This window comes from Citrobacter sp. CtB7.12 (assembly GCF_001297795.1).
Lineage (GTDB): Bacteria > Pseudomonadota > Gammaproteobacteria > Enterobacterales > Enterobacteriaceae > Citrobacter_A > Citrobacter_A amalonaticus.
The window spans coordinates 1-115,343 of record NZ_LIFT01000009.1 but is presented as its reverse complement, the minus strand read 5'-3'; the positions used below and the strand labels follow the sequence as shown (position 1 = coordinate 115,343).

Sequence of the window (115,343 nt, the reverse complement as noted above, 5' to 3'; positions counted from 1 at the left end):
AACCACTGGACAAACCGTTACCGACCGGTGCCCGCGCCACGGTGCAGTTGTATAACAGCGAAGGCCCCTTTGCCCGTACTTTTGCTGGCGCGCAAATCCGCCTGGTCAGTTGGCTGCATTATGTCTATTAACACCCTGGCGCGCGTATTCACGCCACATGACAACATCGTCTATACAGCCAACGACTTTCGCCAGACTCTGCGGATAGCCGTTGCCGGGACGATCGCGCTCAGTATTTCGACCTTTTACAACGTCCAGTACGGCGTTTTCTTCGTGGTCTATCCGTTGATGCTGATGTCGCTGGTACCGGTGTTTAACCGCCACGTAGCGCGGCAGTTTGTGTTCAGTGCGGCGGTGAACTGCGTCGAAATGGTATTGATTGTCGGTTATCTCTCGCAGTGGCCAGTGATCATGACGCTGGTGGTGTTTGGCCTTTACGTGATGCGCTTTCGCTTTATGAGCAAGGGTCCGCTGTTTCTGCTGGGGTCAATGGGTGTGGTCTGCCAGAGTACGATGCTCAATTTTATGAGCTATCCCACCACAGACTGGCACACGCTGATGTTTTCCAACATGGAAGCCTGCGTGATGGCGGTAGCGCTGAGTGCGCTGCTGCACTATTTGATCCCCGATGTGGAACCGCGTAACTCGCCGCCGCGCATTGAGAAAGACGACGCCCGCATTCGCCACGAATCGCTGCTTTCCGGCACCGTGGCGACGATGATCTTTGTGATCTTCCAGATTTGCGATCTGAGCGATTCGCTGTCAGCGCTGATGGCGGGGATTTTGATCCTCTTTCCGATGCACTATCGCGGCGCGGTCCTGAGTTCCCTCTGGCGCGTCGTCGGTGTGGTACTGGCCTGTCTCTATATTCTGGTGGTGCAGTTACTGATTTATGATTTCAGTAATCACATGCTGTTAATGATGCCGCTGATCGGTCTTGGATTGGCTTTTAGCGCCCGTCTGCACGTCATGGAAAAAGTGGGTGCAGGCGTGGGGTTCGCCAGCATCACCACAATCGGTATTATGTTCGGCCAGAACCTGCACCCGAACAGCGATTTAGTGTTCAGCGACCTGTATCGCATCACCTCAGTCACCGTCGCGCTGCTGGCAACGCTGACGATGGTCTTTCTGGTCCACCGAATACTGAACTGCTTTGCGGCGACACGATTTGTGGTGGAGTGATAAGGGGATTATCGAGCCAATGCCGGATGGCGGCTTTGCCTTATCCGGCCTACGGGGTAGGGCGCCCGATAAGCGTAGCGCCATCGGGCACGGGAATCACGACTTCTTCAGCCCCGCAAAGGCGGCTCTGATGTCGTCTTCCGGCAACTGAATGCCGATAAACACCAGCGTGCTGTGCGGTTGTTCGTCGCCCCACGGGCGGTCCCAGTCGGCGCTGTACAGGCGTTGCACCCCCTGGAACAGCAGACGGTTCGGTTCGCCTTCAATCCACAGCATACCTTTGTAACGCAGCAGTTTTTCGGCGGATTCCAGCAGCAGGTTTTCCATCACGCGGGAGACGTCGCCGATATCCACAGGGTAATCCAGTTCCACCACAATGGAAGAGATATCGTTCTGCTTGTCGGCGATAAAGTGAAAGCGCGGTTTGGCGCTGACGACGTTCTCTTCCAGCATAAAGCCATTGGTGTCGAATAGCAGAGAAAGATCGATATCGCCGTGCGTAACGGTATACACCGGGGCGCGGGCGTTGATGCGCGCCAGACGTTCGCGAAGCTTTTCACTTTCGCCAGCGACGTCGGTTTTAGTCAGCAGAATGCGATCGGCATAGCCGACCTGCGACTGCGCAATGGTGAACTGGTTCATTTGATCGTCGGCATGGACCGCATCAACCAGCGCAATCACGCCGTCCAGCAGATAGCGCTGGCAAATCACGTCGTGGGAGAAAAAGGTTTGAATAATCGGGCCGGGGTCGGCCATGCCGGTGCACTCGATCACCAGACGATCAAAATTGATGGCGCCCTTATCGAGGTTATCGAGCAGGTCTAACAGCGCGTCTTCCAGCTCGTTGGAGCGTGTACAGCAAATACAGCCGTTGGTCAGGGTTTTGATCTGCGTGGCGCGATCGCCAATTAGCTGATCGTCCACGGACACTTCGCCGAATTCGTTTTCGATAACGGCAATCTTGTAGCCGTGTTCTTCGTTGAGGATGTGGCGTAGCAGGGTGGTTTTACCTGCGCCAAGAAAACCGGTGAGTAGGGTGACTGCAATCGGGGTCATTCACTTCTCCTTCTAACAGCAGCGCATGCCGCCTTTACCGTCGCCGCCGTAGCGCGCCTGCTGGCGCTCGCGGAAGAATTCTTCATAGCTCATGTACGGCTTGTCCGGATGGTTGGTTTGCATATGCTCGACATAGTTGTCGTAGTCTGGAATACCAATCAACATCTTTGCCGCCTGGCCGAGATATTTTTTTGCCTGACCTAAGTTACCAAACATTGTGCCGCCTCGTGAATGATTAAAGCCGGATGACGGCTTTCGCCTTATCCGGCCTACGCTTAAAGCATTTTGTAGGCCGGGTACGCGAAGCGTTACCCGGCATCAGCTTAGTGATGTGAAGAGGTCTTCACGCCGCCTTCAGGAATCGGAACGTACGGTGTTTCTTTATCGGTACGCTTGTCGACGTTGCGCACATTCATCCAGGTTTTGAAACCATAGAAGATGATGCTGTACACCACCACCAGGAACAGAATACTCAGGCCGGCGTTGGTGTAGTTGTTCACAACGATGTGATTCATGTTAGCAATCTGCTGTGCGGTCAGTTCGCCGCCGTTGGCAATCTTCTCTTTGTACTGGTTAGCCATGTAGAAGAAGCCTTCCATCTGCGGGTTGGAGCTGAACAGTTTCAGGCCCAGCGCCCAGGTGGTGCAGATCAGCAGCCATACTGCCGGGATAACGGTCACCCAGATGTATTTGGTGCGCTGCATTTTAATCAGTACCACGGTACCCAGAACCAGCGCCACGGCTGCCAGCATCTGGTTAGAGATACCGAACAGAGGCCACAGGCTCTTCACGCCGCCCAGCGGATCGACCACGCCCTGATACAGCAGGTAACCCCACAGACCCACGCAGCCCGCCGTACCGATGATACCGGCAACCAGAGAGTCGGTTTTCTTCAGGAACGGAACGAAGTTACCCAGCAGGTCTTGCAACATAAAGCGACCAGAACGGGTACCGGCATCCAGCGCGGTCAGGATGAACAGCGCTTCAAACAGAATACCGAAGTGGTACCAGAAGCCCATGTCCGCCATCGGCAACACTTTGTGGAACACGTGCGCGATACCTACCGCCAGCGTCGGTGCACCACCAGCACGGTTCAGAACGGACGGTTCGCCGATGTCTTTCGCCGTTTGCAGGATCTGCTCTGGCGAAATCACGAAGCCCCAGGAACTGACGGTTGCCGCCGCATGCGCGGTCACGTCTTTCAACTGTGCCATAATCAGCGGCGCGTTCTCACCCCCCATTTCATGCAGGTTCGGCATCGTAATGCCCAGGCCTGCCGGCGGGGTGTTCATCGCAAAGTAGAGGCCCGGTTCGATAATGGACGCCGCAACCAGCGCCATGATCGCCACGAAGGATTCCATCAGCATCGCGCCGTAACCGATGAAGCGGGCGTCTGTTTCACAGGCCAGCAGTTTCGGCGTGGTACCGGAAGAGATCAGGGCGTGGAAGCCAGAGACCGCACCACAGGCGATGGTAATGAACAGGAACGGGAACAGTGCACCTTTCCACAGCGGACCGGTACCATCGATGTACTGGGTCATGGCCGGCATTTTCAGCTCTGGGTTGAGGATCACGATACCCAGCGCCAGGCCGACGATCACGCCGATTTTCAGGAAGGTGGCCAGATAGTCGCGTGGAGCGAGGATCAGCCATACTGGCAGCAGTGCAGAAACGAACGCATAGCCGATCAGTGCAAAGGTAATGGTGGTGTCTTTAAAGGTCAGCGCCGGGCCCCAGTACGGGTCGTGAGCAATCACGCCGCCGAAGTAAATAGACGCAACCAGCAGAACAATACCAATCACCGACACTTCACCCACACGCCCCGGACGCAGGAAGCGCATGTAGATCCCCATGAACAGCGCGATAGGTACGGTGGAGCAAACGGTGAAGACCCCCCACGGGCTTTCTGCCAGCGCTTTTACGACGATCAGCGCCAGTACCGCGAGGATGATGATCATAATTAAGAAGCAGCCAAACAGGGCAATGGTCCCCGGCACGGAGCCCATCTCTTCTTTAATCATCTCGCCAAGCGACGCGCCGTTACGGCGAGAAGAGATAAACAGCACCATGAAGTCCTGGACCGCACCCGCCAGCACCACACCCGCCAACAGCCACAGGGTACCAGGCAGGTAACCCATCTGCGCTGCCAGAACCGGACCGACCAGCGGACCAGCGCCCGCGATTGCGGCAAAGTGGTGTCCGAACAGGACATAGCGGTTGGTCGGAACGTAGTTCAGGCCATCGTTATTGATGACCGCAGGTGTCGAACGTGTAGGGTCGAGCTTCATCACCTTCTGGGCGATGTACAGGCTGTAGTAGCGGTAAGCCACCAGATATACCGACACGGAAGCGACCACGATCCACAGTGCGCTGACGTGTTCACCCCGGCGTAAGGCGACAACCGAGAGGCAGAATGCCCCGATGATCCCGAGGATCACCCAGGGTATGTGCTTGAATATCTTTTTCGTATCCATAGTAAAACCTGGTTTTATAAGATGAATAATTGGCCGAAGCCGTTTGGTTTGGGTTGCGTTTGAAGAGGTAATTTGACTGCTATGTTGGTGACGATCTTGCCAGAGAGTCGCGCGTGTAAAGTAAGGTAAATAAGTGAGCGGTCAAATGGTGAGTTAAGCGGTCAGAAGTGTCAGTAAGCGGTAAAGAGGATCGCCGGGCGGTAAATATTATGTGACTGAGATCACAAAGAAAAATCCGCCAACGAAGGGTGAATACCGACTACGCTTATTGCCGACAACATCATAAGGAGAACAACATGGAAACAGTAAACCTCACTTTATCTGAGGCTTACACGCTGGCGCGTGAGGTGCTGAGCAGCAACGGCTTTAGCGCGGAACATGCGGATGCTATCGCGCGCAATGTGACGGCGGGCGAGCGCGACGGCTGCGCGTCTCACGGGTTATGGCGCTTGCTGGGGATCGTCGAGACCCTGCGTAAAGGAAAAGTCTCCGCTGATGCCCGTCCGCAGATTTTCGATCAGGCGCCCGCTATCGTCAAAGCAGATGCTGGCGGCGCGTTCTCGCTGGTGGCCTATGAACAGGCGCTGCCGTTGCTCATCAGTAAAGCCAGCGCATGCGGAATTGCGGCGCTGGCGATCAACCGCTGCGTTCACTTTTCCGCATTATTTGCAGATATTGAACCTCTGACGGACGCCGGACTGGTGGGCTACGCCTGTACGCCAAGTCACGCCTGGGTCGCACCGTCAGGCGGTACGCGTCCGCTGTTTGGCACTAATCCCATCGCGTTTGGCTGGCCGCGCAAAGGCAAACCGCCTTACATTTTTGATATGGCGACCAGCGCGGCGGCGCGCGGCGAGATCCAGTTGCATCTGCGAGCTGGAAAAGCGATTCCGGAAGGGTGGGGTATCGACAGCGAAGGGCGACCGTCAACCGATCCGCAGGCGGTATTAAATGGCGCGATGCTGACCTTTGGCGGACACAAGGGCTCGGCGTTTGCGGCAATGGTTGAACTGCTGGCAGGGCCGCTCATCGGTGATATGACCAGTGCGGAATCGCTGGCCTGGGATGAGGGGGCAGGCGGTCTGCCATACGGCGGCGAGCTGATTCTGGCACTTGACCCGTCCCGGTTCCTCGGGGATGAGGCGCATCATCATCTGGATCGCGCCGAAACCCTGTTTGCCGCAATGCAAGAGCAAGGCGCACGCTTACCAGGAGAAAGACGCTTCAGTTCGCGTGAGAAATCGTTGCTGGAAGGGGTGACGATTACCCGTTCCCTGTTTGAGGACATTTCCGCACTGAGATAAGGCAGAACGGGCGAGGCATCCTCGCCTGATTCCCGTTCGGGTAGAGGGTAATCGCATTTTTTGCCAGTTAATTGAACAAATTTCCTGTGATACCCCTCGCGATTGCATAAAGTTTTCTCGTTCCAGGCCGACAACCAGAGTATCTGTCTAGCGGAAAGAGAAAACATGTTAAAACGTATCAAGATTGTGACCAGCTTATTGCTGGTTCTGGCTTTATTTGGCCTTTTACAACTCACTTCGGGCGGTTTGTTCTTTAACGCATTGAAAAATGACAAAGAGAATTTCACCGTTCTGCAAACTATTCGCCAGCAGCAGTCTACGCTGAACGGCAGTTGGGTGGCTCTGCTGCAAACGCGTAACACCCTTAACCGTGCGGGTATCCGCTACATGATGGATCAGAACAATATCGGCAGCGGCGCGACCGTTGCGGAGCTGATGCAGATTGCCAGCGCCTCTTTGAAACAGGCGGAGAAAAACTGGGCGGACTATGAAGCGTTACCGCGTGACCCACGTCAAAGTGAAGCGGCATCGGCGGAAATTAAACGCAATTACGATATCTATCACAACGCGTTAGCCGAACTGATCCAGTTGCTGGGGGCCGGGAAAATCAACGAGTTTTTCGATCAGCCAACCCAGGGGTATCAGGATGGTTTTGAGAAGCAGTATGTGAACTACTTGCAACAGAACGACCGTCTGTATGACCTGGCGGTAGAGGACAACAACAGCTCTTACAGCCAGGCGATGTGGGTTCTGGGCAGCGTGTTGTTGGCGGTGCTGGTGGTCATTATTGCCGTCTGGTTTGGCATCAAACTGTCGCTGATCGCGCCAATGAACCGCCTGATCGCGAGCATTCGTCACATTGCCAGCGGCGATCTGGTGAAGCGGATTGATGTAGAAGGCACCAATGAAATGGGCCAACTGGCGGAAAGCCTGCGCCACATGCAGGGTGAACTGGTGCGAACCGTGGGCGATGTGCGTAACGGCGCGAACGCCATTTACAGCGGCGCCAGCGAAATCGCGATGGGTAACAACGATCTCTCTTCCCGTACCGAGCAGCAGGCAGCCTCTCTGGAAGAGACGGCGGCGAGCATGGAAGAGTTGACGGCGACCGTTAAGCAGAACGCCGAAAACGCCCGTCAGGCCAGCCATCTGGCGCTGAGCGCGTCCGAAACGGCGCAAAAAGGCGGGAAAGTGGTGGATAACGTGGTGCAAACCATGCGCGATATCGCCTCCAGTTCACAGAAAATTGCTGACATTATCAGCGTGATCGACGGCATTGCCTTCCAGACCAACATTCTGGCGCTGAACGCAGCGGTAGAAGCGGCACGTGCAGGTGAACAGGGACGCGGCTTTGCGGTGGTTGCCGGTGAAGTACGTAACCTCGCGCAGCGCAGTGCGCAGGCAGCGCGCGAGATCAAGAGCCTGATTGAAGACTCCGTGAGCCGTGTTGACGTCGGTTCTACGCTGGTAGAAAGCGCCGGTGAAACCATGGATGAGATTGTGAATGCGGTAACCCGCGTGACCGACATCATGGGCGAAATCGCGTCGGCTTCCGATGAGCAAAGCCGTGGGATTGACCAGGTCGGTCTGGCCGTGGCGGAAATGGATCGCGTAACTCAGCAGAACGCCTCGCTGGTGGAAGAGTCAGCCGCCGCCGCTGCGGCGCTGGAAGAGCAGGCCAGCCGTCTGACGCAGGCCGTCGCCGTGTTTCGTATCCAGCAGGAACAGCAGCGTGCGCGTGACGTTGCCAGCGTGAAGTCCGTTTCCACAACGGTTCAACCGCGTAAAGCCGCTGTAGCGGAAACCGGGGATAACTGGGAAACGTTTTAATTAAGCATCAGGCGCATGGCACAACGCGATTCAAACGGGATGCCATGCGCCGTTTCTTCCTCTCGCTTCTGGCGTAATGCCGCCGGCCACGCGTTCTCTTCCAGTATTTCAAATCCCAGATGTTGATACAGCGGTGCGTTCCAGGCGACATGGCGAAACGTGGTGAGCGTCAGGGAGGTAAAGCCCTGCTCACATGCCCATTGCGCGACGGTGTTGATTAACTGGCGGCCAATGCCTTTACCTTGCCACGCCAGATGCAGCGAAAATTCGGCAATATACAGCGACGTCTCCATCGCTTCGCCCAGCAGAAATCCAACGGGCCGATCGTCAACCAGCGCCAGCCAGCTCAATCCTTTAGCGGCATATTCACGGTGCAGTTCCGCACTAACAATGTGATCGTCCGCGATCCATGCCAGCGCTGGCACCGTTAAAAAACGCTGTCCTGCTGAGCGTTCAATCGCAGGCAGAACGGCAGCGTCTGCCAGTGTAGTGGGGCGAACCGTAATGTCCATAACGATACCGGGAATAAGGTGACAATGAGGGCAGTATAACGCGCTGTCCGGTCACAGGGAAAAGTCCCCGCGAGCGGGGACACTTTGGGGTTAACAGGTTAGACGAGAAATAACGAAATAGCCGGTATGTAGGTCACCAACATCAGCATGAGTAACAAGGTACCCAGTAACGGTAGAGACTGGCGGAAAAACTGTCCGACAGAAACCTGCGTAATATTGCAGACCAGTAACATGACGGTGCCAACCGGCGGCGTGAAGGCGCCAATAGAAAGGTTGAAAATCATGATGATACCGAAGTGTACCGGGTCGATTCCAAAATGCGCCACGACAGGTTTAAGCAAGGGAACCAGAATCAGCAGAATGGCATTCCCTTCAAGAAACATCCCCAGTGTTAGCAAAAGAATATTGATAATTAACAGGAATATGTATTTGTTTTCTGTCAGCGTCGTGACAAAGTTCGCCACCGCGACGCCAGCATGTTCCATTGAGAAGATCCAACCGAGCGCGGCACTTGCCATGATGACTAACATGACCGATGCCGTTGCCCGTGCCGTTTCTCCCAGCGCTTTCACGACATGGCCGAGAGTCATTTGACGATAAATGAAGAAACCGATAATCAACACGATGAGCACCGCTGCCGCACCGGCTTCTGTTGGGGTGAAGATGTTGGCGCGAATCCCCCCGACGACGGCAAAAATCAAAAACAGAGCGGGCCATGCCTGCCCAAGCGAGAAGAGCGCTTCCTTACCGGTAGGCCAGGTGTCGCGTGAGGGCTTAGCGTTGGTTTTACGGGCAACCAGATAAACCGTAAACATTAACAACACCGCACAGAGCAGACCCGGAATCAGACCAGCCATGAACATTTTTCCGATGGAGACGTCTGCCACCAGCCCATAAATAATCAGGGCAATTCCCGGTGGGATAATCGGGGTGACAAGCGATCCCCCGGCGGTGATCGCCGCTGCAAAGGCGCGGTTGTAGCCTTTACGCTCCATCTCGGGGACCATCATGCGTGACAGCATCGCAGCGTCGGCCAGGTTTGAGGCGCTGACCCCTCCCATCATGGTACTGACCAGAATATTAGCGACACCGAGTCCGCCCCGCATTTTACCGACCAGAATATTCGCCACCTGCAGGATACGTTCTGCAATACCGGTATAACTCATCAGCGTACCCAACAAGATAAAGAAGGGTATTGCCAGCAGGGATGGGCTTTGGGTTGGCGCAATCAACCGCTGAACCGCAATTTCAATCGGAACCGTGGAAAAGAAGAGGAAATAGGCAATAATGCCGATAAACATTGCCAGATAAACACGAATATTCAGAAATAAGCACACGATCATTAGTGGAATAATTAATAACCAGCTCATTGTTTTTCCTCACCGACATCGGCCTGTTTAACGTCATTAATTAACCAGTAGAGCGTGTACGCTGCCGTTGCCAGGGTGCCGACCGGAACGGCGACATCAATCCAGAACCAGGACACTTTTAAGATTTGCGTGACCTTGTACTGCGCCATTTCCGCCAGTCGATAACCCAGCCAGGCCATATAAACCAGCAATCCGATGGACAGCACAGCAACCAGCGAGGCAATAATGCGTTTGATTTTATGCGGGAGCATATCGACGACAAAAGGAATCGTCAGATGCGCCCGGTCGCGCTCAGCCACCACGCCCCCCAACATCACTACCCAAATCATCAGCAGTCCGGACATTTCCTCGGTCCATTGAATGGGCTGTCCGACAAAATAGCGCATGAATACGGCGGCAATGGTCATTATCACCAGGATAAACAGTGCCAGTGCTGCGCTCAGTTCTACAAGCTTGCCAAAGAAACGCATTAATCCTCCTTCAGAGAGTCGCCCTGGCCTTGAGAGAAAAAGGTTTAGGGCGATCTGGGCCTGTATTTATTGCAGTTGCTGTTGAATGGTTTCATACAAACCCGGCGTCCACTCCGGGAATTGCGTGTACACGTCGCGAGCTTTCTGGCGGAATGCTTCAGTATCCGGGTAAATTACTTCGACGCCTTCCGCTTCCATGGCCTTCAGCATTTCGGCGTCGCGTTCAATCGTTAATTTTTGGCTATAGAGACCCGCTTCATAACCCGTTGAGTGAATCAATTCCAGCTGCTCAGGAGAGAGCGTACTGAAAAAGGCTTCGCCACCAATCCATACCGAGGTGTTGGTCAGGTAATTGACCATCGACAGATATTTCGCCTGCTCAAACAGTTTTTGTCCTTGCAGAACAGAAATCGGGTTTTCAACGCCATCAATAACGCCCTGAGTCAGTGCAGGGTAAACTTCACCCAGCGGCATAGGGGTTGGCGTGGCGCCCATTGCCTGAATGGCTTTAATTTGCATGACATTATTTGGTACGCGGATTTTCATCCCCGCCAGATCTTCCACTTTGCGAATCGGTTTTTTAGAAATAATCTGACGGGTGCCGTACAGATAATTGTTCATCACCACATGAATCCCTTTTTTCTTCAGGTCTTCATTTTTTTGACGGAACCAGTCGCTCTCATAGATTTTGAAGAGTTTTTGCGGATCGTCAGTCAGATAAGGTCCAAACAAAATACCTAAATCAGGTTCATAATCGGCAAGGAAAGCCACGTCGGTGAGCGTGATGACGTTCATTCCCATCATGGCTTGTTCAGTCACATCTTGTTTTGACCCTAGCTGTGAGCTGGGATAGAGAACCAGGGTTATTTCTCCATTACTTTTTTTATTCAGAATGTCAGCCCAGTAGCGCATCACCACATCTAATGGCTCGCCTGGATTATTCTCATATGCGACTTTAATAGAAAGCGGTTTAGCCTGAATGGTGAATGGCAGAAAAAAAGTACAAACAGTAATCAGCACGGCTATTATCTTGTTCATTTTCTACTTGCTCCCAGGGGTCAACGAATAAAACCAACTTTTTTACTGGCGAAAAAATTCAGAGTGAATCCTGCCTAATCAGAAAGTAAGCAGAAAGTCATCATGGTGCTGTATGCGTTGTATGAAATCGTGCTCTTGCTAAAGGTTTGTTGTTTTTAATGTGTTTTTAATTTACTCGTTTTCTTGTCGAATAGAGCGAATCATCGATTGCTTCGCCGTATTCAGGTGGTTACGCAGTGCAAGAAGCGCATCGAGATCGCTGCGGCAAATCAGCGCGCTGAGGATGGTCATGTGCTCATCAATGGCGATGATATTGCGTTGTTTAAGATCGCGCTCATCCCACTGGTAATGGAAATGGAAGATCACTGAAATAATCTCAAGCGATTGATTAAAAAATATATTATCGGCAGCTGAGAGCAGCAGTGCGTGAAAATCACGGTCCAGCAGGGAGAACATACGGAAGTCGCTGCCGACGCTGTCGCGCAGCGTACGGTGGCGTTCCAGCAGCATTTTGGCCTGCAGCCAGCGCGGATCGTCATCCGGCAGATTGAGAAAATGCTGTAGCGCATGGGTTTCCAGCATCTCACGCAGCTCAAAAAGCTGTTCTGCATAGGACTGATCGAACTTTTTCATGCTCCATTGGCCGCGTTTCTCGCTCTGGATGAGATCGTAACGTCCAAATTTTAAAAGGTATTCTCGTACCACCACCGGGCTGACCCCAGCCGCTCTGGCCAGTTGAAGTTCAGAGAACGTCTCGCCAGCGCGAAGCTGGCGTTGGTTAATCATCGTATAAAACGCCTGCTCAAAAATACGGTTCTGCTCGGCCATGGAGGCGGTGGTACAGGCAAAACCATCATCATGTTCGGGGCTTCGGGTAATGACGTGGTCGTTGCCGACCAGAGTCAGCACGCCGCACTCGCTGAGGTGGTTCAGCATGTGGCGCACGGTGGTACGGCTGATGTTGTACATCTCAGCTAAGGCGCTTTGCGACGGCAACGGTGAAGGAAGGTGGCCGCGCGCCATATCATCGATCACCTGGTTAATAACATTGTGACGTAAATTTTGCGAACGGCTCATCGGGATCTCCTTTTGACTGCATTAAAACCCGATTTAAAACATTTTAATGCGCAGAGTTTCACAAATTAGCTTTCTCGTTACGCGGCTATTTCTATTTTCATCAATATCTGAAGCAACAAAGAAACAGGAGCGCATAACGATGTCCACAATGAATATGTTGATTTGCCAGGAACCCAAAAAATTAATTCATGAGAAACGCGCAATTCCAATTCCGGATAAACAGGAAGCGCTAATTAAAATTAAGTCTGTCGGTATTTGCGGAACCGATATTCATGCCTGGGGAGGTAATCAACCTTTTTTTAGTTATCCGCGCGTGTTAGGCCATGAAATATGTGGGGATATTGTGACGCTCGGCGAGAAGGTGACGCAGTTTAAAGTGGGTCAACAGGTAGCGGTGATCCCGTATGTCGCCTGTCAGCAGTGTCCGGCGTGCCTGGGAGGACGAACGAACTGCTGCGAGAAGATCTCGGTGATCGGCGTGCATCAGGACGGGGGGTTTAGCGAGTATCTCAGCGTGCCGGCGACCAATCTGCTGTTGGCGGAGGGGATTGATCCTCAGGCTGCGGCGTTGATCGAGCCTTACGCGATTAGCGCGCATGCGGTACGCCGTGCCGCTATCGCCCCCGGTGAGCAGGTATTGGTCGTTGGAGCCGGACCGATTGGGATCGGCGCGGCGGCCATTGCCAAAGCAGAAGGGGCGCAGGTGGCGGTGGCCGATACCAGCGCTGCACGTCGCGAACACGTTGCTTCTCGTCTTGACCTGCCGGTAGTGGATCCCTCTGCGGCAGATTTTGAGGCTCAACTGCGCGCGCTGTTTGGCGGTCCACTGGCGCAGAAAGTGCTCGATGCGACGGGGAACCCGCATGCCATGAACAATAGCGTTAACTTGATCCGCCACGGCGGCACCATCGTTTTTGTCGGGCTGTTTAAAGGCGACTTGCAGTTCTCTGACCCGGAATTTCACAAGAAAGAGACCACCATGATGGGCAGTCGTAACGCCACGCCGGAGGATTTTGCGAAAGTGGGACGACTGATGGCAGAAGGCAAACTGAGCGCTGAAATGATGCTTACGCATCGCTATCCGTTCAGCCAGCTTGCGGAGATCTTCGAACAGGATGTGATTAACAACCGGGCGTTGATCAAAGGAGTGATTACGTTCTGACGATTGCCATGCAGCGCCCGGAGTGGTGTTGGGCGCTGTTTTTTTTATTGTCGGTGGTCAGCCCTGAGCGCTGACCACTTTGATTTCAACCATTCCGATCCCCAGCTTACGCGGTGAGTGACCGAGGATGTTGCCTTCGTTGGTCGGGACCGGATCGGGCGGGACAATCACCAGCGTATCGGACTCTGTCGGGTTGTCGAAATGCAGCGTGGTGGTGGTAACATCGTGACCTAGCACCAGCGTCTGCTCTTCCTTGCCTACGCGCACCGGAATGGGACGATTCGCATTGTCGCCGAAGGCTTTCGCGGTGATCACCAGATCGAATTTTTTCGGCAGCGGCTGTTTGTACTCGATCTTCACTTCTTCTGCCAGTTGCGCGTTAGACCAGCGTCCCCAGGATTCCGGACGAGAAATCCCGCTGAACTGCTTCACCTCTTCCGGCGCGCCTGCCACGTTGAAGATAAAGCTGTCGGCTTTATAGCGGATGTCGTTGTCGACAATTTTCAGGGTATCGACGTTGCCTTTATAGCGTTCCATGTCGATCATTGTGTCTTTAAAGGCCGTCTTACCTTTCCACTGCGCTTTATCAACATGCTGGACGATTTGCTCGCCGCCAAGCTGTCCCTGCGAGACACACCAGTCGGTTGAGAGCGCCAGTTCCGGTGACCACAACTGGCCCATCTTGTAGCAGCGATCGACCCAAACGAAGTTATCGCGTGGGGCAAAGTCGGCAAGCTGGTAGCGCAGCGGAGCGGAGTATTCACTTTCCGGCAGTGGCTCGACGCGCTTATCCGACACCCGCAGCAGCAGCGGCAGACGGAAATGGCTGCCGGAGAAGGCGATCATATTTTTATCCCGGTCGACGGTGAAATCTTTCATCTCTTTCGGGAAGTTCCACAGGCGAATGATGTCCGGCTTCATGGCGAGGATCTTTTCTTTGCTGTTGAGGAACACTTCCGACATCGACTGACCTGACAGGCTACTACGCCCCAGGCCAATAAAGTTATCGCCGCCGAGAATATCCAGCACCGTGGCGCCGTTATCCATGGTGTTACGTTTGACCGCCAGCGTCTCCTGCTGAGGTTTGTCGCCACGTATCACGAAGAACAGGTTGTTGCGATCCTGCTTGTTCAGGTATTTCCATGCGCTGTTGTTCATCGCCAGATGGTCTGAAGAGACCACAATCACCGTATTTTTAAACCACGGTGATGCTTTGATTTTATTGATAAATGCCGCGATATTTTCCTGACTACAGCTGACGGCGCTAAAAGACTGGTTAGGTTTACCGTCGAAATCATAGCGTTTTCGCTGACAGGCACGTGAGATAAAGCCATCCGGATGATGGGTATCAACGGTCAGGGTAAACAACGAAAAACGCTGGCCGGAACGGGAGAGCTCTTCGAACTTCTTCCACGCTTCATCCAGTACCGTATCGTCATAGAAGCCCCAGTCATTGCGGTAATTCGGATCGGCGACGACGCTTTTTAACTCTTCGGCGCCATACAGATAATCGAAGCCGTGGGACTTCAGGAACACGTCTTTCCCGGCAAAACGCAGGTTTGCCCCTTGCACAAAGTGGTTTTGATAGCCGGAGTTTTTCAGGATATCCCCGAGGCAGATATTTTGCGGGAAGAAGCTGGAGACTGACGCTGACGCGTTGCCTTCAAACGGCGCGAACAGGGGAATACCGCACTGGGAAGCGACCATTCCGGCGATGGTGTAGTCTGTACCCGGTAACTGCTGGGTGTGGCTGAAATCCATACCTTCGTTTTTCAACGCGCCGAGTTCCGGGGTGAGTTCCGGGAAGGCCTCATTGTCGAAATAGGTACGCTCCAGGCTTTCACCGTAGATGTACACCAGATTCAGTTTCGGGTTGGGGATGCTTTTCGCCGGTTCTTTATAGTAGGCCGCGAAATCGGGATCGCCCTCTCGGGTCTGGGATTTAACCAGTTCGCTGATCTGACGAAATGCCGGGCTGGCATCGACGGAGCCCAGCGCCAACAGCAGTGCCAGCAGGCTGTAACCAAAATGGTGGGGATGATGGCGACGACGACGCAGCACCCAGCCCAGCGTGCCAAAGACCGCCACGAGCGCTAATGCAATGCCGATGCCCGGCAGAATGTATTTGCCGACACCGGCCCCTGTCAGACTGTTCGTCAACGTGTAGAGTACGGCATCGTTAATTCCATCACCGGTGAAATAGTCGCTGGCGAAAAGCGTGATATTCAGAATCACAAAAAGTCCCAGCACCGTCAGGGTAGCGATAAACCACCAGGTGTTGCGACCCGCTTTGCAGGCATAAATCAATACAGAGGCAAGAAACAGCGCGATGGAGAGTAACTCAGACAACGGACGATCCTCACAAATAGCCTTGTGATTAGGCTTTAAACCAGGCCTTCGACTGGCAGATTAGCGTTTACAGAAAGTACAATGTAATGGGGTTGTCACTTAGCTGCAATTCTAGTGACATTTAATTACCTTGTTATTCAGAATTGGTTTAGAAAGAGGCTTTTTTGATCGCCGTCACTTCCCGCCATGCCTGGGATGAGCATGAAAGAAGGGCGAAAAGGGGGGAGAAGCGCCGCGACTGGCGAAAAACGACCAAAACGCGGCGTCGGGGATCAGGAAATAAAGTTCATACCCTGTTTGAGTACCAGGTCGCAGGCTTTGGTTTTCACCTTTTCTGCGAGCGGCGTGCTGCCGATATTGTTCAGGTTAAGCTGCTGACCGTCTTTGGTATTGAGCAGACCCTGAATACCGTCCAGATAGTTGGTGTCCTGCTTTTGCTCGGTCGCGCCGAGGCCAAGCTTATCCAGTACCTGATTTTTCACATTTTCCGCATCGGTAACGGACGCCAGCTTCTGCTTCGCGCAGTATTGCAAAATCCCGGCGGCGTTATTCATATTGTTCGCACTCAGCGCCTGGTTGCCGCCGTTCAGCAGGCTGGTCAGGGAAGAGAGCGAGGTGCCGCTTTGCGATGAGGTGGTACTCTGCTTGCTCAGTTCGCTGGCGGCGCTGGAGAGCGAGTCTTGCCAGGAGGCGGCGAAAGTATTGGCGGCGAAGCAGGCACTGGCCGCGATTACGCAGCACAGCAAACGTTTTGTCGTTTTCATTGTGATTACTCGTGTATAAACCATGGTCGGAGTATAGCGCCGCTCAGTCTAAGAATGGTCTTAATACTCTTTGCCGGTTACCCGACTGCGAAAACTGTCCCAGTTGAAGATCACCCACAGGCTATTGCCCAGTCGCATGCGATCCATCACGCGTTCACCCAGCAGTTTGGTCATTTCTTCCATGTTACTGTTAGTGAGCATGCCGGTCGGGCGTTTTGAAGAGGAACGACGATCGACGATCTGGTTGATGATCACTTTTTCATAGCGCGATTCGGTTTGCACGCCGATCTCATCAATGACCAGCAGATCAACATTGCTCAAATCGTTGAGCAACTGCTCTTCACTGGTTTGGCGATTGCTGAACGTCTCTTTCATCGCCGACATGATGTCCGCCACGGTGATTATCAGTACCGACTTTCCGCGCAGCAGCAGCTCGTTGCAGATTGCCGCGGCGAGGTGGTTTTTCCCCGTTCCCGGTTTGCCTGAGAAGATAAAACTGGCGATGTTGCCGTCGAACTCTTCCACGTACTGACGCGCTTTGCTTAGCGCATTCATCTGGCCTTCGCATTCCACATGATAGTTATCGAAAGAGCAGTTTTGATGTAACGGACGGATGCCGGAACGGTTAAAAGTGCGCTGCATTTTCATCGCCCGATTTTCGCGAGCCAGTGCGGCGGCGCGAATTTCACCTTGCTCTTTCTGCCATGCCAGTAGTTCTTCACCCGTTTTAAACGCCGGTTCGATATGGGCGGGCATCATTTTTTGCAGACGTTTCATCAGATCGCCAACGTTTTTCATGGTTAACCTCTAAAGCCCGGTGGAATTTGATTATCTGGTTCGCTGACCGTATTCACATCACGTTTCGGCAAGCCGCCGTTGCTTGCGCGGCCGATCTGGACGCTGCGCGCCAGTTTTTGCTGCCACTGCACGTGATGAAACACTTTGCCTTCCGCTTGCCAGTAAGTCACGAACGAAGCCAGCTCTTCGGTGGTGACCGGCTCTCTTAACGCCACGCCCCACAGTGCGGCCTGACGCTGAAAGTCGGCATCCGGCTGCCAGGCGGGATACATGGCGAATTTCCCCAGCGGTACGGCGACCGGCACCGGTTGCGGTTCTTCATAAAACTGTGCATCCAGCGTCACATCGCTCCCAGGACGAGCGAGCTTTTCTTCGAGCGCCAGCAGTTGCGCCAGGCGTGCGGGGGTCAGCGCATAAAAAGCCGGGGCGTTATTGGCAAACACCGCCACCGCGCCAGCTTCAGACTTCGCCAGCACCGTCTGGTGATCGTGTAATAAGGCGTCAATACCAATGACGTCCGGGGTCAAAATTCTGGATGACATAACGTTTCTCAATACCGACTACAACCGAGAAGGGACACTGCTTCTATAGTAACACACCGATGAGGAGGAGCGGCAGGGATGCGCCTGCCGCGGCGATTAAACGCGTGGGCGTTTTCGGTAGAGCCACAAGCCGGGCACGGAGAGTCCGATCGAAAGCGCGCCCACAATCGACGAGGCTTTCAGGAAATTGGTCAGCAGCGTAATCATCAACGGTTCGCTGTAGCCGAAGTGGCCGATTTTCACCGCAGAGATCATTGCCGTGTAGGCTGAAATTCCGGGGAACATCGGGATCACCGCCGCAACGGTAAACACTTTGGGATGCGCCAGATACCAGCGCGACCATTGGATGCCGATGCTGCCGACAAGCAGCGAGGCAACAAACGTTGACCATTCAATATTAAACCCGGCGGTCATCATCACCATACGCGAACCGTGACCGAGCGCACCGAGCAGCGCACACCAGGGTAGGGCGCGGTGGGGGACGTTAAAGACCATCGCAAACCCCAGTGCCGGGATCGCGGAAAGCAGCATGTCCTGCATCAGCGCGAGAATGAAATCGATTATACCCATCCGCGAAGCCCCCAAAGTGTCAGCGCCATGACCACGCCCACGCAGGTTGCGAGCGTCAGCAAGCTGGCGATCGCCCAGCGCGCCAGACCGGTATTGATGTGTCCTTTAAACATATCCGCCACCGCGTTGATCAGCGGAAAACCGGGAACCAGCAGCAGGACGCTGGCGGCCATCGCCACCGTGGGCGTCTGGCTAAAGGCGGGAAGGTGTAACATCAGGCCGGAAATGGTGGTCGCGACAAAAGCCGTGACGCAAAAGTTGATCTGTGGATGCAAATGACGATGCGCCAGGATTTGACGAATATACATCGCCACCATGCTGGCAAAAAAGGTAATCACCGCGCCGTCCCAACCGCCGTTATTCAGCTTACAGAAGCAGGCGCAGGAGAGGCCGACCATCAACGCGACCAGCCAGCGCGGATAGCGCAGGGGCCTGACCTGGCTGAAACGTTTCTCGACGCCTTTGTAATCCAGCAGCTTATGTTCGGCGAGAATGACGATGTGCTGAACCTCAGTGACCACATGCATATTAATGCCGCGATCCTGGTTTTTTCGCGTGGAGGTCAGGCATTGCCCATCTTTAATAGTGGTCAGAACGATAGCATTGGAGGAGATAGCGCTTTCGACGCTGTCCATCCCCAATGCCAGTCCAAGTCGGGTAGAGAGTTCATCAACCAACGCGCTCTCCGCGCCGTGTTGCAGTAAAAAAAGCCCACACTGAATGCATAACCGTGTAACCGTTCGCTGTAATGACTGCTCTTCTTGCATGACTCGCCCTGGCTGAAAAGACGCGTTACGTACTGTCGAATGACGAAAGACATCTTTGTATCACGAAGTGCGCGTTTTTTGGCTCCGGCTGAGATCAATCTTTCTGTTGAAAAAAGAACCCGCTCTACGGTGGCCGGAATTTGAACTGCGCCACAGTTTTGCTAAATCGGTGAAAAGTGCAATTTTTAACCGCATTTAGCCCTTCTTTTTCTGTGTCTGCTTATCAAAAATGCAATTTGAAACTTTTATTCAACATTGATTAAACAAATAATCAACGATGCAGACGAGGAATGTGATGAAAACTCAGGTCGCAATTATTGGGGCAGGACCTTCCGGCCTGCTACTGGGACAATTACTGCATAAGGTGGGGATCCGCACACTCATCATTGAACGTCAGACGCCGGAGTATGTGCTGGGGCGCATCCGGGCGGGGATCCTCGAGAGTGGGACGGTTTCGCTTTTGCGGGAAGCTGGTGTGGCGCAGCGCATGGACAGCGAAGGTCTCGTACATCATGGCGTTGAGTTTATTTTTGATGGCAAACGCATTCCCGTCGCGCTGAGTGAATTGACCGGCGGCAAAAGCGTGATGGTCTACGGACAAACGGAAGTCACACGGGACCTGATGCAAGCGCGTAGCGACTGTGGTGCGCCTACGATTTATGGCGTTCAGCAGGTAGACATTCACGATGCTAAAAGTGACCGTCCTTTTGTCACGTTTGAGAAAGAAGGGGAGAAGTGCCGCATTGAGTGCGATTTCATTGCCGGGTGTGATGGATTCCACGGCGTTTCCCGACAAAGTATTCCGCGTGATGTCATTCGCGAATACGAAAGCATCTGGCCGTTTGGCTGGCTGGGGCTGCTGGCCGATACGCCGCCAGTCAATCCGGAGTTGATTTATGCGCATCATGAGCGCGGATTTGTACTTTGTAGTCAGCGCTCACTAACACGAAGTCGCTACTATTTGCAGGTCCCGCTCAGCGAGCAGGTGGACTCCTGGAGCGATGAGCGTTTCTGGGGCGAGCTGAAACGGCGTCTGCCTGATGAACTGGCCATGAAGTTAGTGACTGGTCACTCACTTGAAAAGAGTATCGCACCATTACGTAGCTACGTGGTGGAACCGATGCAATATGGCAAGCTCTTTCTGGTTGGTGATGCGGCGCATATCGTGCCGCCGACCGGTGCAAAGGGACTGAATCTGGCCGCGTCTGATGTGAATTATTTATGGCGTATTTTGACGCAGTACTATCAGCACGGGCGTAACGACCTGCTGGCGACCTATTCCCGACTGGCCCTGAACCGGGTATGGAAGGGGGAGCGTTTCAGCTGGTTTATGACCCATCTGCTGCATGATTTTCAGGGAAAGAGCGATTTTGATCGCAAGATGCAGGAGGCGGACCGTCAGTACTATCTGGGCTCGCAAGCGGGACTGACGACAATCGCGGAGAACTATGTCGGACTGCCTTACGAAAAGATTGGTGAGTAATGAGGAAAAATGATGCCACCGGCTGACATTGTCCCTGTTTTTAAATTGTATGGTGAACACCAGGGATGGCCCACTCCCGACCTGCTGCACTGCGAATCAATTCATCAGCGCAGCAGTTTATATGAGTGGCATATTAGGGTGCATCAGCATGCGGAGATCGTCCAGTTGCTCTACTTGCATCGGGGGGAGGCAACGATTGAAATCGAGGGGCAGACGACGATGATGCGTGATGCCTGTATTCAGGTCGTCCCTGCGCTTTGTGTCCACGGTTTTCGCTTTTCCCCCGGGACGCAAGGTTACGTTCTTTCTCTGGCGTTACCGCTGATTGGCCGCCTGGAGTCTCAGTTCCCACAGCCGTTGTCATTGCTCACTACCCCTCAGTGCGTGCCGGTGGCTCAGTCTCGCAGCCACATCCGCACGTTGTTTTCCGCCTTGCAGAGGGAGTATCAGACGGATAACGAGGCGCGGGAAATGATGCTGTTTTCATTGCTGAGTGCGCTGCTGGTCTGGCTTCGTAGGCAGCGTCTGCCGGTTCAGCCATCGAATGACACCCTGGCGCGCCGGCGTAGCGCAATAGGCCTTTTTGCCCGGCAGATTGAGAGCCACTATCGCGAACATCTTCCCCTTGCAGAATACGCGCATCGAATCGGGCTTTCCGCAAATTACCTGAATCAGTTATGCCGTGAATTTCATCATTGCAGTGCATTAAGCGTTTTGCATCAGCGGTTGATGCTCGAAGCCAAACGTAGCCTGCAATATACCAGCATGACGGTAAGCCAGATCTCCGACTATCTGGGATTCAGCGATGTTACCTATTTTTCCCGCTTCTTTAAAAAACACGCCGCGTTGTCTCCGAAGGCATACCGGGAATATATTAAGAATAAATAGCTTGTCCAAATTTGGATAAATAAAAAATTCATATATAAAATAAGAATGTTTAATATCCTGTTCTGGAATGCGACGTATCTATCGACAATATCGACTTGTATTATACCCCGTGATAGTTGTATAACCGCATTTTACGGAATTAACGTTAAAACACCAGGGATAAACAATTCATATTGTCTATTGTTTTGTTTTTTGTATTGCATAATTGTATGTGTTAATTCAAATGCGATTCATTAATAACAGAAAGATAAAAGCATATGAATATGGAGGATATATGTTGCCAGGATGCTGCAAAAACGGAATTGTCATCAGTAAAGTTCCCGTGATACAAGCGGGACTCCACGGGGTTATGCAACTGCATTTCCCGGAGTATGAACTCACCATCTGTAGTGTCGTAGAAGAACTCACGCCACTACAACTGCGTCGGACGGAATTGGTGATCGTGGATTTAACCGGTGACTGCCATCACCCGCGCGCTGTTTGCGAGCGATTCTACGCACTTCTTTCTCAATACCGTGATATCCACTGGGTTTTCATGGTGTCGCGCGCGTATTACGCGCAGGCGGTCGAATTATTGATGCGCCCCTCCAGTACGCTGCTGTCTGATGTCGAACCGATTGAGAGTCTGGTAAGTACTATCCGCTCGGGACACAGCAGCCCTGACCGAATCAGCAAAATGCTGTTGTCACCCCCAGAATTAGAACCTCTGGAATTTGGTTCTCACGCCATTCTTTTAACGCTATCAGAGCGAAAAGTACTGCGCCTGCTGGGGAAAGGTTGGGGGATTAATCAGATTGCGGCATTACTTAAAAAAAGTAACAAAACCATCAGCGCCCAAAAAAATAGCGCGATGCGCCGATTATCAATACACAGTAATGCGGAAATGTACGCATGGATTAACAGTTCTCAGGGAGCCAGGGAGCTGAATTTACCTTCAGTATATGGAGAGACAGCAGAATGGAAAATAGAAACTGTACGCGAAATGTCGCACTCATAGAAAAATGTGTTATGAGTGGTATTGGTATTCAGAGTTTATTTAACGCAACGTTTGATAGCCAATATAAATTACACCTCTATTTGACGCTGGATGATTTTCAACAGGCGATGGGTACGACTGCTTTTTCTGCCATTATTTTCTCTCTCTCCTCGATCAGAAAAGACAGGCGGGTGGGGTTGATGAGTCTGATCGAACTGGCTGAAAATTATCCCGGCATGCGTCGCCTGGTGATCGCGGATGATGATGTTGAAGCGCGTTTAATCAACGCACTGTCGCCCTTACCGTTGGATGGCGTACTGAGCAAAGCCGCTTCGCTCCCCGCGCTGCAGGAGGCGTTATTTACTGCGCTAGGCGGTACGCGGCGGATCAGCGAAAGTAACAGCAATCTCTGGTATCTCAATCAGAGTCGTATGCTGAGCCCGACAGAGCGTGAGATTTTGCGCTTCATGTCCTGCGGTTATTCAATGCCGCAAATCGCGACAGAACTGGCGCGAAATATTAAAACCATCCGGGCGCACAAGTTTAATGTGATGTCGAAACTGGGCGTCAATTCTGACGCCAGTTTACTGCATGCGGCGGATATTCTGCTTTAATCGCCGCGAAAGCAAAGGGTTGATGTTTACTGGCACACATCAACCCAGGTGGCGGAAGTCAGCTCAGCCATGCGCTCTGGCGTAATACGCACTGCGCTATGAGTGGCACCGGCGGCCGGAAGGACTTCGGTGAACGATCGTAAAGAGACGTCACAATAAACAGGCAACGGGGTTTCCAGCCCGAAAGGACAAACCCCGCCAACGGGATGTCCTGTCGCGTTGACGACTTCATCACTGCTCAGCATACGGGCTTTGGCACCGAAAGTGCTTTTGAGTTTTTTATTGTCCAGTCTTGCATCGCCTTTGGCGACGACCAGGATGATGGCGTCCTTAACCTTCAACGAAAGGGTCTTCGCTATCTGTCCGGGCTGTACGTTATGCGCTTTTGCCGCCAGCTCAACCGTCGCGGTGCTTTGATTTAATTCAATGATTTCAATATCCGGGGCATGTTCGGCTAAAAATTGCCGTACCGATTGCAGACTCATTTGATTCTCCTGACACCATTTCTACAGTCCTCAACGCTTCAGAAAACTGCTGGCGTAATTTGGCATAAGTCTTCCTGTACTGTAAATATTTTAATGTAACAAACCAGCAACATGGGCGATTTTTCGATCCTCTTCACATTCACGGAAACCGGTTACCGTAACCGGTTGCAGTCCTCGAAGGAGCGATTAATACTGGAGCTGTCACTTCCTCTGTATCACATAAAAAGAGCCACTTATGAAATCTACCAACCATGCAGTCTTTAATGTGATTTTCCGGTTTGTTGAAAACTATGTCAGCCCGATTGCCGGGCGCATTTCTTCACAGCGTCATGTTATGGCTATCCGTGACGGCTTTATCTCTGCGATGCCATTTATGATTGTCGGATCGTTTTTGTTGGTATTTGCCTATCCTCCGTTTTCACCCGATACCACCTGGGGCTTTGCCCGGACCTGGCTGGATCTGGCGAAGCAGTTTGAAGGGCAGATCCTGACCCCCTTTGATATGACCATGGGGATCATGTCGATCTACATCTGTGCCGCCATTGCCTATAACCTGGGCAAACATTACGTCAAGTCATATCAGTTGGACCCGTTCATGTGCGCCATGCTCTCTATCATGGCGTTCTTACTGGTCGCCGCGCCTAAAACAAAAGGCACTCTGCCGGTGGACAGCCTCGGCGGAACGGGGATTTTTACGGCGATTCTGGTGGCGCTTTACTGCGTAGAAATGATGCGCTTTCTGAAAGCGCATAACATCGGCATTCGTTTACCCGATCAGGTCCCGCCGATGATCAAAAACTCATTCGATCTGCTGATACCGGTGCTGGTGGTGGTGTTGACATTATACCCACTCAGCCTGCTGATTCAGGCACAGTTCGACATGCTCATCCCACAAGCCATTATGTCCATCTTCAAACCGCTGGTATCCGCTGCCGATTCTCTGCCAGCGATTTTACTGGCGGTACTGATTGGCCATCTGTTGTGGTTTGCCGGTATTCATGGTGCGGCGATCGTCTCCGGGATGCTGCAAATGTTCTGGCTGACCAACCTGGGTATGAACCAGACTGCGCTGGCGCAGGGGGCACCGTTACCGCATATTTTCATGGAGGCATTCTGGACGTTCTTCATCGTGATTGGCGGGTCGGGTGCGACGATGGGGCTGGTGATTTGCTATCTGCGCAGTCGTTCCGTACATCTGCGCTCAATAGGCCGACTGAGCGTAGTACCCAGTATCTTTAACATTAACGAGCCGGTGATTTTCGGTACGCCAATTGTTATGAATCCGGTGTTCTTTATTCCTTTCCTGTTAGCGCCGATGGTGAACGCCGTGCTGGCATGGGCGGCGATGAAACTGGATCTGATTGGTCGTGTAATTTCGGTTGTGCCATGGACTGCGCCAGCGCCAGTCGGAGCCGCGTGGGCATTAGGCTGGGATTATCGTGCTGCAATTCTGGTGGTGCTTCTGGCAATCGTTTCAGCCGTCATCTACTTCCCGTTCTTTAAAGTGTACGAGAAGCAACTGCTGGAACAAGAGGCGGAAGAGGCACAACGTTCAGACGCGGAAAACGAGCAGATTGCGTAGTTATCATCAGGGGGCGAACGCTCCCTGACTACTTCAGCGTACAGTCACCACACTGCTGAACGTCCGGCAGACGATAACGCTGACAGCATGTTCTGCGTACCAAGACGCCTTCACGAGGGACGACCGTACGCCAGAGCGGGTTGTCAGCCCCACAGGACAACTGCTTTTCAAAGAAGCAGGTCTGGCGCAGCGTATTCAACAATGTTTCACCCAGCAGCGGTTTCATTTCAGTGAGATACCAGTTAATCAGATAGCCGGTATTGCTCCAGATAAGTTTGCCGTTGATCTCTCCGGTCGCCTCTAGTGCCTGGATGACCGGCGTCAGCGCCTGCTTAACCAGCGTTTCCATGCGTGCCTGCGGGGATTGCGTTGTCGCCAGTTGATCCTGATGTACGTCGATCCAGAAGCACGCAGCACGCCCGGTTTCGTGAAACTCAACGTGGATATGTTCGGGCGAGACATCAATGGCTGTTTCCTGCGTGAGCAGGGCTAGCATGAGGGGAGGTACCATCAGACCGATGTACCACTGCGCCCACAGCGAGATTAGCGGCTTATTTTCGCGCGACTGCGTGGGATGGTTGCGATAAATATGATCGGAGTAAATTGCCAGCAGAGACTGAAGCTCGCTGGGGCGACACCATTGTGCCAGCGTCATCGCACTTTGTGGTGCGGGTTCATCCAGACGGATAAAATCCAGCAGATGCTCACGCGTCTGGGCTATGGTTGCGCGTACGGCTTCGGCCAGCGAGGGCATCTGTGGCTGGAGATGCGTTCGCCAGATGACATCGTCAATGATCGGTGCGGAACGATAGGCCATAGTCTGGATAGTAATCTAAATGATAATGATTGCCAATCCTAACGATAGCGATAACCGATAGCAAGATCTTTGTCAGCTGACGTTTAACGGCGCACGAATGCGTCATCGTGCGTCAGGCGATACCCGGATCGTCACTGACTAAAATATGGTTACGGCCCAAATCCTTAGCTTTATAGAGCGCCTGATCGGCATGAAGAATGGCCCCTTCGACATCGCTCCCCACCAGAGGCGCAATACCGATACTGATCGTGACGTGAGTTGCGACGCTTTCATTGAACATATGGGGAATTTTGAGATCGTAAACATTCTGTCGGATGCGTTCCGCTACCGTGCGGGCGGTTTGTGGGTCGATCGCCGTCAGTAACACCATAAACTCTTCCCCCCCAAACCGGGCGACGACATCACGTGAACGCACAGCGTTGCGGATCGCAGCAGAAACACGGATCAGCGCCTGATCGCCCATCATATGCCCATAGTGATCGTTGTAGGCTTTGAAATGGTCGATGTCGATCAGTAAAACGTAATGTTCATGCGTGTCGAGTTCCAGCACGGCTTTCAGCTTATGCTGGAGTCCACGCCGATTGTACAGGCCCGTTAATGGGTCAAGCATGCTCAAGTCAGTTAGTGTCTCTTTTTCGGCGAGCAGTTTGAACATCAGTTGCTGGGCGAAGTCGTCATAGCGCTTTTGAATCACATGCTGAATCGCGATACCGGCCATGGGCAGGGCCATAAAAAAGAGTAACTGCAGGCCATGTTCGTGGCCGTTTAGCCATAAACAGACGAATAAGGATGGCAGCGAATGAAGGGTGAAAGCGATGATATTATTGGCAAAAGCAATTGAGCCAATAAATAACACCGTCAGCAGTGCAACCAGCAAAAAAGAATAGTCAGGATTCTGCTGAGCCAGGTATTTCAGCGTAATGTGCGCTGCCCATAACCCACCAAAGAGTAGCGAGATAGCATGGAGATTAATCCGCTTCTTCGCATACTTTACATGCCATGTCAGTAACGCAGTGCTCAGCACAAGGATGAGAGAGCCTGGTGTGGAGATGGTTTTACTGGGAAAGATCGGAAAGGCTACGGCAAACAACGCGGAAACAGCGTTGAGAAACAAAAAGAGTCGCAGAGAGAGTTGGTATTTTTTCGTGCGCAGAGTTTGCCAGGATTGTGCAGTCATATCTTAACGTCATTATTTATCTAACAATTACACTGTTCAGGTCACACAAATAATGGGCGAGAAGATGCTCGCTTAAGTTCAGATTATTGTGTCTCTATGTTTACCGCTGTGCAATTTATCACCTTAAATAATTCGTGTCATCATTACTTAAGTAAAGCTCATGTAAGTGGTCTATGGATTACTGACAAATGAGAAAATTTATCATATGATATTGGTTATCATTATCGGTATGAGAGGTGAAACCATGTTGCAACGGGCGCTGGGCAGTGGATGGGGAGTCTTGCTGCCGGGGATCGTGATTGCCGGGCTGGCGTTTGCCGATCTTTCTCTCGGGGCATGGAAGACCATTATTGTATTCGGGTTACTGCTGACACCGGCTATGCTTTATCACAAACATTTGCGGCACTTTGTATTGTTACCATCATGTGTTGTGTTGATCGGCGGAATGATGCTGGTGATGATGAACTGGAATCAGGGATGAATTTTGGAGAGGAAGGTAAGATAATTGGTGCGAGGGGGGGGACTTGAACCCCCACGTCCGTAAGGACACTAACACCTGAAGCTAGCGCGTCTACCAATTCCGCCACCTTCGCACAGTTATCTTACTTTTTGATATCGCCTCGTTGGTGCGAGGGGGGGGACTTGAACCCCCACGTCCGTAAGAACACTAACACCTGAAGCTAGCGCGTCTACCAATTCCGCCACCTTCGCCCAGTGCGAGCAATATCAACGTGGTTTATGGTGCGAGGGGGGGGACTTGAACCCCCACGTCCGTAAGGACACTAACACCTGAAGCTAGCGCGTCTACCAATTCCGCCACCTTCGCATACCATCGATTCTTAAAAAGAATCGCTACCACGGAGGCGCATTCTAGTGGTTTTCAGTTTTTCGTCAATAGTTAATTACGTAGGATAGCGGTGATTGCTGCAAAAACGGCCATTCACATGGCCGTTCAGACTGCTGACAAAGAAGGAAAAAACGTGGTTTTTCCTTCTTTGTGGTTATCAGCCGAAAATCAATGAGTTGATTTTCCTTGTTTTTAATGAGGTGTTCTCTGCTTGTCCGGTATCGGGATGTGGTTTGTCATCCCTCTCAACGGCCATTCGCATGGCCGTTATCGCGACTAGGCTTTTTTCGCCTGGCGGGTCATGACCGTACGATACACTTTGAAGCGTCCGGTCTGGGCGATGACCTCGTGGAAGCCAAAGGTCTCATCCAGTACCTGCGGATACGGCAGGAAGGCGTTAGCAACTATGCGCAGTTCACCGCCACTGTTCAGATGACGTACGGCACCGCGAATCAGAGATTGTGCGGCATCAAGGCTGGTTTGCATGCCGTCATGGAACGGTGGGTTAGAGATGATCATATCAAAGCGTCCCGTCACTTCAGAGAAGACGTTGCTGGCAAAGACTTCACCCTCAATGCCGTTCGCCGCCAGGGTGGCGCGACTGGCTTCCACCGCCGGCGCGGCGACGTCGCAGAGCGTTAAACGCACTTTCGGCGAGTGACTGGCCAGCGCGACAGAAAGTACACCTGCGCCACAGCCGACGTCCAGCACTTTACCTTTAGTGTGTGGTGTCAGCGTGGAGAGCAGTAACTGGCTGCCGACATCCAGACCATCGCGGCTGAAGACGCCAGGCAAGGTTTTGATCGTCAGCCCATCAACGTGGTATTCGCCCCAGAATTTATCGGCATCAAACATCGGCTGCGTTTCCAGACGACCATGATACAGGCCGCAACGACGCGCGCTGTCAATTTTGTTCAGCGGGGCATATTCCGCCAGCATTTGCTCGGCGCTACGTACGCCACTGCGGTTTTCACCGACTACGAAAATGTCGGTTCCCACAGGAAGCAGCGACAGAATATTCATCAACTGAAACTGGGCTTCCGGCTTGTTTTTCGGCCAGTAATAGATAAAGGTGTCGCAGTCGGCAACGTCTTGCGCTTGTGCGACAAGGCTGAAACGTGCGTTGTCGCCCATCTGGCGGCTCAGCACCTGCCAGTGGTGGAACTGTTGGGTATGCACGCGGCGGTCTGCGCTTTCAAAGCGCGCGGGCAGGTCATCCTGCAAGTCTCCGGCAAACAGAATACGGCTTTGTTCGAAATCATCACTGTGGCGCAGCAAGACTTCACTTGCCGGGGTAAAAGCAGACATGGAAAACTCCTTAATTCATACAGCGGGCGATTATAGACGTTTGATGGCGTCTATTCGACTAATTTGCTATATTTGCGCCCCTGAATACAGGAGCGATTCGCTATGACAACCCGACGAGACTGGCAGTTACAGCAACTGGGCATTACCCAGTGGTCGCTGCGTCGCCCCGGCGCGTTGCAGGGAGAGATCGCGATTTCCATTCCTGCGCACGTCCGTCTGGTGATGGTCGGTGAAACACTGCCGCCGCTGACAGAACCTCTGGTCAGTGACATTCTGCGAGCCTTAACGCTGAGCCCCGATCAGGTATTGCAGGTGACGCCCGAACGCGTCGCGATGCTGCCGCAGGGCAGCCGCTGCAACAGCTGGCGACTGGGTACAGATGCGCCGCTGACGCTGGAAGGCGCGCAGATTGCAACGCCGGCATTTGATGAATTGCGGGTAAACCCAACGGCACGCGCCGCACTATGGCAACAAATCTGCACACATGAACACGATTTCTTCCCTCAGTCAGAGTGATTTACCCGCCGCGTTTCAGATTGAAAAGCGCGCCCATGCGTTTCCCTGGAGTGAGCACACGTTTGCCAGTAATCAGGGGGAGCGTTATCTCAACTATCAATTGACGGTAGAGGGGAGAATGGCGGCGTTTGCCATTACGCAGGTAGTGCTGGATGAAGCTACGCTGTTCAACATTGCCGTTGATCCCGATTTTCAGCGCCGGGGATTAGGGAAAGCGCTGCTGGAACATCTCATTGATGAATTAGAAAAACGCGGCGTCCTGACGCTGTGGCTGGAGGTTCGCGCTTCCAACGTTGCCGCCATCGCACTGTATGAAAGCTTAGGCTTCAACGAGGCAACGATTCGCCGCAATTATTATCCGACCGCTGACGGTCGTGAGGACGCCATCATAATGGCACTGCCAATCAGTATGTAAAAGAAGGTGTAATGATGAAGTGGGACTGGATTTTCTTTGATGCCGACGAAACGCTGTTCACGTTTGACTCGTTTACTGGCTTACAGCGGATGTTTCTCGACTACAGCATCACCTTTACCGCTGAGGATTTTCAGGACTACCAGGCCGTGAATAAACCGCTATGGGTGGATTATCAGAACGGCGCGATCACCTCATTACAGCTTCAGCATGCTCGCTTCCAGAGCTGGGCAGAACGGTTAAAGGTGGAGCCGGGCTCGCTTAACGATGCCTTTATGAACGCGATGGCCGAAATTTGCGCGCCGCTGCCAGGGGCCGTTTCGCTGCTCAATGCGATACGCGGCAAAGCCAAAATTGGCATTATTACCAACGGTTTCACCTCCTTACAGCAGATCCGCCTGGAGCGCACGGGACTACGCGACTACTTTGATTTGCTGGTCATTTCTGAAGAAGTGGGCGTGGCGAAGCCGGATCCGAAGATTTTTGATTACGCCCTGGCGCAGGCGGGCAATCCCGATCGTGATCGGGTGCTGATGGTTGGAGATACCGCCGCGTCCGATATTCTTGGCGGCATCAACGCCGGGCTTTCTACCTGCTGGCTGAATGCGCATCATCGCGAGCAGCCCGAAGGCATCGAGCCGACCTGGACCGTATCGTCATTACACGAACTGGAGCTGCTCCTGTGTAAACACTGATTGCCTCCCCCCCGCTGATGGGTAAAATAGCCGCAATTTTTCGTATTCAACATGCGCGGTGCGATGCCGCGTTTACTCAAGAAGAATGAACTATGACGTTGTCTCCTTATTTGCAGGAGGTGGCCAAGCGCCGCACTTTTGCCATTATTTCTCACCCGGATGCGGGTAAAACGACCATCACTGAGAAGGTGTTGCTGTTCGGACAGGCGATCCAGACTGCCGGTACGGTAAAAGGCCGTGGTTCCAGCCAGCATGCGAAATCAGACTGGATGGAAATGGAAAAGCAGCGTGGGATCTCCATTACCACCTCCGTGATGCAATTTCCGTATCACAACTGCCTGGTTAACCTGCTGGACACCCCGGGGCACGAAGACTTCTCCGAAGATACCTATCGTACCCTGACGGCAGTGGACTGCTGTCTGATGGTGATCGACGCCGCGAAAGGCGTCGAGGATCGTACCCGTAAGCTGATGGAAGTCACCCGTCTGCGCGATACGCCGATCCTGACTTTTATGAACAAACTCGACCGCGACATCCGTGACCCGATGGAGTTGCTGGACGAAGTTGAGAACGAGCTGAAAATCGGCTGTGCGCCGATCACCTGGCCGATTGGCTGCGGCAAGCTGTTCAAAGGGGTTTATCACCTCTATAAAGATGAAACCTATCTGTATCAGACGGGTAAAGGCCATACCATTCAGGAAGTGCGCATCGTTAAAGGTCTGGATAACCCGGATCTCGACGCGGCCGTTGGCGAGGATCTGGCGCAGCAGTTGCGTGACGAACTGGAACTGGTGAAGGGCGCCTCTAACGAGTTTGATAAAGAGCTGTTCCTGGCGGGCGAAATTACCCCGGTCTTCTTTGGTACCGCACTGGGTAACTTCGGCGTTGACCACATGCTGGATGGTCTGGTGGAGTGGGCGCCAGCGCCAATGCCACGCAAGACCGATACGCGCGTGGTAGAAGCGGAAGAAGAGAAGTTCACTGGCTTTGTCTTTAAAATTCAGGCCAACATGGATCCGAAACACCGTGACCGCGTGGCATTCATGCGCGTTGTTTCCGGCAAGTACGAAAAAGGCATGAAGATGCGTCAGGTCCGTATCGGCAAAGACGTGGTGATCTCTGACGCGCTGACCTTTATGGCCGGTGACCGTTCGCATGTAGAAGAGGCTTACCCGGGCGATATCCTCGGTCTGCACAACCACGGTACAATCCAGATTGGCGATACTTTCACCCAGGGTGAAATGATGAAGTTCACCGGTATACCGAACTTCGCGCCGGAACTGTTCCGTCGTATTCGCCTGAAAGATCCGCTGAAGCAGAAACAGTTGCTGAAGGGGCTGGTACAGCTTTCCGAAGAAGGTGCGGTACAGGTGTTCCGCCCGATCGCCAATAACGATCTGATTGTGGGCGCGGTCGGGGTACTGCAGTTCGACGTGGTTGTTGCCCGTCTGAAGAGCGAGTACAACGTTGAAGCCATTTATGAATCTGTCAACGTGGCGACGGCACGCTGGGTGGAATGCGCTGATGCGAAGAAATTCGAAGAGTTTAAGCGTAAGAATGAAGTTCAGCTGGCACTGGATGGCGGTGATAACCTGACCTACATCGCACCGACGATGGTGAACCTCAACCTGACGCAAGAGCGTTATCCAGACGTTCAGTTCCGTAAGACGCGCGAACACTAATTACCCCTTCAGGGCGCGGCTGTCGCTGCGCCCTGCGACTTTTCCAGCCTTATTATCCCCTTGCGGAATGTTCTTAAATCCCTCTGTTTTGCTTATGACTGCCTGTTTTTTATGCAATCCTCCGCGCTTTTTCAAAATTGTGATCTATATTTAACAAAGTGATGACATAAACATTGGCTTTAAATACCGTTCAACTCGTGAATCTAAGTAGTTAAAGCTAATGTCTGGTGTAGTCACGATATTAATAACTGACTCAGAGGGGCACCTGTCAGCGTATCATCATCACCTTTTCTGTTGCGTGATTGTGACCGCCGCCATTGACTTCTGAGCTGGGTGAATTTTTCACCACATTCAGCAATGCAACCTTATGTTGCCTGAGCTCAAATTATGAGCAAACCATACAGGAAAAAATCGATGACTATGACAAGACTGAAGATTTCTAAAACTCTGCTGGCCGTGATGTTGACCTCCGCTGTGGCAACGGGTTCTGCGTATGCAGAAAACACCACAATGGATAAAGCGCAATCCGGTGTAGAAAGCGCAGGGCAGAAAGTCGATAGCTCTATGAATAAAGTCGGTAATTTCATGGATGACAGCGCCATTACCGCCAAAGTGAAAGCGGCACTGGTGGATCATGAAAACATTAAGAGCACCGATATTTCCGTCAAAACCGAGCAGAAAGTCGTGACGCTGAGCGGCTTCGTCGAAAGCCAGGCGCAGGCGGAAGCGGCCGTGACCGTGGCGAAAGGTGTTGAAGGCGTAACCTCCGTCAGCGACAAACTCCACGTGCGCGACAGCAAATCAGACTCCGTGAAAGGCTATGCCGGCGATACGGCAACCACCAGTGAGATCAAAGCGAAACTGCTGGCGGATGACATCGTTCCTTCTCGCAAAGTGAAAGTAGAAACGACCGATGGTGTGGTCCAGCTTTCCGGCACCGTGGATTCCCAGGCGCAAATCGAGCGCGCTGAGAGCATCGCGAAAGCCGTTGATGGCGTAAAAAGCGTCAAAAACGATCTGAAAGCGCAGTAAGTCTTCGTTTTCTCCTCCGGCCCCGGTCGGAGGACGTCATGAGCACTAGCACTACACAAACAATAGCGTGAATGAGCAGCCTGAGCGCTCATATCAAGCGGTCGACATTAACTATGGTAAAGGAGAAGCGTATGTTTCGTTGGGGCATTATATTTCTGGTTATCGCGTTAATTGCCGCCGCTCTGGGATTTGGTGGACTGGCCGGTACGGCAGCGGGCGCGGCGAAAATTGTCTTCGTCGTCGGGATTATTCTCTTCCTGGTCAGCCTGTTTACAGGGCGTAAGCGGCCCTAGCGCGTAAGGCGTACAATGATTTTGCTGTCAAGCCAGTCCAGTGGACTGGCTTTTTCGGTTTTAGCCGCCGTCTATTTGCGTTATTTTGGCACATTACGTAATAAGAAACAGGAAGGCAGAGGTGGGGCAGCGTATACCCGTCACGCTCGGCAATATTGCGCCGTTGTCATTAAGAAGGTTCAAACCGGGTCGCCTGGCGTTGGTCTGCGAGGGCGGCGGGCAGCGTGGCATCTTTACCGCAGGTGTACTGGACGAGTTCATGCGCGCGCAGTTTAATCCGTTCGATCTCTATTACGGCACCTCGGCGGGGGCGCAAAACCTGTCGGCCTATCTGTGCAACCAACCCGGCTACGGGCGCAAAGTCATCATGCGCTATACCACCAGACGGGAATTCTTTGACCCGGTACGCTTCGTGCGCGGTGGGAATCTGATCGATCTCGACTGGCTGGTGGAATCTACGGCCAGTCAGATGCCGTTACAGATGGATACCGCCTCGCGCCTGTTCGAAACCGGGAAATCGTTTTACATGTGCGCCTGTCGGGGTGATGACTACACGCCGTACTATTTCTCTCCCAATACGCAAAACTGGCTCGATCTGATCCGGGCGTCCAGCGCGATCCCAGGGTTCTATCGTAGTGGCGTATCGCTGGAGGGGATCAATTACCTGGATGGTGGGATCAGCGATGCCATTCCGGTGCGTGAGGCCGTGAAGCAGGGGGCGAAAACGCTGGTGGTGATTCGAACGGTGCCTTCGCAAATGTATTACACCCCGCAGTGGTTCAAGCGGATGGAGCGCTGGCTGGGCGAAAGCAGCCTGCAGCCGCTGCTCAATCTGGTTCAACACCACGAAGCCAGCTATACGGAAATTCAGCGATTCATTGAAAAACCGCCGGGCAAGCTGAAGATCTTTGAAATCTACCCGCCGAAGCCGCTAAAAAGTATGGCGCTGGGAAGCCGGATTCCGGCATTGCGGGAAGATTATAAAACCGGGCGGCTGTGTGGGCGCTACTTCCTGGCGACCGTGGGAAAACTACTGGCAGCGGAACCGCCGTTATCACGCCATCTGCCGCAAATCGTCACGCCGACGCCAGTGGTGGTTCCACCAGCACCGGTGGCCAACGATACCCATGCGGCGGCGGTGAGCGATGCGCCGCAGGCTAACGATACGACATTCAGCAATGAGGATCTGGCGTGAGTTTTCGCTTTATCGATACCCACTGTCACTTTGATTTTCCGCCTTTTACCGGGGATGAAACCCACAGCCTGCAACTCGCGGGTGAGGCGGGCATTGAGAAGATCATCATTCCGGCCACCGCAGCGGAAAACTTTGCCCGCGTGCAGGCGCTGGCGGAACGCTTTTCGCCTCTCTATGCCGCGCTCGGTTTACATCCGATTGTGATTGAACAGCATACGGAAGAGCATCTCGAACGGCTGCGACAGGCGCTGGAACAGCGTCCGGCAAAGGTGGTCGCTGTTGGTGAGATAGGCCTGGATCGGTATCGCGACGATCCGCAATTTGCGAAGCAGGAGCGGTTTCTGCAAGCGCAATTGACGCTGGCAAAACGGTTCGATCTTCCGGTGATCCTGCATTCCCGACGTACGCATGACACGCTGGCGATGCACCTTAAGCGCCAGGATTTGCCGCGTACCGGCGTGGTACATGGTTTCGCTGGCAGCTTGCAGCAGGCAGAACGTTTTGTGCAACTGGGCTACAAAATCGGGGTGGGCGGGACGATTACCTATCCGCGCGCCAGTAAAACCCGTGACGTGATGGCACGATTGCCGCTGGAGGCGCTGCTGCTGGAGACCGACGCGCCGGATATGCCGTTGAATGGTTTTCAGGGGCAGCCAAATCGCCCGGAACAGGCTGCGAGAGTGTTCGATGTGTTATGCGAACTGCGCCCGGAACCCGCAGAGGCGATCGCTGAGGCGCTGTATCGCAATACGACAGCATTATTTACTCTAGAGATATAGCGCAGGGAAGATAAGCTCAGTCACGCCGCGTTCCCGTAATGCCTGCGCCAGCGTCTCCACCTCTTGTGGCGTCGCGCTTGGCCAGGATTTTGCCTCACCGTATACCCCGTGCGCATGAAAGGCATTCAGTCGTAGCGGGACATTTCCCAGTTGTCCGATGAATGCGGCGAGTGAATCAATGTGCAGCAGATAATCCACCTGCCCGGGGATGACCAGCAGGCGCAGTTCTGCCAGCTTTCCTCGCTGCGCCAACAGCGTAATACTGCGCTTGATCTGCGCGTTATCCCGACCGGTGAGTGCGATGTGGCGCTCACTATCCCAGGCTTTGAGATCGAGCATCACGCCATCGCAAACCGGTAGCAGTTTCTGCCAGCCGGTTTCGCTCAACAGCCCATTGCTGTCGACCAGACAAGTCAGAGACCGGAGCTGCGGGTCGGCCTTAATCGCCGTAAACAAATCCACAACGAAAGGCAACTGCGTCGTGGCTTCGCCGCCGCTGACGGTGACACCCTCAATGAACAATGATGCTTTGCGGATCTGGCGCAATACCTCGTCCACGCTCATTGTTTGCGCCATCGGCGTTGCCTGCTGCGGGCACATCTGCAAACAGGTATCACACTGTTTGCAGGCCTCGGCATGCCAGACAACATTCCCGTCACTGAAACTCAGCGCCTGGTGCGGGCACTGCGGAACGCATTCGCCGCAGTCGTTGCAGCGTCCCATGGTCCACGGGTTATGGCAATTCTTACAGCGCAGATTGCACCCTTGCAGAAAGAGGGCCAGACGACTGCCCGGCCCGTCCACGCAGGAGAACGGGATAACCTTACTGACTGAAGCGCATCTGCTGTTCATGACTGACGACACGAGGTTGGCGTTCCAGAATATGCGTATTGCGTGCGGCCTCTTCCCCCAGCCAGGTGGTATTGGTCCGCGAGCCTTCGGCGCGGTATTTTTCCAGATCCGACAGGCGCACCATGTACCCGGTAACGCGGACCAGATCGTTGCCGCTGACGTTGGCGGTAAACTCGCGCATTCCCGCTTTGAACGCGCCCAGACAGAGTTGCACCAGCGCCTGCGGGTTACGCTTGATGGTCTCATCGAGCGTCAGAATGTCGCTGATACCGGACTGATAATGCGCGTGGTGTGGTGCGACGGTTTGCAGGTGGGTGATCGGATCCGGTTCATCGCCATAGGGCAAACGTGCGCCCGGCGTAGTGCCAATATCTGAACTGATCCCCGACTGGGCATGCAGCATGGCGCGCTGCTGCCAGCCATATTTCACCGGCGTGTTCTCGACAAAATCCGCAAGCTGGGCGCTGATGCGATAGCCCAGATCGTTCGCCGTCTCATCTTTGCCGTAGCGCGCATTCATACCCGCTTTTTCGCACAACAGGTTAACCGCCTCCGCCAGGCCGTACATACCGAACATCGGCACAAAACGTTGTGGATCGATCAGACCTTCCTGCACCAGGAAGCTATTCTCAAAGAAATGTGATTTTTCATAGAGGAACTCACATCGCGCATCGATGATGGCAATTTGCTGCTGACAATAGTACGGCAGTGTGCGGTTAAAGAAGTCATAGACAGAAGTGCTGCGCTCGGCAATGGCTTTCAGATTGAGACGAACCAGCGTGCTGCCGCCACCGGCAAGCGGCAGAGAGTTGTAACAGCTGACAATACCATAGTGACCTTTTGTGAAAATTTTATCATTTACCGGCCCATTGGAAATATGCGGCTTGCTGCATTCACAGATGTTTTTTGCCACTTCCAGCAGCAGATCATCGGGGGTGATTTCCGGGTCGTAGATGAACGTCAGATTAGGCGCAACCTGCTTTAACTCTGCGTCGGCGCGTAAAATAGCCCGGGTGATGGGGGTATCTGCCGGGCCAATGTTGGCGTGCATAAAAGCGTCAGGCAGCGTTCTGTCGAGATACCGCCAGAAACGTTTTATTCGAATATCGATCGCTTCTTGTGTTAGAATTTTCACATATGGTTGCAGCAGCGTATCCAGTTGCCCCAGGTAAACCGGCATCGATGTGACGGAAGGCACGTGGTGATACAGAATGGTCAACAGAGACAGTGCATCGTCCAGATCTTTCGCCCCTTCCAGTTCCAGCCAGGCTGAACCGTTGGCCAGAAAACGCGCGTAATCGGGAAGCACATAGCGCGGTTTATACGGTGCGTGACCTTCGAACATATCGCAGATAACCCCGTCGTCCAGCGCCTGGCGCGCCCCGGCGGGCAGTGAAGGGTAAGGCAGGTTGTTCTCTGCTTCCAGCGCGAGAAAATGACGTTTCTGTTCCGGACTGAGGAGTGAGCTGGTGACGATTTGCTGGCAACGTTGTTGCAGCGCGGTTTCATGGGTCGTAGGCATCGTAATTCCTTTATAGGCCGAAGATCATAACGTCATTGTAGAAAGATGTGCTGTCAGCACTTTGATCCTGATGCGCCTGAGTGGAGAAGAAATCGACAGAAAAGGACTATTTTTTGAAGTTGATCTCATTACAGTAATGCAAATTTGTACGTAGTTTTCATTAACTGTGATGTATATCGAAGTGTAACGGTGAGTCGATGTTAGAATACTAACAGACTCGCAAGGTGAGAATTTTATACGGCGACGCCGTTGGAGAATGTTATGAGCGATTTAACTGCAAGCAGCCTGCGCGCACTGAAACTGATGGACCTGACCACCCTGAATGACGACGACACCAATGAAAAAGTGATCGCCCTGTGTCATCAGGCGAAAACTCCGGTTGGCAACACGGCAGCAGTCTGTATCTATCCGCGTTTTATCCCGATTGCGCGTAAAACGCTGAAAGAGCAGGGCACCCCGGATATCCGTATTGCGACGGTGACTAACTTCCCGCATGGCAACGACGATATTGAGATCGCGCTGGCGGAAACCCGCGCGGCGATTGCTTACGGGGCGGATGAAGTGGACGTGGTCTTCCCGTACCGTGCGCTGATGGCTGGTAACGAGCAGGTCGGCTTCGATCTGGTGAAAGCCTGTAAAGACGCGTGCGCGGCGGCAAACGTGCTGCTGAAAGTGATCATCGAAACCGGTGAGCTGAAAGAAGAGCAGCTTATTCGTAAGGCCTCTGAAATCTCTATCAAAGCAGGTGCGGATTTCATTAAAACCTCTACCGGTAAGGTACCCGTAAACGCCACGCCGGAAAGCGCTCGCATCATGATGGAAGTGATCCGCGATATGGGCGTATCCAAAACCGTGGGCTTCAAACCTGCGGGCGGCGTGCGCACCGCCGAAGATGCTCAGCAGTTCCTGGCTATCGCTGATGAACTGTTCGGCGCGGACTGGGCGGATTCTCGTCACTATCGCTTTGGGGCATCCAGCCTGCTGGCAAGCCTGCTGAAAGCGCTGGGTCACGGCGATGGTAAGAGCGCAAGCAGCTACTAAATTTGAATTGCCCATCGTAGGCCGGATAAGGCGTTAGCCGCTATCCGGCATCAATACGACTCGCCGGGGAGCACATGGCTTACCCGGCCCTAATCGGGAGGTTATCGTGTTTCTCGCACAAGAAATTATTCGTAAAAAACGTGATGGTCATGCGTTGAGCGATGAAGAAATTCGTTTCTTTATCAATGGTATTCGTGACAATACCATCTCAGAAGGGCAGATCGCCGCCCTGGCGATGACCATTTTCTTCCACGATATGACGATGCCAGAACGCGTTTCGCTGACCATGGCAATGCGGGATTCAGGAACCGTCCTGGACTGGAAGAGCCTGAATCTGAACGGCCCGATCGTGGATAAACACTCCACCGGCGGTGTGGGCGACGTGACGTCGCTGATGCTCGGCCCAATGGTCGCAGCCTGTGGCGGCTACATTCCGATGATTTCAGGTCGCGGACTGGGTCATACCGGCGGTACGCTCGATAAACTGGAAGCTATTCCGGGATTCGACATCTTCCCGGACGACAACCGTTTCCGCGAAATCATTAAGGACGTGGGTGTGGCGATCATCGGGCAAACCAGCTCGCTCGCACCGGCGGACAAACGTTTTTATGCCACCCGCGATATTACCGCAACGGTGGATTCCATTCCGCTTATCACCGGCTCCATTCTGGCGAAAAAACTGGCGGAAGGGCTGGATGCGCTGGTTATGGATGTGAAAGTCGGCAGCGGCGCGTTTATGCCGACCTATGAGCTCTCTGAAGCGCTGGCGGAAGCGATTGTGGGCGTGGCGAACGGTGCTGGCGTGCGCACCACCGCGCTGCTGACCGACATGAACCAGGTACTGGCGTCCAGCGCGGGTAACGCGGTGGAAGTACGCGAAGCGGTGCAGTTCCTGACCGGCGAATACCGCAACCCACGCCTGTTCGATGTGACGATGGCGCTGTGTGTTGAAATGCTGATCTCCGGCAATCTGGCGAAAGACGACGCTGACGCGCGGGCGAAATTGCAGGCGGTGCTGGATAACGGTAAAGCCGCTGAGATCTTTGGCCGGATGGTTGCCGCCCAGAAAGGCCCGACCGACTTCGTGGAGAACTACGCGAAATACCTGCCGACGGCAATGCTCAGTAAAGCGGTTTACGCTGATAGCGAAGGGTTCGTCAGCGCGATGGATACGCGTGCGCTGGGTATGGCGGTGGTGTCGATGGGCGGCGGTCGTCGCCAGGCGTCGGATACCATTGATTACAGCGTCGGCTTTACCGATATGGCGCGTCTTGGCGACAGCGTAGACGGGCAGCGTCCGCTGGCGGTGATCCACGCGAAAGATGAAGCCAGCTGGCAGGACGCGGCGAAAGCCGTCAAAGCGGCAATTATCCTTGACGATAAAGCGCCTGAAAGCACACCAACGGTCTATCGTCGTATCACCGAATAGCTATATACTGATCTGATCGCTTTTTTGCAGCGCAGATGAATGGAGAACAAGATGAAACGTGCATTTATTATGGTGCTGGACTCCTTTGGTATTGGTGCGACGGAAGACGCAGATCGCTTTGGCGACGTCGGTTCCGACACCATGGGGCATATCGCTGAAGCCTGTGCCAAAGGCGAGGCTGACAAAGGGCGTAAAGGCCCACTGAATCTGCCAAACCTGACCCGCCTGGGTCTGGTGAAAGCGCATGAAGGGTCTACCGGTAAAATCGCAGCCGGTATGGACGCTAACGCACAAGTGATTGGTGCATACGCCTGGGCGCATGAGCTCTCTTCCGGTAAAGATACGCCGTCTGGCCACTGGGAAATCGCCGGTGTGCCGGTTCTGTTTGACTGGGGTTATTTCAGCGACCACGAAAACAGCTTCCCGCAGGAACTGCTGGATAAACTGGTCAAACGTGCGAACCTGCCGGGCTATCTCGGTAACTGCCACTCTTCCGGTACGGTGATTCTGGACCAGTTGGGCGAAGAGCATATGAAAACCGGCAAACCGATTTTCTATACCTCCGCGGATTCCGTGTTCCAGATTGCCTGCCATGAAGAGACGTTTGGCCTGGATAAACTTTACGAGCTGTGCGAGATCGCCCGTGAAGAGCTGACCGAAGGCGGTTACAACATCGGTCGCGTCATCGCGCGTCCGTTCATTGGCGACAAAGCGGGTAACTTCCAGCGTACCGGCAACCGTCACGATCTGGCCGTTGAACCGCCAGCGCCGACCGTGTTGCAGAAACTGGTTGATGAGAAAGACGGCCACGTAGTTTCCGTCGGTAAAATCGCGGACATCTACGCCAACTGCGGCATCACTAAAAAAGTGAAAGCCACCGGCCTGGACGCGCTGTTTGACGCCACTATTAAAGAGATGAAAGAAGCGGGTGACAAGACGATTGTCTTCACTAACTTCGTTGACTTCGACTCCTCCTGGGGCCACCGCCGTGATATCGCCGGTTATGCGGCCGGTCTGGAATTGTTCGACCGCCGTCTGCCGGAGCTGATGGAGCTGGTGGGTGAAGATGACATTCTGATCCTGACCGCTGACCATGGCTGCGATCCGAGCTGGACCGGTACCGATCACACCCGTGAACACATTCCGGTGCTGGTGTACGGCCCGAAAGTAAAACCGGGCTCGTTAGGCCACCGCGAAACTTTTGCGGATATAGGTCAGACTCTCGCTTCGTACTTTGGCACGTCGCCAATGGAATACGGTAAAAACATGCTGTAATACCCGTTGTCTTTCGCGCTGTAGATGCGTTGACTTCATTCGCTCACCCCGGTCACATAGTTAATCTATGCTCCCGGGGATTCACGAATTCGTCGCCTTCCTACAACGCGAAATCCTTAGGGTATTTGAATACGTTTTGTAGGCCTGATAAGGCATAGCCGGCATCAGGCAAAAACAACAATACAAAAGGAACTGAAGATGGCAACTCCTCACATTAATGCAGAAATGGGTGATTTCGCTGACGTCGTTTTGATGCCGGGCGACCCGCTGCGCGCAAAACACATTGCGGAAACTTTCCTTGAAGATGTACGCGAAGTAAACAACGTTCGCGGCATGTTAGGTTTCACCGGGACTTACAAAGGCCGTAAGATCTCCGTCATGGGTCACGGTATGGGTATCCCGTCCTGCTCCATCTACACCAAAGAGCTGATCACCGATTTCGGCGTGAAGAAAATCATTCGCGTAGGGTCCTGTGGTGCTGTGCGTCCGGACGTAAAACTGCGTGACGTGGTAATTGGTATGGGTGCCTGCACCGATTCCAAAGTGAACCGCATTCGTTTCAAAGACCATGATTTTGCCGCGATTGCTGATTTCGGCATGGTACGTGACGCGGTTGACGCGGCAAAAGCACTGGGTGTGGACGCACGCGTTGGCAACCTGTTCTCTGCGGATCTGTTCTACTCTCCGGACGGCGAAATGTTCGACGTGATGGAAAAATACGGCATCCTGGGCGTGGAAATGGAAGCGGCGGGTATCTACGGCGTGGCGGCAGAATTTGGCGCGAAAGCACTGACTATCTGCACCGTGTCTGACCACATCCGTACGCACGAGCAGACGACGGCGGCTGAACGTCAAACCACGTTCAACGACATGATTAAAATCGCGCTGGAATCCGTTTTGCTGGGCGATAAAGCGTAAGACCTGGGTGCCGGGGGGAGGCTTCGCCTTACCCGGCCTACGGTTTTCCAGGCCCGCTGAGCAGTGCCAGCGGGCTTTTTATTAGCGCACCGCCTGTGCAATCCACGCCGACAATTCCTGCAACTCTTTTTCCTGCTCCGGAAAATCCCTCGTCAAAGATTCGCACTCCTGCTGTACGACACTGGCACGATACAGGCAGCCCTGAAGACGTGCGGCCAGCGCTTCTAGCGGTGCCGGATTGAGACTGTCCGTAAACACCTGCGCACGGGTGATATGCCCTTTCTCAACGTCAAAGTGCAGTTCGACGCCTCCCCAGGTAAAACGTTCATCCAGCAGATGCGAGAAGGCTGGTGCCTGCCCGAAGTTCCACTCCCAACTGCTCTGGCGGGCGAAGGTTTCGGCAAAGTTCGGCAGATCGGGCGTGTTGTCCGGGGAGATCACCTCCGCTTCAACGCGTTCGCCGTAGTGGGCAAAAAAGGCCTCGGTTACCGCCGCACACACCTGATCATGGGTGATGCCCGGCAACAGTTCGGTGAGATTCGCCACGCGCGAGCGTACAGAGGTAATGCCTTTGGCCGCCAGTTTCTTTTTGTCTGGATTCAGGTAGTTTGCCAGTCGGCTGAGATCGGCGTTCAACAATAGTGTGCCGTGATGAAAACCGCGATCTTTGGTTTCGCGGTAGGCTGAGCCAGAAACCTTACGGTCGCCATCCGCCGTTTTCACCACCAGATCGTTACGTCCTGAGGCTTCAGCCGTCACGCCCAGTGCGTTAAGCGCATTCAGGACAATTGACGTCGAGATGGTCTTATCGTATTCCGGCTTCCCGGCCATAAAGGTGAAACAGGTATTGCCGAGATCGTGGAATACCGCGCCACCGCCGCTGCTGCGGCGCGCCAGGCGCACGTTGTCCTCTTCCATCCGCCGCGTATTACACTCTTTCCACGGGTTTTGCGCACGCCCAATGACGACTGTATCGGCATTGCGCCACAAAAACAGCACGCGCTGAGTGGCAGGCATCTGACGGAAAATACACTCTTCGACCGCCAGGTTAAACCAGGGGTCATAAGAGTCAGAAATAAGCAGGCGAAGTGTCGACATGTCAGTTTTCCTTTCCTGTAACGAATTACTCTTTTTTCTCGCTCTCTTCCTCTTCCGGCACCGACTTGTTGGCGGTGAGCAGGAAGGGCGATTGCTGCCAGCGGGTTCGTTTACCCTGCAGCAGAGTGCGGGTCAGCACTACGCCGATGGCCAGTGAAAGCAGCAGCATCAGGCGTAAAATGTTGGTGGTATTATCCACCTGCCGGGCTTCAGTGGCTAAGGTATGCGTATCCAGCGTCAGGCGCAGATAGCCCAGTGGGCCATTTTTCCCCTGGATGGGTTCTACAATCTGCTGGTTGAAGTAGCCGCCGGCTTTTTTACCGTCCAGCGACAGACGGTCGCGCACATTTACGCTTTCGCCTGCGCGGGCAATCATATCGCCTTGTTCATCATAAACGCCGGCATCAAGTATGCGGCTTTCCTTCGTCAACTGCTGCAGAATGGTCTTGATGCGTTTTTCGTCAGGCGTTTCGGTACGCATCAGCGGCGCGATGTTCAGCGTGACCTGGTGCGCCAGCGTGCGCGCCAACTCTTCAAGCTGCGGATTACGCTGTCTCTGGTGATTTTGACTGAACCAGGAGGCGCCCTGCATGAGCGCAACAAGCAGTGCGAGACAGAACAATACAATCACTGCACGATGAAGTCGGAATTTCAGTTTTGCGCGAGCCATATTCCACCTGCTGAAAATTTGAGGCTTAATGTTGCCAGAAGCGATGGTTACAGGGTAGCCTCATGCGTTATTTTCCCCGTGAACCTTCCCGGCCCGAACGATTTTACAGGAGCTTTAATGCCTAACATTACCTGGTGCGATTTGCCTGAAGATGTCTCTTTATGGCCAGGTTTGCCCCTTTCTTTGAGTGGTGACGAGGTGATGCCACTGGATTACCACGCTGGACGTAGCGGCTGGCTGCTGTACGGACGCGGGCTGGATAAACAACGTCTCACTCAGTACCAGAGCAAACTGGGCGCGGCGATGGTGATTGTCGCGGCGTGGTGTGTCGAGGACTATCAGGTCATTCGCCTTGCCGGTTCGCTCACGCCTCGCGCGACGAAACTGGCGCATGATGCGCAATTAGACGTTGCGCCGCTGGGGAAAATCCCGCATTTGCGTACGCCTGGCCTGTTGGTGATGGACATGGACTCCACCGCGATTCAGATCGAGTGCATTGATGAGATCGCCAAACTGGCCGGTACCGGCGAAAGGGTCGCGGAAGTGACCGAACGGGCGATGCGCGGCGAACTCGACTTCACCGCCAGCCTGCGCAGTCGTGTGGCGACGCTGAAAGGCGCGGATGCCAATATTTTGCATCAGGTACGTGAAAGTCTGCCGCTGATGCCAGGCCTGACGCAACTGGTGCTGAAGCTGGAAACACTGGGCTGGAAGGTGGCAATCGCCTCCGGCGGCTTTACCTTCTTTGCCGAATATCTGCGTGAGAAACTGCGGCTAACGGCGGCAGTGGCGAATGAACTGGAGATCATGGACGGTAAATTTACCGGCAACGTGATTGGCGATATCGTCGATGCGCAGTATAAGGCCAAAACGCTGACCCGACTGGCGCAGGAATATGAAATCCCGATCGCGCAGACCGTGGCGATTGGCGATGGCGCCAACGATCTGCCGATGATCAAAACGGCGGGGCTGGGGATTGCGTACCATGCCAAGCCGAAAGTGAATGAAAAGACGGAGATTACTATCCGTCACGCTGACCTGATGGGGGTGTTCTGCATTCTCTCCGGCAGCATGAACCAGAAATAATTGAGATACCGGCTGGTATTAAGGTGTAGGCCGGGTAAGGCGCCGCCGCCATCCGGCACACAGGCGGTACAGAGATAACGAGGTAAACCGTGGCAAAAGCTCCAAAACGCGCCTTTGTATGTAATGAATGCGGGGCGGATTATCCGCGCTGGCAGGGGCAATGCAGCGCCTGTCATGCCTGGAACACCATCACCGAGGTGCGCCTGGCTGCATCGCCGACGGTGGCGCGTAATGAGCGACTGAGTGGTTATGCCGGGAGCGCTGGCGTTGCAAAGGTTCAGAAGCTTTCCGATATCAGCCTGGAAGAGCTGCCGCGTTTTTCCACCGGTTTTAAAGAGTTTGACCGCGTGCTGGGCGGCGGCGTCGTTCCCGGCAGTGCGATTCTGATTGGCGGTAACCCCGGCGCGGGTAAATCCACGCTGTTATTGCAGACGCTGTGCAAGCTCGCGGAGCAGATGAAAACCCTGTACGTCACCGGGGAAGAGTCCCTGCAGCAGGTGGCAATGCGCGCGCACCGCCTCGGTTTGCCGACCAACAATCTCAACATGCTTTCGGAAACCAGTATTGAGCAGATTTGCCTGATTGCAGAAGAAGAGCAGCCGAAGCTGATGGTGATCGACTCCATTCAGGTTATGCACATGGCGGATATCCAGTCATCACCCGGCAGCGTGGCGCAGGTGCGTGAGACGGCGGCCTACCTGACGCGCTTTGCCAAGACGCGCGGCGTGGCGATTGTGATGGTGGGCCACGTGACCAAAGACGGCTCGCTGGCCGGGCCAAAAGTGCTTGAGCACTGCATCGACTGCTCGGTATTGCTGGATGGCGATGCCGATTCCCGTTTTCGTACCCTGCGCAGCCACAAAAACCGTTTTGGCGCGGTGAATGAGTTAGGGGTCTTCGCGATGACCGAACAGGGACTACGCGAAGTGAGCAACCCTTCGGCGATCTTCCTGAGTCGTGGCGATGAAGTCACCTCCGGCAGTTCGGTGATGGTGGTCTGGGAAGGGACGCGACCGCTGCTGGTGGAGATCCAGGCGCTGGTCGATCACTCGATGATGGCCAACCCGCGTCGCGTCGCGGTGGGGCTGGAGCAGAACCGTCTGGCGATTCTGCTGGCGGTGCTGCACCGTCACGGCGGTCTGCAAATGGCCGATCAGGACGTGTTCGTTAACGTGGTGGGCGGCGTCAAAGTCACAGAGACCAGCGCGGATCTGGCGCTGCTGCTGGCGATGGTCTCCAGCCTGCGCGACAGGCCGCTGCCGCAGGACCTGGTAGTGTTTGGCGAAGTGGGGCTGGCAGGAGAGATTCGCCCGGTGCCCAGCGGTCAGGAGCGTATTTCCGAGGCCGCAAAACATGGTTTCCGTCGCGCGATTGTTCCGGCAGCTAACGTGCCGAAAAAACCGCCGGAAGGGATGCAGGTTTTTGGTGTCAAGAAGCTGGCGGATGCGTTAAACGTGTTTGACGACTTATAATGAGTGAAACGGAGGTTACCCATGTCGTCATTTGATTATCTGAAAACCGCGATCAAGCAAAAGGGCTGTACCCTGCAACAAGTGGCGGATGCCAGTGGAATGACCAAGGGCTATCTCAGTCAACTTCTCAATGCCAAGATCAAAAGCCCCAGCGCGCAAAAACTGGAGGCGTTGCACCGTTTTCTGGGGCTGGAGTTTCCCCGGCAGCAGAAAAATATCGGTGTGGTGTTCGGCAAATTTTATCCGCTGCACACCGGTCATATCTATCTGATTCAGCGCGCCTGTAGCCAGGTGGACGAGTTGCATATCATCATGGGCTATGACGATACGCGCGACCGCGCGCTGTTTGAAGACAGCGCCATGTCCCAGCAACCGACCGTGCCGGATCGTCTGCGCTGGCTGTTACAAACGTTCAAATATCAGAAAAATATCCGCATTCATGCCTTCAACGAAGAGGGGATGGAGCCGTATCCGCACGGCTGGGACGTCTGGAGTAAGGGCATCAAAGCGTTTATGGCGGAGAAGGGGATTGCGCCAAACTGGATCTATACCTCAGAGGAAGCCGATGCCCCGCAGTACCTGGAACATCTGGGTATCGAAACGGTGCTTATCGACCCGAAACGCACCTTTATGAGCATCAGCGGCGCGCAAATCCGTGAAAACCCCTTCCGCTACTGGGAATATATTCCGACTGAAGTGAAGCCGTTCTTCGTGCGTACCGTGGCGGTGCTGGGCGGAGAATCGAGTGGGAAATCGACGCTGGTCAATAAGCTGGCGAATATCTTCAATACCACCAGTGCGTGGGAGTATGGCCGGGATTATGTCTTCTCTCACCTCGGGGGGGATGAGATGGCGCTACAATATTCTGACTACGATAAAATCGCGCTGGGCCACGCGCAGTACATTGATTTTGCAGTGAAGTACGCCAATAAAGTGGCGTTTGTCGACACCGACTTCGTCACGACTCAGGCCTTCTGCAAAAAGTACGAAGGGCGAGAACATCCGTTTGTGCAGGCGTTGATCGATGAATACCGCTTTGACCTGGTGATCCTGCTGGAAAATAACACGCCGTGGGTGGCGGACGGTCTGCGCAGCCTCGGTAGTTCAGTGGATCGTAAAGAATTTCAGACGCTGCTGGTGGAGATGTTGCGCGAAAACAATATCGACTTCGTGCATGTCGAAGAGGCGGATTACGATGGCCGTTTCCTGCGTTGCGTCGAGCTGGTCAAAGAGATGATGGGTGAGCAGGGGTGATCCTCGCCAGGGGTGAACGCGATGTTTAAGCACTTGCAGGATATGGCGCTGTTTGCCCTGGTCGCCGAACACGGCAGCTTTACCGTCGCCGCGCAAAAGGCGGGGCTGCCGAAGTCGAGCGTCAGTCAGCGTATCAGCCAGCTTGAGCAGCACGTTGGCATTCGCCTGATCAACCGTACCACCCGCAAACTGAACCTGACCTACGCCGGTGAACACTATCTGGTGCACTGCCGGGAAATACTCGCTGCCAGCGAACGCGCCGATTATGCGGTTCAGCGCCTGCGCGACAACCCCAGCGGACGATTGCGCATCACGTCGCCGGCAGGCATTGGCGCGACACTGCTCGCGCGCCTGAACACGCAGTTCCAGCAACGCTACCCCGATGTTTATCTTGAGGTCAGTATCTCCGATGAACTGCTGGATTTGGTGGACAGCGGTTTTGACGTCGCGTTGCGCACTGGTAAGCCGCAGGATTCCTCGCTGATCGGACGTATGATTGGCCATTGCCCGCGCTATTTGCTGGCCTCGCCCGATTATCTGTCACGTTATGCGCCGTTGAACCATCCCCGTCAACTGGTCGAACACCATTGCATCGCGCACAAAGCCTGGGCTGAGTGGTTATTTCATCGCGGTGATGAAGACTATCAGTACATGCCTGAGCGGGTGCATCTGACGGATAATCTGGTCTATGCCCGCGAAAGCGCCATCGCAGGGGCGGGGATCACACTGCTGCCGGCGTTTATGCTGGAAGATAAAATCGAAAAGGGCGCTCTGATACCGGTACTGGCGCCATGGACAGTGGCGGGAAACGATCTCTGGCTGGTGTATCCCAGCCGTAAGCTGAACTCTCCCGCGCTGATGAGCTACATCGAATTTGCCATGCAGTTCGATGAGCTCAGACACTTCTACACCGCGGAATGAGACCGGCTCAGTCCTGACGCAGTACCTTGTGACCGTAGGCCAGCAGCGCGTCGGTGACGTTGCGCATCATGCGGCTTTCAGGCGCAAACCGATGCCAGTAGAGCATCCGGCGCTGAAACAGGCCTGGCGTGAGATCGATCAGTTCACCGCTTTGCAGCTCTTTTTCAATCTGCAGGTGCGGGATCATACAGCAGGTGGTGCCCTGACGCGCCAGTTGCACAAAGGCTTCCGAAGAGTTGACGATGTGGCACGGAACGCTGCCCGGCGGCAGATCAAAGTTCTGTTGCAGGAAGGCCTGGTGCATATCGTCCAGATGGTCAAACGCCACCGCAGGCGCTTTCAGCAGCGCGGAGCGGGTGACACCGTTCGGGAAGTAGCGTTCGGCAAACGCTTTGGAACCCACAAACAGATAGTCGAGCGCGCCGAGTTTATCCACCAGACAACTGGGCAGCGCCTGATGCTGAATACTCACCGCGCCTACCACTTCGCCGCGACGCAGACGTTCCTGGGTGCGGGTTTCATCTTCCACCTGCAGGTTAAGACGAATAGGGGAGTCAGCCAGTACCGGCGCCAGGGCCGGTAACAGCCAGGTCGCCAGACTGTCGGCGTTAACCGCCAGCGACAGCAGCAACGGCGTGGAACCGGTCTGCTCATCGCCCAGCCATTCCTCTTCCAGCAGTTCGACCTGACGAAGCAGCGCCAACAGTTTTTGCCCCTGCTCGGTCGGACGCGGCGGAACGGTGCGGACCAGCAGCGGTTGTCCGAACATATTCTCAAGCTGCTTGATGCGTTGCGAAACGGCAGATTGGGTGATGCACAGCTTTTGCGCCGCGCGCTCAAACCCGCGTTCACGTATAACGGCATCCAGTGCTTGTAGTGTTCTGTAGTCCGGACGTTTCATTGATCTGACACACTCCTGAAATTTTTGCTTATTCTGCACTATGACATAAATTTGCATTGGGTAAAGACGAAATCCGCAGCCTGCGAGCGGGTCGGGAAGATTTTTCCGCGCAATGGTCTATAATGCGCGTGAATTTTTCTCCACAAAAGCGAGACAATCATGACGCAGGATGAACTGAAAAAAGCAGTAGGATGGGCGGCACTTCAGTATGTACAGCCCGGCACCATTGTAGGGGTAGGTACCGGTTCAACAGCCGCGCACTTTATTGACGCGCTGGGCACCATGAAAGGTCAGATTGAAGGCGCGGTTTCCAGCTCGGATGCCTCAACCGAAAAACTCAAAAGCCTCGGCATCCCTGTGTTTGATCTCAACGAAGTGGACAGCCTTGGCGTTTATGTCGATGGCGCGGACGAAATTAACGGCCACATGCAGATGATTAAAGGCGGCGGCGCTGCGCTGACCCGTGAAAAAATCATTGCCTCCGTGGCGAAGAAATTTATCTGTATCGCCGACGCGTCCAAGGAAGTGGATATTCTGGGTAACTTCCCGCTGCCGGTTGAGGTTATCCCAATGGCGCGCAGCGCAGTGGCCCGCCAGTTAGTCAAACTGGGCGGTCGTCCGGAATACCGTCAGGGTGTGGTGACTGACAACGGTAACGTGATCCTTGATGTGCACGGCATGGAGATCCTCGATCCGGTGGCGATGGAAAATGCCATTAACGCTATTCCCGGCGTGGTGACTGTCGGCCTGTTTGCTAACCGTGGCGCGGATGTGGCGTTAATCGGGACCGCTGACGGCGTCAAAACCATCGTGAAATGATCTGACCAGGGGAGCGCTTCCCCGGTTAAAATTTTTTTGCAGGGCAAATTTGGTGACATGTATCACGTTTTGAATCTTGCCCTGCTGATTTCTCCAAAGAAAAACTTATCCCCAGCATTTTCCTCTGGCATTTGCCACTGAATGAACGTTCCTCAACAGAGCGACGCAAACGTTCATATTGCCGCAATAATTATTTTTGATATGTTGAAAGGCGGATGCAAATCCACACACACAATATCAGATTGCATAAAAAGACAGGGTCGGGAAATGGCAAAGGTATCGCTGGAGAAAGACAAGATTAAATTTCTGCTGGTTGAAGGCGTGCATCAAAAGGCGCTGGATAGCCTTCGGGCAGCAGGTTATACCAACATCGAATTTCACAAAGGGGCACTGGATGCTGAAGAGCTGAAAGAGTCCATCCGTGATGCCCACTTCATTGGCCTGCGATCCCGTACCCATCTGACAGAAGAGGTGATCAACGCGGCGGAAAAACTGGTCGCTATCGGTTGTTTCTGTATCGGCACCAACCAGGTAGACCTGAAGGCGGCAGCAAAGCGCGGTATTCCGGTGTTTAACGCGCCGTTCTCTAACACCCGTTCTGTGGCGGAGTTGGTGATTGGTGAGCTGCTACTGCTGCTGCGCGGCGTACCGGAAGCAAACGCCAAAGCGCACCGCGGTGTGTGGAATAAACTGGCTGCCGGTTCGTTTGAAGCACGTGGTAAAAGACTCGGCATTATTGGCTATGGCCACATCGGGACTCAGTTGGGTATTCTGGCGGAATCGCTGGGGATGCACGTTTACTTCTACGATATTGAAAACAAGCTGCCGCTGGGTAACGCCACTCAGGTTCAGCATCTGTCTGAACTGCTCAACATGAGCGACGTGGTCAGCCTGCACGTGCCGGAAAACGCCTCAACGAAGAACATGATGGGCGCGAAAGAGATCGCGCTGATGAAGCCTGGCTCGCTGCTGATCAACGCCGCACGTGGCACCGTGGTAGATATTCCCGCGCTGTGCGATGCGCTGGCGACCAAACACCTGGCAGGGGCAGCAATCGACGTGTTCCCGACCGAGCCGGCAACCAACAGCGATCCGTTCACTTCACCGCTTTGTGACTTTGATAACGTGATTCTGACGCCGCATATCGGAGGTTCCACTCAGGAAGCGCAAGAAAACATCGGTCTGGAAGTGGCAGGTAAACTGGCGAAGTATTCCGATAACGGCTCTACGCTTTCTGCGGTTAACTTCCCGGAAGTGTCGCTGCCGCTCCACGGCGGGCGTCGTCTGATGCACATCCATGAAAACCGTCCTGGCGTGCTGACTTCCCTGAACCAGATTTTTGCCGAGCAGGGCGTCAACATTGCCGCGCAGTATCTGCAAACGTCGGCGCAAATGGGCTATGTCGTTATCGATATTGAAGCGGATGAAGCAGTCGCCGAGAAAGCGCTGTTGGCGATGAAGGCCATTCCGGGCACTATTCGCGCGCGCCTGTTGTACTGATCCTTACCGATGCGGGCAGGCGCTGAGTCTGCCCGTCATTTCTTCCTTTCTCCTTTCGTTTTCCCGACATCGCCATCCCTTGTTGTAACGCATACATCCTGTTTTCGAGCCTTGCCGCAATTGATGATTAAAGGCTTCGCTACGCGTTGTACATCAACAAAAGGAATTTACGATAGAGGCGCAGCACGACGCTGAAACGGGAAAGCCCCTACCGAAGCAGGGGCTCTAAAAAGGAAAGGGACGATGATGAGTTATGTCATCATGCTGCTTATCCTGTTAATCATCGCCTGGCCAGCATATTAACAGCGAAAACGCAGGAGGGAGGTTCGCCTCCCTCACCCTTACCGAGGAAATTTAGGTCAAAAAAACGGCGGTGTCAATCAGCAAAGAAGCGCTTACCACTCCCACACTTTTGACGGCGTTACGACGGCCGGTAAGGGGACATCCCACTCTTCTGCCGGCAATTTCTCCACACGCTGACAGTCGTGGGCATACCCTACGGGCGTCAGACCATGCTGTTGCCAGTTTTGCAAGGTGCGATCGTAGAATCCGCCACCCATCCCTAAACGCTGACCGTACTCATCAAACGCCACCAGTGGCGTGACCAGCACGTCCAGTTGCGAAAGCGGCAGAACATCACGAACGTCGAGTTTAGGTTCCTGAATCTTCAGCCGATTAGTGATCAGTTCACTGTGCGGGTGATAGTGCAGAAACAGCAAATTACCGGGGCTGAATGGGTGCAGGACCGGGAGATAGACGCGTTTTCCCGCGTGCCAGAGTTGTTCGATTAGGGGCTGAGTATCGAGTTCGCCATCAAATGACAAAAACACGGCGACCGTGTGCGCCATCACTACGGGAGGGTATGCAAGCATGCGTGTTGCGGCCTGCTGACCGAAGGTGATTTGCTGCGAAAGTGTGAGCGCACGACGACGTTGCCTAATCATCTGGCGAATGGTTTGTCGTGATAAAGGGAGTTCAGAAAGTAATGTCATGGCTGTCGCCAGGTAGAAGGAGAATCTCCGAGATGCCGCCGCAGGCTGTAACCCTTGAACCCTTGGTTCAAGGTGAATGCGTCGTCACAGTTTTAAGGCTTCTCGGACGGACCGAGCATGCTCACCAACCATGGATCGCCACATTCTTGAGGTATGAAATATCGGCTCAGGGGACTGGCCCGCTTGCAAACATCTCAGAGAAATTTTTGTCTTCACGGTCACTCTACCATAGTAAACCGAAAAGTGTTATTCAAAGTTTTGGTTCGTTTTTTCGGTTATGCGACCCTGATCAAGCAGTGCCTGTTCAATGGTCTGTTGGAGCATCCGAATACGTTGTTCCATGCTCGCCGCGTAGTCGCGGGTCTTCGCTTTTTCCTGAGCCAGTTCGTAGCTAATATTCAGTGCAGCAATGAATACCAGTTGCTCAGTATTTGTGACTCTAGTGCGAACTTTCAGATCTTGCAACCGCTGATTCAGATCGTCCGCAGCCTGATTCAACGCATCCCTTTGTTCAGGCGGGCAATTCACTCGCAGTGAACGGCCAAATATTTGGATATCGACGGGTTGTGCAGACATGCCACCTTCCTGCTGATTGACTGTGCTGCCTTCGTCTCCAGACCCTGGGTCCGCGAAGGGGCGACACTATAGCTACCCTAGTGTGAAGATACAAGCCCTATTCTGGTTCACCAGGGTCCAAAGTGGTAGCATACCATGAATATCCTCCCTTTGATGACGAATGCTTATGTCTATACAGAACGAAATGCCTGGTTACAGTGAAATGAACCAGTATTTGAACCAACAAGGGGCCGGACTGACCCCAGCGGAAATGCACGGTTTGATCAGCGGGATGATTTGCGGTGGTAATAACGACAGCTCCTGGCAGCCGCTGCTTCACGACCTGACGAACGAAGGGCTGGCCTTCGGTCATGAACTGGCTCAGGCGCTGCGTAAAATGCACTCCGCGACCAGCGACGCGCTGGAAGATGATGGTTTCCTTTTTCAGCTTTATCTGCCTGAAGGCGATGACGTGAGCGTTTTCGATCGTGCAGACGCACTGGCGGGATGGGTTAATCACTTCCTGCTTGGCCTCGGCGTCACGCAGCCGAAGCTCGATAAAGTGACCGGAGAAACGGGCGAAGCCATCGACGATTTGCGCAATATCGCGCAGCTCGGCTATGACGAAGAGGAAGATCAGGAAGAGCTGGAGATGTCGCTCGAAGAGATCATCGAGTATGTGCGTGTCGCGGCGCTGCTGTGCCACGATACCTTCACTCGTCAGCCGCCGACCGCACCGGAAGTGCGTAAACCGACCCTACACTAAAAAGAAAACGATAATGGAGGCCACGTCATGACACCGCAGGAATACCAACGTCGTCGCCAGGCACTGCTTGCGCAAATGCAGCCAGGCAGCGCCGCGCTGATTTTTGCCGCGCCGGAAGTCACGCGCAGCGCGGACAGTGAATACCCGTATCGCCAGAGCAGCGATTTCTGGTATTTCACCGGTTTTAACGAACCGGAAGCCGTTCTGGTACTGATTAAAAGCGACGATACCCATAACCACAGCGTGTTGTTCAACCGCGTTCGCGATCTGACTGCAGAAATCTGGTTTGGTCGACGTCTGGGGCAAGATGCCGCGCCGGAAAAACTGGCGGTGGATCGCGCGCTGGCCTTCAGCGAAATTAATCAACAGCTTTTTCAACTACTTAACGGTCTTGACGTGGTGTATCACGCGCAGGGCGAATATGCGTATGCGGATGAGATTGTCTTCACCGCGCTGGAAAAACTGCGCAAAGGCTCACGCCAGAACCTGAAAGCGCCGTCGACCCTGATCGACTGGCGGCCGATGGTGCATGAAATGCGCCTGTTTAAGTCGCCTGAAGAGATTGCGGTGATGCGTCGCGCCGGAGAAATTACGGCACTCGCGCATACCCGGGCGATGGAGAAATGCCGTCCGGGGATGTTTGAGTATCACCTGGAAGGCGAAATTCACCACGAATTTACTCGCCACGGCGCACGCTATCCGTCCTACAACACCATTGTGGGCAGCGGTGAAAATGGCTGTATTCTGCATTACACCGAAAATGAAAGTGAACTGCGCGACGGCGATTTGGTGCTGATTGATGCAGGTTGTGAATACCAGGGCTATGCCGGGGATATCACCCGAACGTTCCCGGTGAATGGCAAATTTACCCCGGCGCAACGTGAAATCTACGACATCGTCCTGGAATCACTGGAAACCAGCCTGCGTCTGTACCGTCCGGGCACCTCGATTCAGGAAGTCACCGGCGAAGTCGTGCGCATTATGATTACCGGGCTGGTGAAGCTGGGTATTTTGCAGGGCGAAGTGGATCAACTGATCGCCGATAATGCGCATCGTCCGTTCTTTATGCACGGTCTGAGCCACTGGCTGGGGCTGGATGTCCATGATGTCGGCGAATATGAGCAGGATCGTTCCCGCATCCTGAAGCCAGGAATGGTGATTACCGTTGAACCAGGGCTGTATATTGCGCCTGATGCCGATGTCCCGGAAGCGTATCGGGGGATCGGGATCCGTATTGAGGATGACATTCTGATCACCGAAAACGGCAACGAAAATCTGACCGTTGGCGTCGTCAAAAAGGCGGATGAGATTGAAGCGTTAATGGCGGCGGCGAAAAAGGCATGAGCGTGATCATTGTTGGCGGTGGCATGGTGGGCGCGACGCTGGCGCTGGCGATTTCCCGGTTGAGTCAGGGGATGCTGCCGGTTCATCTGATTGAAGCGACTGCCCCCGAAGCGGACAGTCATCCCGGGTTTGATGCCCGGGCGATTGCGCTCGCGGCGGGGACCTGCCAACAACTGGCACGCATTGGCGTCTGGCAGGCAATTGCCGACTGCGCCACCGCGATCAATACCGTCCACGTCAGCGATCGGGGTCATGCCGGTTTTGTGACGCTCGACGCTGAGGACTATCGCATTCCGGCGCTGGGTCAGGTGGTTGAGCTGCATGACGTGGGGTTACGCTTGTTTGCTCTGCTGCGAAAAGCGCCTGGCGTCACGTTGCACTGCCCGGATCGGGTTGCCAGCGTGTCGCGTACCGAAGACCAGGTGAATGTCACGCTGGAGACGGGCGAAACGATCGTCGGACGCGTTCTGGTGGCAGCGGATGGTACCCGTTCAGCGCTGGCCACCGCCTGCGGCGTTGACTGGCAACAGGAACCCTATGAGCAGTTGGCGGTGATCGCTAACGTCTCAACCGCCGTTGCACATAATGGCCGCGCGTTTGAACGGTTTACGGCGCATGGACCATTGGCGATGCTGCCGATGTCTGAAGGGCGCAGTTCGCTGGTGTGGTGCCATCCGCTGGAACACCGTGAGAAGATTCTGAGCTGGTCAGATGAACGTTTCTGTCGCGAACTCCAGACGGCATTTGGCTGGCGGTTGGGGAAAATCACGCACGCAGGCAAACGGAGCGCGTATCCGCTGTCGCTCACCACGGCGGCGAAGGCATTCACGCACCGTACCGTGCTGGTGGGTAACGCCGCGCAGACGCTGCATCCGATTGCAGGGCAGGGGTTCAACCTCGGACTGCGCGATGTTATGAGCCTCGCCGAAACGCTGACTGAAGCGCAGGCAACGGGCAGGGACGTCGGTGATTACGCCGTGCTCTCGCACTATCAACAGCGTCGTCAGGGGGATCGCCAGGCTACGGTCGGCGTGACGGACAGTATGGTCCATCTGTTTGCCAACCGCTGGGCGCCGCTGGTTGTTGGGCGCAACATGGGACTGATGACCATGGAATTATGCCCTCCCGCCCGCAATGCGTTTGCGCAGCGGACGTTAGGCTGGGTGGCGCGGTAAACATCTCCAGACCGGATAAGCGAAGCGCCATCCGGTATTTATACGAACATGACGCCCGATGGCGGTTTCCGATTTCCAGGAGTAAACAGTGCAAAGTGTTGATGTAGCAATCGTGGGTGGAGGCATGGTTGGCCTGGCTGTCGCGTGCGGGTTACAGGGCAGCGGTTTACGTGTCGCTGTGCTCGAACAGCGCGAACCGCAGCCGTTGGCGATGGATGCCGATCCTGCGCTTCGCGTGTCGGCGATCAATGCCGCCAGTGAAAAACTGCTTACCCGTCTGGGCGTCTGGTCAGACATTGTGGCTCGTCGCGCCAGTTGTTATCACGGGATGGAAGTGTGGGATAAGGACAGCTTTGGCCGCATTGAATTTGATGACCAAAGCATGGGCTACAGCCATCTGGGCCATATCGTAGAGAACGCCGTGATCCATTACGCGCTGTGGCAAAAAGCGCAGCAATCCTCCGATATCACGCTGATGGCGCCTGCCGAATTGCAGCAGGTGGCGTGGGGGGAAAACGAAGCCTTCCTGACGCTGAAAGATGGCGCAATGCTCACCGCGCGTCTGGTGATTGGCGCCGATGGGGCGAATTCGTGGCTACGCAATAAGGCAGACATTCCGCTGACCTTCTGGGATTACCGCCATCATGCGCTGGTCGCGACTATTCGCACCGAAGAAGCGCACGGTGCTGTTGCCCGTCAGGCGTTTCACGGTGAAGGCATTCTGGCGTTTTTGCCGCTCAGCGATCCGCATTTGTGCTCCATCGTCTGGTCGCTTGCGCCGGAAGCGGCTGAACAGATGCAGCAGCTTAGCGATGAGCAATTTAATCAGGCGCTGAACATCGCGTTTGATAATCGTCTGGGGCTGTGTCAGGTGGAAAGCGACCGCCAGGTGTTTCCACTGACAGGACGCTATGCGCGTCAGTTTGCCGCGCATCGTCTGGCGCTGGTGGGCGACGCTGCGCATACTATCCATCCGCTGGCCGGACAGGGCGTAAATCTCGGTTTTATGGATGCAGCAGAACTGGTGGATGAACTCAAACGTCTGCATCGTCAGGGTAAAGATATCGGTCAGTACCTTTATTTGCGTCGCTATGAGCGTAGCCGTAAGCACAGCGCCGCGATGATGCTCGCGGGCATGCAGGGATTCCGCGAGCTGTTTGCGGGGACGAATCCGGCGAAAAAACTGCTGCGTGATATAGGGCTGAAACTGGCTGATACGCTCCCTGGCGTTAAACCGCAACTTCTCCGTCAGGCAATGGGATTAAACGATCTGCCTGAGTGGCTTCGCTAAGCATTCCCTCTTTTTAAAGAATTTGAAACCCGTCACATTTCCTTCTCCCGGCGTCTTCGCCGGGAGGTTTCCCTCATTTGAAATAAACTAATTTCACTCTTCTTTTCGCATTATATTTTCTAATGTCATGATTTTCTCGCAACGCCAGTTTTGACATTTTTTTAGCGTTTAATATTGATATGTGCGGCTGTTATGGATGAGTGCTTATCATTTATCTGTATTAATGGCCTTTTCAATGGTTTTTTATGCTGATGGTGTTTTGGCGGTTTTTGGTCATAAGCTAATGTGATGGTTAATTTTGTTTTATGGTTTAGCGTGGATTTCGGTGGTAAGTTCAGGGGCAAAGAGAACGTTTGCGTCGGAGTCCAGGAGTGACGTCGATGCCGGGTTTCGTGGCGACAATTTTCGCTGCGAAAGGGTGGTCAGCCCCGCTTATTCAATGAGGACAAGATGGCTCAACAGACGCCTTTGTACGAACAACACACGCTATGCGGCGCGCGCATGGTCGATTTCCACGGCTGGATGATGCCGCTGCATTATGGTTCTCAGCTCGATGAACACCATGCGGTTCGCACCGATGCCGGAATGTTTGATGTGTCGCACATGACCATCGTCGATCTACGCGGCAGTCGCACTCGGGAGTTCTTGCGTTATCTGCTGGCGAACGATGTGGCAAAGCTCACGAAAACCGGCAAGGCGCTTTATTCCGGTATGCTTAACGCCTCGGGCGGCGTGATAGATGACCTGATTGTCTATTACTTTACCGAAGACTTCTTCCGCCTCGTTGTTAACTCCGCCACTCGCGAAAAAGACCTCTCCTGGATTACCCAACACGCTGAACCTTATGCCATCGACATTACCGTGCGTGATGACCTGTCGCTGATCGCGGTGCAGGGGCCTAACGCGCAGGCGAAGGCGGCATCCCTGTTTACTGACGAGCAGCGCAAAGCCGTTGAAGGCATGAAACCGTTCTTCGGCGTGCAGGCCGGCGACCTGTTTATCGCCACGACCGGTTATACCGGTGAAGTGGGCTATGAGATTGCGATGCCGAATGAAAAGGCGGCGGATTTCTGGCGTGCGCTGGTGGAAGCGGGGGTGAAACCGTGTGGTCTGGGCGCGCGCGATACGCTGCGTCTGGAAGCGGGTATGAACCTGTATGGCCAGGAGATGGATGAGGGGATCACTCCACTGGCGGCTAATATGGGCTGGACTATCGCCTGGGAGCCGACTGACCGCGATTTTATCGGGCGTGAAGCGCTGGAACTCCAGCGTGAAAAAGGCCACGAGCAGTTGGTTGGTCTGGTGATGACCGAAAAAGGCGTTCTGCGTAATGAACTGCCGGTACGTTTCACTGATGCCCAGGGTAATCAACTGGAAGGCGTTATCACGAGCGGTACCTTCTCTCCGACGCTGGGCTACAGCATCGCGCTGGCGCGCGTACCAGCGGGCATTGGCGAAACGGCCATTGTGCAGATTCGCAACCGCGAAATGCCGGTAAAAGTCACTAAACCTGTTTTTGTGCGTAACGGCAAAGCCGTCGCGTGATTCATCCTTTTCTGGAGATTGATTGATGAGCAACGTACCAGCAGAACTGAAATACAGTAAAGAACACGAATGGCTGCGCAAAGAAGCTGACGGCTCTTACACCGTTGGCATTACCGAACACGCTCAGGAACTGTTGGGCGACATGGTTTTTGTTGACCTGCCGGAAGTCGGCACGACCGTGAGCGCGGGTGATGACTGCGCGGTTGCCGAATCGGTCAAAGCCGCTTCTGATATCTATGCGCCGATCGGCGGTGAGATCGTGGCCGTTAACGATGCCCTGAGCGACTCCCCGGAACTGGTGAACAGCGAGCCGTACGCCGATGGCTGGATTTTCAAAATCAAAGCCAGTGATGAGAGCGAACTGGACTCGCTGCTGGATGCCACTGCGTACGAAGCATTGTTAGAAGACGAGTAAATCTGCCTTTGCCGGATGGCGCTGCGCTTATCCGGCCTGGAAGGCATGCGTAGGCCCGGTAAGCGTTAGCGCCACCGGGCTCGCAGACAGAGACAATCACGATTCACTGCACGTTTCAGGAACCATCGCCCATGACACAGACGTTAAGCCAGCTTGAAAACAGCGGCGCTTTCATTGAACGCCACATCGGACCGGACGCCACGCAACAGCAAGAGATGCTGAATGCCGTTGGTGCCGGGTCGTTAAACGCGCTGATCGGCCAGATTGTGCCGAAAGACATTCAGCTCGCAACCCCGCCGCAGGTGGGCGAGGCGGCGACCGAATACGCCGCGCTGGCAGAATTAAAGGCCATCGCCGGGCGTAACAAGCGCTTCACGTCATACATCGGCATGGGTTATACCGCCGTGCAACTGCCACCGGTTATCCTGCGTAACATGCTGGAAAACCCGGGCTGGTACACCGCCTATACGCCTTATCAGCCGGAAGTGTCTCAGGGCCGCCTGGAAGCACTGCTGAACTTCCAACAGGTGACACTGGATCTGACCGGTCTGGACATGGCTTCCGCTTCGCTGCTCGATGAAGCCACTGCGGCTGCAGAAGCGATGGCAATGGCGAAGCGCGTCAGCAAACTGAAAAACGCGAACCGTTTCTTTGTTGCCGCAGATGTGCATCCACAAACGCTGGATGTTGTTCGTACGCGTGCGGAAACTTTTGGTTTTGACGTGATTGTGGATGATGCGGCGAAAGTGCTGGATCACCAGGATGTGTTCGGCGTGCTGTTACAGCAGGTGGGTACCACCGGTGAAGTCCACGACTACAGCACGCTGATTAGCGAACTGAAATCACGCAAAGTGATCGTCAGCGTTGCTGCCGATTTTATGGCGCTGGTGCTGCTGACCGCGCCGGGCAAACAGGGCGCGGACATTGTTTTCGGCTCTGCGCAACGCTTTGGCGTACCGATGGGCTATGGCGGTCCACACGCGGCATTTTTTGCAGCAAAAGATGAATTCAAACGCTCCATGCCGGGTCGTATTATCGGCGTATCGAAAGATGCGGCGGGCAATACCGCGCTGCGTATGGCGATGCAGACGCGTGAGCAGCATATTCGCCGCGAGAAAGCGAACTCCAACATTTGTACCTCACAGGTACTGCTGGCAAACATCGCCAGCCTGTATGCCGTGTATCATGGCCCGGTTGGCCTGAAACGCATTGCGAATCGTATCCACCGTCTGACCGATATCCTGGCCGTGGGCATGCAACAAAAAGGGCTGAAACTGCGTCATGCCCACTATTTTGACACACTGTGCGTGGAAGTGGCGGACAAAGCCGCAGTGCTGGCGCGTGCGCAAGCGGCAGAAATCAATCTGCGCAGTGATATCCATAACGCAGTCGGCATTACGCTTGATGAAACCACCACCCGTGAAAATGTCTTGCAGTTGTTTACGGTTCTGCTGGGTGACGGCCACGGTCTGAACATCGACACCCTGGACAAAGAGGTGGCGCACGACAGTCGTTCAATTCAGGAAAGTATGCTGCGTGATGACGCCATCCTGAGCCACCCGGTATTCAATCGCTATCACAGTGAAACTGAGATGATGCGCTACATGCACTCGCTGGAGCGCAAAGATCTGGCGCTGAATCAGGCGATGATCCCGCTGGGTTCCTGCACGATGAAGCTGAATGCGGCAGCGGAAATGATCCCAATTACCTGGCCGGAATTTGCCGAACTGCATCCGTTCTGCCCGCCAGAACAGGCGGAAGGCTACCATCAGATGATTGGTCAGCTTTCTGACTGGCTGGTCAAACTGACCGGTTACGACGCCGTCTGTATGCAGCCGAACTCTGGTGCACAAGGGGAATACGCCGGTCTGCTGGCGATCCGCCATTATCACGAAAGCCGCAATGAAGGGCATCGCGATATCTGCCTGATCCCGGCCTCTGCGCACGGGACTAACCCGGCTTCCGCACAGATGGCGGGGATGCAGGTAGTGGTCGTGGCCTGTGATAAGAACGGGAATATCGATCTTGGCGATCTGCGTGAAAAAGCCGCTCAGGCGGGCGAAAATCTCTCTTGCATCATGGTGACCTATCCGTCTACCCACGGCGTTTACGAAGAGACGATCCGCGAAGTGTGCGAGATCGTGCATCAATTCGGTGGTCAGGTTTATCTCGACGGCGCAAATATGAATGCTCAGGTGGGTATCACCTCGCCGGGATTTATCGGCGCTGACGTTTCGCACCTGAACCTGCACAAAACCTTCTGCATTCCGCACGGCGGCGGTGGCCCAGGCATGGGACCGATTGGCGTGAAATCGCACCTTGCGCCGTTTGTACCAGGCCACAGTGTGGTGCAGATTGAAGGGATGCTGACCCGTCAGGGCGCGGTGTCTGCCGCACCGTTCGGCAGCGCATCAATTCTGCCAATCAGTTGGATGTACATCCGCATGATGGGCGCTGAAGGACTGAAGCAGGCAAGTCAGGTGGCAATTCTGAATGCCAACTACATTGCCAGCCGTCTGAAAGACGCATTCCCGGTTCTGTATACCGGCCGCGATGGTCGCGTGGCGCACGAGTGTATTCTCGACATCCGTCCGCTGAAAGAAGCGACCGGTATCAGTGAACTGGATATTGCCAAACGCCTGATCGACTACGGCTTCCATGCGCCGACCATGTCGTTCCCGGTCGCGGGTACGCTGATGGTTGAGCCAACGGAATCAGAAAGCAAAGTGGAACTGGATCGCTTTATCAACGCGATGCTGGCGATTCGTGCGGAAATCGATCGCGTGCAGAGCGGCGAATGGACGCTGGAAGATAACCCACTGGTTAACGCGCCGCATACCCAAAACGAGCTGGTAGCAGAGTGGAATCACGGTTACAGCCGTGAAGTGGCGGTCTTCCCGGCGGGTGTAGCGAACAAGTACTGGCCAACCGTGAAGCGTCTTGATGACGTTTATGGCGACCGTAACCTGTTCTGCTCCTGCGTGCCGATGAGCAAATACCAGTAATTTTGCCACGGTAGTAAATCATTTGTAGGCCGGGTAAGGCGAAGCCGCCACCCGGCTTTTTCATATCGGGAGAACGCTATGGGAATCGCACTGGTTACCGGCGGCAGTCGTGGCATTGGGCGCGCGACCGCGTTGCAGCTGGCAGATGAGGGTTACACGGTTGCCGTTAATTTTCATCATAATATTCGGGCTGCCACCGAGGTGGTGAATAAGATAGTCGCCGCTGGCGGGAACGCGTTTACCCTGCGTGCAGATATCAGTGACGAAGCGCAGGTCGTGGCGATGTTCGAATCGATCGACCGTGAAAATGAGCCGCTGGTGGCGCTGGTCAATAATGCCGGAATTTTGTTTGAACAAAGTACAATCGAAAACCTCTCTGCCGAGCGGATTAACCGCGTGTTGGCGACCAACGTGACGGGGTATTTCCTCTGCTGTCGCGAAGCGGTCAAGCGGATGTCGCACAAACACGGCGGTCACGGCGGGGCGATTGTGAACGTGTCGTCAGCGGCGTCGCGGCTGGGCGCGCCGGGGGAATATGTTGACTATGCGGCGTCGAAAGGGGCTGTCGATTCTCTGACGACGGGACTGGCGCTGGAGGTGGCGGCGCAGGGTATACGGGTCAACGGTGTGCGTCCGGGGCTAATTTACACCGAAATCCACGCCTCCGGCGGCGAGCCTGGACGGGTGGATCGCGTGAAGTCGATGTTACCTATGCAGCGCGGCGGACAGCCGGAAGAGGTGGCGCAGGCCATTGCCTGGCTGCTGAGCGAGAAAGCGTCGTATGTCACGGGCAGTTTTCTGGAACTGGCGGGCGGGAAGTAATGTAATGTTTGCCGGATAACGCTGCGCGATATCCGGCTTATATTCCCTTTCCCGTAAGAGCATGTAGGCCGGATAAGGCGTTTACACCGTCATCCGGCAAAAGCTCACAGCAACTCGCCGTTGCTGGCGATCACGGCTTTGTACCAGTCGAAACTCTTCTTGCGTGAACGGGACATGTCACCCGTGCCGTCGTCGTGCTTGTTCACATAGATAAAGCCATAACGTTTGCTGTACTGGCCGGTGGTGAAAGAGACGCAGTCGATACAGCCCCATGGCGTGTAACCCATCAGATCCACACCGTCATACGTGACCGCCTTCATCATCTCTTCGATATGGGCGCGCAGATAGTCAATGCGGTAGTCGTCGTTAATGCTGCCATCGTCTTCTACTTTATCGTAAGCGCCAAAGCCGTTTTCAACGATGAACAACGGTTTCTGGTAACGTTCATACAGTTCGCACAGCGAGTAGCGCAGACCCACCGGGTCAATCTGCCAGCCCCAGTCGGAGGCTTTGACGTGCGGATTCGGTACGCTGCCTTCGAACCCCGAAATGGCATCGCCACTGCCGCCTTCGGCCTTCACTGCGTTGGTCATGTAGTAACTGAAACCGAGGTAATCGCAGGTACCTTCACGCAGAATCGCGGTATCGCCGTCTTCCATTTTAATGTTAAAGCCGCGACGCTCCCACTCGTTGAGGACATAGGACGGGTAGTAACCGCGCAACTGAACGTCAGTGAAAACATAACGCTCGCGCATGGATTCCTGGGCGAACATGACGTCTTCTGGCTTGCAGGAGAACGGATACAGCGCGACCATCGCCAGCATGCAGCCCACCTTCATCTCCGGATTGATGCGACGCGCCGCCTTCACGGCTAACGCGCTGGCAACAAACTGGTGGTGCAGCACCTGGTACATGGTCTCTTCCGGGTTTTCGTGCTCGGTATAAACAACGCCAGAGCAGCAATAGCCAAACAGCGGCGCACGCCAGTTGCGCTGGTTGTTGATTTCGTTGAAGGTCATCCAGTATTTGACCTTATGCTTATAGCGTTCAAACACCACTTCGGCAAAACGAACAAAGAAATCAACGACCTTGCGGTGAGTCCAGCCGCCGTACTGCTGAACCAGGTGCAACGGCATTTCAAAGTGAGAAAGGGTAATGACCGGTTCGATATTGTACTTGAGCAATTCATCAAACATGTCGTCGTAGAATTTCAGCCCTTCTTCATTTGGCTGTGTTTCGTCACCTTGTGGGAAGATTCGGGTCCAGGCGATGGACGTGCGGAAGCATTTAAAGCCCATTTCGGCAAACAGCTTAATGTCTTCTTTATAGTGGCCATAAAAATCGACCGCTTCGTGGTTTGGGTAATATTTATCCGGCACCACCTGCTGAGTGATTTCACGGGGTACGCCATGCGCGCCGCCGGTCAGAACGTCACAAATGCTCGGACCTTTACCGCCTTTGTTCCAGCCGCCTTCAACCTGATGTGCAGCAACCGCGCCGCCCCAGAGAAAATCTTTTGGTAAGGTGAGTTTTTTCATCGTTGCGTCATCTCAAATTAATACAAACTGATTTGAGTCTAACAAAGGGAAGGTAAATGTCACGATATAACAAAATAGCGAAACGGTAATTTGTTACCGCCAAAAAACAGTCTGTTTTTTTACGCTATTTTTTTCGCCAGCTTTCGGCCAAGGGATTCGAGAATATAAATAACGGGAATTTGCGTGGTGATATCGTACACGCCAGCAATGCGGGTTTGCGGCACATGCCAGGAGAGATTAAAGTCCGCCAGTTTGGCGAGGCGCGAGTGTTCATGGCTGGTAATCGAAAGCACTTTGCAGTTATGCAGGCTGAACTGGCTGGCAAAGCGCAGGATCTCTTCGGTTTCGCCAGAGACCGATAACACAATCGCCAGCGCATTACGCGCCATGTCGTTCGTCACCGGGAAATAAGGATCATCAATGTGGTTGCTGAATTTCCCGACGTTTGAGAAAAAACGCGCGCCATATTTCGCCAGGGCCCCTGAGGTACCGGCACCGACAAATATAATGCGCTCGGACGATAAAATAATCTCTATAGCCTGATCGAGTAATTGATCAAATTCATCGTTATTTACCCCTTTAAAGAAACTGATAATCTCGCTGGCACCAAAATTAGCCTGTTGCGGTTCGTTCTGCTCTAAATATAATTTAAAGCGTACGCGAAATTCAGAGTAGCCTTCACAGTTAAGCTTGCGACAGAAACGCAACACGGTGGTGGTCGATACACCCGCCGCTTCAGCCAGTTCCCGAATGGTCATGTACATGACTTTGTCACGGTTCTTGATGACATAGTTGTAGACCAACATCTCAATGTTGTTGAGACTGGCGATGGCAGCGTGGGAGAACATACTCACAATGGCAATACTCACTCATCAGATTTTACCTAAAGGGAATAATAACATGCAGCCAAATGACATCACTTTTTTTCAGCGTTTCCAGGACGACATTCTGGCAGGGCGTAAAACGATCACTATTCGTGATGAGTCAGAATCTCACTTCAGGACCGGTGACATTCTGCGGGTAGGGCGTTTCGAGGACGATGGCTATTTTTGCACAATTGAGGTGCTGGGAACGTCAACCGTCACGCTCGACACGTTGACGGAAAAACATGCACAACAGGAAAACATGACGCTGGAGGAACTGAAGCGGGTGATTGGCGAGATTTACCCGAATCAGTCACAGTTTTATGTGATTGATTTTAAACGCCTTTGAATTAAATGAACAACTGTTAGTTGAAAAATGAGCTTCAACACCTTGATTTATAACGATTAGTTTTAAAGTGATATTTATTTTAGCTAACAGGTGTTCACTGGAACCATTCTCAGTTACGCTAGAGGCGCAATCACGAACAAGTTCGTTTCTCCGGAGTAAGTTATGGTCCAGAAGCCATTAATCGCGCAAGGATATTCACTGGCAGAGGAAATCGCCAACAGCATCAGTCATGGCATTGGGCTGGTGTTTGGTATCGTCGGTCTGGTGTTGTTGCTGGTGCAGGCGGTGGACATGAATGCCAGTGCGACAGCGATTACCAGTTACAGCCTGTACGGCGGCAGCATGATTTTGCTGTTTCTGGCATCGACCCTGTATCACGCGATACCACATCAGCGGGCGAAGATCTGGCTGAAAAAATTCGACCACTGTGCGATTTACCTGCTCATTGCCGGGACCTATACGCCGTTTCTGCTGGTTGGGCTAAATTCACCGCTGGCGCGTGGGCTAATGATCGTTATCTGGAGTCTGGCGCTGCTCGGCATTTTATTCAAACTGACGATAGCCCACCGGTTTAAAGTGCTGTCGCTGGTGACCTATCTGACGATGGGGTGGCTGTCACTGATTGTGGTGTATCAACTGGCGATCAAACTGGCGGCGGGCGGCGTAACGCTACTGGCCGTAGGCGGCGTGGTCTATTCGCTGGGAGTGATTTTCTACGTCAGTAAGCGTATTCCCTACAACCATGCTATCTGGCACGGGTTTGTGCTGGGCGGCAGCGTATGCCACTTTCTGGCCATCTATTTGTACGTAGGACAGGCGTGATGTGATGCTTTACCGTCTTATCCGGACTACGACTTTTCCCCGTAGACCGGATAAGCGAAGCGCCATCAAGTGCTGATGAATTACTCTTCCAGTGAATAGGGCAGCGGTTCGATGTGCAACGTGTTGGCATCGTCGCGCACGCGGAATACGCTGTCGGCCTCCATATCGTTGTTCATCACCACCTGTACCCGTAGCTGACCGTCATCCAGTTGCACTGCCGCGAGGACGGTGCCAGTACGACGCCAGTTCTCACCCATTTTCATTTCAAGATCGTCACCCGCTTCCGGTACACGACTGGCCTTACCCGCCAGAGACCATAACGCGCGTTTGTTCGCCCCGCGGAATTTCGCTCGCGCCACCATCTCCTGACCGGTATAGCAGCCTTTCTTAAAGCTGATACCGCCCAGCGCCTGGAGATTAGTCGCCTGCGGGATAAACTGCGCGCTGTTTGCTGAATCAATCACCGGCAGACCGGCCTCAATATCCAGTGCCAGCCATTGCTGACTGTTATTCAGTTCGGCTTCACCACGCAGTTTTTCGGTTACGGTTTCCGCGGTTGCCACATCGGTAACCAACAGGAAGCGTTCTACCGGATGTTCAAACCACAGCAGGGTCGTCGCTCCTTCACGCGTGACAGGCTTTTCGCTGTCGGGCAGTTCGCTGAACAGATTCACCAGTGCGGCACGCGCCTGGAAACCCGCCACACCCAGCAGTATGCGTTCGTCGTCTGGGGCAATCGTCACTTTCGAGAACACAGCGTATTTTTTCAGTTCGCCTACCTGCGCATCACGCAGACTACGGCGTTCAATCCAGGCAAAACCGTCGCCGTCGCGGAACAGCCGCAGGTTGCTCCACATTTTTCCTTTAGCGTCGCAGTGGGCGGCCAGGACGTGTTGGTGTTCAGTCAGTTGACTCACGTCAGCTGTCACCTGACCCTGGATATACTTCTCGCTGTCAGCCCCGGTAATCGTGGCCAGCGCCCAGTCATCTAACGTCATCAGCGTCACGGGCAAACGCGCTGAAGCTGAGGGTTGACGAGGTGGAAATGGAGTAAATGCCATAAAAATGTCCTGATTTGCTTAACGCAGTGATAATGACTAATGGTAAAAGAGCTATGGCCCAATGCAAGCGCTTTGATAGTCCCATTTGTGCCTTATCTTACAGATTGCGAGGCGGCATCCAGAAAACATGAACCCATTGACTTATTGGGGATTTAATTAGCCATCGCGCTTGTGGTTACGGATATTCCCGCAAAACAGGATGAAAAACACGTTACAATAGCCGGGTAGTTCATTTGAGTGAGACAGGAAGAAGAACATGGATATTAACAATAAAGCACGTATTCACTGGGCATGCCGACGCGGTATGCGTGAACTCGATATTTCCATCATGCCGTTTTTCGAACATGAATACGACACGTTGAGTGATGATGAAAAACGTATTTTTATCCGCCTGCTGGAGTGTGATGACCCGGATTTATTCAACTGGTTGATGAATCACGGTAAACCGGCAGATGCTGAACTGGAGCAGATGGTACGACTCATCCAGACACGGAATCGGGATCGTGGTCCTGTGGCAATCTGATCTCCGCGTCTCATGGCGCGCACAGTGGCTATCACTCCTTCTGCATGGGCTGGTGGCCGCGGCGATTCTATTAATGCCATGGCCGCTGAGCTACACGCCGCTGTGGTTGATACTGCTTTCGCTGGTGGTGTTTGACTGTGTCCGCAGCCAGCGGCGAATTAACGCCCGTCAGGGAGAGGTCAAACTTCTGATGGATGGACGGCTCCGCTGGCAGGGGCAGGACTGGCTTATCGTCAGTGCACCGTGGATGATCAAAACCGGCATGATGCTGCGCTTGCGCTCAGAAACCGGTAAACGCCAGCATTTGTGGCTCGCGGCTGACAGTATGGATAAGGCGGAATGGCGGGATTTACGCCGCCTGATGATGCAACCGTCGACGCAAGGGTAGTGCCGACGAATGCCTGATGGCGGGCAGCTTTAAGGCCTACGATGCGGTGTGTCATGTAGGCCGGATAAGGCGTTTACGCCATCATCCGGCAAAACGGTTATCAGGAATAGTGCTCGGCCATTTCACCGAGAATCTGCTCGCACCACGCCTGAATACGCTCATCGCTGAGATCGTATTGATTGGTTTCATCCAGTGCGAGACCGACGAACAACTGCCCATCGGCAATAACCGGTTTAGGGCTGGTGAACTCGTAGCCTTCGGTAGGCCAGTAACCGACGAATTTGACGCCTTTGGTCGACAGTTTGTCATGCAACATGCCCAACGCGTCAAGGAACCACTCGCCGTAGCCTAACTGGTCGCCCATACCGTAAAGCGCGACAATTTTGCCTTCGAGGTTGAGTTCGTCCAGTTGATCCCAGACGGCTTCCCAGTCCTCCTGAATTTCACCGAAATCCCAGGTGGGAATGCCTAAGATCAGCACATCGTACTGCTCCATCAGGGCCGGGGCATCATCTTTCAGATTATGCAGCGTCACCAGTTCCGGGCCGATGATGTCACGAATTTTCTCCGCAGCCATCTCGGTGTAGCAGGTGCTGGAACCGTAAAAAAGACCAATATTCATCGCGTAAACGTCTCAATACTTGCTATGACTTTGCGCGTAGTGTACCAGAAACCCGTATCATTGAGTCATAATGGCAGACTGCAGAATCAAAGGAGCAGATGTGGAACAGGATCTTGCGCGCATCGAACAATTCCTTGATGCGCTCTGGCTGGAGAAAAATCTGGCGGAAAATACGCTGAGCGCCTATCGCCGCGATCTGACCATGCTGGTGGAGTGGCTCGCGCACCGTCAGGTGTCGCTGGAAACCGCGCAAAGTGACGATCTGCAGGCCTTGCTGGCCGAGCGGATGGACGGTGGGTATAAAGCTACCAGTACCGCACGACTGCTGAGCGCGGTGCGGCGGCTATTCCAGCATCTTTACCGCGAGAAAATTCGCACCGACGATCCAAGCGCGACGCTGGCATCGCCCAAGCTCCCGCAGCGTCTGCCGAAGGATCTCAGTGAAGCGCAAGTAGAACGGTTATTACAAGCTCCCGTGGTTGACCAACCGCTGGAGTTACGCGATAAAGCCATGCTTGAGATTTTATATGCCACCGGACTGCGCGTGTCTGAACTGGTCGGACTGACGATGAGCGATGTCAGCTTGCGTCAGGGCGTAGTGCGGGTGATTGGTAAAGGCAATAAAGAGCGTCTCGTGCCATTGGGCGAAGAGGCGGTGTACTGGCTGGAGACGTATCTGGAACATGGGCGTCCGTGGCTGCTGAACGGCGTGTCGATTGACGTGCTGTTTCCCAGCCAGCGCGCGCAGCAGATGACGCGCCAGACCTTCTGGCACCGCATTAAGCACTATGCCGTCTTAGCGGGAATCGACAGTGAAAAGCTGTCGCCGCACGTTTTACGCCACGCATTTGCCACGCATTTGCTCAATCATGGCGCCGATTTACGCGTGGTGCAGATGTTGCTGGGTCACAGCGATCTCTCCACCACGCAGATTTATACTCATGTTGCGACAGCGCGCCTGCGTCAACTTCATCAACAGCATCACCCAAGAGCGTGAATGCTGAGCGAACAGGAAAGGTTATGAAAAAAGGTTTAATGCTGTTTACCCTGCTGACCACTGCGTTTTCCGGCCTGGCACACGCCGACGACGCCGCGATCCGTCAGTCTCTGACGAAACTGGGCGTGCAGAGCACGGATATTCAACCCGCCCCGGTTGCCGGGATGAAAACGGTGCTGACCAACAGCGGCGTGCTGTATGTGACAGAAGACGGTAAACACATCATTCAGGGGCCAATGTACGATGTCAGCGGCGCGACGCCAGTCAACGTGACCAACCAGCTGCTGATGAAGCATCTGAACGCGCTGGAAAACGAAATGATCGTCTATAAGGCGCCGCAGGAAAAACACGTCATTACCGTCTTTACCGATATCACCTGCGGCTACTGCCACAAGCTGCATGAAGAGATGAAGGACTACAATGCGCTGGGCATTACCGTGCGCTACCTCGCCTTCCCGCGTCAGGGACTGGAAAGCCAGGCTGAGCAGGATATGAAGTCCATCTGGTGCGCGCAAGACAAAGCCAAAGCGTTTGACGACGCGATGGCAGGCAAAGGCGTGAAAGCGGCGACCTGTGAGGTGAACATCGCGGATCACTATGCGCTGGGCGTGCAGTTTGGCGTAAGCGGTACACCGGCGATTGTGCTGAGCAACGGCTATGTCGTGCCAGGCTATCAGGGACCGAAAGAGATGAAAGCGTTTCTTGACGAGCACCAAAAACAGACCAGTGGTAAGTAATTCGCGTGAAACAACAGATACAACTTCGTCGGCGGGAAGTCGATGAGTCGGTAGAACTGCCTGCCGACCTTTCGCCGCTGCTACGTCGCCTGTATGCCAGCCGTGGCGTACGCAGTGCTCAGGATCTTGAGCGCAGCGTCAAAGGCATGCTGCCATGGCAGCAACTGAGCGGCGTCGAAAAAGCGGTCGAAATTCTCTATAACGCCTTTCGCGAGGGGACGCGCATCATTGTTGTCGGCGATTTCGATGCGGATGGGGCGACCAGTACCGCCCTGAGCGTGCTGGGTATGCGCGCTCTGGGCTGCGATAACATCAGCTACCTCGTGCCAAACCGCTTTGAGGATGGTTACGGCTTAAGTCCGGAAGTGGTCGATCAGGCCCATGCGCGTGGCGCGCAGCTGATCGTCACCGTCGATAACGGTATCTCTTCCCATGCCGGTGTGGATCACGCCAGGGCGCTGGGGATCCCGGTCGTGGTCACCGATCACCACCTGCCGGGCGAGACGCTGCCCGCCGCCGAAGCCATCATCAACCCGAATCTGCCCGATTGTGATTTCCCCTCGAAATCGCTGGCCGGTGTGGGCGTGGCGTTTTACCTGATGCTCGCCCTGCGTACCTTCCTGCGCGACAAAGGCTGGTTTGACGAACGCGGCATTGCGCCGCCAAACCTGGCGGATCTGCTCGATCTGGTCGCGCTGGGCACTGTGGCGGACGTGGTGCCGCTGGATGCCAACAACCGAATCCTCACCTGGCAGGGCTTAAGCCGCATTCGTGCCGGGAAATGCCGTCCGGGGATCAAAGCGTTGCTGGAAGTGTCCAACCGTGATGCGCAAAAACTCGCCGCCAGCGATTTAGGGTTTGCGCTTGGTCCGCGTCTGAATGCGGCGGGTCGGCTGGATGATATGTCCGTCGGCGTGGCGCTGCTGTTGTGCGATAACATTGGCGAAGCGCGGGTACTGGCCAACGAACTGGATGCGTTAAACCAGACCCGTAAAGAGATTGAACAGGGAATGCAGGCGGAAGCGCTGACCCTGTGCGAGAAGCTGGAACGCAGTCGCGAAACGCTGCCCGGAGGTCTGGCGATGTATCATCCTGAGTGGCATCAGGGGGTGGTCGGGATCCTCGCCTCGCGCATTAAAGAGCGTTTTCACCGCCCGGTGATCGCTTTCGCACCGGCTGGCGATGGCACGCTAAAAGGCTCCGGACGTTCCATTCAGGGACTGCACATGCGTGATGCGCTGGAGCGGCTGGATACGTTGCATCCGGGGTTGATGATTAAATTCGGCGGCCATGCGATGGCGGCGGGACTGTCGCTGGAAGAGGCAAAATTCGACCTGTTCCAGCAGCGTTTTGGCGAGCTGGTCACGGAATGGCTGGATCCCTCGCTGTTACAGGGGGAAGTGGTCTCTGACGGCCCGCTCAGCGCCGCGGAGATGACGATGGAGGTCGCGCAACTGCTGCGTGATGCCGGTCCGTGGGGGCAAATGTTCCCGGAACCGCTGTTTGACGGGCGTTTTCGCCTGCTTCAGCAGCGTCTGGTTGGCGAGCGACATTTGAAAGTGATGGTCGAACCCGTTGGCGGAGGACCGCTGTTAGACGGCATCGCCTTTAACGTCGACACTGCCTGCTGGCCGGATAACGGCGTGCGCGAAGTCGAGCTGGCCTACAAACTGGATATTAACGAATTTCGCGGCAACCGCAGTTTGCAGATCATCATCGATAATATCTGGCCCGTGTAATCTGACCAATTTCCCGTCACTATTCTCTATAAATAAGCGCGTGGATTGGGTACAATCCCGCTCTTATCACCGCATTTTGACAAGTCCAATAAAAGAAATCAGACCATGTTTGAAATTAATCCGGTAAAAAACCGCATTCAGGACCTCACGGAGCGCTCTGACGTTCTTAGGGGGTATCTTTGACTATGATGCCAAGAAAGAGCGTCTGGAAGAAGTAAACGCCGAGCTGGAACAGCCTGACGTCTGGAACGAACCCGAACGCGCACAGGCGCTGGGTAAGGAACGTTCCTCGCTTGAAGCGATTGTCGACACCCTCGACCAAATGTCTCAGGGTCTGGAAGATGTTTCCGGCCTGCTGGATCTGGCTGTAGAAGCCGACGACGAAGAAACCTTTAACGAAGCCGTTGCTGAACTCGATACGCTTGACGAAAAACTAGCGCAACTGGAGTTCCGCCGTATGTTCTCCGGCGAATATGACAGCGCCGATTGCTACCTCGATATCCAGGCCGGTTCCGGCGGTACTGAAGCGCAGGACTGGGCAAGCATGCTGGAGCGTATGTATTTGCGCTGGGCAGAAGCACGCGGCTTCAAGACCGAAATTATTGAAGAGTCAGAAGGGGAAGTGGCCGGGATCAAGTCCGTGACCATTAAGATTTCTGGCGAATATGCCTACGGCTGGCTGCGTACGGAAACCGGCGTTCACCGTCTGGTGCGTAAGAGCCCGTTCGACTCCGGTGGTCGTCGCCATACCTCGTTTAGCTCCGCGTTCGTTTACCCGGAAGTGGATGACGATATTGATATCGAAATCAACCCGGCGGACCTGCGTATCGACGTGTATCGCGCATCCGGTGCGGGCGGTCAGCACGTTAACCGTACGGAATCCGCGGTGCGTATTACCCACATCCCGACCGGGATTGTGACGCAGTGCCAGAACGACCGCTCCCAGCACAAGAACAAAGACCAGGCCATGAAGCAGATGAAAGCGAAGCTTTATGAACTGGAAATGCAGAAGAAAAACGCTGAGAAGCAGGCGATGGAAGACACTAAATCCGACATCGGCTGGGGAAGCCAGATCCGTTCTTACGTCCTTGATGACTCCCGCATTAAAGACTTGCGTACCGGGGTTGAAACCCGCAACACGCAGGCGGTGCTGGATGGCAGCCTGGATCAATTTATCGAAGCAAGTTTGAAAGCAGGGTTATGAGGAACCAACATGTCTGAACAACACGCACAGGGCGCTGACGCGGTAGCCGATCTTAATAACGAACTGAAAACGCGTCGTGAGAAACTGGCTGGCCTGCGTGAGCAGGGTATCGCCTTCCCGAACGATTTCCGTCGCGATCACACCTCAGACCAACTGCATACTGACTTCGATGCGAAAGAGAACGAAGAGCTGGAAGCGCTGAACATCGAGGTGTCCGTTGCAGGCCGCATGATGACCCGTCGTATCATGGGGAAAGCGTCCTTTGTGACGTTGCAGGACGTGGGTGGCCGCATTCAGCTGTACGTTGCCCGTGACGATCTGCCGGAAGGTGTTTACAACGAGCAGTTCAAAAAATGGGATCTCGGCGACATCCTCGGCGCCAAAGGAAAGCTGTTCAAAACCAAAACCGGCGAACTGTCTATCCACTGCACCGAATTGCGTCTGTTGACCAAAGCGCTGCGTCCGCTGCCGGATAAATTCCACGGTTTGCAGGATCAGGAAGCGCGTTATCGTCAGCGCTATCTGGATCTCATCTCTAACGATGAATCCCGCAACACCTTTAAAGTGCGTTCTCAGATCCTGGCCGGTATTCGTCAGTTCATGGTCGGTCGCGGCTTTATGGAAGTTGAGACCCCGATGATGCAGGTGATCCCAGGCGGCGCGTCTGCGCGTCCGTTTATCACCCATCACAATGCGCTGGATCTGGACATGTACCTACGTATTGCGCCGGAACTGTACCTGAAGCGTCTGGTGGTTGGCGGCTTCGAGCGCGTATTCGAAATCAACCGTAACTTCCGTAACGAAGGGATCTCCGTGCGTCATAACCCAGAGTTCACCATGATGGAACTCTACATGGCCTATGCGGACTATAAAGATCTGATCGAACTGACCGAGTCTCTGTTCCGTACGCTGGCGCAGGACGTGTTGGGTAAAACGGAAGTGCCTTACGGCGATGAAGTGTTCGACTTCGGCAAACCGTTCGAAAAACTGACTATGCGCGAGGCTATCAAGAAATACCGTCCGGAAACGGAAATGGCTGAACTGGATAACTTCGACTCCGCCAAAGCGATTGCTGAATCCATTGGTATCAAGGTCGAGAAGAGCTGGGGTCTGGGCCGTATCGTGACGGAAATTTTCGAAGAAGTGGCCGAAGCGCATCTGATTCAGCCGACGTTCATTACCGAATACCCGGCAGAAGTGTCTCCGCTGGCGCGTCGTAATGACGAGAACCCGGAAATCACCGATCGCTTTGAGTTCTTCATCGGCGGTCGTGAGATCGGTAACGGCTTTAGCGAGCTGAACGATGCGGAAGATCAGGCGCAGCGCTTCCAGGATCAGGTTGACGCGAAAGCGGCGGGCGACGACGAAGCGATGTTCTTCGACGAAGACTACGTCACCGCGCTGGAGCACGGTCTGCCGCCGACCGCGGGTCTGGGTATTGGTATCGACCGTATGGTGATGCTGTTCACCAACAGCCACACCATCCGTGATGTGATCCTGTTCCCGGCGATGCGTCCGGTCAAATAAGCTTCACGGCGACGGCTAATAAAAAACCCCGGCTGACATGCCGGGTTTTTTTATTGCTGACGGCTAAAGTTAAGGAGTGACGCTCGCGCCGTATCGTTTGACGCCTGCATCACCATCCACGGGCTGAAAGCCCACGGCGTCGCGTCAATTCCGCGTAAAACCTCCTCCAGATCGCTCCACTGATAATCCATCACTTCATCGCGATTGACCTGCAGTTCACTGGTCACCCGTGCTGCATAGACCGGGCAGACCTCATTCTCGACGATCCCACTGGGATCGGTCGCGCGATAGCGAAATGCCGGGTAGACGGGAGTCAGACTGGCAATCTCTACGCCCAGCTCATAACGACAGCGGCGGATAACAGCCTCTTCGTGACTTTCACCTTGTTGAGGGTGGCCGCAGACCGAGTTAGTCCAGACGCCTGGCCACGCTTTTTTTTCCAGCGAACGGCGAGTCACCAACAGCTGTCCCTCTGTATTGAACAGCCAGGAGGAGAAGGCGAGATGCAATGGTGTGTTAACGGTGTGGGCGGTATATTTTTCCAGCGTGCCGGAAGGGGTGTCCTGTGCATCCAGTAAAATGACGTGTTCCTGTCGCATAATGTCTCACTGTCAATCTCAAGCGCACACCAGTATATGAGATCTCACGATGAAATGATTAACGCCGGGAGCGTTTAACACAGGAATGTGACATCCGCATCTTGCGGTACGGATGTCGGGAGCGGGGCGTGATTTTAGAAAAACAGCAGCATAAACCGGAAGCGACTTTCGATACCCAGCGCAATGCCGTCAGAAATGGCGGGTATCGACATCAGCATGAGCAACAGCAAGGTAATCAGGCAGCGCCAAAAGAGATTCATGCTATTCATCCTGCTGATTTTTTTTCAGCTTACGCATCAGTAACCACATTCGAACCGTTCTGACCTTCAGGTTTTTATCCGAGACGGATTCCTGCACCAGCCCGGTATGGTGGTGGTAGCCATTGAAAAACAGATTCAGTATGACAGCGCTGAAGGTGGCAAGCATAATTCCGCTGTGCAGTAACGGCTGGAGAACGGCAGGCAGGCGAGAGAAAAAGTCATGCGATAACGTCGGCGTCATGCCGACGCCCAGGCTGATGGCCACAATGTAGAGGTTGTAACGGTTCGTGGTGTAATTGCAGCGCGAGAGAATGCGGATCCCGGTTGCCAGTACCATACCAAACATCACCAGACCCGCGCCGCCGAGGACGAACTGCGGAATGGAGGCGACCAGAACCGCCATTTTCGGCACCATGCCAAACAAAATTAAGATGACGCCGGAAGCGATGCAGACCCATCGACTGTGCACGCGCGTGACGCTGACCAGGCCAACGTTTTGGGAAAATGAGGTGTGGGGAAAGCTGTTAAACAGTCCGCCAATCATTGTCCCGACGCCATCCACGCGCAGGCCGCGAATGATATCCTGCGATGAGAGTTTGCGACCGACGATTTCGCCGAGCGCCAGGAACATCCCCATCGATTCAATAAACACAATGATTAACACAGCCGTCATGGTCAGAATCGACACCGGATCAAAGACAGGGGTGCCGAAGGCCATCGGTGTGACAATCGCGAACCACGAGGCATCGTGCAGGCCTGACAAATTCACTTCATTCATCATCCATGACAACGCAAAGCCAAAGATGATCCCCAGCAGGACCGCGACGTTGGACATGAAGCCTTTGGCAAATCGGGTGATTAATAAAATAAAGATTAAGACCGCAAATGAAATCCCTAAATAGACCGGATTCCCATACTCAGGATTACCTTTTCCGCCAGCAGCCCAGTCAACGCCCACCTGAATAATGCTCAGACCAATCGAGGTGATCACCACGCCCGTTACCAGCGGTGGAAATAAGGGCATCAGGCGACCGACAAGCGGCGCTAAGAGTGTGGTGATCGCGCCAGCGGCAATGGTTGAGCCAAAAATGCCCAACAGACCGATATCCGGATTGATGCCAATCGCAATCATCGGCGTCACCGCGGCAAACGTCACCGACATAATCACGGGCAGGCGAATCCCCATAAAGCGACCGATGCCAATACATTGCAGCAGGGTCACGATCCCGCAGCAGAAGAGATCCGAGCTGATTAACAGCGCAATAGCTTCTTTGCTGAGGCCGAGTCTGTCGCCAATCATCAGCGGTACAGCGACCGCGCCTGCGTACATGACCAGCACATGTTGCAGACCGAGTACGACCAGCTTGCCAGGCGATAATATACGGTCGACCTCATCGGTGGCGCGGCCTTGCCCCGACGGTGAGGGAAGTTGGGAATCTATGGCGCTCATGCGTTTTCTCCTGAATGGCGAGGCCGATAGAACAGCTCCGCGCGCGTTGGCGCGGAGCCTCGCTTAAATAGCCCATCCGCCGGCGTAGAACGCCACCAGCGCGACGGTAATAATGACGGTACCGATGTTCAGCTTCTGCCATTCCCGGGCAAAAACGCGACCGACAACCAGCGTCACGAAACCGAGCATAATGCCGGTGACGATATTGCAGGTCAGGACGATAAAGACCGCGCAGACCAGACCGGCCATCGCATCGATGAAGTCATTGAAATCCAGTTTTGAGACATTACTGAGCATCAGTAAGCCGACGTACATCAGCGCAGGCGCCGTCGCATAGCCGGGTATCAGGTAAGAGAGAGGCGATAAGAACAGGATAAGCAAGAACAAACAGCCGACGATGGCGGCGGTCAGTCCTGTTTTTCCACCGGCGGCGGTTCCCGCAGCGGATTCAATATAGACGGCGGCCGGTGCTGCGCCCACCAGACCGGAGAATACGGAGCTGATGGAGTCGCTGGTCAACGCTTTACCGCCGTTGATGATTTGGTTGTCTTTATCCAGCAGATTCGCTTGTCCGGCGACGGCGCGGATGGTGCCGGTAGCATCAAATACCGCCGTCATCACCAGCGCCAGTACGCTGGGCAGCACCGCAGGCTGTAAGGCGCCCATGATATCAAGACTGAAAATCAGAGACTTACCGTCTTCACCGCTCAGGCTGGGCATGGCGACCAGGCCGTGATATTTAACGGCAGGGTCAAATATCAATCCGATAATCGAGATGGCGATAATCACCAGCAGGATCCCGCCAGGGACGCGGCATTTCTCCATCCCGAAGATGACCGCCAAACCCAGCAGACTCATCAGAACCGGAAAAGAGGTAAATGCGCCGAGTGCCACCGGAAGCCCTTCCAACGGGTTTTTAATCACCATACCGACGCCGTTCGCCGCGATCAGCAACAGGAACAACCCGATGCCAATCCCTGTGCCATGCGCGATACCCATGGGTAAGTTTCGTAAGATCCAGGTCCGGACGCCGGTGACCGAGATAGCGGTAAAAATGACCCCCATCAGGAAAACCGCGCCGAGGGCGACAGGAATCGAAATGTGTTGTCCCAGCACCAGGCTGAATGCGGTGAAGGCGGTCAGCGAAATAGCACAGCCAATCGCCATCGGCAGGTTGGCCCACAGGCCCATCAACAGCGAGCCGAAGCCTGCGACGAGGCAGGTGGCGACAAAGACGGCGGCGGGTGGGAATCCCGCTTTCCCCAGCATTCCGGGCACGACTATGACCGAATAGACCATCGCCAGAAAGGTGGTCAACCCGGCCAGTATTTCCTGACGCACGGTACTGCCACGCGCCGTAATCTTGAAGTAATTATCCAGCGCGCTGCGTGGTTTCGACGCGCCGGGGGTTTGCAGAATATCTCCAGACATAATGATGTCCTCAGCAGGATGTTAGCGTTCTGTCAGGTCCGTTCGTACACCAGACGTCCGTCGACGTAAGTGCGGTAAATTGAGCGATCGTCGCCCAGCGTCATCATCACGAACAATTTGTCGACCAGGGATGTTGAGTTGTCATAGCGCAGTTGTTGCAGCGGCGTCGCTGTCGGTTCCAGCACCACAAAGTCCGCCTCTTTGCCCGGCATAAAGTTACCAATCAGATCGTCGAGGCCCAGCGCTTTCGCGCCGCCGAGCGTCGCCAGGTAAAAGGCTTCGTATGCCGAGAGTCGGTACCCCTGTAGTTGCACCACTTTGTAGGCTTCGTTCAGCGTTTGCAGCATGTTGAAGGTGGTACCGGCGCCGATATCGGTTCCCATACCGACGTTGATCTTCTTCCTCCAGGCTTTTTGCAGATTGAACAAACCGCTGCCGAGGTAGAGGTTTGAGGTCGGACAAAAGGCGATGCTGGAGTGGGTTTCGCTCAGGCGATCCCACTCTTTCTCTTCCAGATGGACACAGTGGGCGAAGACGCAATTTTTGCCGGTCAGCCCGTACTGGTGGTACACATCCAGATAGCCGTCATGTTCAGGATAGAGTTTTTTAACCCAGGAAATTTCGTCTTTGTTTTCACAGAGATGGGTATGTACCCAGGTGTCGGGATATTCTTCCCGCAGACGCTGCGCCATCGCCATCTGTTGCGGTGACGAGGTCGGGGCGAAGCGCGGCGTGATGGCATACAGCAGGCGGCCATTTTTATGCCAGCGCTCAATCAACGCCTTACTTTGCAGGTAGCTGCTCTCGGCGTCGTCCAGAAGATAATCCGGCGCGTTACGATCCATCATCACTTTGCCGGCGATCATGCGCATATTGATATGGCTGGCGGCTTCAAATAGCGCATCCACGGACTGCGGATGCACCGTGCCAAAAACCAGCGCGCTGGTGGTGCCGTTACGCAACAGTTGCTTGATGAAAAAAGCTGACATCTCGCGTGCGTATTCCAGATCCTCATAGCGTCTTTCGGTCGGGAAGGTGTGCTTATTCAGCCATTCCAGCAACTGCTCGCCATAGGCACCGACCATTTCACTCTGGGGGTAATGGATATGCGTATCAACGAATCCCGGCACGACCAGTTTTCCGCGATAGTCACGGACACGGATGGCGTCAGGGATCCGCTGTTTTCCTGCTTCCCACTCACCAAACCATTCGACTTTTCCCTGGCGAATCAGCAGCAATCCGTCTTCCAAAAATCGCAGCGCTGAGGCGATCTCTTCCGGGTTTTCAACGGTGCGGGTGACATCAATAAAGCTGCCGCGTACCGCTTTCAACGTGTGTTCTCCAGACATCGTAAACTCCTTTACCGTTAATCCGTTTCCTCCGGGGAGACGATGCCCGGCAGCACTTCTTCAGGCCGGTAGCCTCCTGGGAGAATGATATTCAGTAGAATGGCGGTCAGACCGCCCGCGCAGATGGGGTTTTCCACCAACACATAAATTGAGGCCGGCAGGATTTTGAATATTTCCGGGTCATAGGAGACGCCCAGCCCCAGTCCCAACGAGGTGGCAACAATCAGCGTTTCACGGCGCTTAAGCCCGTTCGTGATGATGATGCGGATCCCGGCGATTGCGATCATCGAGAACATTAGCGTCATCGCGCCCCCCAGCACCGCCGAAGGAATAGTGGTAAAGAAGCCGCCAATCATGGGAAACAGTCCAAGCAGCACCAGCATGACGGCGATGGTGCGGCCGATATAGCGAGAGGCGACGCCGGTCATCTGGATAACGCCGTTGTTTTGCGCAAAGGTCGTCAATGGCAGTGAACCCACTGCAGAGGCAATAACGGAGACCAGCCCATCGGCCAGCACGCCGCCCTTCAGGCGTGACTGGTATTCATCTCCCTGAATGGGGCGTCTGGACACCATCGCGGTCGCGGTAATGTCGCCGACGGCTTCCAGCACGCTGAGCAGATAAATGGTCCCCACCACCAGAAAGTGATGAAAGTTGAACTGGAAACCGTACTTAAAAGGGGTCGGGATGGTGACCCACGGCAGATTGCGCATACTGCTGAAATCCACCATGCCCAGGCACAAAGAGACGATATAACCCACGCACAGCCCGATCGCGATGCCGCCCATTCTCAGTAACGGACTGCGGCAGCAGTTAAAACCGATCACCACGATCAGCACCAGCAACCCGACGCCGATATTCTCGTAATTTCCGTAGGTGCCGCTGCTTTTCGCCGCAAAGCCGCCGCCAAAATCGATAATCCCGACTTTAATCAGGCTCAGGCCAATCATCAGCACCACAATTCCGCTGACGGTCGGCGTGATGACCCTGCGCAAGTAAGGCAAAATGAAAGACGATCCCACCACCAGAAATGCCCCGACAAATGAAACGCCAAGCAGCGATGACATGATCAACTCTTCGTGGAATCCATCGTTTTTCATCCCGCTGCCCAGTGCAATCATTACCGTGACAAACGAAAAGTTGACCGACTGAATCGAGAGTAAGCCGGAACCGACCATGCCATAGCGATTGACCTGCAGCCAGGTGCCGATGCCAGATGCAATCATCGCCATTGAGACCAGATAGGCGGTGGTTTCCGTTGAGAGCTGTAGCGCGGTGCCAACAATTAATGCGGGCGTGACCATGGGGACAAAGATGGCCAGCAGGTGGGTGATCGCGCCGATAATAGACTGATGAAAGGGAGGGCGATCCTCCAGTTCGTAAATCAGATCTGAGCCTGCACGTGATATATCAGACATCCCTTCACTCCTTAATAAGTAAATTTGATCATCTGAATCAGCAGAATTAAATTCTGCGAATTTGAGGCGCAGGTTGCCCTGAGAACGGCTTATCTCATTTCCGCAGACGGCATTTAATCGTTATTGAGTCATGTGAGCGGGCCGCCTGAGCGGCCCACGTCGTTACATTTTTTCCAGCGCGGTCAGTATTTTCTCCGGTGTGAAATGCCATTCGCGTAACCATACGCCACAGGCATCATGAATAGCGGTGGCAATGGCCGGTGCCGCGCCGTTAACGCCAATTTCAGAGATCGATTTGGCACCAAAGGGGCCAACCTTATCGTCGCTTGGCACCAGAACGGCACGAAAATCCCGAGGGATGTCGCCAATTTTTGGCGCACCGTAACTGCGCAGATCGCGGGTCAGCGGATGGCCTTCGGCATCATAGAGGATCTCTTCGCTCAGACTATGGCCAATGGCCCGCATTGACGCACCGTAGATTTGCCCGAGTGCGAGTTCCGGGTTGACCGGTGTGCCACAGTCCAGCAGTGCGTAGAACTTGTCGAGACGGATTTCGCCGGTTCGGGTATTCACCGCGACTTCGGCGAAGTTCGCCCCATACGGAAATGCGAAGTCTGCGGTGATGTAACTGGCCGTGGCGACCAGCGTGCCAAAACCAGTTCCCGTCTCCGCTTTGTGCGCGATCTCAGCGTAACTCACTTCGCCCTGCTTGCCGCGTACAACGCCAGGTGCTACCAGTTGAACATCAGCAACGGGTTCACCCAGCATCTGCGCCCCATGAAAGAGGATTTTCTCACGCAGGTTTTCTGCTGCCTTACGCGCCGCGTTCCCCGAGAAGCAGGTGCCGGATGAGGCGTAAGCGCCTTTGTCGAAGAGTGCATGGTCAGTATCGCCGGAAATGACATGCACTTCCTCTGGCGCACAGTGCAGCACTTCCGCCGTCAGTTTAGTGACAACCGTATCCAGCCCGGTGCCAATATCTGCGCCGCCGGAGTGGACGATGAAAGTGCCATCGGACTCCAGTTTGATCATGCAGTTCGCCTGATCGATGTCCGGGATCCCTGATTTCTGCATAATAATGGCGACCCCGCGACCGGTACGCCAGTCACCGTCCTGTGGTTTGGGCGACGACCAGTCGATCATCTTCCGTCCCTGACGCAGGATCGCTTCCAGTGCGCAACTGGCGGCGGAAGGAACGGAGGTTGGCGCTTTCCCTTCACCGATCGCGCCGAGAATTTTCAGTTCCTGTCCCTCGTGAACCCGATTGCGTTCGATGATCTCCAGTTGGTCAATTTGCAGTTGTTCGGCAAGCTCGGCTAACGCCATTGTCATCGCAAAGGTGCCTTTCGGTGCGCCATAGCCCTGATACGCCCCCGTCGGACAGATATTGCTGTAGTAGGTGGTGACCTGGAAATCGACGTTGTCGCAGGGGTACAGCGGTAACGAGAGCGCCGGGCCGTTGCTCGGCACGGTCAACGAATGGTTGCCATATGGGCCAGTATTGGCGCGGAAGTCCATTTTGACCGCCGTCAGGCGACCATCTTTCTTCGCGCCAAGTTTGACCGTGACTTTTGCAACGTGACGGGAGGTATTGGCAATAAACTCCTCTTCACGGGTATAGCGGAAATAGACCGGGCGTCCGGTCACGCAGGTCGCCCATGCGCAGACTTCTTCCAGCAGGATGTCCTGTTTAGAACCAAAGCCGCCGCCGACGCGTTCCTTAATGACGTGGACTTTGTGCTGCTTCATGCCAACGAGACGGGCAACCTGGCGGCGAAGGTGCCACGGTACCTGAGTTGAGGCGTGAATGATCAGGCGATCGCCGTCCATGCGCGTAAAACAGATGTGAGGCTCTGCCGGACACTGCTGCGCCTGTGTGGAGTGATAAGTGCGCTCGATGACCACATCCGCTTCGGCAAACCCTTTCTCCATATCGCCGATATGACCATGAATGCTGGCGGCGATATTTTTCCGCGGGCGTGAACCAATCGGGAAGTTGATGACCATGTGCTCGCCACGTTGGGCGGCATGGCGGTTATCTTCTTCCAGTGTCTGTGGCGCGCCTGCAACGTACACTACCGGTTCATCGTGTACGACGGGTGCATCGTCTGCCATGGCTTCGTCTATCGACAATACCGGCTTAAGCACATCATATTTCACATCAATGAGTTCGAGCGCGGCCAGCGCAATCTCTTCACTCTCTGCAACCACGGCGGCAACACGATCGCCGACATGGCGCATTTTTTTGCCGAACATGCGGCGGTCAAGCGGGGAGGGTTCAGGCGCGCTCTGCCCGCCGGGCGTATAATAGATGTCCGGGCAGTTGCGGTGGGTGATCACGTGAACCACGCCGGGCAATGCTTCGGCTTTGCTGACGTCGAGATGAGTGATCAACGCATGGGCGTGCGGACTGCGCAGCATTTTAATTACGCAGGCGTCTGGGGTGATACGGTCTTCCACATAGCAGGGTTTGGCCTGGACCATTTTGGCCGCATCGGTTTTTGGCCAGGGTTTACCAATCACCGCGAGATCGTCGCGGAAAGTGGGGGCGACAGTCATACGGGCTTGCGGATCGTTTTTACGCGCCACCGCCAGTTCGATCACCTGATAATATTGCTGCCAACCCGCATCACGACTGAACAGGCCGGACAACGCATCGTCAATCTCTTCACGGGTAGGATTCGCGATTCGTTCCAGCAGATCGGTGATGATCAATGCGGCGGCCGGATCGTTATAACCGGACTGCACGACGCCGACATCCACCATCGCCTGTTGTACCAGGCTCAACGCATTCCATTGACCGAGTGATTCGCTGGTGCGGATCTCCGCATGATCCAACTGTGCGGCAATCAGTAATGAGGCATTAACGATGCGACCATTGTAGAGAATCGCGTCCGAACCGGCGAAACCGAATCCGTCGTCACTGTTGCGCACCGAGTGCATGCCCAGGTTAAACAGCAGCTTCTGTACGTTTTCTCCCGGGTTAATCTTCATTTCACGGGCCATGCCGTTCAATGTGAAGTGAATCATCATACAACGTCCTCCCCGGCCATCAGACAGTCGGCATACAGATCGGCGACAACCACGCCGGTGATATAGCGCTTATAGGCCGCGCTGCCCCGAATATCATCCTGTGGGAACAGGGCGTTTGCGACCGCCTGTTCCAGTTCCGTACCTTCTCGCGTTTGTGTTTCCACATCACGCAGGCGCAGTGCTTTTTCCGCCACGCCGTCCAGCGCGATGCACATGCCACCGTGCTCAGTCAACGCGACCGCCGCCGTCACGACGGTTAATCCGGCCTGTGAACGGCTCACTTTGCGCGTGGCGCAAGGGCGGAAGGGATCTTTAATGATAATTTCGGTGAGCAGGCGATCGCGTGGATCGGCGAGATAGCTTTCCAGCGACAGAGTTTCGCCATCACCACACACCAACTGGGCGTCCAGCGCCAGCAGGACGGGGAGTAACACGGACTCTTGCTGTTGCGCGGCAATCTCGCCGCCGAGGGTCGACTGGTTGCGAAGATGGCGGGAGTAGATAAAGCCTATCGCCTCACGCAGTGCCGCCGGGAGATAGCGGGCGTCATGCAACGGTTGCAGGCGAGTCATCGCCCCAATACGCAATGCGCCATTGTCCCAGTCAATCCACTCCAGTTCCAGATCCTGCAATGAAATGGCAATCCGCTTATCGGTACGCGTTGGCGTGGCGTTAAGTTTGCTGCCCCCGGCAAACCAGACGGCGTCCTCCTGATAGCGGCGCTTGAGTTCCAGCGCCTGGTCAACGGAGTCGGGCCTGAAAAATTGTTCAATCATCATCATTCCTCATCACTCCCTCTCCCGTTCAGGAGAGGGTATGGGCTATGCCAGCGCATCCATTCGCCGCCACATGTTGGCGGCGGCTTTTCGGGCCTGCGCATAAATGGAATCGGTATCGAAAGTAAACTGACGGTCTTCATACACCATCACGCCATTCACCATCACGCTGTGCACGCTGCCTGAACCGAGACCGAAAGCGATATGCCCGGCAACGTTTTCAGCGATCAGCGGCGTCGGCGACGAATAGTCGAGAAGGGTTAAATCAGCTTTATAACCGGCTTCCAGTTGGCCAAATTTTTCTCCGAAGTTGCGGTGCAACAGTTCGTTGCCGTTCGCCAGTGCTTTCGCAAAGCTGTCAGGCCACAGAGGACCGCCCGCGTCGCGATGTTTGAAGAAGGCAAATTTCATCTCTTCAAGCATGTCGGAGCCGATACCGTCCGTCCCCAGCGCCAGATTGCGAATATGGGTAAGGTGGTGGTTATAGCCCACATGGTTGTTCATGTTGGAGCGGGCATTGTGTACCAGGAAGGCATCTTGCTGATTCAGCAGGGCGATATCTTCCGCAGACAGGTACAGGCCGTGTGCGACCAGCGTTTTACGGTCGATGAGCCCATATTCCGCCAGCCTGACCAGCAGGTCTTTACCGTACAGATGATGGCTGTGTGAGACATCGTAGCTGTCCTCTGCCGCATGAATATGCAGCCCGCGCCCGGTGGCGTTGATGGCCTCGCGTAGCATTTCCAGACCAGCGTCGGGTACGGTAAAGGGGGCATGCGCGCCAATGTGCGCTTCCACCAGGTACGGCTCGCTACCGCTCTCTCGCGCATGGTCTATCTGACGGGCGAAGCGAATATTCTCTTCGACGCCTGCCTGTAGCTCTTTGATACCTTCGTTACGGTCGGTGGTTTCAAAGCAGGTCATTGCTCGCAGACCGACTTTTAAAAAGGCTGAACGCAGCGTAGAGAGCGAGCCCTGGATGTAGCCTGGTGAAGCATGGTGATCGATAACCGCAGAGCATCCGCTCTTAATCGCCTCCAGCGAGCAAATTAGTCCGCTGTAGTAGAGCGACTCTTCGTCCAGCGCCCGGTCCAGGCGCCACCACAGGTTTTTCAACGTTGAGATAAAGTCCGGGCTGGGGGCGATATTGGCCTGGATCCCGCGCGATAAACCGGAGTAGAAGTGGTTATGCGCACAGACCAGGCCTGGCATCACGATTCGCCCATGCATCTCTTTCCATTGCGCTTGCGGATAGCGCTGCGTCAGGGCGTCACCCACCTCAACAATAACGTCTTTGTCGATTGCAATATCCACCCCTTCACGCACGCTGGCCGGATGAAGTTGTACGGCGGTGACATTTTTCAGAATCAACATGATTACACCTCCACGCGGCCTAACAGGTAATGGTGATGCTGGTGGACATAGCTAATGACGCGGCACATGTCATCCAGTTCCGGCGGGATGCTGGCGAACTGCCCATCATGGCTGATGTTTAATACCCAGCTTTGGTCATTCAGCCGGACCCTGACCCGATCGTCTTCCACCAGGAAACCCGGGTTACTGCTGTTGTCGAAATCCTGTGGCAGGCTAAAGAGCGTGACTTTGTCTTTATACGGCTTGCCCTGCCACGGACAGAATTGAGCGCAGTTACCGCATTCGTTGCAGTAAGCATCCAGATGTAGCGTCTGGAAGCGATTCTGGAATCCTGGCACGGGAATTGACACATTGGCGCGGTTCGGACAGACATCGACGCATTTGCTGCAGACATAGTTGCATTCAAGGCAGCGGGCCGCTTCCTGGGCGACAAAGGCGTCACGGTCATCTTTATCGACCTTCGCGACCGCGATCTCGCCTTTACGCTGATAGATTTCAGCGGGGCTGACGTTATTCCAGCGTTTATCGCCATGGTGGGAGCGGATATTTTCCCGCCAGAGGATGGTATCCGTGGCCCGACGCGCAGAGCCGATGGCGGCAACAATGGATGATGGACCACGCTGGACGTCGCCAATCATGAACACGTCGGTGAGGCGGGTTTCGCCGTTGTGATTCACCTCTGGCCAGCCTTTGCTGTCAAGCGGAACACCCATTGCATTCAGTGCTTCGGTATCCTGCTGTTCACCAATGGCGGTAATCAGACTATCGATGTACAGCGTCAGCGTTTCGTCGGTTTCAACCGGGCGGCGCCGTCCTTTCTCATCCGGCTCTCCGAGCGTCATGACGCGCAGGGTGAGTGTGCCATCCGCATCAAAACGTTCAGGGTTGTTGAGAAAGCGGAACTCAACCCCATCGTGCAGGGCTTCTTCATACTCTTCACGCCAGGCGGGCATCTCCTGCAACGAACGGCGGTAGACCACGGTGACTTTCTCCACACCCGGCACGCGCAGTGCCGCACGGGCACAGTCCATCGCCGTGTTGCCCGCGCCGACGATCGCCACATGCTTACCGAGCGTCAACGCAGTTCCCTGATTGTATTCACGCAGGAAGGGAAGCGATTTCCAGATGTTGGGGTTATCGCCGTCGAGCTTCACGCCGCTGTTTTTATCCGTACCGGTTGCGATCAGAACGTAGTGGAACCCCTTTTCTTTCAGGCTCTGTACGGTCAGATCTGGCGCACAGCCATATTCGAACTTCACGCCGTGATCGGCGACAAAATCGATATCGTGCTGGATGAGTTCTGCCGGAATACGGAACTGAGGAATGATATTTTTCACCACGCCGCCCGCGTTGGCTTCGCGTTCAAATAGCGTCACCGGGTGTCCTGCCCGGGCAAGGAAGTAACCGGCCGCAAGCCCGGCCGGGCCCGCACCGATGACTGCAACCGGATGACGAGAGCCTGAGCCTGCGGGTTTGTGCCAGCGCTGTTTGTATTCATCCCACCCCTTTTCCAGCGCCACTTTTTTCAGTTCACGGATGTTCAAAGCGCTGTCATAGTCCAGACGGGTACAGTTGTACTGACACTGATGATCGCAGATATGACCGGTGATTGCCGGGAGGGCGTTTCGCTGATAAATCAGTTCCAGCGCGTCGGCATAACGCTGCTCGCCCAGCAGGCGAATATACTCCGGAATGTCCTGTTTGATGGCGCAGGCCGTAATACACGGGGCGACGTAGCAGTCGGTCAGCGGCAAGCCGCCGGCCACGTCAATGCGCTCTTCAGGTTTCCAGTGTTTTTGGGTATAGGCCATCGTGACGGCCTCTTCCGCCAGTCGATTCAGTCGTTCGACATCGACATGTTCCATTCCCCACGCATCTGAAGACTCCAGCTCACGCATACAGGCGCTGAGTCGGAGGTAACCGCCTGGCTTTAACAGGTCGGTCGCCATGGTGATCGGACGAATGCCGGTGTCAAAGATATCGCGGATGGTCAACTGGCTGGCGCCGCCGGAATAGGAGATGGGCAATTGGCCGTCGAAGGCCCGGGAAAGCACGGCCGCCACGTTGATTGAGAGCGGGAACAGCGCCCGGCCAGACATATACATCTCTTCGCCGGGAAGCGCACCTTTGTTATTGACGGTGCCCAGGGTGTTGGTGAGTTTTACGCCAAAACCCAGCGACTTTTCTTTTGCCAGCGCCATCAGGCGCTGCAACATTTCCAGCGCCTGGGTGAGCTTCAGATCGTGCTCAAATGACTCTTCTTTTAAGCCGATATAACCGAAGCCACAGCTGTCCAGAATTTCACGTACGCGTGAATAGCCCAGCAGCGTCGGATTCAGCTTCACAAAGGTATTCAGCCCTTTTTCTTCCAGCATATAGCGGCAGATGGCTTCGATTTCGTGCGGTGGGCAGCCGTGCATCGTGGACAGCGTGACACCCTGCACCAGTTTTGTGGGAATGCGTCCCGGCAGCGCCTGTAGACGTTCCCGATGTGCGTTCAACCCGTGGCGCGCGAGGAATGTTTCATCATGCAGCCATCGCTGTAGCGTGTCGCGGTACTGCACAAATTTAGGGTGCGCGGATGCGTCCATCATGTTGTCGATGAACGCCTGCATGGGCGGTTGCTTGATGCCGTCGAGGTTATAGCCGACGCTCATATTAAAAATGAACGATTTACCAGTCTCGCTACCTGAAGGTTGCAGCAGTTGCTCGAGTAAATGCAGGGCGAACCAGGCTTTAAGATACTCATCCCATGCTTTCAGCAGGGTAAATTCCGTCGACCATTCGGTATTGAAGCACTCATCTTCCGCATCAATACAGGGTTTTTCCAGTTCGAGCCGATCGAGAATTTGCACTGTTTTGAGTTCAATAAACCGACCGCCAGTCAGCCAGGAGGTGATGATATTTTGTGCGAGCTGGGTGTGCGGGCCGGCGGCGGGGCCGACGGGGGTGGCACAGGTTTCACCAAATACGCTTATCGATTTGCCTTTTTCCGGTGAATAGAACTGCTGCTCAGGAATACCAAAGATCGAGCGCTGCTGCTGATATTCATCAAATAGGCGCGTCAAAAGTTCCTCAAACGGAATCGGACGCATTATATCCCCCATACCCCTCTCCTTAGCTTTACTCGGCTTTCTTCAGGTCGTGGCAAGACAACCGGAAGGTGCGCGTGTTCATAGATGTCATTGGTTGACCGGGACTGATAAAGCCGGCGGTTTGGAGAAATAGAGCAACATTCGCACCACTACTCACAAAGCAGAGCCATAAAAATATAATTTTGTGAGGCGCTTCTAATCTTAAGTCTGCTTTGTGAAATATCTCACAAACGCTAAATGAGAATGAAAATCAGCCGGGAGAGGTATGGCGATAAGGTATTTCATCATCGCATTCTGTTTTCTCAAAAATGGCGATCGCTTATCATTATGATAAGTGAAAAATGAATCGGGAAATATTTGAACGCAATCGTTTAACTCCGTATTTCCTATTTATCGGTGTCGATTCTGCGCATTGATAAAATCCTCTGGTGTATCAATATCCAGAGTGATTTGGGCATCGTTTATTTCAATAAGATTATGTTTTCCGCGCAGCAATGCCTGACGCATATTGCTGACATCCGGTTGTGAGATGGCCTGCAACAGGCATTTTTTGGAAAGTAATACAGGATGGCCGGGCTGGCCATGATAGCAAGGGATAAGTGCGTTATCGTTACGTAACGCCCAGATTTTACGGAAAATATCGTTATTCAGTTCAGGCATGTCACCGTGCGTGATGAAGCAGTGCCCGCTGTTCACGGCGGCAGCGCCAACCTTAATTGACGTAAATAAACCCTGAGCATAATCCGGATTGTACGTAATAATAATATTAGGCTGATTCGCATAGCGATTATGTATCTCCGTGGCGCGGTAACCGGAAACTAATATCACCCGGTTACAAAATTGCAGCGCGTTTTTGATACTTGCATCAAGAATTGTTCCTGCGTGCCAGGGTAACATCATTTTCCATTTTCCCATTCTGGATGATAACCCAGCAGCAGTAATTATACAGTCGACGACAGGCATGGCGATTCCATAATGTCTATTAGATGTTATGTCACTTCAGAGAGGCTTATGAGTATACCGGGGCATGCTTCTTTATTCTTTGATTTAGGTGCACAGAAACGGCCAACGGTGATTTCAATTGTCGGTGCGGGTGGGAAAACCAGTACACTTTTCTGGCTCGCTCATCTCTTTCAGTTATCAGGTCGACGGGTATTCATCACCACGACGACGCATATGTTTCTGCCTGACCACTCCTGGCCGACCCTTTTCTGTCGGGAGCCTGCCGGGTTGCCGTATCACGTGTTAATGCAACCCATCATTACCTGCTTTCGGTCGTGGAAAGCCCCATTGGGAAAAGCACGTGGTTTCTCACCCGACGCCATCGATGCCTTAGCCAGACGATCGGAATGTGACGTGGTTCTCGTCGAGGCAGACGGCGCACGCGGAATGCCGCTTAAAGCGCCAGATGAGCACGAACCTTGCATACCTGAAAGCAGTTGCTGCGTGATTGCCGTGATGGGTGGACACCTGCTGGGGAAACGCGTGGGGGCAGAGCAGGTGCATCGTTGGTCGCCGTTCGCCGGGATGACAGGCCTGACGGAGGGATCCCCCTTATCGCTGAAGGCGCTGGTTCGCCTGGTTCAGCATCCACAGGGAGCATTCAAAAATGCCCCGCCAGCCAGTCGACGCGTCTGGTTTCTCAATCGTTTTTCTCAATCTGAGAATGCCATTGATGAACGCGAGCTCATCCAACTGTTGTCAGACGGTGATGTGCAGGCTATCTGGCTGGGGAATGCACAGGAAACGCCTGCAATCACGCGCAGATTTGTGAGATAGCGACGCCGGGAACACCGGGTTCCTGAAAAGATATCCATTGAGGTCTGTATGAATATTTTCACAGAGGCTGCAAAACTTGAAGAGCAAAACCGCCCATTTGCGTTGGCGCAGATTGTCGATAGCCGGGGGTCCACGCCCCGCCATTCGGCACAGATGCTGGTACATCAGGATGGGTCTATCGTCGGGACTATCGGCGGAGGCATGGTGGAGCGCAAGGTGATCGACGAAGCGCTGCTGGCGTTACAGGAAAGAAAGCCGCGTATGTTTCATGGCCGGATGGCCCGCAACGGCGCCGATGCCGTTGGCTCGGACTGCGGTGGCGCGATGTCGGTTTTTATTAGCGTGCACGGCCTGCGCCCGCGACTGGTGTTAATCGGCGGTGGGCATGTCAACCGGGCGATTGCCCAGGGGGCATCGCTGTTAGGGTTTGATATTGCCGTAGCGGATGTTTATCGCGAAAGCGTTAACCCGGACGCTTTTCCTCCCTCGGTACAGTTGTTACATGCCGATTCTTTTACCGCGGCAGTGGATGCGCTGGAGATCCGTCCGGACAACTTTGTGCTTATCGCGACGAACAATCAGGATCGGGAAGCGCTGGACAAATTGATCGAGCAACCCGTCGCGTGGCTGGGCTTGCTGGCAAGCCGTCGTAAAGTGCAGTTGTTTATGCGTCAGTTACGGGAGAAGGGCGTCGGTGAAGAGCACATTGCCCGCCTGCATGCGCCGGTGGGTTACAACATTGGTGCTGAAACGCCGCAGGAGATTGCGGTCAGCGTGCTGGCGGAGATCTTACAGGTTAAAAATAATGCGCCCGGTGGACTGATGATGCGCACTGCGCATCCGTCCGGCCATCAGCGGGTGGTGATTCGTGGCGCGGGAGATATCGCCAGCGGCGTGGCGCTGCGATTGTTCCATGCCGGTTTCAAAGTGATCATGCTGGAAGTGGAGAAACCGACCGTCATTCGCCGCAGCGTTGCGTTCGCGCAGGCCGTCTTTGATGGTGAAATGATCGTGGAAGGCGTGACGGCAAGACTGGCCACCTCGTCAGCAGAAGCGGCGGCGTTAGCCGAGCGTGGTTTTATCCCGATTCTGGTCGATCCTGCCGGTTCGCTGATTGACGCACTGAAACCCGTCTGCGTGGTGGATGCGATTCTGGCAAAACAAAATCTGGGTACGCGAAAAGATATGGCTCCTGTGACCATTGCGTTGGGGCCTGGGTTTACTGCGGGTGAAGACTGCCATGCGGTGATTGAAACAAATCGTGGACACTGGCTGGGTCAGGTGATTTACGCCGGTTGTGCACAGGAAAATACCGGGATACCCGGCAATATCATGGGGCATACCGCACGACGGGTGATTCGTGCACCCGCCGCAGGCATCATGCGCGCCAGAGTGAAATTAGGCGATCTGGTAGAAGAGGGCGAGGTGATTGCCTGGATTGGCGAAAACGAAATCAAGGCGCCGCTGTCGGGGATGGTGCGCGGCCTGTTAAGTGACGGGCTGGCGGTGGTGGGCGGTTTTAAAATCGGCGATATCGACCCGCGCGGCGAGACGGCGGATTTTACCAGCGTCTCTGATAAAGCGAGAGCGATAGGCGGCGGAGTGCTGGAAGCGCTCATGATGCTGATGCATCAGGGGGTGAAGTCAACGAATGAGGTGCTTGAAGTGGCGTAATGCGAATGACCAGATGGCGCTATGTTTATCCGGCCCGGGAGGCGCCAGGCCGGGTACGCAAAGCGCCCCGGCGAATAAAACGCATCAGATTACTGGCAGATAACCGTTCCGGTTTTTCCCTCAATCCCTTCTTTCGCTTTACTGAGCACCGTGATCAGGGCTTCCCGACCGGGACGGGAGCGGGCGAACGACGCTGCGGCCTCCACTTTCGGCAACATAGAACCTTTAGCGAAATGCCCTTCGCTGATAAAGCGTTCCGCATCGCTCAACGACAGGCGATCCAGCCATTGCTCATTTTCTTTACCGAAGTTAATAGCCACTTTTTCGACCGCCGTCAGGATGATGAGCATATCCGCGTCGATCATCTCTGCCAGGCGGGCACTGGCCCAGTCCTTATCGATCACCGCGCTGGCCCCCCGCAGATGGTTGCCTTCGCGAATCACCGGAATACCGCCTCCGCCCACGGTAATAACCACCTGTCCGGCCTCAACCAGCGCCTTGACGGTTTCTTTCTCAATGATGTCCACCGGCTTAGGCGAGGCCACGACACGACGATAACCACGTCCGGCATCTTCTCTAAGCGTATAACCTTGTTTTTCCAGCTGTTCCGCTTCCTGCTGTGTGAAGAATGAACCGATGGGTTTGGTGGGGTTCAGAAACGCAGGATCGTGGGCGTCGACTTCTACCTGCGTCACCAGTGTGGCGACAGGTTTGTGCATCCCGCGTGAGAGCAATTCTTCGCGCAGCGCGTTTTGCAGATCGTAACCGATATAGCCCTGGCTCAATGCCACGCAGACGGACATCGGCAGCATTGGCGAGTGCGCCTCTGTTTTTGCCGCGGCTTCGAATGCCTGGTTGATCATACCCACCTGCGGCCCGTTACCATGAGTCACGATAACCTCATGACCCTGCGCAATGAGATCCACAATGGCCTGCGCGGTGATTTTGACGGCCTGCATCTGTCCGGCCAGATCCTCACCCAACGCGTTACCACCCAGCGCGAGAACAATTTTCTTCCTCATTTTTCCTCACTTATCATACACAGTTATCTGTTTCACCCACGCCGGGCGGGGTAAACGGCTTACGTCGTAAGAAGCGGCCCCGGCCTGCTTTCCCTGTAAAGACGCCATCGCAGAAGATCGTTTCGCCACGCGACAGCGTTCTGACAATCGCACCCTGACAGCGGAACCCCTCCCAGGGCGAATAATCAGCGTTATCGTGCAGGTGAGCATGATGGATCGTCTGGCTCTGGCGGGGATCGATAATCACCACATCGCCATCAGCGCCAGGTGCCAGTTGCCCCTTCTGCGGCCATACGCCGAACAGCCTGGCAGGCGTCGCGCTGGTTAACGCGACAAAGCGTTCAGGGGTAATTCGCCCGCTCATCACACCTTCAGAAAAGAGCAGTTGCAGGCGGTTTTCCACGCCGGGCAAACCATTCGGGCAGCGGCTGAAATCGCCGCCTGAGATCTGCTGGCGCTGCGCCATTGAGAAGGTGCAGTGGTCAGTCGCCACCACGTCAATGGCGCCGTCACTGATGCCGCACCAGAGCTTGTCCTGCTCGCGTACATTGCGTAACGGCGGGCTGAGAATGAAGTTCAGGCCGTCTTCCCCGTCATAACGGCGTTCATCCAGCAGCAGATATTGCGGACAGGTCTCTATCCACACGGGCTGATGATTCGCTTTCGCCAGGCGTAAATAGTCCAGTCCCAGGCCATTGGACAGGTGGACGATATACAACGGCGCGTTTCCCGCTAACTGCGCAAGGTTAATCATCCGGGCGATGGCTTCGGCTTCACATTCCAGCGGTCTGCTCAGGGCGTGATAGCGTGGCGACGTTAAGCCAGCGGCAATGAATTCGGCCCGTTTACTGGCGATGGCGGCGTCGTTTTCCGGGTGGACGGTGGTCAGCGCGCCGGACTTGTGCAAACGGCGCAGCACCTGCAAGGTTTCATCATCGTTGAGTTTGTACTGGTAGGTCAGATAGAGCTTGAAGCTGCTGATGCCTTCTTCCACCATCATCGGGATCTCGTCGAGGATGGCATGATTGACATGCTGAATGACGCCATGGAAACTGTAGTCGATCGCCGCTTTGTGCGCGGCGTACCCCTGGTAGACTTCCAGTTGATGGCGCAGGCGACAGCCTGATGGGCCAAATCCCATATGGTCAATAATGGTTGTTGTACCGCCACACGCCGCGGCGCGGGTGCCGGTAAAAAAATCATCACAGCTACGGGCGAGGCCGGTGTCGATATTGAAATGCGTATGTACATCCACGCCGCCGGGAAAAACGTAGCATCCCGCAGCATCAATCACTTCACACGAAGGGGGCGGCGTAATCTCCTCATCCCGTTGACGAACGATACCGTTCTCAATCAGCAGGTCCTGTTTAGCCTGTCCGTCGGCGTTAACGACAATGCCATTTTTAATCAATACGCGCATAGCACACTCCAGAAATCCCCCGGTAAACCGGGGGAGACAGATGGATCGTTATTTCGTTGCCAGCCAGGACAGTGGAATGGCAGCGTACATCGCGGCGCAGGTCACCAGATGTGATTTCCAGGTTTTTTCATTTGGCGCGTGGGCTTCGGGTTCTTTACCCGGACCAAAACCGATCACCGGAATACCGTGACGTCCCATAATCGATACGCCGTTGGTGGAGAACGTCCACTTGTCGACCACCGGTGCTTTGCCGAACAGACCTTCATAGGCATTGACCAGCGCTTTGACGGTGAAGTGATCTTCTTCCACTTTCCAGGTTGGGAAGTAGCATTCGGTCGGGTAAACCAGCCCGGTCCAGGAAGGGCGGTCATAGTTGTACATCGAGACCACCGCATTGGCTTTTTTTACAGCCGGCAGGGCGCGAATCTCTTCCAGCGCGCCTTCCCAGGTTTCACCCCAGGTCAGACGACGGTCGATGGAGACGGCGCAACTGTCCGCCACGGCGCAGCGGCTTGGCGAGGTGAAGAAGATTTCGGAAACGGTTAAGGTCCCTTTACCGAGGAATTCGTCATAAGCCAGATGTTGTGACAATTCCTGTAACTCGTTGAGGATTGGTCCCATTTTAAAAATGGCGTTATCGCCGCGTTCCGGGGCGGAACCGTGACAACTGACTCCCTGCACATCAATGCGTATTTCCATGCGCCCGCGCTGTCCACGATAAACCTGGCAATCGGTCGGCTCGGTACTGACAACAAACTCCGGACGGATACCGGATTGCTCGATGATGTACTGCCAGCACAGACCATCGCAGTCCTCTTCCTGTACCGTGCCGGTGACCAGCAGCGTGTACTCATCTTCCAGACCGAGATCTTTAATGATCTTCCCGGCGTAAACCATGGACGCCATGCCGCCTTCCTGGTCAGACGTGCCGCGTCCACCGATCAGTTCATCGGTCTCCATCCCTTCATAGGGATCAAAATTCCAGTTGTTGATGTTGCCGATACCGACCGTATCGATATGCGCGTCCATCGCGACCAGGCGCGGGCCATGGCCGATGTATCCCAGAATGTTGCCCATCGGGTCGATCTCGACTTTATCGAAACCGACTTTCTCCATTTCTTGTTTGATGCGATGGATAACCCGTTTTTCATCGCAGCTTTCGCTGGGAATGGCGACCATGTCGCGCAGGAAACGCGTCATGTCTTCTTTGTAGTCGTTTGCTTTTTCAAGAATCAGTTTAAAAGGAATGTGCTTAGCCATGACTTTTCTCCAGTGTTCGCTCCCGAATCTCCTGGGGAGCGTTTTCCAATAGGGGGTTACAGTGCGACCGGATGTTTGCCTTCCCAGACCACTTCCCGGTAGTGCTTCACATCGGTATCGCCTTCGGTACTGATGACCAGCACAACGGCATCTTTATCTAACGCCAGTTTGTCCATCAGGGCCTGGCGCTGTGGGTGATGATGGACAGCAGCCAGAACGCCCAACCCTACGGCGCCGGACTCGCCGGAGATCACCCGTGGGTCGCTGCCAAAAGGATTACCCAGCACGCGCATGCCCAGCGCGGCGACGCTGTCCTGGCAGGAGATAAATTGGGTGGCGCAGTTGCGCAGAATTTCCCAGCCGAGCGGGTTAGGTTCACCACAGGCCAGACCGGCCATGATGGTTGCCATATCTCCCCCAACGTTGACGATGTCGCCTTTCACGCCGGAACGATAAATGCAGTCCGCTTTGTCCGGTTCGACGATAATGCTGTGCAGGTTTTGCGGGCCATAGACGTCGACCAGATAGCCCAGCACGCCGCCCGCCATGGCGCCAACGCCAGCCTGTAACAGCACGTGGGTCGGTGTGACGTCCAGGGCGCGCATTTGCTCAACGGCCTCATCGGCCAGCGTGGCGTAGCCCTGCATAATCCAGGTGGGGATTTTGGTGTAACCTTCCCAGGCGGTGTCCTGCACCACTTCCCAGCCGTTTTGTTGGGCGTGCTGCATGGTCAGACGAACGGTATCGTCATAGTTCATGTCGGTGACAATGCACTCCGCGCCGAGGTTGAGAATGGCGTCCACGCGTTCTTGCGCTGAGCCTTTCGGCATGTAAATCACCGCATGTTGTCCGAGCTGTTGTGCCGCCCAGGCAATACCGCGACCGTGGTTACCGTCGGTGGTAGTGGCAAACGTCATTTTTTCGCCGATGGCGTTTTTGAGCTGTTCGAAAGAGAGCGTCTCAATATCAAGATGATATTTCTCACACAACAGGCAGGCGATGGCAAAAGCCCCGCCGAGCATCTTGAACGCGTTCAGTCCAAAGCGTTTTGACTCATCTTTGACGAGGATTTTCTTCACGCCAAACAGTCGGGCGAGGTCATCCAGCGCACAGAGCGGCGTTGGGTGGTAGCCCGCGATCTTTTGATGGAACTGGCGAGCCACTTTGGCCTGTTTTTGCGAAAAAAGGGGCGATGTTTCACCGTTGTAAAAGCGGTTATCGGCAATATCGATCTTCAGTGAGAAAACGGACATATCCTATCCTTTTGGCCTCCGGAAAGGAGAGCCGACCGGCAGGTCGGCTCAGGGGGTTATTTCACGCGTGGTTGCGCTTCTTTCAACAACTGCTCCAGCAGTACGCCAGGCTTCGGATATTTGCGGGAGAGGATCATCGCGGCGATGATGTAGGGCTTCCAACTGGCTTCTTTGTACGTTGCTATGCGGTATTTTTCGAATACGGCGTCGGTGACTTCCCCTTCTTTGCAGGAGACGCCGCTGATATCCGCGGGCAGGCAGTGCATATACAGCGCTTCGCCGTCGCGGGTGAGTTGCATCATTTCTTCAGTGCAGTGCCAGTTTTTATGCTTTGCGTTTTGCTCAAGACACTGTCTTTCCAGCTCTTTCAGGGCCGCGTGATCGTTAGCGCGCAGAAGTTCGGTACGTTCTTCCATCACTTTGTAAGGCGCCCATGATTTCGGATAGACGATGTCGGCATCTTTGAAGGCTTCTTCCATGCTGGTGACCTGGCGGAAGCTGCCGCCGGACGCGTTCGCATTGTTTTTCGCCACTTCAATCACGTCCGGGATCAGGTCATATCCTTCCGGATGCGCCAGGGTGACGTCCATACCGAAGCGGGTCATCAGACCGATAATGCCTTGTGGCACAGAGAGGGGTTTGCCGTAGCTGGGTGAGTAGGCCCAGGTCATGGCGATTTTTTTACCCTTAAGGTTTTCCAGCGAACCAAAATGTTCACGTAGCCAGGCCAAATCCGCCATCGCCTGTGTTGGATGGTCGATATCGCATTGCAGGTTAACTAACGCCGGACGCTGCGGCAGCACGCCCTGTTTGTAGCCGTCATCCAGCGCGGCGCCGACTTCACGCATATAGGCGTTGCCCGCACCAAGATACATGTCGTCGCGAATACCAATGGCGTCGGCGCAGAAGGAGATCATATTGGCCGTTTCGCGGACGGTTTCGCCGTGCGCGATTTGTGATTTTCCTTCGTCCAGATCCTGCTGAGCCAGGCCGAGCAGGTTAAGGGCGGACGCGTAAGAAAAGCGGGTACGGGTGGAGTTATCGCGGAAAACGGAAATCCCTAATCCACTATTGAAGACTTTGGTCGCGATGTTTTCGGCACGCAGCATCTTCAGCGCAGCAGCGACGTCCAGGACTTGTTTCAGTTCATCCGGCGTCTGTTCCCACGTAAGCAAAAAATCCTTCTCGTGAAGGTGTGAGGTCAGCGAATTGATATCCTTTATCAGCTCATTAACAGTTTTCATGGTAAGGTCCTGGTAGTGGAATGACGGCAAGGTGGCTTATTCGCGGTAATGACAAGCGGCATCACCGATATAACAGGGACTAACAATAAGCGTGCCAAAATGAATCCGACGGCGGATAAATAGGAAATCATCAGGCAATATGTGGCACTGATCACAGAATAAAGCTATCTGTAATTCGTCATGAATATACGAAAACGTTTGGCTTAATAAATAACGCCATGTGTCAATGAACTGACTGACAGAATAATACCCGGATGAAGAGTAAATACCGTCAGTTTGATAAACTCACTGCGCTGATTCTCATATTGATATAGAAATGTGATTTCTCTTGCATATTTTCATTATAAAATGATAAAGAGCCTGTGTTTTTATCAAAGCAAATTTTGTCTGAGTTAGTATCCTTATATTCTACGAACCATCAATGTCTTCAATGATCAATCATTTAAGTGATTCCGGAAGGTAAGACTATGGTGCTTGCAACAACGCAGTCCATTTTGATGCAGATTCAACCTACCATTCAGCGTTTCGCCAGAATGCTTGCCAGCGTTTTGCAACTCGAAGTTGAGATCGTCGATGATAACCTCTGCCGCGTCGCGGGAACCGGCGCTTACGGGAAATACCTCGGACGCCCGTTGAGCGGTAACTCCAGACTGTTGCGCTATGTGCTGGAAAGTAAAAAAGAAAAGGTTGTGACGCATTCCCGCTTTGACCCGCTCTGTGAAGGCTGCGATAGCAAAGATAACTGTCGCGAGAAGGCTTTTCTGGGAACCCCCGTCATTCTGCAGGACCGCTGTGTAGGAGTGATCAGTTTGATTGCCGTAACGCATGAACAGCAGGAACATATCAATGACAACCTGCGCGAGTTTTCAGACTATGTTCGCCATATATCCACTATTTTTGTTTCAAAACTTCTCGAAGATCAGAGTGGGAGTGACAACATCAGTAAAATATTTTCGACAATGATCGAGAATATGGATCAAGGTGTATTGGTCATTGATGAAGACAACCGCGTACAGTTCGCGAATCAAACCGCGTTAAAAATTCTTGGTGCGGTGCAGAATAATATGGTGGGAAAGTCGGTCAGGTTTCGGCCATTAACGTTTGAAAGTAATTTCACGCACGGGCATATGCAGCATATCGTCTCCTGGGATGATAAAAGTGAACTGATCATTGGTCAGTTGCATCATGTGCAGGGACGGCAGTTATTCCTGATGGCCTTCCATCAGTCGCATACCAGTTCCTCTGTATCGATTGCCACCGATGAACCGCATATTGAACAACTGGTGGGTGAATGCCGGGTTATGCGCCAGCTTAAGCGGCTGATCGGCCGTATTGCCCCCAGTCCGTCCAGCGTCATGATTGTGGGGGAGAGCGGCACCGGAAAAGAGGTGGTCGCGCGCGCCATTCACAAACTCAGCGATCGACGCAATAAACCGTTTATCGCCATCAACTGCGCGGCGATACCGGAACAGTTGCTGGAAAGTGAACTGTTTGGCTATGTTAAAGGCGCATTCACCGGCGCCTCCGCCAATGGGAAAACGGGCCTGATTCAGGCGGCAAACAGTGGAACGCTGTTTCTCGATGAAATTGGCGATATGCCCTTGATGCTACAGGCTAAATTGCTCAGGGCGATTGAAGCGAGGGAAGTGTTGCCGCTTGGCGCGAGCAGTCCGGTTCAGGTCGACATCCGCATTATTTCAGCTACCAATCAGAACCTCGGGCAGTTTATCGCCGAAGGCAAATTCCGCGAAGATCTGTTCTATCGACTGAACGTCATCCCACTGACTCTGCCCCCGCTACGTGAACGACAGGACGATATTGAGCTACTGGTGCACTATTTCCTGCATCTGCATACTCGCCGTTTAGGGCTGGTCTATCCGGGGATTGCACCGGATGTAGTGACCCTGCTCAGACACCATCAGTGGCCGGGAAATCTGCGAGAATTAAGCAACCTGATGGAATATCTGGTCAACGTGGTCCCTTCAGGCGAGGTGATCGACAGTACGCTTTTACCGCCAAATCTGATCAACAACGGTAAAGCGCCGGAATCCGTTGGAGCGGTCGCTCATGCGGCGCAGTTGCTGTCTGAGGATACCGGCGGAACCGCGCTGGAAGAGATGGAAAAGCAGATGATTCGCGAAGCGCTATCTCGCCACTCCAACAAAAAACAGGTGGCGGATGAGTTAGGCATTGGGATTGCCACGCTTTATCGCAAAATTAAAAAGTACGAGCTGCTGAACGCATAACTCAACGCATAACCGCGTTCAGGTTGCATCAGGGGGCGAGTGTGTGAACGCTACTGACCCGGAGGCAACCTGAAGGATGCGGTGTTAATTATTCAGGCTCAGTGCAGCGCTGGACGGTATCGACAATCATCTGATAGCCAGTACAACGGCACAAATTCCCCGCCAGACCACGACGGATCTCCAAAATGGTTAATGGTTTTTCACGCGGTTTTGCCAGCAATGCGGTGGTCGCCATAATCAGACCCGGCGTGCAAAAACCACACTGCACGGCACCGGATGTCGCATAAGCCATCTGAACACGCGAGAGCTGACTGCCAGCCGATTCACCTTCCAGGGTACGGATCTGTTTTCCGGCTGCCCACGCGGCAAGGTACAGGCAACTGTCGATGGCCGTACCGTCAACCAGCACCGTACAGGCTCCGCATTCACCGACACAGCATCCCTGTTTGACGCTCAGCAACCCTTGTTCGCGCAGGAGTTCAGAGAGCGGCATCCCCGGCATGATGCTGAGCTGAAAAGGGTGATCATTAATGACGCATTCCAGCGTGATTCGGTTAGTGTCATTCATTGCAGCTTTCCTCCCGCCGCGACAACGGCTTCAGTAACCACTTTCCGGGTCATCGTCTGGATGAGATGCAGACGAAATTCCTTACTTGCCCGCCAGGAAGATCGCGGGGCGACGTCCTGCAGAACGGATTCGGCGATCGCGTCCAGCGTCTGGTGGGTCAATGGCGCATTTTGCGCCGCGCTCTCCGCATGCTGACAGCGAACTGGCGTCGGAGCCGCAACGCCGAATGCCAGACGAAGTTCTTTAAAACCGCCGTTATCCAGTTGGCATCGTGCCGCACAACCAATGGTCGAGATGTCCATCGCATCGCGCATGGCATATTTAAAATGCGCGCTGCCGGTATGTGCTCTCGGCTGCGGTGGGAAATGAAAGGCGACAAGGATTTCATCTTGCTCAAGAGCGACTTTTCCGGGGCCGGTGTGAAAACCGTTGATGCTGGTAAAACGCCCCCCTTTTGGCGAGGCGATCTCAAGCGTGGCGTCATAAATCAGCGTTGGCGTCGCCGAGTCTGCACTGGTTGCACCATTACAGATATTCCCGCCGTAGGTCGCGACATTACGGATTTGCGGTCCGGCGATGGAGGTAGCTGCCGCACACAGGGCTGGCAGATGTCGTTGCGCGACGGGATGCTCGATAATCTCGCTAAAGGTGGTGGCGGAACCGATACGCAGCCTTTCTTCCTTCGACAGGGTAATGCCTCGTAATTCGGGCAGATCATGGATATCGACGATATGACGGTAACGCGCATTGTGATGATGAAGTTGGATCAGTACGTCGGTTCCGCCGGCGAGCAGTTTCGCCTGCGGATAGCACGCCAGCAGGCTGACAGCCTCGGCAATGTCTGAAGCGCGATGATAAGAAGCAAAGTCAAACATGATCATATCCTCAAATCAAGCCAGCCTGGTGGAACTCCGCATATAACCGTTTTGGCGTCAGTGGCAACGTATCAATTGCAACGCCTGTGGCCATTTTCACTGCGTTACGAATGGCGGCAGCAACAGGAATAATGGGCGGCTCGCCGAGGGATTTATGTCCATACGCCGACTGCGGCTCCTGCGTTTCAACGAATGCGCTCTCCAGTTGCGGCAGGTCAGGCATGGTCGGCATTTTGTAATCAAGGAGATTCGGGTTACGCACCAGACCACTTTCCCCATCGATGATCATCTCTTCAAACAGCGACCAGCCAATGCCCATTCCCATCCCGCCATGCACCTGACCTTCCGCCAGTTGAGGGTTCAGAATATGGCCGGAATCGTGGACATTGAGGATGCGGTTGATGGTGACCTTGCACAGGGCGATATCGACGCTCAGATCGACAAACGTGCAGCCAAACGCCGGTGGGTTAGTGGTGGTTTTCACCGAGCATTCCGCAGACAACTGACCGCCGCGCTCCGGATGATAAAACGCATCCATCGCCAGCTCTTTTAAGGACAGCAACGGTGAGTCCGGGCGATCGATAAGGACGATGTGGCCTGCCGTCAGCGTCAGGCTCATGACGGACTGATGCAGCATGTCGGCAGCGTGAAGAAGGATCTTATCGCGCAGTTGAAGTGCTGCCTTGCGCAGTGCCGGTGCGGTGACATAGCTTTGGCGAGAGGCGAAGGCGCCAGGGTCGAAGGGGGTAATGTCGGTATCCTGGGTGGAAATAACGTGCACATCGCTGACCGGTACGCCGAGAGTTTCCGCCACCATCTGTGAGAAAACGGTATCCGCCCCCTGACCGATTTCCGTGGCTCCGCTCTGCACGTTGATCGTTCCGTCCTGATTCATCAGCAGACGGGCACCAGCGATCTCCACGCCGACCGGCCAGGTGTTGGAGGTATAACTAAAACAGGCGACGCCGACGCCCCGGCGGATGTTGCCTTGCTGGTGCAGACATTCAGCGCGACGGGCGTCCCACTCAAACAGCGCGCGGCCTTTTTGCAGACATTCCGGGAGCCCCGCGCTGTAGATGCGTTTGCCGGTAATCGGGTTCGTGTCGCCTTCGCAGGCCGCATTGCGCAACCGAACCTCGACCGGATCGAGACCCAGCGCCGTTGCGGCGTCATCCAGCATCGATTCTACGGCAAAGATCACCTGCGGCGCGCCGTAGCCGCGCATCGCGCCAGCGGAAGGAAGATTGGTATAGCAGGTGGTGGAACGGTAAGCGTATTCGCTACGGGGATAGAGATAGGCAACTTTGTTGCCGCCCGCCGAGGCGATGGAGTGCCCGTGTGAGGCGTAAGCGCCAGTATTTGACAGAACATCCAGACGATAGCCTTGCAACGTGCCGTCGCGATTGAGCCCTATCTGTCCATCCATCGTGAACGCATGGCGGGTACGGGAAGCGAGAAAACATTCTTCACGGCTGAGAGAGACTTTCACTGGAATACCGCCCAGTTTGCGCGTCAGGAAAGCGGCCATGGGTTCTTCCAGCACATCCTGCTTGTTTCCAAATCCGCCGCCGACGTAAGGTTTGATAACCCGCACGCATGACCACGGAATGCCCAATGCCTGCCCCACGACCCGGCGTACGATGTGTGGGATCTGCGTGCTGGAGACGATGGAGATTCGCGAGTCATCTTCCATCCAGGCCAATGAAGTGACGCTTTCCATATGGCAATGTTGAATCACCGGCGTCTGGTAATGTCCCTGGAGTTGGTAATCAGCGGCATCAATGGCCTGCTGGACATTCCCGGTGGTCATTTCACTGCGATTGAGCAAATTACCGCCTGGGTGAATAGGGACTGCGTCATCCGCCAGAGCCGCTTCTGGCGTGGTGATCACCGGGAGTTTTTCCCATTCCACATTCACCAGTAAGGACGCTTTTTCTGCGGTTAACGCGTCCCTTGCCACAACAATCGCGACCGCATCGCCATGATGGCGTACGTGGCGGGTCAACAGAAAACGGTCGGCGGTGTCACGTTTGTTCTCATCCAGCGTCCAGGCGTGCCCTGCCGTGGCGAAGGGAATATCCGGTACATCTTCCCAGGTAAACACGGCCAGTACACCGGGCAGGCTTTTCGCCTCGTCACAGTTGATGCAGGTGGCGTAACCGTGGGCAATCGGACTGCGAACGTACTTGGCATAACACATGCCCGCCATCATGTAATCATCAGTATATCGAGCCCGCCCGGTCACTTTAGCGATGGCATCCACGCGCATGCATGACTCTCCGGTAGCGGTTGCTTCCCGCGCATCCATAAACGTCCCCTTGATTTAACAATTCGGTTCCTGAACAACCGTTAAATCAGGCAAGAATTACGCCAGAAGCGCAAAGTTGCGCCGTGAGAAAAGGGAAGTGTGACGGAGATAATAATATGGTCTGTCGGGAGAGGGATCCGACCTTTGACGATGAGCACCTTGCGTATCATTATGAGTTTAATCAACTCATTGTGATACACGGTAAGTGGCGGTGATAGCGTTTATCAGGCGGTCCATGAGGGGACTAACCGATTCAATAAATTTGGCATCCGGATTATGGCTGTTATCATATGGCGTCTGTGAATATTGCGAGGAACGGTTTTGAGCGCAGGACGCCTGAAGAAAAATAGCCTGGGTATTGCCATGCTGCTTTGTGCGGGATTGCTTGTCGTGGGCTGCTCGGGGAGCAAATCGTCTGATTCTGGCGCCGTTTATACCGTCAAACGGGGAGATACCCTTTACCGTATTTCACGCACGACAGGTACCAGCGTCAAAGACCTTGCGCGTCTGAACGGCATTTCGCCGCCGTACACCATTGAAGTTGGGCAAAAGCTGAAGCTCAGTGGTTCGAAAACGGCCTCATCGAAATCCACTAAAAAGTCGTCTACCAAAACAGCCTCCGCGAGACCGTCTTCTTCCGTGCCGCAATCGTCCTGGCCACCGGTAGGGCAACGTTGTTGGCAGTGGCCTGCCAGCGGTAAGGTGATCCTGCCTTATTCCACTGCGGATGGAGGGAATAAGGGGATCGACATTTCCGCTGCCCGCGGTACGCCGGTTTATGCCGCCGGGGCAGGGAAGGTGGTCTACGTGGGCAACCAACTGCGGGGCTACGGTAATCTCATTATGATCAAACACAGTGAAGATTACATTACCGCCTACGCTCACAACGACACGATGCTGGTAAATAACGGGCAAAGCGTGAAGGCGGGACAGAAAATCGCCACGATGGGCAGTACTGATGCGGCCTCGGTGCGGTTGCACTTCCAGATTCGCTACCGTGCGACGGCCATCGACCCGCTGCGTTACCTGCCGCCGCAGGGCAGCAAACCGAAATGCTGACGGTGAATTAATCGCCAGTCAGCTGGTCTGTCCCTTGCCAACAAGAGCGTAAGGTTTATAATGCCTTACGCACTCCAAAGCGGGCGTAGTTCAATGGTAGAACGAGAGCTTCCCAAGCTCTATACGAGGGTTCGATTCCCTTCGCCCGCTCCATGACACTTCATACTTAAAACTCTCCAGTTTACTGAATCCAAAGGGAAATAGCTTAAAGCCTCCTTGCTGAGTTCCTTACTGTAACCGACGGTATAACCCTCACAGGGTCAGTGAGAAGTCTTGCTTTATTCATATATGGAAATTCAAATATAATTTGACACTGTACGGTTACAGCGAGATATTGCGAAACAATAGCCGGGGGGACTTATGCCACAATTATCATCTCTACAACTCTTCAAAAACCTCTCCGATGAAACCCGCTTGGGCATTGTGTTGCTGCTCAGGGAGATGGGAGAGCTGTGCGTGTGCGATCTCTGTACGGCACTGGAACAGTCACAGCCCAAGATCTCCCGCCATCTGGCGATGCTTCGGGAAAGTGGTCTATTGCTGGATCGTAAGCAGGGGAAATGGGTTCATTATCGCTTATCCCCGCATATTCCTTCCTGGGCCGCTCAGGTGATTGAGCAGGCCTGGTTAAGCCAACAGGACGACGTACAGGCCATCGCCCGTAAGCTGGCATCAGCAAACTGCTCTGGCAGTGGTAAGGCTGTTTGTATCTAAAAAATTTGCCTGTACATATATGTTTTTACGGATGTGAGGTGTTAAAGATGAAAACGTTAACCGTGTTTGATCCTGCGATGTGCTGCAGTACCGGCGTTTGTGGTTCAGATGTTGATCAAGTTCTGGTTGATTTCTCTGCGGATGTGCAGTGGCTGAAAGGACGTGGCGTACAGGTTGAACGTTACAACCTGGCGCAGCAGCCCATGAGCTTTGTTCAGAACGAGAAAGCGAAAGCATTCCTCGAAGCATCTGGAGCAGAAGGGCTTCCGCTACTGCTGTTGGACGGCGAAACGGTGATGGCAGGGCGATACCCAAAACGCGCTGAGCTGGCTCGCTGGTTAGGCATTCCGCTGGAGAAGGTTGGGTTAGCGCCCACCAGCTGCTGTGGTGGTAAAACTTCCTGTTGCTGAGTATGTCAGGAGGACATATGAAATTCTTACAGAATATCCCGCCTTACCTGTTTTTTACCGGTAAGGGAGGTGTAGGAAAAACGTCCATTTCCTGCGCGACGGCAATCCGCCTTGCCGAACAGGGGAAGCGGGTTTTGCTGGTCAGTACCGATCCGGCTTCCAATGTCGGTCAGGTATTCAATCAGGCTATCGGTAACACCATTCGCCCTGTGGCAGCAGTTCCTGGACTTTCCGCTCTGGAGATCGACCCGCAGGAAGCCGCCCAACAATACCGCGCCAGAATAGTTGATCCTATCAAAGGTCTTCTGCCTGATGACGTTGTTAACAGTATCAGCGAGCAGCTTTCAGGAGCCTGTACCACTGAGATTGCGGCGTTTGATGAGTTCACCGGCTTATTGACAGACGCTTCCCTGCTGACCCGCTTCGATCACATTATTTTTGATACAGCGCCGACGGGCCACACGATTCGCCTTCTCCAGCTTCCCGGTTCCTGGAGTAGCTTTATTGAAAGCAACCCGGATGGTGCTTCCTGTCTTGGCCCAATGGCCGGTCTGGAAAAGCAGCGTGAGCAGTATGCTCATGCAGTAGAGGCGTTATCCGATCCTGAACGTACCCGCCTGGTTCTGGTTGCACGACTGCAAAAATCTACGCTGCAGGAAGTCGCCCGCACCCATGAAGAACTGGCTGCAATTGGCCTGAAAAACCAGTATCTGGTGATTAATGGTGTGCTGCCTAAAGCCGAAGCTGAACATGACGCCCTTGCCGCTGCGATATGGCAACGTGAGCAGGAGGCACTGGCAAATCTTCCTGCCGGTTTATCTGAGCTACCGACAGATACCCTATTACTACAGCCAGTCAATATGGTTGGTGTTTCAGCATTGAAGGGACTGCTGGATACCCGTTCTGAGGCATTACCGCTCCCGGTAACGAACGTCCTGTACACGCCTGAAAACTTATCGCTCTCTGGCCTGGTCGATGATATCGCTCGCAGTGAACACGGCCTGATTATGCTGATGGGCAAAGGTGGCGTAGGGAAAACCACGATGGCTGCTGCCATCGCCGTCAGGCTGGCAGACATGGGATTTGACGTGCATCTCACGACCTCTGATCCTGCTGCGCACCTGAGTACAACGCTGAACGGCAGCCTCAAAAACCTGCAGGTCAGCCGCATCAACCCTCACGATGAAACCGAACGCTATCGCCAGCATGTTCTTGAGACGAAGGGAAGAGATCTGGACGAAGCAGGGAAACGGCTACTGGAAGAGGATTTACGCTCTCCCTGTACTGAAGAAATTGCCGTGTTTCAGGCCTTCTCCCGCGTGATTCGTGAAGCGGGTAAGCGCTTTGTTGTTATGGATACCGCCCCTACCGGACACACGCTGTTACTGCTGGATGCGACCGGGGCTTACCACCGAGAGATTGCCAAAAAAAAGGGGAGTAAAGGTCATTTTACTACCCCAATGATGCAGCTTCAGGACCCGGATAGAACCAAAGTTCTGCTGGTTACGCTTCCTGAAACCACACCGGTGCTGGAAGCGGCAAACCTGCAGTCTGACCTTGAAAGAGCGGGGATTCATCCGTGGGGCTGGATTATCAATAACAGCCTTTCCATTGCGGATACGCGTTCTCCGTTGCTTTGCCAGCGCGCCCGGCAGGAACTGCCTCAGATTGAGGCTGTTAAGAATCAGCATGCTGACCGTATAGCGCTCGTTCCGGTATTGGCGTCAGAGCCCGCCGGTATTGAAAAGCTCAGAAAGTTGATGAGTTAATTTTTTTGTATTTACAGGGCGGCAAAGTCGCCCTGTCAGGAGGATGTATGTTACTGGCAGGCGTTATTTTTGTCCTGACCATTGTTTTGGTTATCTGGCAGCCTAAGGGTTTAGGGATCGGCTGGAGCGCGACGCTGGGCGCAGGACTGGCTTTGATTTCTGGCGTTGTGCATGTAAGCGATATTCCGGTGGTGTGGAATATCGTCTGGAACGCGACGGCAACATTTATTGCCGTAATTATTATCAGCCTGCTGCTCGATGAATCTGGTTTTTTCGAATGGGCGGCACTGCATGTTTCACGTTGGGGTAATGGTCATGGCCGTTTGCTCTTTACGTATATCGTTCTGCTCGGTGCGGCGGTGGCGGCACTGTTTGCCAACGATGGAGCGGCATTGATTCTGACGCCGATAGTCATCGCCATGCTGCTGGCATTAGGGTTCAGCAAAGGCACCACGCTGGCATTCGTCATGGCTGCCGGGTTTATTGCCGATACTGCCAGCCTGCCGCTTATCGTGTCGAACCTGGTGAATATCGTCTCGGCGGACTTCTTTGGTCTGGGATTCACTGAATATGCATCGGTGATGGTGCCGGTGGATATTGCCGCCATTGTTGCCACGCTGGTGATGCTGCATCTGTTCTTCCGCAAAGATATTCCACCGACTTACGATCGGGCTCTCCTTAAGGCACCGACAAAGGCGATTAAAGATCTGGCAACCTTCAGAACTGGCTGGATAGTGTTGATTCTTCTTCTGGTTGGCTTTTTCGTCCTTGAGCCGTTGGGTATCCCGGTCAGCGCGATTGCTGCTGTAGGCGCTGTCATTCTGTTTACTGTGGCGAAACGAGGCCATGCCATTAACACCGGCAAAGTGCTGCGCGGTGCGCCATGGCAGATCGTCATCTTCTCACTGGGGATGTACCTGGTGGTCTACGGTCTGCGCAACGCCGGACTAACCGAATACCTTTCAGGTGTGCTGAACGTACTGGCGGATAAAGGACTCTGGGTCGCGACGCTGGGGACTGGCTTCCTGACAGCAATCCTGTCTTCCATTATGAACAACATGCCTACGGTACTGGTTGGCGCGCTCTCTATCGAGGGAAGCACTGCCACCGGCGTTATTAAAGAGGCGATGATCTACGCTAACGTGATTGGCTGCGATCTGGGGCCGAAAATTACACCTATTGGTAGCCTTGCAACGCTGCTCTGGCTGCATGTACTTTCACAGAAGAATATGACCATCACGTGGGGATACTATTTCCGCACCGGGATTATTATGACTCTGCCTGTGCTGTTTGTAACGCTGGCGGCGCTGGCGCTACGTCTCTCTTTCACTTTGTAATGAGATACTGATATGAGCAACATCACCATATATCACAACCCGGCCTGCGGTACGTCGCGTAACACGCTTGAGATGATCCGCAACAGCGGTAATGAACCGACCGTTATTCATTACCTTGAAACTCCACCGTCTCGCGATGAGCTGGTCAAACTCATTGCGGATATGGGCATTTCCGTCCGGGCTTTGCTGCGTAAAAACGTCGAGCCTTATGAAGAACTGGGGCTTGCCGAAGATAAGTTTACTGACAACCAGATAATAGACTTTATGTTGCAGCATCCGATCCTGATTAACCGTCCGATTGTGGTGACGCCACTGGGAACTAAACTGTGTCGTCCTTCCGAGGTGGTTCTGGATATCCTTCCAGATGCTCAGAAAGCGGCTTTCGCTAAGGAAGATGGTGAGAAAGTCGTTGATGAAACAGGTAAGCGATTGAAATAAAGATGAAGGGGGCAGATGCTCCCTTATTCCTGCCTCAGAGCATAAGACCCGAATCTTCTGGCAGAGCACTATTCCTTCACCAAGTTTCATTTGCAGCAAAACAGTGTCAAGCCTGTGGCCATGTTTGAAACCATCCGGAGGTTCGGTTTCGAAGCGACCTGTACCATGCAGGACATGGGGCCGTAGCCCCATCATTAGCCTGCCAATTTTGCTGGCAGAGCCGTAACTCATATTCTCAGACGGTCTGATTCAGATGTTGCTGGCGTAGTTTTAACAAACGAAAAACCAGTATCATGACGATAATTCCTGCCACCATCGCCAGAAAATGGAAAGCTATCCTGCCACCAGCCTGAAAATAGAACCAGCGGGCCAGCTCTACTGAGGTCGCCATAAAACTTAATGCAATAATGTTAATGGTTGCTGATACGGTGCCTTTAGGCAGGGAATGAGAAAAAAGCGCAAAACGGAACAGGACGGGATACAGCATTCCTGTCCCGAGGGCATAAATACTTATTCCCATCACCGACCATAACCAGACATGCGGCCAACCCAGATTACCAAGCAGAAGGGTACACAGCCCGCTTAGCTGAACTGGAACGGTACGCCAGATAAAGCGCGGTGAAGTGGGGTCTTTGATAAAATTCGCGACGATGATGCTGGCAATAATCACCCCGCCAAATACAGGTACCTGAGTCCAGGCATACATACCGGGTGACATCCCGCCATCCTCAATCAGGATCACCGGAGAGAGCGCGACCCAGGTAATCATCGGCAGGTTACCGAATGACAGGGCCAGGGCACCCGTCAGTACCACCGGATGTCTGAAGGCGCTGATAAAATCGGATAATACATCTCCAGGATGAAACCCCTGGCCCTGACGTTTGACTGTCTCCGGCATTTTAATCATCAACATGACCCAGGCCATCAGACTCATCCCTCCGATGATCGCAAATAACAGCTTCCAGTGCATAAAGGACATCAGAGCTGCTCCAGCCAGTGGGCCGATGACAGGCGCAAGCAATACGATTGAGGTCAGAGCAGCCATGATACGGATGGAATCCTTTTCATCAAAGGCCTCCTGTATTGACACATAACCAACGGTGGAGATGAAGCAAATACTGGTTCCCTGTATAAAACGGGCAATAAAATATTGCTCGATCGTGGTGACAAACATCATGCCCAGACAGGCCAGGGCAAAGATCATTGCACCAGTGAGCAGGACGGGACGGCGACCAATCCGGTCAGAGAGAGGACCGAGGAGCCACTGGAGCGCCAGACCTCCGGCCATATAAAGACTGACAGAGGCAGGCGCGAGAGTGATATCAGCCTGAAGCTCACGGATGATGTGGATGATGCCCGGCTGGATGAGATCCGTGGTCAGATAGGCTGAAAAATCGTAGATGACCATCGCCAGTGGAAATAATAGAACGCTGCCATACCTGTTAAGGCGTCCCGTAAATGGCTTCATAAACGGGTTCTCCGTTTTTTATAACCCCTTGATTTTAATCAACTCAGATCGTGCAGTTCTTTATCCATCGCAGGAGTCAGTCTGAGATCAAGAAATTCTACCTCCAACCCCTGGCGCTGAGGTGTACAACACATGACGCCCGTTCTTACTGGGCCCATGGGAAAATGACATAAGCGAAGTAATGGCCAGTGCTGTCCATCTGAGGAGTACTGCAATCGTAACGCATCTTTCTTACGGGTCAGACGCAGCCAGAACTCCTTCGGATCCCCTGGAAAGAGTCCTGTAGCCCAGTCGGAATTTCCCAGCGTGAGTACACTCCCGATTGCAGGTGCTCCATCGTTAAATTCGATGCCAGCTTTGAGCCAGTGCTGTTCGTCAGAGAGCATCATAATTCCGGCCTGGTCATAAAGTGTGGTGAAGTCTGCGCGGATCCTGACCTGAAAAGTAAAATCTCCTGTTACGTCAGTAGCGTAGATGTGACCGGTAAAACGCTCAAACCCGTACCAGGTACGACGCCAGAAATCGGTATGATCATCTGTGATTACCGACAGGGCGTTATTTTCGTAGCGCCATATGGCGGGCTCATTGATCCATTCAAACTTGCAACTCATCATTATTCTCCTGTCATCC

Annotated in this window: 105 protein-coding genes, 4 tRNA genes and 1 other RNA gene (1 of these 110 running past the window's edge); 56 read left to right on the top strand and 54 right to left on the bottom strand. The window is 54.2% G+C overall.

Annotated features, from left to right (window positions below; all coding sequences use genetic code 11):
* Both AOY24_RS13300 and AOY24_RS13295 read left to right on the top strand, forming a co-directional pair.
* Positions 1–131, top strand: the 3' end of a protein-coding gene (locus AOY24_RS13300; protein ID WP_054176777.1) for an HlyD family secretion protein. Its footprint begins 937 nt before the window's first position; the window shows 131 of its 1,068 coding nt (coding positions 938–1,068); its start codon lies off the left edge, out of view; its stop codon occupies positions 129–131.
* Positions 121–1,182 carry a DUF2955 domain-containing protein gene (locus AOY24_RS13295; RefSeq protein WP_042999307.1) on the top strand — a complete coding sequence of 354 codons (1,062 nt, stop codon included), beginning with the start codon at positions 121–123 and terminating at the stop codon, positions 1,180–1,182. Before AOY24_RS13300 ends, AOY24_RS13295 begins: the two co-directional genes overlap by 11 nt.
* A 96-nt stretch (positions 1,183–1,278) precedes the next feature.
* Here AOY24_RS13295 and yjiA read toward each other — a convergent pair whose 3' ends face one another.
* From yjiA to btsT, 3 genes are all read right to left on the bottom strand, one after another.
* The gene (gene yjiA / locus AOY24_RS13290) at positions 1,279–2,238 is read right to left on the bottom strand and encodes a GTPase (RefSeq protein WP_042999308.1); all 960 of its coding nucleotides are present in this window, start codon (positions 2,236–2,238) and stop codon (positions 1,279–1,281) included.
* Between the two features lie 12 nt (positions 2,239–2,250).
* Positions 2,251–2,454 (bottom strand): YbdD/YjiX family protein, encoded by a 204-nt coding sequence (locus tag AOY24_RS13285; RefSeq protein ID WP_024130742.1) that lies wholly within the window; start codon positions 2,452–2,454, stop codon positions 2,251–2,253.
* A 107-nt stretch (positions 2,455–2,561) separates the two neighbouring features.
* Positions 2,562–4,712 carry a pyruvate/proton symporter BtsT gene (gene btsT / locus AOY24_RS13280; RefSeq protein ID WP_042321961.1) on the bottom strand — a complete coding sequence of 717 codons (2,151 nt, stop codon included), beginning with the start codon at positions 4,710–4,712 and terminating at the stop codon, positions 2,562–2,564.
* 296 nt (positions 4,713–5,008) lie between these two features.
* Between btsT and AOY24_RS13275 the strand changes: the two genes are divergently transcribed.
* Together AOY24_RS13275 and tsr are read left to right on the top strand one after the other, a co-directional pair.
* Positions 5,009–6,016: an Ldh family oxidoreductase gene (locus tag AOY24_RS13275; RefSeq protein WP_054176776.1), complete on the top strand. Its 1,008-nt coding sequence runs from the start codon at positions 5,009–5,011 to the stop codon at positions 6,014–6,016.
* Positions 6,017–6,181: 165 nt separating this feature from the next.
* Positions 6,182–7,846, top strand: coding sequence for a methyl-accepting chemotaxis protein (gene tsr, locus AOY24_RS13270; RefSeq protein ID WP_042999311.1), 1,665 nt, complete (start codon positions 6,182–6,184; stop codon positions 7,844–7,846).
* On the opposite strand, the gene AOY24_RS13265 is transcribed toward tsr, so the two are convergent.
* The 5 genes from AOY24_RS13265 to AOY24_RS13245 all read right to left on the bottom strand — a co-directional run bounded on the left by AOY24_RS13265 (position 7,843) and on the right by AOY24_RS13245 (position 12,313).
* Entirely contained in the window at positions 7,843–8,358 is a 516-nt protein-coding gene (locus AOY24_RS13265; protein WP_044264462.1) for a GNAT family N-acetyltransferase, read from the bottom strand. The genes tsr and AOY24_RS13265 overlap by 4 nt on opposite strands.
* A gap of 98 nt (positions 8,359–8,456) precedes the next feature.
* On the bottom strand, positions 8,457–9,728 hold the full coding sequence (locus tag AOY24_RS13260) for a TRAP transporter large permease (protein ID WP_044253891.1): 1,272 nt from the start codon (positions 9,726–9,728) through the stop codon (positions 8,457–8,459).
* Complete coding sequence (locus tag AOY24_RS13255) at positions 9,725–10,198, bottom strand: TRAP transporter small permease (RefSeq protein ID WP_042999314.1); 474 nt, start codon at positions 10,196–10,198, stop codon at positions 9,725–9,727. Before AOY24_RS13255 ends, AOY24_RS13260 begins: the two co-directional genes overlap by 4 nt.
* A 66-nt stretch (positions 10,199–10,264) precedes the next feature.
* Positions 10,265–11,236: a C4-dicarboxylate TRAP transporter substrate-binding protein gene (locus AOY24_RS13250; RefSeq protein WP_042999315.1), complete on the bottom strand. Its 972-nt coding sequence runs from the start codon at positions 11,234–11,236 to the stop codon at positions 10,265–10,267.
* A gap of 171 nt (positions 11,237–11,407) precedes the next feature.
* Positions 11,408–12,313, bottom strand: coding sequence for a GntR family transcriptional regulator (locus AOY24_RS13245; protein ID WP_042999316.1), 906 nt, complete (start codon positions 12,311–12,313; stop codon positions 11,408–11,410).
* A 139-nt stretch (positions 12,314–12,452) separates the two neighbouring features.
* Here AOY24_RS13245 and AOY24_RS13240 point away from each other — a divergent pair, with 139 nt between their 5' ends.
* Entirely contained in the window at positions 12,453–13,475 is a 1,023-nt protein-coding gene (locus AOY24_RS13240; protein WP_054176775.1) for a zinc-binding alcohol dehydrogenase family protein, read from the top strand.
* 57 nt (positions 13,476–13,532) lie between these two features.
* Here AOY24_RS13240 and opgB read toward each other — a convergent pair whose 3' ends face one another.
* The 6 genes from opgB to AOY24_RS13210 all read right to left on the bottom strand — a co-directional run bounded on the left by opgB (position 13,533) and on the right by AOY24_RS13210 (position 19,265).
* The gene (opgB, locus tag AOY24_RS13235) at positions 13,533–15,824 is read right to left on the bottom strand and encodes a phosphatidylglycerol--membrane-oligosaccharide glycerophosphotransferase (protein WP_044264452.1); all 2,292 of its coding nucleotides are present in this window, start codon (positions 15,822–15,824) and stop codon (positions 13,533–13,535) included.
* Between the two features lie 272 nt (positions 15,825–16,096).
* Positions 16,097–16,588, bottom strand: a complete 492-nt coding sequence (locus AOY24_RS13230) for a DUF2501 domain-containing protein (protein ID WP_042999319.1) — start codon at positions 16,586–16,588, stop codon at positions 16,097–16,099.
* A gap of 60 nt (positions 16,589–16,648) precedes the next feature.
* Entirely contained in the window at positions 16,649–17,386 is a 738-nt protein-coding gene (gene dnaC / locus AOY24_RS13225; RefSeq protein WP_042321989.1) for a DNA replication protein DnaC, read from the bottom strand.
* A gap of 2 nt (positions 17,387–17,388) precedes the next feature.
* Positions 17,389–17,928, bottom strand: a complete 540-nt coding sequence (gene dnaT / locus AOY24_RS13220) for a primosomal protein DnaT (RefSeq protein WP_044264448.1) — start codon at positions 17,926–17,928, stop codon at positions 17,389–17,391.
* Between the two features lie 96 nt (positions 17,929–18,024).
* Entirely contained in the window at positions 18,025–18,498 is a 474-nt protein-coding gene (locus tag AOY24_RS13215) for a threonine/serine exporter (RefSeq protein ID WP_042999321.1), read from the bottom strand.
* Positions 18,489–19,265, bottom strand: coding sequence for a threonine/serine exporter ThrE family protein (locus AOY24_RS13210; RefSeq protein WP_042999322.1), 777 nt, complete (start codon positions 19,263–19,265; stop codon positions 18,489–18,491). The genes AOY24_RS13215 and AOY24_RS13210 overlap by 10 nt, the downstream gene beginning before the upstream one ends.
* 295 nt (positions 19,266–19,560) lie before the next feature.
* Between AOY24_RS13210 and pobA the strand changes: the two genes are divergently transcribed.
* The 4 genes from pobA to bglJ all read left to right on the top strand — a co-directional run bounded on the left by pobA (position 19,561) and on the right by bglJ (position 23,226).
* On the top strand, positions 19,561–20,748 hold the full coding sequence (gene pobA, locus AOY24_RS13205) for a 4-hydroxybenzoate 3-monooxygenase (RefSeq protein ID WP_042999323.1): 1,188 nt from the start codon (positions 19,561–19,563) through the stop codon (positions 20,746–20,748).
* Between the two features lie 12 nt (positions 20,749–20,760).
* Entirely contained in the window at positions 20,761–21,636 is an 876-nt protein-coding gene (locus AOY24_RS13200; protein ID WP_054176774.1) for a helix-turn-helix domain-containing protein, read from the top strand.
* A gap of 274 nt (positions 21,637–21,910) precedes the next feature.
* A complete protein-coding gene (locus AOY24_RS13195; protein ID WP_044253906.1) occupies positions 21,911–22,633 on the top strand; it encodes a LuxR C-terminal-related transcriptional regulator in 723 nt (240 codons plus the stop codon).
* Positions 22,594–23,226 carry a DNA-binding transcriptional activator BglJ gene (gene bglJ / locus AOY24_RS13190; protein WP_054176773.1) on the top strand — a complete coding sequence of 211 codons (633 nt, stop codon included), beginning with the start codon at positions 22,594–22,596 and terminating at the stop codon, positions 23,224–23,226. The genes AOY24_RS13195 and bglJ overlap by 40 nt, the downstream gene beginning before the upstream one ends.
* A 26-nt stretch (positions 23,227–23,252) precedes the next feature.
* Here the strand turns inward: bglJ and AOY24_RS13185 are convergent, their stop codons facing one another.
* Entirely contained in the window at positions 23,253–23,711 is a 459-nt protein-coding gene (locus AOY24_RS13185; RefSeq protein WP_044253912.1) for a YbaK/EbsC family protein, read from the bottom strand.
* Between the two features lie 235 nt (positions 23,712–23,946).
* Between AOY24_RS13185 and AOY24_RS13180 the strand changes: the two genes are divergently transcribed.
* On the top strand, positions 23,947–25,293 hold the full coding sequence (locus tag AOY24_RS13180; RefSeq protein ID WP_042999328.1) for a PTS sugar transporter subunit IIC: 1,347 nt from the start codon (positions 23,947–23,949) through the stop codon (positions 25,291–25,293).
* 28 nt (positions 25,294–25,321) lie between these two features.
* Here AOY24_RS13180 and fhuF read toward each other — a convergent pair whose 3' ends face one another.
* Together fhuF and AOY24_RS13170 are read right to left on the bottom strand one after the other, a co-directional pair.
* On the bottom strand, positions 25,322–26,110 hold the full coding sequence (gene fhuF / locus AOY24_RS13175) for a siderophore-iron reductase FhuF (protein ID WP_042999329.1): 789 nt from the start codon (positions 26,108–26,110) through the stop codon (positions 25,322–25,324).
* Positions 26,111–26,222: 112 nt separating this feature from the next.
* Complete coding sequence (locus tag AOY24_RS13170; protein ID WP_042999330.1) at positions 26,223–27,287, bottom strand: GGDEF domain-containing protein; 1,065 nt, start codon at positions 27,285–27,287, stop codon at positions 26,223–26,225.
* Positions 27,288–27,531: 244 nt separating this feature from the next.
* On the opposite strand from AOY24_RS13170, the gene AOY24_RS13165 reads away from it, so the two are divergent.
* Positions 27,532–27,768: a DUF1435 domain-containing protein gene (locus AOY24_RS13165; protein ID WP_080343205.1), complete on the top strand. Its 237-nt coding sequence runs from the start codon at positions 27,532–27,534 to the stop codon at positions 27,766–27,768.
* A gap of 25 nt (positions 27,769–27,793) precedes the next feature.
* Here AOY24_RS13165 and AOY24_RS13160 read toward each other — a convergent pair.
* The 4 genes from AOY24_RS13160 to rsmC form a co-directional block, all read right to left on the bottom strand.
* Positions 27,794–27,880: transfer RNA gene (locus AOY24_RS13160), tRNA-Leu, on the bottom strand.
* 31 nt (positions 27,881–27,911) lie between these two features.
* A tRNA-Leu gene (locus tag AOY24_RS13155) sits at positions 27,912–27,998 on the bottom strand.
* A 28-nt stretch (positions 27,999–28,026) separates the two neighbouring features.
* Positions 28,027–28,113, bottom strand: a tRNA-Leu gene (locus tag AOY24_RS13150).
* A gap of 297 nt (positions 28,114–28,410) precedes the next feature.
* Positions 28,411–29,442, bottom strand: a complete 1,032-nt coding sequence (rsmC, locus tag AOY24_RS13145) for a 16S rRNA (guanine(1207)-N(2))-methyltransferase RsmC (RefSeq protein WP_042999332.1) — start codon at positions 29,440–29,442, stop codon at positions 28,411–28,413.
* Between the two features lie 102 nt (positions 29,443–29,544).
* Between rsmC and AOY24_RS13140 the strand changes: the two genes are divergently transcribed.
* From AOY24_RS13140 to AOY24_RS13110, 8 genes are all read left to right on the top strand, one after another.
* Positions 29,545–29,958: a DNA polymerase III subunit psi gene (locus AOY24_RS13140; protein ID WP_042999333.1), complete on the top strand. Its 414-nt coding sequence runs from the start codon at positions 29,545–29,547 to the stop codon at positions 29,956–29,958.
* Entirely contained in the window at positions 29,927–30,373 is a 447-nt protein-coding gene (gene rimI, locus AOY24_RS13135; protein WP_042322031.1) for a ribosomal protein S18-alanine N-acetyltransferase, read from the top strand. Before AOY24_RS13140 ends, rimI begins: the two co-directional genes overlap by 32 nt.
* A gap of 14 nt (positions 30,374–30,387) precedes the next feature.
* Complete coding sequence (gene yjjG / locus AOY24_RS13130) at positions 30,388–31,065, top strand: pyrimidine 5'-nucleotidase (RefSeq protein ID WP_044264694.1); 678 nt, start codon at positions 30,388–30,390, stop codon at positions 31,063–31,065.
* Between the two features lie 92 nt (positions 31,066–31,157).
* Positions 31,158–32,747 (top strand): peptide chain release factor 3, encoded by a 1,590-nt coding sequence (prfC, locus tag AOY24_RS13125; RefSeq protein ID WP_044327055.1) that lies wholly within the window; start codon positions 31,158–31,160, stop codon positions 32,745–32,747.
* Between the two features lie 414 nt (positions 32,748–33,161).
* A complete protein-coding gene (gene osmY, locus AOY24_RS13120) occupies positions 33,162–33,779 on the top strand; it encodes a molecular chaperone OsmY (RefSeq protein WP_042999335.1) in 618 nt (205 codons plus the stop codon).
* A 131-nt stretch (positions 33,780–33,910) separates the two neighbouring features.
* A complete protein-coding gene (locus AOY24_RS23915) occupies positions 33,911–34,072 on the top strand; it encodes a DUF1328 domain-containing protein (protein WP_003019081.1) in 162 nt (53 codons plus the stop codon).
* Between the two features lie 121 nt (positions 34,073–34,193).
* On the top strand, positions 34,194–35,267 hold the full coding sequence (locus tag AOY24_RS13115) for a patatin family protein (protein WP_054176772.1): 1,074 nt from the start codon (positions 34,194–34,196) through the stop codon (positions 35,265–35,267).
* Positions 35,264–36,046: a metal-dependent hydrolase gene (locus AOY24_RS13110; protein ID WP_042999337.1), complete on the top strand. Its 783-nt coding sequence runs from the start codon at positions 35,264–35,266 to the stop codon at positions 36,044–36,046. Before AOY24_RS13115 ends, AOY24_RS13110 begins: the two co-directional genes overlap by 4 nt.
* On the opposite strand, the gene AOY24_RS13105 is transcribed toward AOY24_RS13110, so the two are convergent.
* Positions 36,035–36,898, bottom strand: coding sequence for a YjjW family glycine radical enzyme activase (locus AOY24_RS13105; RefSeq protein WP_044253959.1), 864 nt, complete (start codon positions 36,896–36,898; stop codon positions 36,035–36,037). The genes AOY24_RS13110 and AOY24_RS13105 overlap by 12 nt on opposite strands.
* Positions 36,870–38,420 carry a YjjI family glycine radical enzyme gene (locus tag AOY24_RS13100; RefSeq protein WP_054176771.1) on the bottom strand — a complete coding sequence of 517 codons (1,551 nt, stop codon included), beginning with the start codon at positions 38,418–38,420 and terminating at the stop codon, positions 36,870–36,872. The genes AOY24_RS13105 and AOY24_RS13100 overlap by 29 nt, the downstream gene beginning before the upstream one ends.
* Before the next feature lie 261 nt (positions 38,421–38,681).
* Between AOY24_RS13100 and deoC the strand changes: the two genes are divergently transcribed.
* From deoC to deoD, 4 genes are all read left to right on the top strand, one after another.
* A complete protein-coding gene (deoC, locus tag AOY24_RS13095; protein ID WP_044253966.1) occupies positions 38,682–39,461 on the top strand; it encodes a deoxyribose-phosphate aldolase in 780 nt (259 codons plus the stop codon).
* Between the two features lie 106 nt (positions 39,462–39,567).
* Positions 39,568–40,890 (top strand): thymidine phosphorylase, encoded by a 1,323-nt coding sequence (gene deoA, locus AOY24_RS13090; RefSeq protein WP_042999341.1) that lies wholly within the window; start codon positions 39,568–39,570, stop codon positions 40,888–40,890.
* A gap of 51 nt (positions 40,891–40,941) precedes the next feature.
* On the top strand, positions 40,942–42,165 hold the full coding sequence (gene deoB, locus AOY24_RS13085) for a phosphopentomutase (protein ID WP_042999342.1): 1,224 nt from the start codon (positions 40,942–40,944) through the stop codon (positions 42,163–42,165).
* 198 nt (positions 42,166–42,363) lie between these two features.
* On the top strand, positions 42,364–43,083 hold the full coding sequence (gene deoD, locus AOY24_RS13080) for a purine-nucleoside phosphorylase (RefSeq protein WP_042999343.1): 720 nt from the start codon (positions 42,364–42,366) through the stop codon (positions 43,081–43,083).
* A gap of 81 nt (positions 43,084–43,164) precedes the next feature.
* On the opposite strand, the gene lplA is transcribed toward deoD, so the two are convergent.
* Together lplA and AOY24_RS13070 are read right to left on the bottom strand one after the other, a co-directional pair.
* Positions 43,165–44,181, bottom strand: a complete 1,017-nt coding sequence (gene lplA, locus AOY24_RS13075) for a lipoate--protein ligase LplA (RefSeq protein WP_054176770.1) — start codon at positions 44,179–44,181, stop codon at positions 43,165–43,167.
* Positions 44,182–44,206: 25 nt separating this feature from the next.
* Positions 44,207–44,851, bottom strand: coding sequence for a YtjB family periplasmic protein (locus AOY24_RS13070; protein ID WP_054176769.1), 645 nt, complete (start codon positions 44,849–44,851; stop codon positions 44,207–44,209).
* Positions 44,852–44,968: 117 nt separating this feature from the next.
* Between AOY24_RS13070 and serB the strand changes: the two genes are divergently transcribed.
* From serB to AOY24_RS13050, 4 genes are all read left to right on the top strand, one after another.
* Positions 44,969–45,937 (top strand): phosphoserine phosphatase, encoded by a 969-nt coding sequence (serB, locus tag AOY24_RS13065; protein ID WP_042999345.1) that lies wholly within the window; start codon positions 44,969–44,971, stop codon positions 45,935–45,937.
* An 89-nt stretch (positions 45,938–46,026) separates the two neighbouring features.
* Positions 46,027–47,409: a DNA repair protein RadA gene (gene radA, locus AOY24_RS13060; protein WP_044253979.1), complete on the top strand. Its 1,383-nt coding sequence runs from the start codon at positions 46,027–46,029 to the stop codon at positions 47,407–47,409.
* A gap of 21 nt (positions 47,410–47,430) precedes the next feature.
* Positions 47,431–48,663 carry a multifunctional transcriptional regulator/nicotinamide-nucleotide adenylyltransferase/ribosylnicotinamide kinase NadR gene (nadR, locus tag AOY24_RS13055; RefSeq protein ID WP_042999347.1) on the top strand — a complete coding sequence of 411 codons (1,233 nt, stop codon included), beginning with the start codon at positions 47,431–47,433 and terminating at the stop codon, positions 48,661–48,663.
* 21 nt (positions 48,664–48,684) lie between these two features.
* Positions 48,685–49,584, top strand: a complete 900-nt coding sequence (locus AOY24_RS13050; protein WP_042999348.1) for a LysR family transcriptional regulator — start codon at positions 48,685–48,687, stop codon at positions 49,582–49,584.
* Between the two features lie 7 nt (positions 49,585–49,591).
* Here the strand turns inward: AOY24_RS13050 and argP are convergent, their stop codons facing one another.
* Positions 49,592–50,485 (bottom strand): DNA-binding transcriptional regulator ArgP, encoded by an 894-nt coding sequence (gene argP, locus AOY24_RS13045; protein WP_042322080.1) that lies wholly within the window; start codon positions 50,483–50,485, stop codon positions 49,592–49,594.
* Between the two features lie 159 nt (positions 50,486–50,644).
* On the opposite strand from argP, the gene rpiA reads away from it, so the two are divergent.
* Together rpiA and serA are read left to right on the top strand one after the other, a co-directional pair.
* A complete protein-coding gene (rpiA, locus tag AOY24_RS13040; RefSeq protein WP_042322083.1) occupies positions 50,645–51,304 on the top strand; it encodes a ribose-5-phosphate isomerase RpiA in 660 nt (219 codons plus the stop codon).
* Between the two features lie 267 nt (positions 51,305–51,571).
* On the top strand, positions 51,572–52,804 hold the full coding sequence (gene serA, locus AOY24_RS13035; protein ID WP_042999349.1) for a phosphoglycerate dehydrogenase: 1,233 nt from the start codon (positions 51,572–51,574) through the stop codon (positions 52,802–52,804).
* A 395-nt stretch (positions 52,805–53,199) separates the two neighbouring features.
* On the opposite strand, the gene AOY24_RS13030 is transcribed toward serA, so the two are convergent.
* The 3 genes from AOY24_RS13030 to zapA form a co-directional block, all read right to left on the bottom strand.
* Positions 53,200–53,796: a 5-formyltetrahydrofolate cyclo-ligase gene (locus tag AOY24_RS13030; RefSeq protein ID WP_044253985.1), complete on the bottom strand. Its 597-nt coding sequence runs from the start codon at positions 53,794–53,796 to the stop codon at positions 53,200–53,202.
* Positions 53,797–53,816: 20 nt separating this feature from the next.
* Positions 53,817–54,000: non-coding RNA, 6S RNA (ssrS, locus tag AOY24_RS23910), on the bottom strand.
* Between the two features lie 42 nt (positions 54,001–54,042).
* On the bottom strand, positions 54,043–54,372 hold the full coding sequence (zapA, locus tag AOY24_RS13025; RefSeq protein WP_042999351.1) for a cell division protein ZapA: 330 nt from the start codon (positions 54,370–54,372) through the stop codon (positions 54,043–54,045).
* Positions 54,373–54,538: 166 nt separating this feature from the next.
* On the opposite strand from zapA, the gene AOY24_RS13020 reads away from it, so the two are divergent.
* From AOY24_RS13020 to AOY24_RS12985, 8 genes are all read left to right on the top strand, one after another.
* Entirely contained in the window at positions 54,539–55,117 is a 579-nt protein-coding gene (locus AOY24_RS13020) for a YecA family protein (RefSeq protein ID WP_125339144.1), read from the top strand.
* A 27-nt stretch (positions 55,118–55,144) separates the two neighbouring features.
* Positions 55,145–56,461: a Xaa-Pro aminopeptidase gene (gene pepP, locus AOY24_RS13015; RefSeq protein WP_054176768.1), complete on the top strand. Its 1,317-nt coding sequence runs from the start codon at positions 55,145–55,147 to the stop codon at positions 56,459–56,461.
* Positions 56,458–57,636, top strand: a complete 1,179-nt coding sequence (gene ubiH / locus AOY24_RS13010; protein WP_054176767.1) for a 2-octaprenyl-6-methoxyphenyl hydroxylase — start codon at positions 56,458–56,460, stop codon at positions 57,634–57,636. Before pepP ends, ubiH begins: the two co-directional genes overlap by 4 nt.
* Before the next feature lie 88 nt (positions 57,637–57,724).
* Positions 57,725–58,927 (top strand): FAD-dependent 2-octaprenylphenol hydroxylase, encoded by a 1,203-nt coding sequence (gene ubiI, locus AOY24_RS13005; protein ID WP_044264426.1) that lies wholly within the window; start codon positions 57,725–57,727, stop codon positions 58,925–58,927.
* Between the two features lie 450 nt (positions 58,928–59,377).
* Positions 59,378–60,472, top strand: a complete 1,095-nt coding sequence (gcvT, locus tag AOY24_RS13000) for a glycine cleavage system aminomethyltransferase GcvT (RefSeq protein ID WP_054176766.1) — start codon at positions 59,378–59,380, stop codon at positions 60,470–60,472.
* A 25-nt stretch (positions 60,473–60,497) separates the two neighbouring features.
* On the top strand, positions 60,498–60,887 hold the full coding sequence (gcvH, locus tag AOY24_RS12995; protein ID WP_042999357.1) for a glycine cleavage system protein GcvH: 390 nt from the start codon (positions 60,498–60,500) through the stop codon (positions 60,885–60,887).
* Between the two features lie 131 nt (positions 60,888–61,018).
* On the top strand, positions 61,019–63,892 hold the full coding sequence (gene gcvP, locus AOY24_RS12990) for an aminomethyl-transferring glycine dehydrogenase (RefSeq protein WP_054176765.1): 2,874 nt from the start codon (positions 61,019–61,021) through the stop codon (positions 63,890–63,892).
* Positions 63,893–63,970: 78 nt separating this feature from the next.
* The gene (locus AOY24_RS12985) at positions 63,971–64,714 is read left to right on the top strand and encodes an SDR family oxidoreductase (RefSeq protein ID WP_042999359.1); all 744 of its coding nucleotides are present in this window, start codon (positions 63,971–63,973) and stop codon (positions 64,712–64,714) included.
* A gap of 104 nt (positions 64,715–64,818) precedes the next feature.
* On the opposite strand, the gene bglA is transcribed toward AOY24_RS12985, so the two are convergent.
* Both bglA and AOY24_RS12975 read right to left on the bottom strand, forming a co-directional pair.
* On the bottom strand, positions 64,819–66,252 hold the full coding sequence (gene bglA, locus AOY24_RS12980) for a 6-phospho-beta-glucosidase BglA (protein WP_054176764.1): 1,434 nt from the start codon (positions 66,250–66,252) through the stop codon (positions 64,819–64,821).
* A gap of 119 nt (positions 66,253–66,371) precedes the next feature.
* On the bottom strand, positions 66,372–67,100 hold the full coding sequence (locus tag AOY24_RS12975) for a MurR/RpiR family transcriptional regulator (protein WP_044254008.1): 729 nt from the start codon (positions 67,098–67,100) through the stop codon (positions 66,372–66,374).
* A gap of 52 nt (positions 67,101–67,152) precedes the next feature.
* Between AOY24_RS12975 and yqfB the strand changes: the two genes are divergently transcribed.
* Positions 67,153–67,464, top strand: coding sequence for a N(4)-acetylcytidine aminohydrolase (gene yqfB, locus AOY24_RS12970; protein WP_054176763.1), 312 nt, complete (start codon positions 67,153–67,155; stop codon positions 67,462–67,464).
* Positions 67,465–67,626: 162 nt separating this feature from the next.
* Positions 67,627–68,286: a hemolysin III family protein gene (locus tag AOY24_RS12965; RefSeq protein ID WP_044264418.1), complete on the top strand. Its 660-nt coding sequence runs from the start codon at positions 67,627–67,629 to the stop codon at positions 68,284–68,286.
* Between the two features lie 80 nt (positions 68,287–68,366).
* On the opposite strand, the gene ygfZ is transcribed toward AOY24_RS12965, so the two are convergent.
* Complete coding sequence (gene ygfZ / locus AOY24_RS12960) at positions 68,367–69,347, bottom strand: tRNA-modifying protein YgfZ (protein WP_044254013.1); 981 nt, start codon at positions 69,345–69,347, stop codon at positions 68,367–68,369.
* 256 nt (positions 69,348–69,603) lie between these two features.
* Between ygfZ and sdhE the strand changes: the two genes are divergently transcribed.
* The gene (sdhE, locus tag AOY24_RS12955) at positions 69,604–69,870 is read left to right on the top strand and encodes an FAD assembly factor SdhE (protein ID WP_042322123.1); all 267 of its coding nucleotides are present in this window, start codon (positions 69,604–69,606) and stop codon (positions 69,868–69,870) included.
* Positions 69,851–70,258 (top strand): protein YgfX, encoded by a 408-nt coding sequence (locus AOY24_RS12950; protein ID WP_044254016.1) that lies wholly within the window; start codon positions 69,851–69,853, stop codon positions 70,256–70,258. The genes sdhE and AOY24_RS12950 overlap by 20 nt, the downstream gene beginning before the upstream one ends.
* A gap of 100 nt (positions 70,259–70,358) precedes the next feature.
* Here AOY24_RS12950 and fldB read toward each other — a convergent pair whose 3' ends face one another.
* Entirely contained in the window at positions 70,359–70,880 is a 522-nt protein-coding gene (gene fldB / locus AOY24_RS12945; RefSeq protein ID WP_042999366.1) for a flavodoxin FldB, read from the bottom strand.
* Between the two features lie 100 nt (positions 70,881–70,980).
* Here fldB and xerD point away from each other — a divergent pair, with 100 nt between their 5' ends.
* The 5 genes from xerD to lysS all read left to right on the top strand — a co-directional run bounded on the left by xerD (position 70,981) and on the right by lysS (position 77,084).
* Positions 70,981–71,877: a site-specific tyrosine recombinase XerD gene (xerD, locus tag AOY24_RS12940; RefSeq protein WP_042999367.1), complete on the top strand. Its 897-nt coding sequence runs from the start codon at positions 70,981–70,983 to the stop codon at positions 71,875–71,877.
* 23 nt (positions 71,878–71,900) lie between these two features.
* Complete coding sequence (gene dsbC, locus AOY24_RS12935; protein ID WP_054176762.1) at positions 71,901–72,614, top strand: bifunctional protein-disulfide isomerase/oxidoreductase DsbC; 714 nt, start codon at positions 71,901–71,903, stop codon at positions 72,612–72,614.
* A gap of 5 nt (positions 72,615–72,619) precedes the next feature.
* Positions 72,620–74,353 carry a single-stranded-DNA-specific exonuclease RecJ gene (recJ, locus tag AOY24_RS12930; RefSeq protein WP_042999369.1) on the top strand — a complete coding sequence of 578 codons (1,734 nt, stop codon included), beginning with the start codon at positions 72,620–72,622 and terminating at the stop codon, positions 74,351–74,353.
* 105 nt (positions 74,354–74,458) lie between these two features.
* Positions 74,459–75,557 (top strand): peptide chain release factor 2 gene (prfB, locus tag AOY24_RS12925; RefSeq protein ID WP_099433741.1). Its coding sequence is split into 2 segments (ribosomal slippage): positions 74,459–74,533 and positions 74,535–75,557, totalling 1,098 coding nucleotides; the frame shifts between segments, so codons are not numbered across the junction.
* A 9-nt stretch (positions 75,558–75,566) separates the two neighbouring features.
* Positions 75,567–77,084 carry a lysine--tRNA ligase gene (gene lysS / locus AOY24_RS12920; protein WP_042999370.1) on the top strand — a complete coding sequence of 506 codons (1,518 nt, stop codon included), beginning with the start codon at positions 75,567–75,569 and terminating at the stop codon, positions 77,082–77,084.
* A gap of 50 nt (positions 77,085–77,134) precedes the next feature.
* Here the strand turns inward: lysS and idi are convergent, their stop codons facing one another.
* The 11 genes from idi to mocA form a co-directional block, all read right to left on the bottom strand.
* A complete protein-coding gene (idi, locus tag AOY24_RS12915; protein ID WP_054176761.1) occupies positions 77,135–77,683 on the bottom strand; it encodes an isopentenyl-diphosphate Delta-isomerase in 549 nt (182 codons plus the stop codon).
* Between the two features lie 134 nt (positions 77,684–77,817).
* Positions 77,818–77,943, bottom strand: a complete 126-nt coding sequence (locus AOY24_RS25385) for a hypothetical protein (protein WP_099433739.1) — start codon at positions 77,941–77,943, stop codon at positions 77,818–77,820.
* A gap of 1 nt (position 77,944) precedes the next feature.
* On the bottom strand, positions 77,945–79,393 hold the full coding sequence (locus AOY24_RS12910; RefSeq protein ID WP_054176760.1) for a nucleobase:cation symporter-2 family protein: 1,449 nt from the start codon (positions 79,391–79,393) through the stop codon (positions 77,945–77,947).
* 63 nt (positions 79,394–79,456) lie between these two features.
* Positions 79,457–80,824, bottom strand: coding sequence for a guanine/hypoxanthine transporter GhxQ (ghxQ, locus tag AOY24_RS12905; RefSeq protein WP_054176759.1), 1,368 nt, complete (start codon positions 80,822–80,824; stop codon positions 79,457–79,459).
* A 32-nt stretch (positions 80,825–80,856) separates the two neighbouring features.
* Entirely contained in the window at positions 80,857–82,173 is a 1,317-nt protein-coding gene (gene guaD / locus AOY24_RS12900) for a guanine deaminase (RefSeq protein ID WP_054176758.1), read from the bottom strand.
* 17 nt (positions 82,174–82,190) lie between these two features.
* Positions 82,191–83,591 carry an NCS2 family protein gene (locus tag AOY24_RS12895; protein WP_042999375.1) on the bottom strand — a complete coding sequence of 467 codons (1,401 nt, stop codon included), beginning with the start codon at positions 83,589–83,591 and terminating at the stop codon, positions 82,191–82,193.
* 162 nt (positions 83,592–83,753) lie between these two features.
* On the bottom strand, positions 83,754–86,624 hold the full coding sequence (locus AOY24_RS12890; RefSeq protein ID WP_054176757.1) for a molybdopterin-dependent oxidoreductase Mo/Fe-S-binding subunit: 2,871 nt from the start codon (positions 86,622–86,624) through the stop codon (positions 83,754–83,756).
* Positions 86,621–87,400, bottom strand: coding sequence for a molybdopterin-dependent oxidoreductase FAD-binding subunit (gene ygfM, locus AOY24_RS12885; protein WP_054176756.1), 780 nt, complete (start codon positions 87,398–87,400; stop codon positions 86,621–86,623). Before ygfM ends, AOY24_RS12890 begins: the two co-directional genes overlap by 4 nt.
* 45 nt (positions 87,401–87,445) lie before the next feature.
* Positions 87,446–88,774 carry a putative aminohydrolase SsnA gene (gene ssnA, locus AOY24_RS12880; RefSeq protein ID WP_054176755.1) on the bottom strand — a complete coding sequence of 443 codons (1,329 nt, stop codon included), beginning with the start codon at positions 88,772–88,774 and terminating at the stop codon, positions 87,446–87,448.
* 2 nt (positions 88,775–88,776) lie between these two features.
* On the bottom strand, positions 88,777–91,881 hold the full coding sequence (gene ygfK / locus AOY24_RS12875) for a putative selenate reductase subunit YgfK (RefSeq protein ID WP_054176754.1): 3,105 nt from the start codon (positions 91,879–91,881) through the stop codon (positions 88,777–88,779).
* Positions 91,882–92,259: 378 nt separating this feature from the next.
* Complete coding sequence (gene mocA, locus AOY24_RS12870; RefSeq protein ID WP_054176753.1) at positions 92,260–92,832, bottom strand: molybdenum cofactor cytidylyltransferase; 573 nt, start codon at positions 92,830–92,832, stop codon at positions 92,260–92,262.
* Between the two features lie 48 nt (positions 92,833–92,880).
* Between mocA and yqeC the strand changes: the two genes are divergently transcribed.
* Both yqeC and yqeB read left to right on the top strand, forming a co-directional pair.
* Positions 92,881–93,648 carry a selenium cofactor biosynthesis protein YqeC gene (gene yqeC, locus AOY24_RS12865; protein WP_044327190.1) on the top strand — a complete coding sequence of 256 codons (768 nt, stop codon included), beginning with the start codon at positions 92,881–92,883 and terminating at the stop codon, positions 93,646–93,648.
* 48 nt (positions 93,649–93,696) lie between these two features.
* Positions 93,697–95,322 carry a selenium-dependent molybdenum cofactor biosynthesis protein YqeB gene (yqeB, locus tag AOY24_RS12860; protein ID WP_054176752.1) on the top strand — a complete coding sequence of 542 codons (1,626 nt, stop codon included), beginning with the start codon at positions 93,697–93,699 and terminating at the stop codon, positions 95,320–95,322.
* 89 nt (positions 95,323–95,411) lie between these two features.
* On the opposite strand, the gene arcC is transcribed toward yqeB, so the two are convergent.
* From arcC to ygeW, 5 genes are read right to left on the bottom strand one after another with little or no spacing between them, the layout of a single operon-like run.
* Positions 95,412–96,344, bottom strand: a complete 933-nt coding sequence (gene arcC, locus AOY24_RS12855) for a carbamate kinase (protein ID WP_042999383.1) — start codon at positions 96,342–96,344, stop codon at positions 95,412–95,414.
* 13 nt (positions 96,345–96,357) lie between these two features.
* Positions 96,358–97,764, bottom strand: coding sequence for a dihydropyrimidinase (hydA, locus tag AOY24_RS12850; RefSeq protein WP_054176751.1), 1,407 nt, complete (start codon positions 97,762–97,764; stop codon positions 96,358–96,360).
* Positions 97,765–97,812: 48 nt separating this feature from the next.
* Positions 97,813–99,024: a YgeY family selenium metabolism-linked hydrolase gene (locus tag AOY24_RS12845; RefSeq protein ID WP_042999385.1), complete on the bottom strand. Its 1,212-nt coding sequence runs from the start codon at positions 99,022–99,024 to the stop codon at positions 97,813–97,815.
* A 56-nt stretch (positions 99,025–99,080) separates the two neighbouring features.
* Positions 99,081–100,277: a diaminopropionate ammonia-lyase gene (gene dpaL / locus AOY24_RS12840; RefSeq protein WP_054176750.1), complete on the bottom strand. Its 1,197-nt coding sequence runs from the start codon at positions 100,275–100,277 to the stop codon at positions 99,081–99,083.
* 56 nt (positions 100,278–100,333) lie between these two features.
* On the bottom strand, positions 100,334–101,521 hold the full coding sequence (gene ygeW, locus AOY24_RS12835; RefSeq protein ID WP_042999387.1) for a knotted carbamoyltransferase YgeW: 1,188 nt from the start codon (positions 101,519–101,521) through the stop codon (positions 100,334–100,336).
* Positions 101,522–101,988: 467 nt separating this feature from the next.
* On the opposite strand from ygeW, the gene AOY24_RS12830 reads away from it, so the two are divergent.
* Complete coding sequence (locus AOY24_RS12830) at positions 101,989–103,767, top strand: sigma-54-dependent Fis family transcriptional regulator (protein ID WP_042999388.1); 1,779 nt, start codon at positions 101,989–101,991, stop codon at positions 103,765–103,767.
* Between the two features lie 88 nt (positions 103,768–103,855).
* Here AOY24_RS12830 and xdhC read toward each other — a convergent pair whose 3' ends face one another.
* Genes xdhC through xdhA form a run of 3 tightly spaced genes read right to left on the bottom strand, consistent with a single transcriptional unit; the run spans position 103,856 to position 107,518 of the window.
* Positions 103,856–104,335 (bottom strand): xanthine dehydrogenase iron sulfur-binding subunit XdhC, encoded by a 480-nt coding sequence (xdhC, locus tag AOY24_RS12825; RefSeq protein ID WP_042999389.1) that lies wholly within the window; start codon positions 104,333–104,335, stop codon positions 103,856–103,858.
* On the bottom strand, positions 104,332–105,210 hold the full coding sequence (gene xdhB, locus AOY24_RS12820; RefSeq protein ID WP_054176749.1) for a xanthine dehydrogenase FAD-binding subunit XdhB: 879 nt from the start codon (positions 105,208–105,210) through the stop codon (positions 104,332–104,334). Before xdhB ends, xdhC begins: the two co-directional genes overlap by 4 nt.
* A 10-nt stretch (positions 105,211–105,220) precedes the next feature.
* Positions 105,221–107,518: a xanthine dehydrogenase molybdenum-binding subunit XdhA gene (gene xdhA / locus AOY24_RS12815; protein WP_054176748.1), complete on the bottom strand. Its 2,298-nt coding sequence runs from the start codon at positions 107,516–107,518 to the stop codon at positions 105,221–105,223.
* Positions 107,519–107,839: 321 nt separating this feature from the next.
* Here xdhA and actS point away from each other — a divergent pair, with 321 nt between their 5' ends.
* The 7 genes from actS (at position 107,840) to arsC (ending at position 113,245) form a co-directional block, all read left to right on the top strand.
* The gene (gene actS, locus AOY24_RS12810) at positions 107,840–108,577 is read left to right on the top strand and encodes an amidase activator ActS (protein WP_054176747.1); all 738 of its coding nucleotides are present in this window, start codon (positions 107,840–107,842) and stop codon (positions 108,575–108,577) included.
* Positions 108,578–108,656: 79 nt separating this feature from the next.
* Positions 108,657–108,730: transfer RNA gene (locus AOY24_RS12805), tRNA-Gly, on the top strand.
* Positions 108,731–108,937: 207 nt separating this feature from the next.
* A complete protein-coding gene (gene arsR, locus AOY24_RS12800; protein ID WP_042999394.1) occupies positions 108,938–109,291 on the top strand; it encodes an As(III)-sensing metalloregulatory transcriptional repressor ArsR in 354 nt (117 codons plus the stop codon).
* Positions 109,292–109,338: 47 nt separating this feature from the next.
* Positions 109,339–109,701: an arsenite efflux transporter metallochaperone ArsD gene (gene arsD / locus AOY24_RS12795; protein WP_054176746.1), complete on the top strand. Its 363-nt coding sequence runs from the start codon at positions 109,339–109,341 to the stop codon at positions 109,699–109,701.
* A gap of 17 nt (positions 109,702–109,718) precedes the next feature.
* Positions 109,719–111,470, top strand: a complete 1,752-nt coding sequence (arsA, locus tag AOY24_RS12790) for an arsenite efflux transporter ATPase subunit ArsA (RefSeq protein WP_054176745.1) — start codon at positions 109,719–109,721, stop codon at positions 111,468–111,470.
* 47 nt (positions 111,471–111,517) lie between these two features.
* Positions 111,518–112,807 carry an arsenite efflux transporter membrane subunit ArsB gene (arsB, locus tag AOY24_RS12785; protein WP_054176744.1) on the top strand — a complete coding sequence of 430 codons (1,290 nt, stop codon included), beginning with the start codon at positions 111,518–111,520 and terminating at the stop codon, positions 112,805–112,807.
* A gap of 12 nt (positions 112,808–112,819) precedes the next feature.
* The gene (gene arsC / locus AOY24_RS12780; RefSeq protein WP_042999397.1) at positions 112,820–113,245 is read left to right on the top strand and encodes a glutaredoxin-dependent arsenate reductase; all 426 of its coding nucleotides are present in this window, start codon (positions 112,820–112,822) and stop codon (positions 113,243–113,245) included.
* Positions 113,246–113,480: 235 nt separating this feature from the next.
* On the opposite strand, the gene AOY24_RS12775 is transcribed toward arsC, so the two are convergent.
* Both AOY24_RS12775 and AOY24_RS12770 read right to left on the bottom strand, forming a co-directional pair.
* Positions 113,481–114,713, bottom strand: coding sequence for a multidrug efflux MFS transporter MdtM (locus tag AOY24_RS12775; protein ID WP_054176743.1), 1,233 nt, complete (start codon positions 114,711–114,713; stop codon positions 113,481–113,483).
* Positions 114,714–114,751: 38 nt separating this feature from the next.
* Positions 114,752–115,324, bottom strand: coding sequence for a DUF1349 domain-containing protein (locus tag AOY24_RS12770; RefSeq protein WP_054176818.1), 573 nt, complete (start codon positions 115,322–115,324; stop codon positions 114,752–114,754).
* Positions 115,325–115,343 lie beyond the last annotated feature (19 nt).

Coding starts and splice junctions, on each gene's coding strand:
- AOY24_RS13295 (WP_042999307.1), top strand. CDS start 121: ATGTCTATTAACACCCTGGCGCGCGTATTCACGCCACATGACAACATC.
- yjiA (WP_042999308.1), bottom strand. CDS start 2,238: ATGACCCCGATTGCAGTCACCCTACTCACCGGTTTTCTTGGCGCAGGT.
- AOY24_RS13285 (WP_024130742.1), bottom strand. CDS start 2,454: ATGTTTGGTAACTTAGGTCAGGCAAAAAAATATCTCGGCCAGGCGGCA.
- btsT (WP_042321961.1), bottom strand. CDS start 4,712: ATGGATACGAAAAAGATATTCAAGCACATACCCTGGGTGATCCTCGGG.
- AOY24_RS13275 (WP_054176776.1), top strand. CDS start 5,009: ATGGAAACAGTAAACCTCACTTTATCTGAGGCTTACACGCTGGCGCGT.
- tsr (WP_042999311.1), top strand. CDS start 6,182: ATGTTAAAACGTATCAAGATTGTGACCAGCTTATTGCTGGTTCTGGCT.
- AOY24_RS13265 (WP_044264462.1), bottom strand. CDS start 8,358: ATGGACATTACGGTTCGCCCCACTACACTGGCAGACGCTGCCGTTCTG.
- AOY24_RS13260 (WP_044253891.1), bottom strand. CDS start 9,728: ATGAGCTGGTTATTAATTATTCCACTAATGATCGTGTGCTTATTTCTG.
- AOY24_RS13255 (WP_042999314.1), bottom strand. CDS start 10,198: ATGCGTTTCTTTGGCAAGCTTGTAGAACTGAGCGCAGCACTGGCACTG.
- AOY24_RS13250 (WP_042999315.1), bottom strand. CDS start 11,236: ATGAACAAGATAATAGCCGTGCTGATTACTGTTTGTACTTTTTTTCTG.
- AOY24_RS13245 (WP_042999316.1), bottom strand. CDS start 12,313: ATGAGCCGTTCGCAAAATTTACGTCACAATGTTATTAACCAGGTGATC.
- AOY24_RS13240 (WP_054176775.1), top strand. CDS start 12,453: ATGTCCACAATGAATATGTTGATTTGCCAGGAACCCAAAAAATTAATT.
- AOY24_RS13230 (WP_042999319.1), bottom strand. CDS start 16,588: ATGAAAACGACAAAACGTTTGCTGTGCTGCGTAATCGCGGCCAGTGCC.
- dnaC (WP_042321989.1), bottom strand. CDS start 17,386: ATGAAAAACGTTGGCGATCTGATGAAACGTCTGCAAAAAATGATGCCC.
- dnaT (WP_044264448.1), bottom strand. CDS start 17,928: ATGTCATCCAGAATTTTGACCCCGGACGTCATTGGTATTGACGCCTTA.
- AOY24_RS13215 (WP_042999321.1), bottom strand. CDS start 18,498: ATGGGTATAATCGATTTCATTCTCGCGCTGATGCAGGACATGCTGCTT.
- AOY24_RS13210 (WP_042999322.1), bottom strand. CDS start 19,265: ATGCAAGAAGAGCAGTCATTACAGCGAACGGTTACACGGTTATGCATT.
- pobA (WP_042999323.1), top strand. CDS start 19,561: ATGAAAACTCAGGTCGCAATTATTGGGGCAGGACCTTCCGGCCTGCTA.
- AOY24_RS13200 (WP_054176774.1), top strand. CDS start 20,761: ATGCCACCGGCTGACATTGTCCCTGTTTTTAAATTGTATGGTGAACAC.
- AOY24_RS13195 (WP_044253906.1), top strand. CDS start 21,911: ATGTTGCCAGGATGCTGCAAAAACGGAATTGTCATCAGTAAAGTTCCC.
- bglJ (WP_054176773.1), top strand. CDS start 22,594: ATGGAAAATAGAAACTGTACGCGAAATGTCGCACTCATAGAAAAATGT.
- AOY24_RS13185 (WP_044253912.1), bottom strand. CDS start 23,711: ATGAGTCTGCAATCGGTACGGCAATTTTTAGCCGAACATGCCCCGGAT.
- AOY24_RS13180 (WP_042999328.1), top strand. CDS start 23,947: ATGAAATCTACCAACCATGCAGTCTTTAATGTGATTTTCCGGTTTGTT.
- fhuF (WP_042999329.1), bottom strand. CDS start 26,110: ATGGCCTATCGTTCCGCACCGATCATTGACGATGTCATCTGGCGAACG.
- AOY24_RS13170 (WP_042999330.1), bottom strand. CDS start 27,287: ATGACTGCACAATCCTGGCAAACTCTGCGCACGAAAAAATACCAACTC.
- AOY24_RS13165 (WP_080343205.1), top strand. CDS start 27,532: ATGTTGCAACGGGCGCTGGGCAGTGGATGGGGAGTCTTGCTGCCGGGG.
- rsmC (WP_042999332.1), bottom strand. CDS start 29,442: ATGTCTGCTTTTACCCCGGCAAGTGAAGTCTTGCTGCGCCACAGTGAT.
- AOY24_RS13140 (WP_042999333.1), top strand. CDS start 29,545: ATGACAACCCGACGAGACTGGCAGTTACAGCAACTGGGCATTACCCAG.
- rimI (WP_042322031.1), top strand. CDS start 29,927: ATGAACACGATTTCTTCCCTCAGTCAGAGTGATTTACCCGCCGCGTTT.
- yjjG (WP_044264694.1), top strand. CDS start 30,388: ATGAAGTGGGACTGGATTTTCTTTGATGCCGACGAAACGCTGTTCACG.
- prfC (WP_044327055.1), top strand. CDS start 31,158: ATGACGTTGTCTCCTTATTTGCAGGAGGTGGCCAAGCGCCGCACTTTT.
- osmY (WP_042999335.1), top strand. CDS start 33,162: ATGACTATGACAAGACTGAAGATTTCTAAAACTCTGCTGGCCGTGATG.
- AOY24_RS23915 (WP_003019081.1), top strand. CDS start 33,911: ATGTTTCGTTGGGGCATTATATTTCTGGTTATCGCGTTAATTGCCGCC.
- AOY24_RS13105 (WP_044253959.1), bottom strand. CDS start 36,898: ATGAACAGCAGATGCGCTTCAGTCAGTAAGGTTATCCCGTTCTCCTGC.
- AOY24_RS13100 (WP_054176771.1), bottom strand. CDS start 38,420: ATGCCTACGACCCATGAAACCGCGCTGCAACAACGTTGCCAGCAAATC.
- deoC (WP_044253966.1), top strand. CDS start 38,682: ATGAGCGATTTAACTGCAAGCAGCCTGCGCGCACTGAAACTGATGGAC.
- deoB (WP_042999342.1), top strand. CDS start 40,942: ATGAAACGTGCATTTATTATGGTGCTGGACTCCTTTGGTATTGGTGCG.
- deoD (WP_042999343.1), top strand. CDS start 42,364: ATGGCAACTCCTCACATTAATGCAGAAATGGGTGATTTCGCTGACGTC.
- lplA (WP_054176770.1), bottom strand. CDS start 44,181: ATGTCGACACTTCGCCTGCTTATTTCTGACTCTTATGACCCCTGGTTT.
- AOY24_RS13070 (WP_054176769.1), bottom strand. CDS start 44,851: ATGGCTCGCGCAAAACTGAAATTCCGACTTCATCGTGCAGTGATTGTA.
- serB (WP_042999345.1), top strand. CDS start 44,969: ATGCCTAACATTACCTGGTGCGATTTGCCTGAAGATGTCTCTTTATGG.
- nadR (WP_042999347.1), top strand. CDS start 47,431: ATGTCGTCATTTGATTATCTGAAAACCGCGATCAAGCAAAAGGGCTGT.
- AOY24_RS13050 (WP_042999348.1), top strand. CDS start 48,685: ATGTTTAAGCACTTGCAGGATATGGCGCTGTTTGCCCTGGTCGCCGAA.
- argP (WP_042322080.1), bottom strand. CDS start 50,485: ATGAAACGTCCGGACTACAGAACACTACAAGCACTGGATGCCGTTATA.
- rpiA (WP_042322083.1), top strand. CDS start 50,645: ATGACGCAGGATGAACTGAAAAAAGCAGTAGGATGGGCGGCACTTCAG.
- serA (WP_042999349.1), top strand. CDS start 51,572: ATGGCAAAGGTATCGCTGGAGAAAGACAAGATTAAATTTCTGCTGGTT.
- AOY24_RS13030 (WP_044253985.1), bottom strand. CDS start 53,796: ATGACATTACTTTCTGAACTCCCTTTATCACGACAAACCATTCGCCAG.
- zapA (WP_042999351.1), bottom strand. CDS start 54,372: ATGTCTGCACAACCCGTCGATATCCAAATATTTGGCCGTTCACTGCGA.
- AOY24_RS13020 (WP_125339144.1), top strand. CDS start 54,539: ATGTCTATACAGAACGAAATGCCTGGTTACAGTGAAATGAACCAGTAT.
- pepP (WP_054176768.1), top strand. CDS start 55,145: ATGACACCGCAGGAATACCAACGTCGTCGCCAGGCACTGCTTGCGCAA.
- ubiH (WP_054176767.1), top strand. CDS start 56,458: ATGAGCGTGATCATTGTTGGCGGTGGCATGGTGGGCGCGACGCTGGCG.
- gcvT (WP_054176766.1), top strand. CDS start 59,378: ATGGCTCAACAGACGCCTTTGTACGAACAACACACGCTATGCGGCGCG.
- gcvH (WP_042999357.1), top strand. CDS start 60,498: ATGAGCAACGTACCAGCAGAACTGAAATACAGTAAAGAACACGAATGG.
- gcvP (WP_054176765.1), top strand. CDS start 61,019: ATGACACAGACGTTAAGCCAGCTTGAAAACAGCGGCGCTTTCATTGAA.
- AOY24_RS12985 (WP_042999359.1), top strand. CDS start 63,971: ATGGGAATCGCACTGGTTACCGGCGGCAGTCGTGGCATTGGGCGCGCG.
- bglA (WP_054176764.1), bottom strand. CDS start 66,252: ATGAAAAAACTCACCTTACCAAAAGATTTTCTCTGGGGCGGCGCGGTT.
- AOY24_RS12975 (WP_044254008.1), bottom strand. CDS start 67,100: ATGTTCTCCCACGCTGCCATCGCCAGTCTCAACAACATTGAGATGTTG.
- yqfB (WP_054176763.1), top strand. CDS start 67,153: ATGCAGCCAAATGACATCACTTTTTTTCAGCGTTTCCAGGACGACATT.
- AOY24_RS12965 (WP_044264418.1), top strand. CDS start 67,627: ATGGTCCAGAAGCCATTAATCGCGCAAGGATATTCACTGGCAGAGGAA.
- ygfZ (WP_044254013.1), bottom strand. CDS start 69,347: ATGGCATTTACTCCATTTCCACCTCGTCAACCCTCAGCTTCAGCGCGT.
- sdhE (WP_042322123.1), top strand. CDS start 69,604: ATGGATATTAACAATAAAGCACGTATTCACTGGGCATGCCGACGCGGT.
- fldB (WP_042999366.1), bottom strand. CDS start 70,880: ATGAATATTGGTCTTTTTTACGGTTCCAGCACCTGCTACACCGAGATG.
- dsbC (WP_054176762.1), top strand. CDS start 71,901: ATGAAAAAAGGTTTAATGCTGTTTACCCTGCTGACCACTGCGTTTTCC.
- lysS (WP_042999370.1), top strand. CDS start 75,567: ATGTCTGAACAACACGCACAGGGCGCTGACGCGGTAGCCGATCTTAAT.
- idi (WP_054176761.1), bottom strand. CDS start 77,683: ATGCGACAGGAACACGTCATTTTACTGGATGCACAGGACACCCCTTCC.
- AOY24_RS25385 (WP_099433739.1), bottom strand. CDS start 77,943: ATGAATCTCTTTTGGCGCTGCCTGATTACCTTGCTGTTGCTCATGCTG.
- AOY24_RS12910 (WP_054176760.1), bottom strand. CDS start 79,393: ATGAGCGCCATAGATTCCCAACTTCCCTCACCGTCGGGGCAAGGCCGC.
- ghxQ (WP_054176759.1), bottom strand. CDS start 80,824: ATGTCTGGAGATATTCTGCAAACCCCCGGCGCGTCGAAACCACGCAGC.
- guaD (WP_054176758.1), bottom strand. CDS start 82,173: ATGTCTGGAGAACACACGTTGAAAGCGGTACGCGGCAGCTTTATTGAT.
- AOY24_RS12895 (WP_042999375.1), bottom strand. CDS start 83,591: ATGTCTGATATATCACGTGCAGGCTCAGATCTGATTTACGAACTGGAG.
- AOY24_RS12890 (WP_054176757.1), bottom strand. CDS start 86,624: ATGATGATTCACTTCACATTGAACGGCATGGCCCGTGAAATGAAGATT.
- ygfM (WP_054176756.1), bottom strand. CDS start 87,400: ATGATTGAACAATTTTTCAGGCCCGACTCCGTTGACCAGGCGCTGGAA.
- ssnA (WP_054176755.1), bottom strand. CDS start 88,774: ATGTTGATTCTGAAAAATGTCACCGCCGTACAACTTCATCCGGCCAGC.
- ygfK (WP_054176754.1), bottom strand. CDS start 91,881: ATGGGGGATATAATGCGTCCGATTCCGTTTGAGGAACTTTTGACGCGC.
- mocA (WP_054176753.1), bottom strand. CDS start 92,832: ATGCCTGTCGTCGACTGTATAATTACTGCTGCTGGGTTATCATCCAGA.
- yqeC (WP_044327190.1), top strand. CDS start 92,881: ATGAGTATACCGGGGCATGCTTCTTTATTCTTTGATTTAGGTGCACAG.
- yqeB (WP_054176752.1), top strand. CDS start 93,697: ATGAATATTTTCACAGAGGCTGCAAAACTTGAAGAGCAAAACCGCCCA.
- arcC (WP_042999383.1), bottom strand. CDS start 96,344: ATGAGGAAGAAAATTGTTCTCGCGCTGGGTGGTAACGCGTTGGGTGAG.
- hydA (WP_054176751.1), bottom strand. CDS start 97,764: ATGCGCGTATTGATTAAAAATGGCATTGTCGTTAACGCCGACGGACAG.
- AOY24_RS12845 (WP_042999385.1), bottom strand. CDS start 99,024: ATGGCTAAGCACATTCCTTTTAAACTGATTCTTGAAAAAGCAAACGAC.
- dpaL (WP_054176750.1), bottom strand. CDS start 100,277: ATGTCCGTTTTCTCACTGAAGATCGATATTGCCGATAACCGCTTTTAC.
- ygeW (WP_042999387.1), bottom strand. CDS start 101,521: ATGAAAACTGTTAATGAGCTGATAAAGGATATCAATTCGCTGACCTCA.
- AOY24_RS12830 (WP_042999388.1), top strand. CDS start 101,989: ATGGTGCTTGCAACAACGCAGTCCATTTTGATGCAGATTCAACCTACC.
- xdhC (WP_042999389.1), bottom strand. CDS start 104,335: ATGAATGACACTAACCGAATCACGCTGGAATGCGTCATTAATGATCAC.
- xdhB (WP_054176749.1), bottom strand. CDS start 105,210: ATGTTTGACTTTGCTTCTTATCATCGCGCTTCAGACATTGCCGAGGCT.
- xdhA (WP_054176748.1), bottom strand. CDS start 107,518: ATGGATGCGCGGGAAGCAACCGCTACCGGAGAGTCATGCATGCGCGTG.
- arsR (WP_042999394.1), top strand. CDS start 108,938: ATGCCACAATTATCATCTCTACAACTCTTCAAAAACCTCTCCGATGAA.
- arsD (WP_054176746.1), top strand. CDS start 109,339: ATGAAAACGTTAACCGTGTTTGATCCTGCGATGTGCTGCAGTACCGGC.
- arsA (WP_054176745.1), top strand. CDS start 109,719: ATGAAATTCTTACAGAATATCCCGCCTTACCTGTTTTTTACCGGTAAG.
- arsB (WP_054176744.1), top strand. CDS start 111,518: ATGTTACTGGCAGGCGTTATTTTTGTCCTGACCATTGTTTTGGTTATC.
- arsC (WP_042999397.1), top strand. CDS start 112,820: ATGAGCAACATCACCATATATCACAACCCGGCCTGCGGTACGTCGCGT.
- AOY24_RS12775 (WP_054176743.1), bottom strand. CDS start 114,713: ATGAAGCCATTTACGGGACGCCTTAACAGGTATGGCAGCGTTCTATTA.
- AOY24_RS12770 (WP_054176818.1), bottom strand. CDS start 115,324: ATGAGTTGCAAGTTTGAATGGATCAATGAGCCCGCCATATGGCGCTAC.